This window comes from Pseudarthrobacter adonitolis (genome assembly GCF_055412845.1).
This window is the reverse complement of sequence record NZ_JBVAYW010000005.1, coordinates 1-111439: the sequence shown is the minus strand read 5'-3', so window position 1 is coordinate 111439 and position 111439 is coordinate 1. Positions and strand designations below refer to the sequence as shown.

Here is a 111439-nt window from a genome sequence, read left to right as displayed (position 1 = left end):
GGAGACAACCATTACAGAAGCACCTGTCCAGGACGAGATCTACTACGGCGGCCAGGCGTCCGTAGAACCGCGCACCCATGCGGAGGTGACATCTCCGGCCGCTGAGGCGCGCCTCAAGCACCGGCCGGACGTCGTCCGGCACAAGGGCAGGTACGCCCTGATCAACCACAACCGGACGCCGTACCAGGCGATGGTTGAGGACCTGTTGTTCCTGCGCAATGTGCTTGCGGATGCCGGGCTGGACTACCTGTTGGTCCGGGGTAACAACGACCGTCCGGTCATCGCCCTGGACTGGAAAGACCGCAAGAAGCTGCGGGCGGCCCTGGTGGAGGCCTGCCGCAACGAGCCCGTCTACTCCATGACTGTGGACGCGAAAAAGAAGTCCTCCGTGCTGGTGGCCGACGGGGATCTCTCCCCCAACCGTCAGGCCCGCATCTTCCGTCTCTACCGTCCGCGGGTTGAGCCCGACGGCGGTTTCGAGTTCGGTTCCTCCGCTGGCGTCCAGATTGAGCTCTGGAGCTTTGAGGGCGATCAGCTGATCCTCCCGATCGAAAACTCCCTGACCCGGCGCACCATGCAATCCCAGGACGCTGTCCGCGGGACGGTTGAACGGTACGGTCACACCTGGCCCACCATCGAGAACATGTTCGCCGATCATGCCAGCGACATCAGCTTCGACATCGATCTGGTCTTCTCATGGGTGGACGGCAGCTCGCCCGATTACATCGCGGCCCGCCGTGCCCAGCAGAAGGGTGTGGTTCTCGGGGAAGGCGACGACAGCGAAGCCCGCTTCCGGCAGATCAACGAACTCAAATACGCCCTGCGCTCGGTATACATGTTTGCGCCCTGGATCCGCCGTATCTTTATCGCCACGGACTCCCCCGCCCCGGAGTGGCTCGCCGAGCACCCGTCGGTGACCATTGTCCGCAGCGAGGAATTTTTCGCCGATCCCACAGTGCTGCCCACGCACAACTCGCAGGCAGTGGAATGCCAGCTCCACAACATCGAGGGCCTATCAGAGCACTTCCTTTACTCGAATGACGATATGTTCTTCGGCCGTCCAGTGGGCCCGGACATGTTCTTCACGCCGGGTGGCGTCACGAAGTTCATCGAGGCCGAGACCCGGATCGGGCTGGGCGATAACGATGCCGAGCGCAGTGGCTTCGAGAACGCCGCGCGCGTAAACCGCAAGCTGCTCTGGAACCGCTTCGGGCGGATCACCACGCGGCACCTAGAGCACACCGCCGCCCCGCTGCGGCGCAGCGTTGTGGCCAGGATGGAGCGTGAGTTCCCGGAAGAGTTCCAGAAGACGGCGGGCAGCAGGTTCCGCGCCGCTGACAACATCTCGGTCACCAATTCCTTCTACCACTACTACGCGCTGCTCACAGGCCGTGCGGTCACCCAGACCGCGGCCAAGGTGCGTTACGTGGACACCACCGCCCGCGCCGGGCTGAACTACCTGCCCAAGCTGCTGGCCAAGCGGAACATGGACTTCTTCTGCCTCAACGACGGCAGCTTCCCCGAAGTCCCCGCGGAAGAGCGCGCCGAGATCGTGACCGACTTCCTGGAGAAGTACTACCCCATCAAGGCTCCCTGGGAGCTCTGACGTTGGTGTACTGACGTTGGTCGCGCGGACGGTGGGACTCAGGCCCGCCGGGCTATGCATGGCTAGATAGCGTGGTGGGGAAGGGCTACCTTCCTGACGCCTCCTGTTTTCGCGTGGTCAGGGATGCTGACGCCCGCGGCGGCCAGTCGCTCGGCAGTCATTTCCGAGGTGACATGCTCGCCTACTGTGGCCGCGCTGCCCAGCGGAACCACGGAATGCACAATGGTGTGCTCGTAGACGTGCACCAGGTTAAAAGCCTGCCCGCCGTCCCGGCCGCGGGTACCGCCGACGGCGACGTTGAGATCCTGGGTGTAGCACGTTGCCGAGGCGACGGAGACAGGAATCCCCGCAAAGGTGGCGGTGGTCGAGTAGTGCAGATGCCCGGCAAGAATGGTCCGGACGTCGGAGTTGCGGACCACAGAGGCCAGGCTTGCCTGATCCCGCAGTTCCACGAGCACGGCAAGGTCCAGGACCGACGGGACCGGCGGATGGTGGAGCGCCAGGATGGTGCCGTCGGGGGCCGGGGTATCCAGCTGGCGGGTGAGCCACCCCAGCTGTGACGGGCTTAGCTCGCCGTGGTGGTAGCCCGGGACCGAGGTGTCCATGGTGATGATGCGCAGGCCATTGATGAAGTAGCTTCGGTCCACCGGCGCATCGCTCGCCGGCTCGTCCAGCAGCCCGGTCCGGAAGTTGGCCCGGTTGTCGTGGTTGCCCATGGCCCAGATGACTTGGGCGCCCATGTCTTTGCAGGCGGGATCAACGATTGCCCGGAGCTTTGCGTAAGCTTCAGGGTCGCCCCGGTCGGCGAGGTCGCCCGTGAAGATCACGGCCTCGGGCCGGGCACCGGAGGCCCTGACCTCTTCGAAAAGCTGTATGAGCTTTGCTTCGCTGTCAACTGCGCCGTGAAGGGGATCCGGACCTCCCAACAGGTGGGGGTCGCTCAGGTGGAGAAGGAAGTGGCGTGGCCGGGGGTGTTCGGCCTCGATGTGCTTCATTGCTGCCTCTGTGGTTGGTGGGAAACGGCGTTTCCCTTCTACCCTTCAGTAACTATTATCCAATCAGACAATTGGCAAACTGTGGGTGAATCGCTGTGGCCAAGTTGGAAAAAACTGAGAATTACGCTCCGGAAACTTCCGTGATCGCCGCCGGTCTGTCAAATTCGGCCAGTGCCATTTCTATGGCATCGATAACTTCGGCGGAGTCCGGTTCGACGGTGGGCGCGAAGCGTGCCACCACTTCGCCCTTGCGGTTGACCAGGAACTTCTCAAAGTTCCATTTCACCAATCCGGGCAGCACACTGGTCTTGAACCTGGTCAGCTCGGCATAGAGCGGATGCTGGTCCTTGCCACGCACATTGGCCTTGGCCGTCAGTGGGAAAGTGACACCGAAATTCCGCTCGCAGAACTCGGCGATCTCGCTGTCGTTGCCCGGCTCCTGGCCGGCGAATTGGTTGCACGGGACTCCGAGTACGTCGAAGCCGCGGTCCCGGAACTTCTCGTAGAGCGTCTCGAGGCCCGCGTACTGAGGAGTGAACCCGCACTTTGACGCCACGTTCACCACCATCACCACGTTGCCCTTGAACCGGCCGAAATCGGTTTCGGTGCCGTCGTTGAGGGTGAGGGGAATGGTGTACAGGTCTGTCACAGCGCCGTCCTAGAAAGGTTGGTCATGCAGGTGATTCGTTGCCAACCATCAAGAGTACGGGTACAGTCTGGGAGTTTCCCGTCAGGGTCCCGCCGTCTCGGACCCGGTTGCGGTGTCACTAGGCGGGGCCGTGGTTGTGGCTGTAGCTGTGGCCGTAGCTGTAGGCGAGGGCGACTCTGTTTCCGCTGAGGACTTGGTACTCGTTGTGGCGGGTGGCTCCACCGCTGGCGCCGGGGTCGGCGTGGTGCGCGAGGTAGGCCTGAACGGCCACGTCCTTGAGACAGTGGGCGTCGGAGACGGAGACGCGCTCGTCGTCGGCGCAGGGGAGGTGCCCGTGGGTGTGGGTGACGTCGTCGTCGGCGTGTCGCTTGAGGTGCCCGTCGGGGAAGGTGACGCCGTCGAAGTGGCTGTTTCCGTCGCAGTTTCGGTCGCTGTCTCCGTCGCGCTGGGGTCGGGCGATGCGGATTCCGGCGAGGTAGCGTCCGACGACGGCTCCCCCGTGGGCGCCTCGTCCTGCGGTTCTGTCGCGGGCAGCGTTCTGTCCACAAAGGGCGCTTCGGACAGTTCCTCTTCGCCGCCCAGGACGGTGTGGCTGTTGTCCTCCGCGACGGGAATGGCCCAGCGTTGCGGGCCGGCGTCATCCGCGGGCTTGGCGTCATAGCGGACCATGACTATGTCGTCGAGCTCGTCCAACTGACGAATACGGAGGAGTGTCCAGCTCAGCGGGCTGGTGTGCTTGCCGTTGAGGATGGTTTCGAAATGCAGATGGCAGCCCGTGGACCATCCCGTAGTGCCAACCCGGGCAATGACCTGGCCCACCTGCACGGAATCCCCCGTCCGGACCGCGACAGCCTCCAGGTGGTTGTACGTGGTGATCAGCCCGTTGCCGTGGTCTATTTCCACACGGTTTCCGCCGCCCCAGGGGTGCCAGCCGGCGGCCCGGACCACGCCGGCGTCGGCCGAATAGACCCTGGTGCCGCAGCCTGCAGCGAAGTCCTGGCCCAGGTGGAAGTCGCCGCCCGTACCGGTGATCGGGCTGACCCGGTACCCGAAAGGAGAGCTTGAGGTGAGGTGTTCAAGTGGACCCATGAGCGACCCCTGCGGCGGGCGGGTGAGCCCGGCAGCGGCCACATTGAGCGGAGCGCTCCCACCCTTGGCGATCGTCCTGACCAGGGTGCGGTTAAACGGAACCAAGGCCCGGCTGTCCGTCAGGAAAGCACCCAGCACAGGCCAGCCAACCTGTCCGGCACCGACCAGCGACGATGCCGGGCCTGGTTCAACGGGTGCCTTTCCAGGGAATCCGACGGCGAAGAGTGACGCGGCAACAACGGCACTGGCGGCGAGTACGCGCACAGCTATGGTGGAGGCGCCCGCAGGCTCGTTATCGCGGCCGGATCCCCAATGATTGCCCACTCACTACTCCCGGGTTGGCCCGCCAGACCCCGGATCCAGACGGACTTACCATCTCATGGGACCACAAAGGCCCGGGCCTGTGAACCCCCGCGCCCGTCCGCTGCGGACATTATGTGGATCCGCTGTCAGAAACACGCCCGCCGGACTCTGGGCGAGAATAGTGACATGCGAAATTTCCTCAGGGAATGGCGGGGCGAAATCAAACGGGTTTTCACCGGCAGCACTGACGGACCGCCCGATTGGGTTCCGCGACTGGCCGAAGGGGACGACGCCGGCTATCACCTGCCGGGCTCGGCCGTCTGGGCGGTGCACGGCTCCATGGCCACCATTGTGGCCGGGATCCGCGCGCTCCTGATGCAGGCCTTGCATCCGGGAGCGCTGGCGGGAATCCACGAGCACTCGGACTTCCGGGCAGATCCGCTCGGCCGGCTGGCCCGGACCATCCGCTGGATTTTCACCGTCACTTATGGCCCACAGGCCGCCGCCGACGAGGCTTCCGCCAGGGTCCGTCGCCTGCACGAGCCCGTTCAGGGGAGCTACGGTGACGGGCACGGCGGCGAGCGGAGCTACTCGGCCAATGATCCGGAACTCGCCCGCTGGGTCCACATCGCGTTCGTGGACGCCTTCCTCTCGGCCCACAAAATCTGGGGTGCCGGGATCCCTGGCGGCCCGGACGCCTATGTCCGCGAGTGGGCCCAGGCCGGACGCCTGATGGGCGTAGAGGATCCGCCCCTGAGCGAGGCCGAAATGCGGGCGCAACTGGACCGCTGGTATATCAACGGCGAGCTGGTGGCGGACAGCAGGGTTGCCGAGACCGTCGAGTTCATCCGAAACCCGCCACTGCACCCGCTACTGCGCCCCGGCTACAGGATCATCTTCGCCGGCGCTGTCTACAGCCTGGAACCGAAGTACCGCCGGATGCTGGGGCTCCAGGGCCCCCGGCTGGGGCCGTTCCCGCTCCCCGTGAGGCTTGCAACGAAGGTGACTCTCGGCGTCGTACATCTTGCCCTTGGACGCGGGCCTGGACCAAGCGAGCAGGCGGCCAGGGAGCGCCTCCGCCGCCTCGGCTACGCGGGCAGCCAACCTGGGCACGTGGGCTCCAGCCACGGGATAAGGTCCGGCTGGAGGAAAGCAAGAACCCGGCCCTGACGAGGTCAGAACCGGGTTCTTGGCTGGCGGAGAATGGGGGATTTGAACCCCCGAGGGCGTTAACCCAACACGCGTTCCAGGCGTGCGCCATAGGCCGCTAGGCGAATTCTCCAGCTGCTTTCGAATCAAAAGCAGGTATTAGACTACCTGAACTTTCCGGCATCGCCCAATTGGCCCGGCGGACTATTACCGTGCCCTGGCAACCCGGACTGCACCTGGCCCCCGTTAACGTCAAAATGGACGCCCCCAATGCGCCCATTCCTCCGATGCACCGTTGAGCTGCCGGGTCCGGCCTCCAGCCAGGCCCCGCAGCTCACAACCTTGAGATTGCCCCAATCGGTGTACATATCCATGATCGGCCCTACCCGCCGGATAAGCAATGAAAATTGCTGCCGATAATCCTGCTTCTTGGCAGGATGAGGCCATGACACAGCTGCACGCCCTGGTGGTTTACGTTCCGGACACCCACACGGAGGCGCTGCTCGCGGCAATCGGCGACGCCGGCGCGGGCAGGATCGGGAACTATTCGCACTGCACCTTCACCTCCCCCGGCACCGGGCGCTTCACTCCGTCATCTGGTGCCGAGCCGTTCATCGGGGCGGTGGGTGCGGGCGAGCGCGTGCCGGAAACTCGGGTGGAATGCGTTGTGGAGGAAGAGATGCTCGACGCCGTCGTGCTGGCCCTGCGCGCGGCGCACCCTTACCAGGAGCCCGCCTTCATGACCTGGCCGGTGGACGGCTGGCGACGGTAGCTGGCGTCCGGGCCCTTGCACCGGCTTTCGCGGCCCTGGCCCGCTTGAGCGGTGTGGGCCCGCCCCGCTCAAGCGGGTCCGGGCAGCTTCATCAAGAGATTCCGGGCCGCAGTAGGCCGCTGCCCGGGTCGTCCAGACCTTCATGAATCTTCGGGTAAACTTGTCTGCGGCCCCTCATGTGGCGTCATCCTGTTGAACTCCCCCAGGACCGGAAGGTAGCAAGGGTAAACGGGCTCTGGCGGGTGCATGGGGGGTCTTTACTATTCCCCCACAGGGCGGCAGACTGTCAGCCCGGATTGGTAGGGTTTTCTCGTGACTGTTACTACCACCGCCCTTTACCGCAGATACCGCCCGGACTCTTTCGCTGACGTTATCGGGCAGGAACACGTCACGGAGCCGCTGATGACGGCACTGCGGAAAAACCGCGTCAATCACGCGTACCTCTTCTCCGGCCCACGCGGCTGCGGAAAGACCACCTCCGCCCGCATCCTGGCCCGCTGCCTCAACTGCGCCCAAGGCCCTACGGATACTCCCTGCGGTACGTGCCCCAGCTGCATTGAACTGGCACGCGGCGGCTCAGGCTCCCTGGACGTCATCGAGATCGACGCCGCCAGCCATGGTGGCGTGGACGACGCCCGCGACCTCCGCGAGCGCGCAACGTACGCCCCCGTTCGTGACCGCTACAAGATCTTCATCATCGATGAGGCTCATATGGTCACCTCGGCCGGGTTCAACGCCCTGCTGAAAATCGTTGAAGAGCCGCCGGAGCACATCAAATTCATCTTCGCCACCACGGAGCCGGACAAGGTCATCGGTACCATCCGCTCCCGCACGCACCACTACCCTTTCCGGCTTGTCCCACCGGAGCCGCTGATGGCGTACCTGGAGCTGCTCTGTAACCAGGAAAACGTTCCCGTGGCACCGGGCGTTCTGTCCCTGGTGGTCCGGGCCGGCGGCGGCTCTGTCCGCGATTCCCTGTCCGTGTTGGACCAGCTGATGGCCGGTGCCGGACCCAACGGCCTTGACTACGAACTGGCCGTCGCCCTCCTCGGCTACACCCACGCTTCGCTGCTCGATGATGTGGTGGAAGCGGTGGCCGCCTCAGATGCCGCCACTGTTTTCAAGGCTGTGGACCGCGTGGTGCAGACCGGCCACGATCCCCGCCGCTTCGTTGAGGACCTGCTGGAACGCTTCCGCGACCTCATCATCGTCCAGGCTATGCCGGAAAGCGCCCAGGTCATCCTCCGCGGCATGCCTGCGGACCAGATCGCCCGGCTCCAGAACCAGGCGCACAACCTCGGGGCTTCCGAACTCTCGCGCGCCGCTGATGTCACCAACACGGCGCTGACCGAGATGACCGGCGCCACTTCTCCCCGCTTGCACCTCGAGCTTCTCTGCGCCCGCATCCTGCTCCCCAGTTCGGAGCAGACAGAACGCGGCATCGCTGCCCGGATCGACCGCGTGGAGCGGCGCCTGAATTACGCCGGGAACGACGTCGGTGCTCCCGCTCCGGCGGGCGCTGCAGAAGTTGCTGCGGCGCCGGTTGCTGCGCAGCAGCCTTCAACGCCAGCCGCAGCCGGTCCCGAGTCGGCCCGGCCGCAGGCCGCCGGTGCCGAAGATGCCAGGCCGTCGCTGACGCCGCCCAGGGTCAGCACCAACGACTGGCCGGTTGACGAGTCCACAGGCCGGCGGCCCGCATCAACGCCACAGGCAACCGGTCAGCCCACCCGGGAGACCGGGCCGGACTCCGCCCGCGCAGTTCCCCCGGCCACCCCGCCGGCAAGCCCAGACGCTGTCACGGCTCCTGCCACCGCTGCGCCTGCCCCGGCTGCACCCGCTTCGGCTGGCTATGCTCCTGCCACTCCCGTGCCGACCGGAGCCATAGGAAGTGGCGCAGCAAGCACAGGTGCGGCAGGCACAGGCGACGTCGAAGTCCTGCGCCGTGCTTGGCCAGAAGTTCTGCAGACGCTCTCCAAGATCAAGCGCAGCACGTGGGCGCTGGTCGAGCCGAACGCCCAGGTAGGTGCCTTTGACGGCCAGGTCCTGACTCTGTCGTTCAGCACCACCGGGTTGGCTGGCGCCTTCGGCCGGGCTGACCACTCTGAGAACCTGCGGCAGGCGATCCACAAAACGGTGGGCATCGACTGCCAGATCACCGCAGTCGCCGGTGGGGCCAACAGTGCAGCGAGCGCTGAGCCAAACCCAAAAGCACCCGCTAGCCCGGAAGCTCCGGCCAGTTCAGCCGATCTCGCGTGGGGCCTGGCCCCTGCCGGCGCCGTTTCCGCTCCTGTCGTCCATGCCACCGCGCCCGCACCTTCGCCTGCCCCCTCCCCCGCGACGCGTGCTCCTGAACCGGCCGCGCCTCCTGCCACTGCTGCACCTTCTGCAGGCGCAGCAGCTCCTGCAGATACTGTCCAGCACACCGGCGCCGTCAGCGCACCGGCAGCCACTGAGTCCGTCCCGGTACCAGCCGCGCAGGGTCAGCCGGGACGAGCTGAGCCGGATCCCACTGCCGGTTCGTACGCCTATTCCGGTGACGACTGGGGTCCTCCGCGCGACGAAGATGCTCCGCCGCTGGACGAGGAACCCCCCATGGACTGGGATCCTTCGGCTGCGCCACGACTGTCGCCTTCACAGCCTGAGCCTTCAGCGGCCGCACCCGCCAAGCGGCCCGCTCGAAGTGCTCCAAAGGCTGCAGCTGCAAAAACCTCCCCAGCGGCCAAGTCCTCTGCCGCCGCATCGTCCGCTGCTCCGTCACAGCGCGATACGGCACTAGATCCGTGGGGGCGGGCCGTCGAGCAGGCCCCGGGCGTATGGGTCGTTGGCACAGAGCCCAATGTTGGCAAAAGCCTGAACACGTCCGTCCCCGATGAAGTCGCGAGCACCGCTCCCGCGCCCAGCTACGAGCCCGCCACTGCCCAGGTCCCTCAGACGTCACCTGTCGCTAGCCAGTCCGATGCCGACGCCAGCTGGGGCTTGCCGCGCGTGGCTGCCGCCGCAACCTCCGACGTCGCCGCACAACAACCAGCCGCACAACAAAGCCCCGCACCAGAAACCGCGGCTCCCCACAGCGCGGCGCCAACGGGCCAAGCCCCGGCGGCTCCGGCAGTCCCGGCGGGGGACCCAGTTGTTCCCGAACCGGCTGAAGTCCGCGAGTACGCCATGGCATCGACGGCTCCGGCTGCCGCACCCCTGCAGCCGGCACCAGCAACCTCCGAGTCCACTGCTGCCGCCCGGCAGAGTCTTTACCAGCGCCTGTCCAACAGCCCCGAGGCCGAAGCCGGGCGTGCCAAGGCTCCGGCCAGGGCTGCCGCCGCCACCTATGTCCAGGACATTCCGAGCGCGGACGATGAAACCATCGAGGAATCCGGCGTCTTTGGACGCGCCGCCGTCGAGCGTATTCTGGGCGGAAAGCTGATCGAGGAGCGATCCCCGGACGGAAGCCCCATCGTTTCGGGGTTCTAGGCACCTGCAGCACGTGCTCCCGCAACACCAATCACCATCCAAGCCAAACCAAAAGAGGAAAACGTGTACGAAGGTGCAGTCCAGGAGCTGATTGACGAGCTCGGACGGCTTCCCGGTGTCGGTCCGAAATCCGCCCAGCGGCTTGCCTTCCACATCCTCGAAGCGGACCCCCAAGACATGAAGCGACTCGTGGAAGCCATCACCATGGTGAAGGAACGCGTGAAGTTCTGCACGGTGTGCGGCAACGTCACCGAGCAGGAATTGTGCAACATCTGCCGCGATCCCCGGCGGGACCCGTCAGTCATTTGTGTGGTGGAGGAGTCCAAGGACGTCCTCGCCGTTGAGCGCACCCGGTCCTTCCGCGGCCGCTACCACGTGCTGGGCGGAGCCATCAACCCCATTGCCGGCGTAGGGCCCGAGCAACTGCGGATCCGGGAACTCCTGACACGGCTGAACGACGGCGCCATCCAGGAAGTCATCATCGCCACCGACCCCAACCTCGAAGGCGAAGCAACGGCCACGTACCTGGCCAGGATGCTGAAGACAATCGGCATCGTGGTGACCAGACTGGCCTCCGGCCTGCCCGTGGGCGGCGATCTTGAGTACGCCGACGAGGTCACGCTCGGCCGTGCTTTCGAAGGCCGCCGCAACGCCCTGACCTGATCTTAAAGGCGGGGCTAAGCGAAAGGCGCCCCGACCTGGCCTTGCTTGGGTTCACTCGGCAGGGCTGAGCCGTCGTCGGGCAGCCCGGTGGCCGCCAGCCAGTAGAATGCCTGCAACCCCGGACTGCGTGACAACGCCAATCAGTGCCAGTGGCATCTCAGCGCCCGTCTTTTCCAGTTCCTGCCCCTCTACGCAAGGAACCTGCGTGCCTTCCGCTGCGTTCTGCAGCTCTCCGGAGAGCCAATCCAAGGCGTTCTCCTTGGGACCGGCCTCACCGGCAATCAGCGCCAAGATGACCATCGGGTTGCTCGTCGCCATCCAGAAGATCCGCTCGGTGTGGTAAACCTCGGCGATTCCACGGAACTCCGGCGAACACCGATAGGAGATAACCCTGCCCAACTCGTCCCGTTGAATGTTGATGGCCACGAAGACCGGCTCATCCGCCCTCACGCTGGGCAGCAGCACTATCACCGCCACGACGTTTCCGACCAGAAGCAAAGCTGCGATGCCCCAGGCCAGAACCCTACCTCGGCGACCTTCGAACCACCGCGCAGCACCCGCACCAATGCCGCCAAAAACCATGACTTCAAGGATCATCAGGACAAAGGACACCCCGGCAACTGCTGGCGAGGACTCAGACCAGAACGCGAGAAGCAGCAGGAAAACGACAGACACGCTGGCGAAGATCAATCCTTTGGCACTGCAGCGCGCCCAGTCCAGCAGCGGGCCGTCCACACCGGCTTCGGCGGGTTCCGACCCAGCGCCGCGCCGCACGTCCCCCCATCGGACGGCGAGCACACAGCTCACCAGCACCAGCATTGCGGCCGTGAGCATGTACACCCAAGCGTGGGATTCCGGCGGCAGGTCACCGCCCGTGATCAGGGCGATCACCAACAGCGTGCCGGAGCCCCAGCAGGTACCGAGAATGGCGGCGCTCTCCCACCAGAAGCGGCCAGAGCGGACAGTCAGAAACGCTGTTGCCAACGCACTACGGGCGAGCATCCGAACCTGGCCGCCCGGGGAAGAGGTGTCCACGGAGTCGTTGTCATCGTCGTGCTGGATTTTTCCGGCGCCAATGGGTTCGTACAGAGGTTCGTCGGCAGCCGGATATTTCTCGTCAGCCACGGTCCTCATCCGCCACGTTCTTATCAGGCACGTGCCGCCTCCATCCCTATGGACAGGCCCAGCCCCGACAGTCGCCGGCCGTTTCGGCCGGCTATCCAATCGTGATCCGCCGAAGCGGGCCTGTCCAGTGCACGTGCAGTGCAGTGCCCCGGCCGTCAGGGCGAGGACTGTCCCGTGGAGGAACGCCGGCTTTAGGCGATGCGGGTTCCGCGCGCCAGCCTGTGCGCCGGGGTGCGCAGCGAGCGCCAGCCCAACCACATCAGCAGCCCGGCAAGCAGCAGCTGCAGGCCAAGCCCCAGCGGCCACAACGGAGTGGACTGCGCCAGGTAGCGGGGCTTGGCCTCGCCGTTGGCGCAGGGGTACGTCCCCTCCGGACCGGCCATGGCATAGCGTGCACCCTGGCTGATGGATTCGATGGCCCCCACCGGTGATGACATTCCGAAGCCATTGTTGACGCGGACCGTGTAAGGGATAGCATCGGCCACCACCACGTAGGGGTTCATGGCCAGCATCCACGCCACCCTTTCGGTGCGAACGGCCGGCTGGGCGCGCAGCGGTCCGGAGCAGGTGTACTCCGGTTCCTGCGGCACCGTTTCGTCGGGTACGGGCCGCAGCGGTTCGTAGTTGCGGTACTGCGCCTGGTTGGCCATGATAGTGCCCTGCGCGAGCCCGGTGCCCAGGCCGAAGGCAATCAGGGAACCGAAAACCAGCCCGGCCACAGCAAGGTACGTGACCACAATCGAGAACAGCGGGCGCCCCGCCAGCGCGGAAATTCCGACGCCGATGGCACACACCACGCCGACTTCAACCGCCAGCATGAGCAGGGCCACGAGGACATGGCCGGGCGTCATGCCGCCGAGGGCGACTCCGATGACCAGGAACGGCGTGCTGGCAACCAGGAATGCCAAGGCGGCGGCCCACGCGGCGAAAAACTTGCCACACAGGATCTGGCCCGGCCGCAGCAGGGTCACCTGAAGGATGGCCAGGGTGCCACCGGCGCGGTCGCCGTTGACGGCATTGGCAGACAACGCGGGCGCCACCAGCAACGCGAAGAGGAGGACAAAGGCCAGGACCACTTCGAAGATCATGGACCCCGGTCCCGTGTCGGCCGGCAAAAAGTTGGAATAGGCGCGCTGGGCTTCGCGCTGGGCATTCCAGCTGGCCCACGTCAACCAGGTCACCAGACCCGTCAGGATGAACCAGATCGCCAGCATGATGTACCAGCCGCGGGACCGGAGCCGCTGTTTGAGTTCCAGGACCACCACATCCCGGATACCGGCAAGGTAGCCGGCACCAAAGCCGGAGGCCGGCGGGCGCTGGGTTGTATCTGTCAGCTGGCTCATCGCCGCTCCCCCTCAAGGTTCATATAAGTCTCTTCCAGCGCACCCGAGGCGGGGGCGAAGGAGCTGATCCCGACGCTGGCCAGCACCAGGTCGCGCAGGAGGCGGGCGGCGTCGTCGTCGTTCAGCAACACCAGGCTGACGGCCGGCCGGCGGCCGTCCTCAACCCGGAACGCCAGACCCAGTTCCGTGAGTTTGGCGGCGAGCGCGGCACCGTCCGTTGCCGAGATTGCGTAGCGCCTGCCGGAGGCGGCAGCCTCATCCGTGGTCTGGTGCCGGACCGTCTTCCCGCGGTTGACGAACACCGCAGCGTCGGCAATTTCGTCCAGCTCGCTGAGCACGTGGGAGGAGACCACAATGGACTTCCCCTCCGCCGCAAGCTGCCGCAGCATCACGCGCAGCTCCACCCGCGATCCCGGGTCCAGGCCCGACGCCGGCTCATCGAGCAACAGCACGGACGGATCATGGATCAGGGCTCGGGCCAAGCTGAGGCGCTGCTGCTGCCCCCGGGACAGGACACGGGCCGGCTGGTCCGCCAGGTCGCTCAGGCGGACCCGGTCCAGCATCTCGGTAACGCGCTGCGGGATGCCGGCCTTGGGCAGCTGGTAGAAACGGGCTATCTGGGTGAGAATCTCACGGGCAGTCAGGGACTCCCACACGCCTAGGGTGTCCGGCATCCAGCCGATTCTCCTGCGCACCTCCGCACGGTGGTGCTGCGGATCCAGCCCCTCCACTGTGACAGTGCCGGAATCCGGCGCCAACAGCGAAGCCAGCATGAGTAACAGCGTTGTTTTACCGGCCCCGTTGGGGCCGATCAGGGCGGTGACTTTTCCCGCCGGAGCATGGAAATCCATGTGCTCGACGGCGTGCACCTGCCCGAAGCTGCGGCTCACCGCGGTGGCGCTGATGCCGTCATGGCGAGGGCTTTCCGACTGGGCGGGCATACCTATTTTGTCCCAATTTTCTGTCATTCTTCGAGCACCTGTCCCCCAAGCCGTTGCATGCATACTGACTATATGAGCCTACGCCTGCACCCACATGCGAAGTATCCGCCGGAAGGCTGAGATTTGGACACAATTCCACGCCAAGCCGCAGCGGCGATAAACTGGGCTGACACGTCACGCCGTCCAGCCGCAAGGCCGTGCCTGACCTCCAGAACTCCGATTGATCCAGTGAAGGTACGCGCATGAGTACGCCCACTTCCGAAGTGCACACAGCAACGCAGCCACAGGAGCTGCCCGAAGGCACTGCCGTGACCAAACAGCTGATCGTGCAGAAGTTCGGCGGCTCCTCCGTGTCGGATGCCGAGGGCGTCAAGCGCGTCGCCAAGCGCGTGGTCGACGCGCAGCTCGCCGGCAACGAAGTGGTGGTGGTCGTCTCGGCCATGGGCGACACTACCGACGAACTGCTGGACCTCGCCGCCCAGGTGACCGATTCCGCCCCTGCCCGCGAGATGGACATGCTCCTCTCCGCCGGTGAGCGCATCTCCATGGCCCTGCTGGCCATGGCCATCAACAAGTTCGGCGCCTCAGCGCAGTCCTTCACCGGGTCCCAGGCCGGCATGATCACCGACGGCATCCACGGCAAGGCGCGCATTATCGACGTCGATCCGCACCGCATCCGGACGGCCCTGGACAAGGGCCACATCGCGATCGTGGCCGGCTTCCAGGGGATGAGCCGCAGCACCAACGAGATCACCACTCTGGGCCGCGGCGGCTCCGACACCACCGCCGTCGCCCTGGCCGCGGCACTTGACGCCGACGTGTGCGAGATCTACACAGACGTTGACGGCATCTACACCGCAGACCCCCGAGTGGTGCCGTCCGCCCACAAAATCGACACCATCTCCAGTGAGGAAATGCTGGAACTCGCGGCGTCCGGCGCAAAGATCCTGCACCTGCGCTGCGTTGAATACGCGCGCCGGTTCGGCGTGCCGTTGCATGTCCGGTCCTCATTCAGCCAGAACGAAGGCACCTGGGTCATCCCCAGCGCCGAAGACAAGATCACCACTCAAGAGGGAGTTGCCTTGGAGCAGCCAATCATCTCCGGCGTTGCACACGACCGTTCCGAAGCCAAGGTCACTGTAGTGGGTGTACCGGACATCCCCGGCAAGGCGGCGGCGATCTTCCAGGTCATTGCCGACGCCCACTCGAACATCGACATGATCGTCCAGAACGTTTCCACGCACGGCACGGGCCGGACGGACATTTCCTTCACGCTCCCCATCGTCGAAGGCGCGGAGGCGCTGGCAGCGCTCAAGGCCGCGCAGCCGGACATCGGCTTCGAGAACATCGAATACAACGAACAGATCGGCAAACTGTCCCTGATCGGGGCCGGCATGAGGTCACACCCGGGCGTCTCCGCGACGTTCTTCAAGGCCCTGTCCGACGCCGGGATCAACATCAACATGATCTCCACCTCGGAAATCCGGATCTCCGTGGTGACACACGCCGATCTCCTCGATGACGCCGTCCGTGCAATCCACAAGGCCTTCGACCTGGATAGCGAGGACGAGGCAACCGTCTACGGCGGCACCGGGCGCTAGCCCTTAGCCTGCTGCACCATCAAACGGGTGTTCTGGAGGCCGGTTCTGCCGGCCACCAGAACATTTTTTCTTTTGGGGGTAAGCATGCAATTCAGCCCTGTTTGTCCAACTCTTCGCGGCGCACGGCGTAGTGATGACCTTCGGAATCGGTTTCCACTGCGAAGTGGGAAAGGTCCTCATCAGAGGCCTGCTCGAACTGATCATGCTTGTGGACCACGGGCGAATCGGCGTCCAGACGCGTTGCCGGCCCGAAGACAAAACGGAGCCTGCCAGTCGCGTGCATAAAACCGGTGAGCGCATGTCCCATTATTTCCACCCCCTTCCCGCATTGCGGGCGAAAAAGCCGCTGCCTCCTTTTGGAGTCAGTGCCCTTATTTTACGCCCGAAGCCACAAAAAGGGCCTGGTGAGGTTCGGCCTGAGGGGAGGCCGGGAGAGGCTCAGCGGAGGGACTGGTCGCCGGGGTTCCTGGGCACAACATAGGTGCTCCCGTCCGGGCGGGTAACCGTCTCCCATTGCTGGGTTTCCCGCTCGCTCTGAGCCAGGAGCGCCCGGTTCTCTTCGGTCATGTCATGCACGAGGGAACTGCGGTTGGCCGGACCGAAGATTGCCCGGAGCTTGCCGGTTGCCCGCATGAACCGCTGGGATGCGTTGCCATTGTCGGCTGACTTGCCTTTGCCCATGAAAGCGACCCCTTCGATAGAACCAATTACTCGCTCCAATGTACGCTAATAATTAGTGCACTAACTTTTGGAGGAATGTGATGACGGTACGGGCCGGCGCTGCGCGGCAGCAGGACGATGACCTCCTCTTGGAGCAACAGCTCTGTTTTGCCCTCACCGTGGCATCCAGAAGCGTAGTGGGCGCCTACAAGCCCGTCCTCGAAAAGCTCGGACTCACCCACCCGCAATATCTCGTGATGCTGTGCCTCTGGGAATCAGCACCCCGCACCCTGCGCAACATCAGTGAAGCCCTGGCGCAGGCCCCAGCCACTATCTCACCGCTACTTCGGCGGCTGGAGGAGGCAGGCTTTGTCACCCGCCACCGGGTGGACGGAAACGAACGCAGCCTTGCCGTGGGCCTGACCCCCGCCGGTGCAGCGCTGCGTCAGCAGGCCATCGCCGTCCCGGGCACCATGATGGAACGCCTGGGGCTGACCCGCCAGCAGGTGGGCGAGCTACACAAATCCATGATGGGGCTCATCGCCGCCACCGCCGGAAACATCGGCAACCCGTCGGTGACTAAACCCGCCAAGGCGTAAAATGGCAGCAACCTAGGAGGGTCCATGCGTTTGCGAACAGTACGGCCATTGCTGACGGTCCTCGCCATTGCCGGGCTCGCCGCGTGCACGGGCACGGGCACGCCTGACGGGACCGGGACTTCATCCGCCAACCCCACAGCCAGCTCCTCCGCCAGGCAAGGCACCTCCGACTCCCCGCCTCCGGACACCGAGACCACCGTCCCTGCCCCGTCCCCTTCCGCACCCCCAGCCCCGCCGGCCGGCCCTGGCGCCGGCAACGCCGAACTTGCCATCATGGTCAGGCCCTCTTCCACCGAAACCGCGGTTAACTACACGCTGGTCTGCCGCGACGGCCTCCCCACGGCTGAGAGCAAGCACCCCAAACCGGAGGCTGCGTGCGCGGCCCTCAAGAACAACGCTGCCCTCCTCAGCCCGGCTCCCAAGAGCAAAGACGTGGCCTGCACCCAACAATACGGCGGCCCGCAGACCGCCACGGTCACCGGGATTGTGGACAATACTCCCGTGGATGCCGCGTTCGCGCGGACCGACGGCTGCGAAATCGGTGCCTGGAACGCAGCCCAGGACGTCCTGGGTGGCAGCGGTGGCGCAGCTTAGCCTGCTGACGGCCGATGCCTGGCGTGCCAGCGAAGAAGCGCACGCCCAACGCGTCAGCCGTTACTCTGATCCCTACCTTGCCCGCCGCTCGGCAGGTAGGAAGCACCCTGTGGAGGACTTTCTTTTCACCTACTACACCCAGAAGCCTGGCCAGCTGCTGCGCTGGCACCCAGGAGCCGGCGTCGTACTGACCGGTGAAGCGGCGTCCGCCCGCATGGGCTGGAAGCACTACAAAACGCTCGACGACGGCGAGCTCGCCTCCCTGGCGCTGCCGCCAGGATGCACCGCAATGACTTTTGACCGCGCCCGGTTCCTGGCCGATCGGCGCGAGGCTGTGGGCTTCGCCGACATCATTCTCCGCGGCACCGCTGCCCGGCCCGCGCAGTTCGGCTGCTTCGGGCTGCACGAATGGGCCATGGTCTACCGCCAGGACAAATTCGACCTGCGCCATGAATACCTGCAGCTGAGGCTGGGGTCTGCCGGCACGGACAAAGTGGTGGAAGATAACCGGATCCGGTGCTCACACTTTGATGCCTTCCGCTTCTACACTCCCGACGCAATTGCGCTGAACGAATTGGCGCCCAGCCGCGAAAACCAGCGGCACATGGAACAGCCGGGCTGCCTGCACGCCAACATGGACCTCTACAAGTGGGCGTACAAACTGCTGCCCGCGCTTCCCAGCGAACTGGTCATGGATTGCTTCGAACTGTCCTGGCGGATCCGGACCATGGACATGCAGGCCTCCCCCTACGACCTCGCGGAGTGGGGTTACCCGCCCATTCGGATCGAAACCACTGATGGCAAAGCGGCCTACGTTGAGCATCAGCGGGCCTTCGCGGCCGAGGCTGCCGCGCTCCGGGCGCGCCTGGCGCAGGCCTTGGCGCCGCTGCTACCTGCGGGGACGGCATGAAGGATCTGGAGCTGACCATCAAAGTCACGGAAGACCCCGACGCCCCCGAGTACGAACTCCGGCTGATAGTCCGCGATGGCCGCCCCGCTGACGGTTGCACATTGCCTGATCCCGCAGCAGCGTTGTCAGCACTGGAACAATTCGGCGAGGACATCTTCTTTCCCAAACCGGGCCCCCCGAAACTCTGCACGCAGCAATACGGCGGGCCGCAGGTGGCCGTCGTGACAGGCTCCATCAACGGCCGTCCCGTCAGTGTGATTTTCCGGCGAACTGATGGCTGTGAAATCTCCCGCTGGCGCGCCATGGCTCCCCTGCTCGGCGGGACAACGGGCTCTCTCGGCGAAACCTGATTCTCGGCAGCCCTCCGCAATCGACAGGAACGCCGCCGGAACCAAGCGGTCCGGCGGCGTTCCCGTTGTTTCTGAAGAACTAGAGATCCATGTTGCGGTTTCCGGAGAACTCCGGGACCTCCTGCTTCTTCTTTTCCTTTTTGACCTTGTCCTTCTTGTCTTTCTTGTCCTTGGCAGGGTCATCGGCCGTTTCATCATCAGGGACCACCACAGCACTGCTTGGTGTGACAACCACGGAGACGAAGGTGGGCACGCTCGAACCGGCGAAAGTCACCCGGCCGATATAGGAGCCCTCAGCGAGATCCTTCCACTGGAGCTTCAGAATCCCCGACTGGCCGTTCCCGAGCCGCAGCGGATTGGGGGTCACCGTTGCATTTCCCACGTTGGCTCCCAGCACCGCGGCGTCCACAGAGGCCTTGGCGGGTTGCCCACTCGGGCTTGCGTAGAGGTTCACAAAAATCGTGTACACGCCCGGCGCCGGGTTCGGAACCGAAATCGATTCACTGGCAGAGGCCGTCTGGGCCAGCAGCGCCTTTCCCGCCGGATTGAAGACCACCATGTCGAAGTCGGCGGTCTCGTCCGATGAATAGACGGAGAACTTTGCCAACGGCGATCCTGCCGGAACGGTGACCTCCTTGGCGAAGTTGGACGGGTCCGTTTCCAGGGCCAGCGGTCCGGGAACCAGCTCGATGGCCGAGGAGTCAGCCTTGGACAGGCCGTCCAATGTGATGTTCACGGGCGCATTCGTGCCGGAAACCACCGGAATGTCGCCCTGCCCCTGGCCTCCTTCCGAAGTGAAGGCCAGGTTCGTCGGCGCCACCACCGACTGCGGGCGGACGGCCACCGGCGATGCCACGTTCTTGCCGGCACCCTGCCAGACGAGGTTGCCCATGGCAAACTGCCCCAGGGTAGCGCCGGTGTTCTCGAACTTGACCTTGAAAGTGCGCTTCTCGCCGGCAGCCTTGAAATTAAGGATCGACGGCGTAACAGTCACCTTGATGCCAGGAACGCTGGCCTTGGCCCGGTAAATGCCCGGGGTCAGCGCGGTGACAGTCCGGGTGACCTCTGTCTTCCCGGTGAGCGCCCCCAGCGCGAACGAGGCAACATTCATATCCCGCGGCGCAGTTGTTCCGAGATCCGGGATGCCCAGGTCCAGGCCCGTTCCCTGAATGAACTTCAGGTAGTCGTCCTCTGAATTGTCGTAGACCAGGCCGGGATCGAGGACCCGTGCAACGTCCACCTGGCCCGCGCCAGTGGCGAACACGTCACCGTTCCGGGTGCCGTCTTCGTTCTTGATATCGGCTGCCGTGGTCATCATCGCTGACTTGATCGTGGCCGGAGACCACGTGGGGTTCTTGGCCAGAATCAAGGCACCGAATCCGGCCACGTGCGGCGCAGCCATCGACGTCCCGGACATCATGCCGAACTGGTCGCCGCCGGAACCGATGGGCGATACGCCTGCCAGCACCGCAACGCCCGTCGCCGCCACGTCAGGCTTGAGCAGGTCTGAGCCTGTGGCAAGCAGAGGGCCCCGGGAGGAGAAGCCGGCGATCTGCGGCTGCGGCGCGGCCGGAAGACCGGTGGTGTCCGCATTCACCAGGGAGACCTTGATGCCGGGGTTGGCGATGATCTTGTCCTTGATCTGCTGAGTGGCCGGCGGGTTCACGTGCACCGTGGGGACTGCGTGGCGGTCAAGGTCCTCGGAGGAGGTGGCCAGGTTGACCAGGATCATGCCGATGCCGCCGGCGCGCTGGACCTCGGTGCTCTTGGCTACGCGGTCCACCACTCCGCGGTCGCAGACAACAATCTTCCCTGCCACTTTCGCGGGATCCAGCGCATTGGGGGCGCACAGTTCCGGGTTTGCTGCGCCGGTAGCAGCGGCGCTTCCCGCCAGCACAACGTTGCTCGCAGGAACGGGAGCGGCCATGAGACTGGCGCCGCGGTACTTGCTGCCGTCCTCAAATTCGACAGTCCCCTGCAATTCCGTGGAGAAAGAGCTCGCTGCAACTGTGGTCAGCCACGGCGCGCCGTGGTTCACGGTGCTTGCCGTAGGCCCCGAGTTTCCGGCGGACGCGGCAACAAAGATTCCGGCCGAGGCCGCGGAGAGGAAGGCCAGGGAAACCGGGTCCGTGGTGGTTGAGGTGCTGCCGGAGATGGAGTAGTTCAGCACATCCACACCGTCCAGGATTGCTTGATTGATCGCGGCTACGGAGGCGGAGCTGTAGCACCCGCCCGTGGCCGGGTTGTCGTCCTCCCAGCAGACCTTGTAGACGGAGATCTTTGCCGCCGGCGCCACGCCGCTGGTGATGCCCATATCGGTTGCACCAAGGTTGGCCCGGACGTTCGCGTTGCCCGCGGCTGTGCTGGCAGTGTGCGTCCCGTGGCTTCCCACATCCACAGGCGAAATCTGTTCTTCGGGCGCCCGGTTCTCCGGCGCCACGTACGTCATGAAGTCGTCAGCGAAGTAGCGGGCACTCAGTACTTTGGCGTTGCAGGCGCTGCCGTCAAACGCGGCCCCGGTTCCCTGGCCCTTCTGACACTCACCGACGAAGGTGTCGCCGTCGGACTTGAGCATGGCGATGTTGCCGTCCGCGGCGCGGTAAGGGGCGCCCACCTGGGCCTGGCCGCTGAGGGGTTGCACGTCTTCCCCGGCGAAGAACGGGTTGGAGGGCGTGTAGCCGGAGTCGATAACACCCACTACAACGCCTTTGCCGGCATTCTCCTGCCCGCCGAAGGCAGTCTTCCAGAGGCCGTTTTCACCGCTGAGCCCGAGGAAGTCAGTGCTGGAGTAATCCGGCGCGTTTTCCGTGTCCGGTGCCACCATCAGGACGGCCGGGTCCTTGGCGAGCTTTACGGCCTGGTCGGCAGTCAGATCGGCCGAGAACCCGTTGATGGCAGCCGTGTACTGGCGCTTGATCTGGACGCTTTCGGACCCGGCCACAGCGTTCTGCCTGCCCTCAAGGTGGGCCTGGTACTGCTGGACTTCGGGCCGGTCGGCGTCAAGCTTGCGGCCGTTCTGGGGCTTCGTCGCCGCGAGTCCGGGAGACCCGCCGTCGTAGGTGGCCGCAGGCTTCTCGGCAAGGACCACAATGTAACGGCCAGCGGGATAGTCGCCGGGGTTGATCTTCTTAAATGCCACTGCCGTGTTTGCTTCAGCGGGCGCCGCGGTAGCGGGGCTCATCGCTATCGAAGAAAGGAGCAGCGGCAAGCCCACGGCCAATGCCGTCGCCTTCCGGAGACCCCCGCCCCGAATGGGGCTCTTTCCAGTTGATTTCACGAGCGACTACACCTTTCACGAGGAACGGCCGGCCACGTTGCCGGTCTGGAGCAGCTGGGAACGGCACACGACATTACAGATTTTGTAATGCTGTGACCAGCCGTTACAAACAGTACAGACTGAGAGCCGAATATGACATAAGCCACACTAGGCATCTACGTCAGTCGTGCTGCTACAAGGCGGGGCGGGAAGACAGAGCGGGACCGAGCGTAGGGAAGTCCACCGTGGTCAGCGCAGGTCCCACGCTGCCTCACGCAGTCCGCCGTGAGTTTGGGTGAACAAAAGAAGACCCCCACGTGGACCGGATTTTGGGTGAGTCCAGCTCCACTCGGAGGTCTTCTTCAGCGTTGGGAAACCACCACGGCTCAGCCCCTGGGCGTCACCTGCAGGCGGTCGAAGGAGACCTGCCTGCCATCCTTGTCCAGCACCACCACGTCGTCGCGGCCGTTCTGTACGCCGGAGGGCAGGATGAACTCAACCGTGTTGTCGGTGGTGGGGAAAATCCAGCCGATCCGGTAGCTCTTCTTGTTCAGGTACCCGTAGTACCACTGGCCGTAGTCGAGACCCTTCAGGGTCACCTTCTGGCCGTTGCGGTACTTGTCCTGCGTGCCGAGATCGAAGGGAGCCGCCTGCCCCTCGAGGTTCCGGACGGCTGCCGCGATGTCCACTGCGGTCAGGACCCGATCCTGCGTCGCCGTGACGGTGCCGCCCACGGCCACGGCGTCCGCGCTGATGGAAGCGTCCGGGGCCCTGAGCCCGGTCAGAGCGACATTGCCGGCGTTGCCTACGGTGTAGGTGTACGAGACGGTATCGCCTTCGCTGGCGTAACGCTCGCCGTCGGCGTCGGTCCACTCAGCGGAAACGGTGCCTTCCAGCTTGGCGTCGCGGACCTTTAGGTCCACTGCGCCGCCGTCGATCGCGTAGACCTTGCTGCTCTAGCCTGCGGAACTGACTTCCCGGGTGATCTTCGGAACGAAGTAGCCCTGCTCCGCCTCGGCAGCGGTCACGGTGTGGCGCGGCGTGAAAAACGGGCGCCCCCAGTTCAGGGACGCCCGTTTGAGGCTTCGGTAAAGACTTGAGGCTTGGGTAAGGCGTGGGCGTCTACTGCCTGGGCGTCCGGACCACGTCGCTGATCCACTGGCGGGTCTTTTCGTCCATGGGGCCGGTTACGTGCGTTTGCCGGGCAACCCGGTCCGCCTTGATCTTCTGCACCACCATCCGGCCCAACCCGGCAAAAACGGCCACGGCCATCATCGGCAACAGCACGGATTTCGATTTTTCAGCCATGTCGCAATCCTAGTGACGCTGGCTCCGCGAGGCCATAGCAGCCGTCGTTCTTCACCTCCCGAAAGCCGGCCCCGCCGCGATGACTGTGGCCGATCCCACCGAATACAGGGTGCGGCGCTCCGCCCGGTAGAATGGGCTAGCAAGCTCGCGGAGCGCCCGTCCACAATGTTCGAAAAAGAATGTCCCCAACATCCCGGAACGGCGTAAGACGGCGTGACTCCGCTGCGCCCTTACCCAATGCTCACGCACAGGAGTTGCCGGATGCCCCGGATCGTTGTTGACGTCATGCCCAAGCCCGAGATTCTGGACCCGCAGGGGAAGGCCATCGTGGGTGCACTCCCCCGTCTGGGCTTCACCAGCTTTAGCTCTGTCCGCCAGGGCAAGCGCTTTGAACTCACGGTTGACGGCGAGGTGACCGACGCAATCCTGGCCCAGGCCCGCGAAGCCGCCGAGACCCTGCTGTCCAACCCCGTAATCGAAGACGTCGTCAACGTCGAGGTCGTCGAGGCCTGAGATGACTGAACTTCCCTTGATCGGCGAGGCAATCGCCGTCGCCGCCGAGCCGCGCCTTGCCGGCGCGAAAATCGGCGTCGTTACTTTCCCAGGCACCCTTGACGACCGCGACGCCGCCCGTGCAGTCCGGCTCGCCGGCGGCACCGCAGTGCCGCTCTGGCACGCGGACACCACCTTGGGTGACGTGGACGCCGTCGTGATTCCCGGCGGTTTCTCCTACGGCGACTACCTCCGTGCCGGCGCCATTGCCCGTTTCGCCCCGTTGATGTCCAAAATCATCGACGCCGCGAACTCCGACGCCAAGCTGCCGGTGCTGGGCATCTGCAACGGCTTCCAGATCCTGACCGAGTCGCACCTGCTGCCGGGCTCCATGATCAAGAACGACCACCTGAAGTTCATGTGCCGCGACCAGGTCCTGCGTGTGGAAAACAGCAACACCGCCTGGACCCTGGACTACGAGGCCGGCCAGGAAATCACCGTTCCGCTGAAGAACCAGGACGGCCAGTACATCGCCGACGAGAAGGTCCTGGACGCCCTCGAGGCTGAAGGCCGCGTGGTGTTCCGCTACGTGGGCTTCAACCCGAACGGCTCGCGCCGCGATATCGCCGGCATCTCCAACGCCGCCGGCAACGTGGTGGGCCTTATGCCGCACCCCGAGCACGCGGTGGAAGTTGGCTTCGGCCCCGAATCCCTGGACGGGATCGGCGGGTCCGACACCGACGGCCTGGGTTTCTTCACCTCCGTACTGAACAAGATTGTGGGAGGCAACAAATGACCGAGATCAATTCGGTGGTCGAGCCTGTCGAGACCTCATCCAAGAAATTTAACATCGACACCGTCGAGAACGCTGCCAAGACGCCGGACACCGAACTGCCGTGGGCTGAGCTTGGCCTGAAGCAGAACGAGTTCGATGAGGTAGTGAAGGTCCTGGGCCGCCGCCCCACCGGCGCCGAGCTGGCCATGTATTCCGTCATGTGGAGCGAGCACTGCTCCTACAAGTCCTCGAAGAACCACCTGCGCCAGTTCGGCGACAAGGTGACCGACGAGATGAAGAAGGACATGCTGGTGGGCATCGGCGAAAACGCCGGCGTCACCAACCTGGGCGATGGCTGGGCCGTGACGTTCAAGATCGAGTCCCACAACTCGCCGTCGTTCGTGGAGCCCTACCAGGGTGCCGCCACCGGCATCGGCGGCATTGTCCGCGACATCATCTCCATGGGCGCCCGCCCGGTGGCCGTGATGGATCCGCTGCGCTTCGGCGCTATCGACCACCCGGACACTGCCCGCGTTATGCACGGTGCCGTTGCCGGCATCGGCGGCTATGGCAACTCGCTGGGCCTGCCGAACATCGGCGGCGAAATGGTGTTCGACGCCGTTTACCAGGGCAACCCGCTGGTTAACGCGCTGGCTGTTGGCGTTATGCGCCACGAGGACATCCGGCTCGCCAACGCGTCCGGCAAGGGCAACAAGGTGGTCCTGTTCGGTGCCCGCACCGGCGGCGACGGCATTGGCGGCGCCTCGGTGCTGGCCTCGGAGTCCTTCGACGACACCAAGCCGTCCAAACGCCCCGCCGTCCAGGTGGGCGACCCCTTCGCTGAGAAGGTCCTGATCGAGTGCTGCCTGGAGCTCTTCAAGGGCTCGCTCGTTGAGGGTATCCAGGACCTCGGCGCCGCTGGCATCTCCTGTGCCACCTCCGAGCTCGCCTCCAACGGCGACGGCGGCATGGAAGTTGAACTGACCTCCGTCCTGCTGCGCGACCCGACGCTGACCCCGGGCGAGATCCTGATGTCCGAGTCGCAGGAACGCATGATGGCCGTGGTCACCCCGGAGAACATCGCCGCCTTCGAAGCAGTGATGGACAAGTGGGCTGTGGAGTACTCCTGGCTCGGCGAGGTCACCGACACCGGCCGCCTGATCATCACCTGGGACGGCGTAGTCATCGTGGACGTCGACCCTCGCACCGTGGCCCACGACGGCCCGGTTTACGACCGTCCGTACGCCCGCCCCTCATGGCAGGATTCCGTGCAGGCCGATTCCTTCACCGGCTCCGTGCAGGACGCCGGCCGTCCCTCCGCCCCCGCGGAACTGGCTGCCGCCGTCACCGAGCTCGTGGCCTCGCCGAACATGTGCAGCAAGGCCTGGATCACCAACCAGTACGACCGGTACGTGGGCGGCAACACCGCCCTGGCGTTCCCGGACGACGCCGGCGTGGTCCGCGTGGACGAGGAAACCGGCTTGGGCGTTGCCCTGGCCACCGACGCCAACGGCCGCTACACCTACCTTGACCCGTACCACGGCGCACAGCTGGCGCTGGCCGAGGCCTACCGCAACGTGGCCACCTCCGGCGCCGTTCCGATGGCCGTCAGCGACTGCCTGAACTTCGGTTCCCCCGAGGACCCGGACGTGATGTGGCAGCTCGCGGAGGCCATCCGCGGCCTGTCCGACGCCTGCATGGTGCTGGGCATCCCGGTCACCGGCGGCAACGTCTCGCTGTACAACCAGACCGGCACCACGCCCATCCACCCCTCCCCCGTGGTGGCAGTGCTGGGCAAGCTCGACGACGTCGCCCGCCGCACGCCGTCGGGCTGGCGCGAGGACGGCCAGGCCATCTACCTGCTGGGTACGACGGCGGCTGAACTGGACGGTTCCGAGTGGGCCAACATGCGCGGCCACCTTGGCGGACTGCCGCCGAAGGTTGACCTCGCCGCCGAGCGCGAGCTGGGTGAAATCCTGATCAACGCGTCCCGCGACGGCATGGTGGACTCCGCGCACGACCTCTCCGAAGGCGGCCTCGCGGCAGCCCTGGTGGAGTCCGCACTGCGCTACGGCGTTGGTGCCCGGATCGCCCTGCAGGACGTTCTGGACCGCGACGGCGTGGATCTGTTCACGGCGCTGTTCTCCGAATCCCAGGGCCGCGCAATTGTCGGCGTGCCCCGCTCGGAAGAAGTCCGGTTCAAGGACATGTGCACGGCCCGCGGCTTTGCCCACACCCGCATCGGCGTGGTGGACGCAGCCAGCAACCAGCTGGAGATCAACGGCGTGGACACCATGTCGCTGGACGCCCTCCGCGAAGCCCACGAGGCGACCCTGCCGAAGTACTTCGGCTGATCCCCCCATCGATTGCTCCGTAACCGCCCTTTTGAACCTTCAGAAGGGCGGTTACGGAACAATCGTTGCTTAATCACCCTTGCGCCACCCCGCCTGGACCAGAGCCGAGCGAACCTTGGCGACAGCCGGCTTGGCTTCGTTCAGCATGTGCCGCTTGGAAATCCTGACTTCGGTCCAGGCCAGCGCCTCGTAGTTCTCAGAACGCGTGATGTCCCGGACGATCTGCCCTTCGTCGCCGTGCTGTTCACCTTCGTACTCGATCCCGATCCGGTACTTGCGGTAGGACAGGTCCGGCTCGTGATGGCGGAGACCGTCGTCGCCGATGATCGGCACGTTCAACTCCGGTTCCGGCAGCCCCGCCCTGACCATCGCCAGCCTCAACAGTGTCTCCTGCGGCGAGTCAGATCCCACCCGGATGAGTTTGATGGCTTCCTTGGCCCTGCGTAGCCCGCGCTTTCCCTTGTGCCGGTCGATCATTCGCTGCAGATCGGCCAAACTGCAGAGCGGCATGTCCCTGTCCGCAAAGGCCGCCCTCGGCACGCGCGCACAGCTGTCGCCCATGGCCACAAGCTCGTCCACCGTGAGCATTTCCGCCATGTCCAGCCAGGTTCGCTCCGGAGTGGTCACGGAAATTCCGTCAACTGTGGTGACCTCGTCGCTGTAAAGCTTCATGCGGTGCACAATGACATGCGGCCGGCCCAGGTGTGCCGAGCCCTCAGGCCTGATGACATGAAACATATCCGGAGTCCCCTTCTGCTGACGCCGCGGAAGCACAAGCATCTCCGCCGCAGTGAGGTGCGACGCGGCGCATCGCTCATTGACCTCGATGAAGGGCCGCACCCTGTCACTCAAGGGGAGCTCCGCCGTCGGGCTTTCCGACCGGATCCCCTTGCCGAGGCGATGCAGTGCCTTGTGTCGCAGCCGCTTGCGCGACACCCCGGCGCGCGCCGCTTCGACAACTGTGAACGGACGGTCCCGTAGTTCCTCGGGCAGCGGGCGCGGGGTCTTCATGGATTCATCAGACCAGAATGTGGCGTGCGCTGCAGAAGTTATCCACAACCTTCATCGATTGCTCCGTAGGCGCCGTTTTGGGCACGCAAAAGGGCGCCTACGGAGCAATCGATGGGTCAGTCCTCGCTGTGGAGCTCCCGCTGCCTTGAGCTGAGCAGCTCAAACTCGGGCCGGGCGGCCACAAAGCGTTCGACGGCGGTGAGTACCTCCACGAGGTGCGCCCGGTCTGCTGCCACCAGGCCTGCCCCCAACTGCGAGCGCCGATGCTGTTCGTGGTCCCCCACCTCCGCCACGGAAACATCGAAGCGGCGCTTGAGCTCGGCCAGCAGCGGCCTGATGACGGAGCGTTTCTCCTTCAAGCTCTGGACGTCACCGAGGAGGATGTCGAATTCAATCCAGCCGATCCACATGCACTAATCGTATCGATTGCTCCGTAAGGGCCGTTTTGAGGGGTCAAAAGGGCCGCTACGGAGCAATCGATGGGGTTCAGATGGTGTTGGGCCTCCACGCTGCGGGACCAGTCAAACTACAGGTTGCCGGGCTCCTCACGTGTGGCCGGGGACCACGACGTCGGACTCGGCCCGGACGCGCAGCCCGGACCGCCGCTGCAGTTCCCAGGCGAGGATTCCGTGCGCCACCCGGCGGTAGACCGCCGGTCCATCGCCAAGGTACTCCCGCGATACGAAGCAGGGGTAGCCTTCCGGCGGCAGGCCGTGTTCGGTGGAGCCGATGCCCTGGTAGTTGAGGTCACCGGCGGCCAGGCGCTTCCCCGTCAACGGGACTCGCCCGACGAAGCGGACAGCCGCGCCCATCCCAGCTGCTCCTGTTGCTTGCGGCTCAGGGAGGCCACCACCAGGTCGTAGGAGTCCTCCACCATGTCCCGGACCATGGCATCGGGCAGGTCCCCGTCCAGCCGCACGCCGTTCCAGTGGGTCTTGTTCATGTGCCACGCCCCCGTAATTTCCGGATGGGCGGCACGCAGCTGCTCAGCCAGGGCGGGCTCACACTTCAGGCTCACGGACCAGTCGTCGGGGTTCATGGCGGACGCCGCAAACATCTTGGCTTCATGCCTTGCGCCACCCGCCACGGCAGCCCTGACCTTGAAAACGGAGGTCTCGGGACCGAAGGGAAAATCCTCGAAGGAACCGGGAAATGACAGGCATATCGCCTTGAGTTGCGCTGCGTCCATGGACCGAGCCTACAAAGCCCTTCCCGGCGGTGCTAGTCTGCGAAGATGTCACCCGATCAGGCCACCATCCCCGTTCTGGACATGAGCGCCGCACGCCAGCCGTACGGCTCCTTCAGCCCGGAATTCATTGATCAGCTGCGGGACGCCGCCCACAACGTGGGCTTCTTCCAAATCACTGGTTACGGCGCCGCCCCCGGCCAGGCCGAGGAGCTGCTGGACCTCATCAAACGCTTCTTCGATCTGCCCCTCGAGGAACGGATGAAGCTGGACAACAGGATTTCACCGCATTTCCGCGGCTACACCCGGATGGGCACCGAAATCACGCAGGGACGGGCCGACGCCCGCGAGCAGATCGACTACTCCCCGGAACGCGAACCAGTTCACAACTACCCGGTCGACCAGCCGTTCTGGCTCCTCCAGGGGCACAACATGTGGCCCGATGAGGCATTACCGGAGCTCAAGCCGGCGGCCATGGCCTGGGCCGACCTGATGTCCAGTGTGGGCATGGAGTTGCTGCGTGGCATCTCCGTTTCTCTGGGGCTGCCCGAGGACCACTTCGACGAGCCCTTCGGCAACGAACCGGCCTGGATGGGCAAGCTGGTGCATTACGTCGGCGGCGTGGTGGAGGCGGCCGGCGACCAGGGCGTGGGCTCCCACGCAGACTACGGTTTTGTCACCCTGCTCCTCCAGGACGAGGTGGGCGGACTCGAAGTCCTGCCGCCTGGGACGAGTGAATGGGCGCCGGTTGAGCCTGTTCCCGGGGCACTCGTGGTGAATTTGGGCGAAATGCTGGAGGTGGCCACGGAAGGTTTCCTTGCCGCCACGATCCACCGGGTTCAGGCGCCGCCACCCGGCGTGGACCGCTACTCAGTTCCGTTCTTCTGGTCGCCGCGGTTGGATGCCGTCATCGATCCGGTGCCCCTGCCTCCCGAGCTCAAAGCCCAGGCGCGTGGCATCTCCGATGATCCGTCCAACCCGATGCTCGCGTCCTTTGGCCTGAATATGCTCAAGGGCCGCATGCGCGCCCATCCCGATGTGACCGAACGCCACTACCCGGAGCTGATGCAGCGCTGAGCCTGCGGGCACCTGCGCGTGCGGGAATCTGCGTCCAGGGAACCAGTCAGAGGTTGTACTTCCACGCCTTCTGCGCGGGGCAAACGTTCATCACCACGTCCAGGCCAGCGGCCTTGGCACGGTCCACTGCCGCTTCGTCGATAACACCCAGCTGCAACCACACGGCCTTGGCGCCCACCGCAATTGCCTGGTCCACCACCGCCCCAACCTTCTGCGAATTCACAAAGCAGTCGACGACGTCGAGGGGTTGCTTGTCAGGGGGAATTTCACCCAGGGTGCGGTACCCGGTTTCGCCGTGGACAGGGTCGCCGGGAAGGTTGACGGGGATGATCTCCATCCCGAGCCGGTCGCGGATAAACAGCGAGGTGTCGTAGGCCGCGCGCCACTCATTGGTGGTCAGGCCCACGATGGCCCACCGCCCTTTGTTTTGCATCAGGCGCTCAATAACGGCTGGATCGTTGACGTGGCCCATGATGCAAGCGTACATCGCCCCCGGAGCGGCCCCTCGTCGAATATTTGACTGACTGGCGGGCATCAATACCGGTGTGAACGAATATTACGTTCCAGAGACCCTATTTGGCGCAGGGCCTGCGGTTCAGCTGTAGTGGCAGCGACCATCCCGAGCGCCGAGAGACCTGGATCGATGAAGCCGCAGCATCCCTGACCAACGCTGTACCCGTTGAAGCGACCATCCTCGGCACACAGCGAAGGGTGCTACCGCCAGGATCGATGGAACACATCTATGACATCAGAAGTATCTTCTGCCACGCCTTTGCCCAAGCTGAGTCCCCCCAGTAAACCCTGTGTAAATTCCCAGGTGGCTCGCAGTTAACGTCGCGAAAATCGCTTCTGAGGACGTTAACTGCCAGTCACTTTGGTCAGCGGACCACAATGGCGGGCCACCCTTTCAGGTGACCCGCCGTCGTCGCACTTTACAGGCTGTTAGTCGTTGATCAGATCGTGGACCACGATTGTCTGGTCCCGGTCCGGGCCGACGCCGATCGCGGAGAAACGCGTGCCGGAGAGCTTTTCGAGGGCCAGCACGTAGTTGCGGGCGTTCTCGGGGAGATCCTCCAGCGTGCGGGCACCGGTGATGTCCTCGGTCCAGCCTTCGAAGTACTCAAAGATGGGCACTGCGTGGTGGAACTCGGTCTGCGTCATGGGCATTTCGTCGTGCCGCACACCGTCAACGTCGTAGGCAACGCAGACCGGGATCTGCTCGATGCCGGTGAGAACATCCAGCTTGGTGACGAAGTAGTCAGTGAAACCGTTCACGCGGGAAGCGTGGCGGGCCAGGACGGCGTCGTACCAGCCGCAGCGGCGCGGACGGCCGGTGTTTACGCCGAACTCGCCACCGGTCTTCTGCAGGTACATTCCCATCTCGTCGAACAGTTCGGTGGGGAACGGTCCGGCGCCAACACGGGTGGTGTAGGCCTTGATGATGCCGATGGAGCGGGAGATCCGGGTGGGGCCGATGCCCGAGCCAACGGACGCGCCGCCGGCCGTGGGGTTGGAGGAGGTCACGAACGGGTAGGTGCCGTGATCCACGTCCAGGAACGTGGCCTGGCCGCCTTCCATAAGCACAACCTTGCCCTCGTCCAGGGCGTTGTTGAGGACCAGCGTGCTGTCGATGACCAACGGGCGCAGGCGCTCGGCAAAGGCCAGGAAGTAGTCCACGATCTCGTCTACCACGATGTCGCGGCGGTTGTAGACCTTGACCAGGAGTTCGTTCTTCTGGCGGAGGGATCCTTCCACCTTCTGGCGGAGGATGGACTCGTCAAAGACGTCCTGGACGCGGATGCCGAGGCGGGCCACCTTGTCCATGTAGGCCGGGCCGATGCCGCGTCCGGTGGTGCCGATGGCGCGGCTGCCGAGGAAGCGCTCAGTGACCTTGTCCAGGACCTGGTGGTAGGGCGCCACGAGGTGCGCGTTGGCGGAGATGCGCAGCTTGGACGTGTCCGCGCCACGGGCTTGCAGGCCTTCGATCTCCTGGAACAGGGCCTCAAGGTTCACCACACAGCCGTTGCCGATGATCGGAATCGCGTTGGGGCTCAAAATGCCGGCCGGAAGGAGCTTAAGCTCATACTTCTCACCGCCTACGACGACGGTGTGCCCGGCATTGTTGCCGCCGTTGGGCTTTACGACGTAGTCAACGCGGCCGCCCAGAAGATCGGTGGCCTTGCCTTTTCCTTCGTCGCCCCACTGGGCTCCTACGATCACGATTGCTGGCATGGGATCCTCCCCCATTCGTTCGGGCCGAACAGGTCAGTCCACCGAGATGGCAGGCCTGCGTAGCGCCGTTCATGAGAATGCCCCGAAGGCCATAGCCTAGCGGGCCGCTACGGCGGCCAACCACGCAAGAGTCCGGGGCTCTTACCACCCAAGTTTAGCCGATCACGGACTTTGTCCACTCAATAGGGCGCCCGTGGCCCTTCGCGCGCAGCGAAGGACCACGGGCAGACTTCCCGCGAAGTACTACTCGTCGTCAGCTTCCTCGCCCGGACGGGACGCCTGGGTGTCCAGGCTGTCCCAGAAGGAGGTGTCGGCGTCGGCAAGTGAACCGTCAGCGATGGCCGCCGCAGTGGCCGTCAGCGTTGTCACCGTCTGCTGGATCAGGTAACCGTTGCTGCGGAGCCCGAGGGCGTAGCCGTCCAGATAGTGGTCAGACATGCCACGCATTTCGAAGAGCAGGGTAGCGATCCCGTACTCCACTGCGATGCCGTTGCGGCTGATGGTCTCGGCGCTGCCGCCCACATACTTGCCCAAGTGGCCCCAGCCGGTGGAGTCAACGTTATTGAAGACCACGGCGCCCAACTGCTTGGACTTTTCCACAACAGCCGGATCGGCGTTGGGCGTAGTGGGGTAGAGGATGGACCCGGAGACCAGTTTTCCGTCGCGTTCACTCCGGGTGCCCTGGTGGTGCAGGTCGATCATGTAGTCGATTTTGTACTTGCGCATGACGTTGTTGTGGAGCCCCCGGGTTTCGGGCTGGATCTTGGCCACATGGTCGCGGTTCAGGTCCACTTCTTCGGCGTTGTACCGCGTCATGTGGCGGTCGCCCTTGGCCAGGTAGTCATCCAGCGGGAAGTTCACATCTCCCATCGCGCCGTCGGCGTTGAGCATGGGAACGATGAGGATGTTCACTCCGTCCAGGATGTCCCCCGACTTCCCGGTCCCCAGGTGTTTCATGAATGCCATGGCACCCTCGGTGGTCAGCTGCTCATTGCCGTGCTGCTGGGTCAGGTACAGGATGGTGGGCTTGGCCGGGTCCGAAATGTACTTCACCAGGTGGATATCGCGGCCCTTGACAGTCTGGCCGATAACCTCCAAATCCATGGCTGGCTGGCGGGCGTCCTGATCCTTCAGGAAGGAGACCAACTCATCATAGGTTGCCAGTTTGGAGGTGGTGACCTGGCCGTTGCCGTCATAGTTGGGGCCTTCGCCGACGGCATTGGCCAACGGTGCCGGCGCGGCGATTGCCGCAAGAACCAGGGCTCCGGACACGGCCACGGTCCTAAAGGTTGCCAGGGTTTTGTTCACGGTACGTTACCTCTTTCGGGTGCATGTAGGGTGCGGCCAGCCGCAACGTCCTTGACTGCTGGCTGTCACAGAAGCCAACCAAGCTAAACGAAAGCTGTCAATCCACTTGACTAGGGTTGCCGTCCTATGCCTTTCATCACGCAATGCCTCCAGACGGGGTCCGCATTTCGCGGGGCTTGCTAAACTGATAGAGATCGACCAGGAATCGGTCCACACCACATTTCAAACCACGCCGGACCGGCGCGCCCATCACGCGCCCATTTTCCGGATTGGCAGCATCGCCGAGCCCCGCAGGAGACATTGCACTATATGACAGCCCTGGCCCCCGAATCCCTCCGTGAACAGCTCCTGAGCCGCCGCTACGAGCCCAACGTTGCCGCCGTCAACGAGCTGTGCGATTCCCTGCAGAGCGTCAAGCCCCACACCGAAGTCCCCTATGTCGACCCCATGCACGACGTGGACGAGTGCCGCATCATCAGCCTCTACTCCAACATCGGCGAAGCTGACCCGTCCGGCTTCATCACCGCCGGCGACGAAGACGCCGCCACCCGCATGCTCGGCATCCAGTGGAAACTGGGCCTGCGCCCCGAGTTCGTGATGCCCTGGAACGTACACCCGTGGCACACCCCCGGCGAGGTCAACGGCAAGTTCACGCCGGACCAGATTTCCGCCGGCCTCAAGCCGCTGCTGAAGTTCCTCGCCGCGGTTCCCCGCGCCTCGGTGATCGTGGCCCACGGCACCGAAGCCAACCGCCTGGCCAACCTGCTGCTGAAGACCGAAGTTCCGCTGCTCTGGCGCCGCGGGCTGAAGACCTACAAGGTCCGCTCCCTCAGCGGCCGCGCCTTCGCCGGGACTCCAGCGCGGCAGGAACAGTACCTCGAGGAGATGCGCGTCGTCTACACNGCACTGGGCTCACGAAGGCCTAACGAACAGAGCATCTCTCAATAGGCTCCACCACCGTAACGACGGCGGGCGGTCACCTTTCTTCTGAAGGGTGACCGCCCGCCGTCGTCAAGGGGGCCTCAGCCGCCGAGGATTCCCTTGCTGAGCGGAGCGAAGCGAGGGAGGCGAGGGAGGCGGTGGGGATCTACTTGCCCTCGATGGCTGCCTTGGCTGCCGGGTCTGAGTCGTTGAGGAACTTCTCGATGCGTTCCGGTTCCTCGGCTTCGCCGATGGCCGCGGACGCGCGGCCCAGCGAGTAGAGCGCACGCAGGAAGCCGCGGTTGGGTTCGTGCTCCCACGGGATGGGACCCACACCACGCCAGCCGTTGCGGCGCAGCGAGTCAAGCCCGCGATGGTAGCCCACGCGCGAGTAGGCGTAGGAATCGATGGTGCGGCCCTCGGACCACGCCTCCTCCGCCAGGACAGCCCACAACAGCGACGAGGTTGGGTGCTTTTCCACCAGGTCCAGGGCTTCGGCGCCGGCCTCGAGCTGCTGGTAGACGTCGGTCTCGGCAGGCAGGAGCGTCGGCTCCGGACCCATCAGGTTCTTGCGGAACTCGTCCGACATGGCTAGAACGTCTTGCCTAGGGAGCCGAGCTGGCGGGCGGCCTCGACGATGCGGGCAGCCATGCCGGCCTCGGCGGAAGCGCCCCAGACGCGGGGATCGTAGGTCTTCTTGTTGCCCATTTCGCCGTCGATCTTCAGGACGCCGTCGTAGTTGGCGAGCATGTGCCCGGCCACCGGACGGGTGAAGGCGTACTGCGTGTCGGTGTCGACGTTCATCTTGATCACGCCGTAGGAGACGGCGTCAGCGATTTCCTGGTCGCTGGAGCCCGAACCGCCGTGGAACACGAGGTCGAACGGGTTCTCCTTGCCGATCTTGGCGCCCACCTCGGCCTGGATCTGCTTGAGCAGCTCCGGGCGCAGCTTCACGCCGCCGGGCTTGTACACGCCGTGGACGTTGCCGAAGGTCAGTGCCGTCATGTAGCGGCCGTTTTCGCCGGTGCCGAGGGCCTCGATGGTGGCCAGGGCGTCTTCGGTGGTGGTGTAAAGCTTCTCGTTGATTTCGTTCTCAACGCCGTCTTCTTCGCCCCCGACGGTGCCGATTTCAACTTCGAGGATCATCTTGGCCGCGGCGGAACGCTCCAGCAGCTCGCGGGCGATGCGTAGGTTGTCTTCGAGGGTCTCGTGCGAGCCGTCCCACATGTGGGAGTTGAAGATCGGGTTCCGACCCGCCTTGACCTCGCCCTCGGAAGCGGCCAGCAGCGGCAGGACGAAGCCATCCAGCTTGTCCTTGGGGCAGTGGTCGGTGTGGAGCGCGATGTTGACGTTATAGTTCTTGGCCACTTCGCGGGCAAAGGCGGCGAAGCCGAGCGAACCGGCAACCATGTCCTTGACGGATGCGCCGGACCAGTATGCCGCGCCACCGGTGGAAACCTGGATGATGCCATCGGACTCAGCCTCGGCGAAACCGCGGATGGCTGCGTTCAGAGTCTGTGACGACGTCACGTTGACCGCCGGGAATGCAAAGCCTCCGGCCTTAGCGCGGTCGATCATCTCGGAGTAGATCTCTGGGGTTGCAATGGGCATGGTGACTCCTATGCTGAGTTTTCGTCTGTGGGTTGTGACCCTGGAGAGTAGACCTCTTACGGCTAGCCACCATCCTAGCCATTTCTGTGCAGGGGCAGTGTTTCGGGTCACGCGGGCCGGTAACACTTACGCTCAACGCCGCACCGAGATGGCACTTCGCGGCAGTGCCGGAGCCCGGGACTGCCGCGAAATGCCATCCCGTGCAGGGAGCTTAGCCGTAGAGCCAGCAGTTGCTCACGGCGGGCCGCTCCGAGAAGCGGCCCTCCAGGAAGATGAACGCCTGCGGGGTGGCGGCGGCATAGCCGCCCACGTGGGTTGCCCCGGCTGTGACATCGAAATAGACAGAGGATCCGGCGGCGCACCAGCGCTTGGCCAGTTGCCTGCCCTGGTCAAAGGGAATCACGTCGTCGAGCATGCTGTGCGAGAGCAGCACGGGGACCCGCGGAGCCCGGCCGTTGCCAATCTTCTGTTCAGCAATGACAGTTTTGAGCTCAGGGAGGTCCAGCAAGGAACTCAGCTTTTGCCCGGATATTGTGAGCCTCGAGGTGTCAAGGAAGCCGCTGGAGGCGATCGACTGCAACGTGCATTCGTTGTCTGTCGCCGCCAGCTTCGCCCGCCCGGTAGGGCTGAGGTAGGGGCTCAGGTCCAGTCCGCCGGCGGCGCTCATGCCTGTCACCGCGTAGAGCAGGAACCCGGTATACAGGCCGCCGTCCAGGTTTCGTCCGACGGCAGGAAGGTCGGCCGGAACCGCCCCCGCGTACGCGCCCTTGAGGTTCAGCTCCGGAGCGTATCGGGGTGCAAGCTCGACGGCGGCTGCCGAGGCGCCGCCGCCCTGCGAGTAGCCGGCCAGCGCCACCGGGCCGCCGGGGACGATCTGCGGGTTACCCAACCGCTGGGCCGCACGGGCGGCGTCGAGGACGGCGTGCGCCTGCGATTCGCGCGCCATGTAGGTGTGGCTGCCGGCCGTTCCGAGGCCCTCATAGTCCGTCACCGCCACCGAGTAGCCCCGCGCCAGCAGCCCGGCGATGAAGATTCCTTCGTATTCCTCGCCGGTGGCCATGGCCCGGGACGGCGCACACTGGTCCCCTTGCCCCTGGGTTCCGGCGGCGTAGCTGACCAGCGGACGCGGGCCGGAGCCGGTCCAGCCGACCGACGGGACGAGGACGGTGCCCGTCACGGCGATAGGCACCCCGGAACTGTTCACCGAGCGGTACATGATGCGCTGCACCGAAGCCTGGGCACGGAGGGTCTTGAGCGGATCGACGTAGAAGGCAGACGGCTCCGTCCGGACGAGGTCGCCGTTGTTGGCCGGAAGTGAGGCAGGGGTGGTGTAGAAGTCGAGCGGGTTGGCCGTCGTCGCCGGCGTTGTGGCAGGTGCCGGAGCGGCGTAGGCCACCGCGCCACTACCGAATGTGAGAACCGCAGCCAGGGCAACGGCCGAACAGACGCGTACAGAAGGATGCTTCATCGAACCTCCAGTCAGTGCCACACTCGACAGTGAGTGTGATCCATGCCACATGTTACTGGCGGGTAACTTTTAGACCTAGGGATTCGCGAAGTTTTAGGATAGTTTCGTCTCGGATTCAGGGCGCCACGCGCCCACGGCGTCGAAATGGCATTTCACGGCAATGTTGTTCGCGAACACTGCCGTGAAATGCCATCTCGGCCGGGGTTCAGAAGTGGCGGGGTTGAAGTGGCAGGGGTCAGACGGGCTGGCTAAAAACGTGCCGGCGGATCCAGGCGTGCATGGCGATCGCGGCGGCGGAAGCGGCGTTGATGGAGCGAGTTGAGCCGAACTGCTCGATGGACAGGGTGGCCAGGGCCGCCTCGTGGACCTCCGGCGTCAGCCCGGGCCCTTCCTGGCCGAACACCAGGACACAATCGCGCGGCAGCTCATACGTCTCCAGGGGCACGGAGTCCGGGAAGATGTCGATCCCGATGATCGCGAGCCCCTCCCCCTGCGCCCAGGCCACAAAGTCCTCCACGGTGGGGTGGTGGCGGACGTGCTGGTAGCGGTCGGTGACCATGGCCCCGCGCCTGTTCCACCGGCGTCGTCCGATGATGTGGACTTCCTTGGCAAGGAACGCGTTGGCGGTGCGCACCACGGTGCCGATGTTGAGGTCGTGCTGCCAGTTTTCGATGGCGATGTGGAAGTTGTGCCGCTTGGAATCGAGGTCCGCCACGATCGCGTCATGCTTCCAGTAGCGATATTGGTCCACCACGTTGCGCCGGTCGCCGTCGGCGAGCAATTCCGGATCCCAGTGGTCACCCTCGGGCCGCTCGCCGTCCCAGGGCCCGACGCCGACTTCCGCCTTGGGCTCCTGCGCCTCCTCCGGCAGTGGAACGGGCAGCGGCGGGGTTTCGGGAAGGTCAGTCACGCTTCAACTCTAGCCCGCGTCAGCCTTCGAGCTTCCAGCGGTTGGCGCGGTACGAGTTGGCAATCTGCTCCAGCAGCTCCGGGTGTTCGTTCCAGTACGTCGAGTGGCCGCTGACGACCCCACCATCTGCGGAGTGCCCCATGGGGTAACGCTGAAAAGGTTCACGGCCTGGATGGTCTCGCCGCGGGCGTTGCGGCACGTAAAGCCGATCACAACGGCCGCCGTCCGGCGGAACTCGCGGATTTCGGGTGTCGTTGTTTCGAAATTGCTGGTGCATTAGCGGCCCACGAGGTGCTGCGGCAGTTCGGTCGCGGGCATAGCGGTGAGCTTTGCCTCTATCTCCTTGATGGCGGCCTGTACCTTCGCGGGTTCCTTACCGTATTTGCCCTCTTCCGACTCGGCGAAGAAGGCGTAGGCCAGGGCGCTGCCGTCCCCGGCCCGCTCCTCGGCGCCCTGCGCTTTTTGCTGCATGGTGCACCGGTGGTCGGGTCGGTGGTGATCCCGAAAGTGTCATCGCCGGTCCAGGATGCGAGGTACTGGAAGGACGACTCCCCCGTGACAAACCGGCTGAAGAGCGGGTCGCCCTCGGCCGGAATACTCGCCGGCCCCTGCAGATCGGCCCAGCCCGGCGGCAGCGGGAAGGCTCCGGCCGGCACATCGTCCGCGGCGGCACCGTCCGATGGCGCCGCGGATTCTTCCGGTGCGGCGCTTTCCTCGGCCGCCCCGGACGTTGCCACGGGAGCTGGGGCGTCTTCGGCCTGCGGTTTGGCGAAGGTGGGGATCACCCAGGCGAACACTGCCACGAGAGCGATTATCACAACGGCGGTAATGATGCCGAGAACGATGAAAAGGTTCTTGTTGCCGTGCGGGGGCTGCGGCGCTGGCGCGCTGTAATTGTTGCTCATGGCGGTCCCTTTCAGGTGCTGGCAGGCATCCTGCGGTTCGCGCTCGGTGCCCGGTGATTTCCGACGTCGGGGACCAGCCGGCGCATGCCGACATCAACAACCACCGCGGATATCCCCCGAGAAGCGCGTGTTGTGGGCAAGAAGAGTGAAAGACTGGACCAGGAATAGGCACATCTCGCGGAGGTTAACGTGGCAGAAGCAGACCAGGTACAGGGTTCACCGGCGGTTTACCGCAGCGGCCAGGAGATCGAATGCTGGCTGACAGACATGGACGGCGTACTCGTCCACGAAAACCATGCCGTCCCAGGGGCCGCCGAACTGATCCAGCGCTGGGTGGACACCTCAAAGCGGTTCCTGGTGCTGACGAACAACTCCATCTTCACGCCCCGCGACCTGGCCGCCCGGCTGCGTGCCTCCGGACTTGAGATCCCCGAGGAGAACATCTGGACCTCGGCGCTGGCCACCGCGCAGTTCCTCAAGGACCAGGTGCGGGGTTCCGGTTCCGGAAACCGCGCCTACACCATCGGCGAAGCCGGACTGACGACGGCACTGCACGAGGCGGGCTTTATCCTCACCGACCAGGACCCGGATTTTGTGGTTCTCGGCGAAACCAGGACGTACTCGTTCGAGGCCATCACCATGGCCATCCGGCTGATCCTGGCCGGAGCCCGCTTCATTGCCACCAACCCTGACGCCACCGGCCCGTCCAAGGATGGCCCCATGCCCGCCACCGGGGCTATCGCGGCCCTGATCACGAAGGCCACCGGCCGCGAGCCCTACATCGTGGGCAAGCCAAATCCCATGATGTTCCGGTCGGCCATGAACCAGATCGACGCACATTCAGAGACCACTGCCATGATCGGCGACCGGATGGACACGGACATCGTCGCGGGCATGGAAGCCGGACTGCATACGGTCCTGGTTCTGACCGGCATCACCCAGCGTGAAGACATCGCGTCCTACCCGTTCCGGCCGAACCAGGTCCTGAACTCCGTGGCAGACCTGAAAAGCCAGATTTAAAAGACCGTCACCTTCGAGCCGCCGCGGGGCAGCGGGAAAAAGTCGTCCATCAGCCGCTCCACGATGGGCCGGTAGATGAGCGGATTCCAGCCCGGGCTCGCGTGCACCGGCAGGGCCCCGTCCGTTTGCAGGTCCATGGAGACCATGTGGGGGTTGAACGCTGCCGACCACGCGTCCTTGGCCGTCTGGTACCGGACCGTGCGGTCTTTCGGGTTGCCGATGTACGCCATCCGTGTGCCGCCGAGCTTGTCCACAAACCGGTTTCCGTCGAAGTGGTAGATGTATGCCGACTCGGACTGGATGAGCACACTGGACGGGGCGATCGGGGACAGCTGCTCCATGGTCTGGTCCAGGATCTGCCGCCAGGTCCGCTCGTCCTTGTGGATGACGCGTTCCCCCAGTTCGTAGCTACCGCGGACCACGGACGGGACCCGGAAGCCGCTCTCGTACAGGAAGACGACGCCGTCGAACCAGCTCTCGTCCAGCACGTCGCTCCGGCTATAGGGGCTGGAGTCCAGCAGGATGAAATCCACCTCCACACCGTGGAATTCCCTTAGCCGCGCGGCCACCTGGGTGGCCACCATGCCGCCGAAGCTGTGGCCGTAGAAGAAGAGCTTGGTGAGCTTTTTCGCTCGGACGTGTTCGATGACGGCGATCACCAGCTCGTCGATGTCCAGTCCCTGGTTGGAATATCCGACGGCGGCGAGTTGGCCGCGCTTGTTCAGCGCACCACGCATGGCGTTCAGGATCCAGAGCGCCTCTTCCCAGCTGGTCTTGTAGCCGGGGAAGAGGAACCAGCTGGCGTTCGGGTAGTAGGCGTCGGCGAAGTCGTCCGCGACCTGCAGGATCCTGTTGACCCGCCGCTCCGCCTGGACGCGGCGGGTAACCAGCATGTCTGCTGCCAGCAGGGCCGAGGCTCCCGTGCCGGCCAGGAACCCGCGGCGCGAAAACCGCTTGAGTGCGGCGGCATCGGCCAGCAGCCGGGCTTGATGAGCTCCAGGCTGTTCAGGCTGTTCCTGTGGATCTACTTCCTCCCTGTACGGCACACCTCTACCGTAGCCACAGGAGAAGCCACTCCCGCAACCGGACTGCCCGCATCCCGCCCACTCGCCGGACGCGGACGCGTCTGCTAATCGAGTCCCAGCTCGTCCTTGCCGAAGGCGAACAGGTACGGGACGCCGGTCTCGGCTTCGATCTTTTCCTTGGCGCCGGTGTCCCGGTCCACAATAACGGCCACGGCCACGACGTTGCCGCCGGCCTTCCGGACACCCTCAACAGCGGTGAGGGCGGAGCCGCCGGTGGTGGATGTATCTTCCAACACCAGGACCTTCCGGCCCTCAACCGACGGACCTTCAACCTGGCGGCCCATGCCGTAAGACTTCTGCGCCTTGCGGACCACAAAAGCGTCCACGGTGCGGCCGGCGTCGACTGCAGCGTGCATCACAGCGGTGCCCACGGGGTCAGCACCCATGGTCAGGCCACCGGCGCACTCAAAGTCGATCCCGGCGTCGTCCGTCAGTGCCAGCATGACCTGGCCCACCAGCTTGGAGGCCTCATGGTGCAGCGTGATGCGGCGCAGGTCAATGTAGTAGTCGGCCTCGGCCCCGCTGGACAGGATCACCTTTCCGCGGACCACGGCAAGTTCCTTGATCAGTTCCAGCAGGCGGGCACGTGCGGCTGTGTTGGAAGCGGCATCAGGGGTGGCAGTCATGGTCTCCAGTTTACTGGCTCCTTCGCTGCGGAAATGGCCCCGTGACGCAGAAATGGACTGGCGCTACGCGTATCCGCGTAGCGCCAGTCCATGTGCGAGTCGTCAGTCTAAATCCGCAGCGATAACCCTAGAGCCGGGTGTCGAAGGAATCGCAGAAGACATTCTCGTTGAACGTCCCCTGAAACTCAGACTTGCCCATGATCTTCGCGATGGTGGCCCGGATGGCCTCCACCGACCCCGCGTGGGCGTGGATGGCGGTCTTGACCATCGGCACGTCGATGGGGTGGTTGGGCTGGTTCAGCGACACAAACACCGTGGGAACCTCGGTGACGTACCACGGGATCTCCGCAGCCATCGGGGTGGACCACTTGATCCGGATGGCCGCTTCCTGGGCGAAGCCCTTGACGTTGGCGAAAACAAACGCCGCGTCATACTTGTCCGCGTAGTCGCCGGTGGCTTCCTCGGAGATGACGGACATGAAGTTAATGCCCGTCTCGCCCGCGGCTTCGCGCTGGTCGGCAGTCTTGAACAGGTACACCTCGAAGCCGGCTATTTCCAGCTCGCCCTTGACCGTGTCCAGGTACGCCAGCGGGTCCGCCCGGGTGAAGTCAAGCCGCCGGAAATCCCGTACAGGCGGATCCGCCTGTGCGTCTGCGGCCGGATGGGCAGGTTGTTCGCGGTGTCCTTGACCAGGGTGACGGTCTTGTCGGCGATCTCCGCGGCGACGGCGCGGTGCTCCGCGCTGCCGATCTTCGCCAGGGCTTCCACCGGAGGAACCAGTTCGTTGCGTGCCTTGAAGTGCAGCCCCAACGAGGCCTTGAGGGCCAGGATGCGGCGCAGGGCGTCATGCAGGCGCTGCTCGGTAATGACGCCGGACTTGTAGCCATCCAGCATGTACTGGAAGTCTTCGTCGGCGTTGCGGAAGAACAGGAACATGTCGCAACCGGCGGCAATGGTCGCAGGAACCAGGTCCTTGCGCTTCATGGCCTGGGTGAGCCCGATCATCTGCGAGGCGTCCGTGAGGATCAGCCCGTTGAAGCCGAGTTCGCCACGCAGCAGGTCCTGGAGCAGTTCCGGGGCCAAAGTGGCTGGCCGGATCTCCTTGTCCGCCAGGCCCGGGCGGAAGTGCCGGGAAAGCTCCGGCGCACCGATGTGCCCGATCATGATCGACTGCACGCCGTGCCCGATCATTTCGCGGTACACGTGGCCGTACGTCTTGTTCCACTCGTCGTAGCCAAGAGTGTTGTAGGACGTGACCACGTGCTGGTCCCGCTCGTCCATGCCGTCGCCCGGGAAGTGCTTCATGGCGCAGGCAGTGGGTGATTCACTGATCCCGTCGAAGTATTCCTTGGCCCGCTCCACCACGATCTCCGGCGTGTTGCCGAAGGCCCGGGTGGAGATAACCGTGTTCCGCCAGTTGTAGTGGATGTCCACGATCGGGGCGAAGGCCCAGTTGCAGCCCAAGGCTGCGGTCTCAACGCCGGCAACCTGCCCCATCCGGCGTGCGATGGACTTGTCCGGGTGCGAACTCACTCAGGAGGTTACGCGCTGCGGGAACTTGCCCTCTTCGGAGATGCGCTTGTTGAGCTCCGCGAGGACTCGTTCTCGTCGTAGTCCAGTCCAACTTCCTTGCCGGTCCAGGCGGAGAGATGGATGGCGTTGGCATGGCGGACTCCGTTGATGCCGTCCGAGCCCGGAGCCAGCAGCGGCGTGCCGTCAAGGATGTTGGCGGCGAAGTTCTCCAGGACACCGGCGTGCTGCGCACCCCAGACGGACTCGAATTCGATGACCTGCGTGGTGTAGTACTCCTCCGGATTCAGCTCGCCCATAAAGAGCTTGCGGACATCGTCCATGCCCATACCGCGCTCAACCCGCTGGCGGGCGGTGGCAGCCGCAGCCGCTCTCTGATGCCTACGCATCTCACAGTGCCCGGTTCAACTGGAGCGGCACCGAGAATGCTGTAGCTCCTGGGCCCCAAGTGTCAGTTCGCGCTGGGGTGCCCAAGTGTCCGTTCGCGCTGAGCCGTGCGTCGATCGTGGACACAATTGAGCGTTGTTGACAGCGCTGACTAGGCTGGATCACATGCGCGAACTCCAGGCCACCATCATCGAAGAAATGGGCGTGCAGCCCCGGATCGACCCCGTCGGGGAGGTGCGCAAGCGGGTGGATTTCCTCAAGGAATACCTCCGGGCTACCCACACGAAAGGCTTTGTCTTGGGCATCTCGGGCGGGCTGGATTCCTCCCTCGCCGGCAGGCTGGCCCAGCTGGCCGTGGACGAGCTTGAGGCCGAAGGTGTGGAGGCCAACTTCGTCGCGGTCCGCCTGCCGTACGGCGTCCAGCACGACGAAGACGACGCCCAGGCCGCTCTGGACTTCATCCAGGCCAAGACGGAATGGATCTTCAACATCTCCGCCGCCGTGGATGGCTTCGAGGACGAATTCGAGAAGACGGTGGGCTCGGAGATCTCCGATTTCCACAAGGGAAACACCAAGGCCCGCACGCGGATGATCGCCCAATACGCGCTGGCCGGGGAACACAACTACCTGGTGATCGGCACCGACCACGGCGCAGAGTCCGTCACGGGGTTCTTCACAAAATTCGGCGACGGCGGCGCGGACATCCTGCCGCTGTTCGGCCTCAACAAGCGCCAGAACCGCGAACTGCTGGCCGAACTGGGCGCCCCTGCCCGGGTCTGGGAAAAAGTACCCACCGCCGACCTCCTGGACGGCAAGCCGGGCCGCACGGACGAGGACGAACTGGGCCTCAGCTACGACCAGATCGACGACTACCTCGAGGGCCGCGAAATTCCTGAAGCGGCCGCTGAGCTGATCGAACAGAAGTACCTCCGCACACGTCACAAGCGCACCGTGCCGGTCACCATCTTCGATACGTGGTGGAAATAGGCCGAGCCGAGGGACGCCGGGTCGGGCTGTCAGCCGAACCGGGGCGCTTCGAACCCCGCCTGGACCGATCCCGCCCGAAATACCGGCGTGTCCGTGTCAAAGTGCCCCACAACGGGGTCAGCCAGACGCCGCCGAGCAGCTCAGGCGGCGCCCGGCGAACGGGTCAGCAGCGTGGTGATCCGGTGGGCTTCCTCCATCAGCAGCTTGCCGAGGAACTCCTGCCGTTCCGGCCGGAACCGGGGTTCGATGCCGGTGAGTGAAAGCGCGCCGACCGGCCTGCCCAGCTGGTCGAACACGGCCGCTCCCATTCCCCAGCTACCCTCAAGCACCAGGCCGGGATTCACTGCGAATCCATGCAGCCGGGTCCTTTCCAGGTTCCCGCGGACCACGTCCACGCCGTGGCCTGTTGCAAAGCCGCTGGCGTGCTGGTCCCAGCCGGACAGGATAGTGTCCTGTTCCTCGTCCGGGAGGAACGCCATGATGGCGGTCCCGGCCGAGGCCACACCCAGCGGAAAGCGGACTCCCTCATGCAGCACGAAGGAGCGTACCGGAAAGCTGCCCTCTTCCCGCAGCACGCAGACCGTCTCCTGGCCCCTGCGTATAGAGTAGAAGGCGCTCTCGCCGGTCTCCTCCGCCAGCCGGCGAAGGCTTGGCCGCGCCAGGTCCTCGAACGGGAAGCGGGCCGCCGCCACTGATCCCAGCAGGAAAATCTCCGGACCCAGTATCCAGTTTCCGCTGCGGGCATCGTGGTCCAAGAGGCCCTCCGCGGCAAGGGCGGCCAGGAGCCGGTGGACAGTGGGACGCGTCAGCCCGGACTCCCGGACCAGGCCGGAAATCGAGCTGCCCTCCGGCTTCCGGCCGACAAGCCGGAGCAGTGACGCCACGCGGCCCACCACCTGCGCCCCTTGGACTGGATTTGTCATTCAGCTCACCCACTCTCAAGTATCCTCCACAATGTGGACATCTTAAAGCCTAGCGTCCACGCTGTGAAATATGTGCCTTGCTGGGTGGATTGCGCCGTTGACCAGCTTTCGCGAGCGCCCTAGGCTCCTTCTTCAGGCCCAATGTCCACAAAGTGGATAACCCGAATGGCTCTGCACGCTCGATGACGAGGAGACGGAATGTCCAAACTGAAATCCAACGCCGCCGCTACCCTGGCGGAAGTGCTCCGCGATGGCATGACGCTCGCCGTCGGCGGATTTGGCCTGAGCGGCATCCCGGCTGACCTCATCGAGGCAGTGCGTGATTCCGGTGTGCGCGACCTGACAGTGGTGTCCAACAATATGGGCGTGGACGGCAAGGGCCTGGGCGTGCTGATCGAAGCCGGCCAGGTCCGCAAGGTCATCGCCTCCTATGTCGGCGAGAACAAACTCTTCGCCGAGCAGTACCTCGCGGGCCTGCTCGAGGTTGAGTTCACCCCGCAGGGCACCCTGGCCGAGCGCCTCCGCGCCGGTGGCGCCGGTATCCCCGCCTTCTATACCAAGACCGGCGTGGGAACACTGGTCGCGCAAGGCAAGCCGCTGGCAGAGTTCGACGGCGGAACGTACGTCCAGGAGCGCGCCATCCGCGCCGACGTCGCACTGGTCCACGCGCATACCGCGGACACGGACGGGAACCTGATCTACCGCTACACGGCCCGGAACTTCAACCCCGTGGTGGCCACCGCCGGCCTGGTGACCATCGCCGAAGCCGAAGTCATCGTGGAGCGGGGCGCACTGGATCCGAACCACATCGTCACCCCGGGCGTGTACGTCCAGCACCTGGTCAAGGCGAGCGGTCGGGTCAAGGACATCGAACAGCGCACCGTCCGCCCGCGCGCCGCGGTAACAGCCCCCGCCTGAACGCCTACCCGGCCTGCCGCCACCCCCCAGCGCGAACGAACGAACACTTAAGCCCCACAAACTTTGAACCCGAAGGAGAACCCCATGGCCTGGACCAGGGATGAAATGGCTGCCATCGCGGCCGAGGAACTGAACGACGGCGACTACGTGAACCTGGGCATCGGCATCCCCACGCTGGTGGCCAACAACCTGCCCGACGGCGTCCGCGTGGTCTTGCAGAGCGAAAATGGCCTCCTCGGCATGGGCCCGTTCCCGTATGAGGGCGACGAGGACGCGGACCTCATCAACGCCGGCAAGCAGACCGTAACGGTCCTGGACGGCGGCAGCATCTTCGACTCGGCCACATCCTTCGGCATGATCCGAGGCGGCCACGTGAAGGTCGCCATCCTGGGAGCCATGCAGGTCTCCGGCAACGGGGACCTCGCCAACTGGACCATCCCGGGCAAAATGGTCAAGGGTATGGGCGGCGCTATGGACCTCGTCGCTGGCACGCCGCGCGTGGTGGTCCTGACCGAGCACAACGCCAAGGACGGCACGGCGAAGATCGTCAGCGAATGCACCTTGCCGCTTACCGGCCTGCGCTGCGTGGACCGGATCATCAGCGACCTCGCGGTCTTCGACCTTCTAAAGCCAAATGCGGAGAAGAACGACGACGGCGGGCGGCAGCTCACGCTGACCCGCCTTGCGCCGGGGGTCACCGTGGACGAAATCCGCGAGAAGACCGATGCAGCGTTCACAGTATCCCTCGACTCTGACCTGGAAGGAGCCACAGCATGAGCCTCAAGGAACAGTTCGGCAAGGATGTCCTGCTCACCGGCTGGGGCCACAGCCGGTTCGGCAAACTGACGGACGAGACCCTCGAGTCCCTGATCGTCCAGGTGGCCAGGGAGGCCATCAGCAACGCCGGAATCGAGCCCGGCCAGATCGACGAGATCTACCTGGGCCAGTTCAACTCCGGCATGATGCCGCTGGCGTTCCCCTCCTCGCTGGCGCTGCAGGTCTCGGACCAGCTGGCCAACGTCGCTGCCACGCGCGTGGAGAACGCCTGCGCCTCCGGGTCGGCCGCGTTCCAGCAAGGCACCAAGTCCCTGCTGGCCGGCACGGCGAAGACCGTGCTGGTGATCGGCGCCGAGAAAATGACGCACGCCGGCGCCGACGTTGTGGGGGCTGCGCTGCTGGGCGCTGACTACGACATGGCCGGCCAGACATCCACCACTGGCTTTACGGGCCTGTTCGCGGACGTCGCCAAGCACTACGACAAGCGCTACGGGCGCGGTGACGGAAAGCTGGGCGACGTGCTGGGCTCCATCGCGGCGAAGAACCACCGCAACGGTGTGGACAACCCTTACGCCCAGCTCCGCAAGGACCTCGGCGAGGAGTTCTGCCGCGCCGTTTCGGACAAGAACCCCATGGTCGCCGATCCGCTGCGCCGCACCGACTGCTCCCCCGTGTCCGACGGCGCCGCCGCCGTTGTGCTCAGCACCTCGCCAACCGGCGCGGCCGCTGCGCCGGTAAGGCTCGCCGGTTTTGGCCACGCGAACGACTTCTTTCCGGCCAAAAGGCGGGACCCCACCGCCTTCGCCGCCACCCGGGTGTCGTGGGAGCGCGCGCTGGGGATGGCCGGCGTCGGGCTTGAAGACCTGGACTTTGCTGAGGTCCACGACTGCTTCACCATCGCCGAACTTCTGATGTACGAGGCCATGGGACTGACCGAACCGGGCCAGGGCGCCCGCGCTGTGCAGGAAGGCTGGGTATTCAAGGACGGGAAGCTCCCCATCAACGTCTCCGGCGGACTCAAGGCCAAGGGCCACCCCGTCGGCGCCACCGGCGTATCCCAGCACGTCATCGCCGCCATGCAGCTCACCGGGACCGCCGGCGACATGCAGCTCGCCAACCCGCGCCGTGCCGCCGTGCAGAACATGGGCGGCGTAGGCATCGCCAACTACGTCAGCGTCCTCGAAGCCGTGTAACCGGGATTTCCGCAGCTAGCCTCGCTGCGTCTCCCCACCTTTGACGCCCGACGGCGGCGCGTCGCACCAAAAGTGCGGCGCGCCGTCGTACTTTCGTGGCAAAGGTGGGGAGTATCTGCGGGGCACCGGGTTACTAACTGTGGCCACGAATCAGGTTGGCGATCTCCACAAAGCCCAGCCGTTCGGCGTTCTCCAGTGCGGTCCGCCCCTCGGGGTCCCGGAGGTTCGGGTCTCCACCAGCATCCAGGAGCTGGCGCACCACATCCTGCTGCCTGGGCCCGCCGTCGTTTAGCAGGACAGCCTCCTGCATGGCGGTCCAGCCCAGGTTGTTCACATGGTTCACGGGCACCCCGGCGGCCAGGAGGATGCGGACCGTCTCCACATGGCCGTGCTCGCTGGCGGGAATCAGTGCCGTCCCGCCGTAACGGTTCGTGCTGGCAATGTCCGCGCCGGCCGCCAGCGTCAGCTGGAGAACCTCGTTAAACCCCTCGGCCCCGGCATAGAGGAATGCGGAATCCTGGATGGCGTCCTTGGCGTTCACGTTGCCGCCGCGGCCGATGAGTTCGCCGACCAGTGCCACGTTGTTGGCCTTCGCGGCGGCGATCAGTTCCTGGTCCAGCCGGGCCTGGGCTTCGGCCGACAGCGCCGGAGACTTGGGGGCTGCCGGTGCACTGGTGACCGGGGCAACAGTAACCGGTGCGTTGGTAGTGGGCGGTGCGGCTTCGGACGACGGCGGCGACTCCAGCCGCTGCGGCTCTCCCGGGCTCGCCTGGCAGGCTGCCAGGAAACCTGCCACTGCAACCGCCACGGTGAGAATCGCCGCTGCCCGGCGTGCCCGACGCCAGGTCCTAAACCGCCTCATGGAGCCGAGCCTACTTGCCTGAGCCGGCAGCCGCAGCGGCAATGGCCTCGGCGCCCGCGGTGGCGCAGGCTTCGTCCAGGTTGCCGTCGGGGGCGCCGCCCACGCCGATGCCTGCCACGGAGACACCGTTGACCTTGAGCGGGACGCCGCCGGGCAGGAACAGGGTGCCGGGGAGGTCCGCGATGCTGGGCCCGTTGCCGTTGATGCGCTTGGCCAGCTCACTGGTCGGCGCACCGAAGGCGGCCGCAGTGTAGGCCTTCTGCTTGGCCGCCTCGATGGTGTGCTCGGCGGCGTTGTCCCCGCGCAGGAGCGCCTGGACGGTGCCGAACCTGTCCACCAGGGCCACCGTGACGAACGGCAGCTTGTCCGCCTGGCATTTGGCGAGGGCTGCGCTGACGGCGTCGGAAGAGGCGCCCGCGGTGATGCGGTTCTGCGCCACGACCGTTTCCGGCGCCTGCGGGATATCGACGGCGGGTACCGCGGCAGGAGCGGCTGCCTGGCTGGTCCCGGCATTGGCTGCAGCGGTCAGCCCTCCCGTCAGCAGCAAAGCTCCGGCGGCAGCAGCGGCGGCAATCTTGTTGGACTTCTTCACGGTGTTCTCCTTGGTTGATGGACTCGCGTTGGCGGAATGCCTTGACGGCATCGGCTCCATCCATCCTGTCCAGCCCCGCCGGAACAAGCATCGGGCCTTTGGCTGTGCCCCGCTCCCCCGGAAGGCCAGCAGCATCAGCCAAAAGGCTGAGAGACCAGCAACGGCGCGGGCAATAGCATGGGATAGGAACGCCCTCTGACCTGAACCGGACCACATGACCTCCCCAGCCACTCCCCGTGAAACCCTGTTTACCGGCCCCGGCCTGCCTGCCGGGCCGGCCGCCCCTGGCCGGCTCGGCCGGATCGACACCGCCGTCCACCTAGGCTTCGCGGTCCTGCTCGTCGCTTCGGCCGTCCGCTATGCCATGCGGCACAGCCTTCAGGACAACCTCTTGGTCCTCGGCCTGGCCGGAACGGTGTGCGCGCTCTACGCGGTGATCGCCGTACTGGCCCGTCAGATACGCCCGTGGGCAGTCTGGATGCTCGTGTTTGTGGCCGTCTGGGCTGTGCTGGTCATTGCCGCACCCAGCTTTGCCTGGTGTTCCTTTGCGATCTTGTTCCTGTGCCGGACGGCCTTTACGGGCGGAGTGGGTTACGTGGCGGCGGGCGCGACGGCGGCCGCTACCGCCGTCGGGCTGTTCCGGCTCAGCGACGGGACGGACCTCGCGATGCTGCTGGGGCCGCTCGCCGTCAGCGTGATGCTGACGCTGATCTATGACCGGATCGAGCACGACGCAGCGGAGCAGCGCCGTCTCCATGCCGAGGTATCGCTGGCACACGGGGAGCTGGCGGCCAGCGAGCGCCGGGCCGGCACCATCGCCGAACGCGAGCGCGTATCGCGGGAGATCCACGACACCGTGACGCAGGGCCTGGCCAGCAGCCTGCTGCTCCTGGAGGCCGCTGACCGTTCGTGGCCAGGCCAGGCATCGCGCCAGGATCTCAACCAAGCAACGGAACTGCTGCGCCGGAATCTCTCCGAGACGCGCAGTCTGGTCCACGAGCTCGCCTCCCCGGGCCTCGACGCGTCGCCGCTTCCCGAGGCCCTGCACCAGGCAGCCACCCAGTACGTCCCGCACGCCCGACTCCTGGTCACAGGCGAACCGAGGGACGTCCCTGCGGAAGTCCGGCACACCCTGCTGCGGGTGGTGCAGAGTGCGTCCGCGAACATCCAGCAGCATGCAAACGCCGGCACCACAACCCTGACGCTGGGGTTCCTTCCTGGCTCGGTCACCCTTGACATCTACGACGACGGGGCGGGCTTTGATCCGTCCGCGGCAGCACCGCCGTCGGACGCCGGAGGATACGGGCTGCGGGCCATGCGGCAGCGCGTGGAGCAACTGGGCGGGGTATTCTCGGTGGAAAGCACCCCCGGCGAAGGGACCATAGTGGCCGCGCAAGTGCCGGCTCGGGTGCAGTCAGCGCCACCTGTGCAGCAGACGACCCGGGACGAGGCATGAACGGCATCACCGTCCTCCTGGTGGACGACCATCTGGTGGTTCGGAGCGGACTCAAGGCACTGCTGGGCACGCAGCCTGACTTTGACGTGGTGGCCGAGGCCGCCTCCGGCGAGGAAGCCCTGAAGCTAGTGGAACAGCACTCCCCTGCGGTGGTGGTGATGGACCTGGCCATGGGCGCCGGAATGGACGGAATCGAGGCCATCAGGCAGCTGAGGCAGCGCAACAACCGGCAGGCCATCCTGGTGTTCACCACGTACGATTCGGATGCAGACATTGTCCGGGCGGTGGACGCCGGCGCCATGGGCTATCTCCTCAAGGACGCCGCCCCGGACGAAATCTTCGCCGCCATCCGCGGTGCCGTTCAAGGGAAAAGCGTCATGAGCGCCCCCGTGGCCTCCCGGCTCTTCCAGCAGCTGCGCAATCCCGACGAGATCCTGACACCCCGCGAGGCCGAACTGCTGAGCCTCCTGACCGAGGGGCTCAGCAACCGGCAGTTGGGGCAGCGGCTCTTCATCTCCGAGGCCACGGTCAAGACCCATCTGGCGCATATCTACGCCAAGCTCGGTGTGGAGACCCGCGCCGCGGCCATCGCCACGGCCATCCGCCGGGAGGGTATGCGCTAGCCCGGAGCAGTTACGGCAAACACAGCCACGGAGCTGGCGGCAGCCGACTTCGGCGGTCCGGCCGCGCCCGATTCCAGGGCACCAGTTCTGTAACAGGAGTGACACTTGATGACTGCAGCTATTGCACGCCCACGGCGGAGCCCCTAGGTTTGAGACAGCGGACTACAGACTCCGCGTCTGCCTGCCGTCCGAGCAGGACCAGAAAAGGGTTACAAAGGAAGTTAGCAATGGCAACAGGCACAGTTAAATGGTTCAACGCTGAAAAGGGCTTTGGCTTCATCGCTCCGGACGACGGATCCGCCGATGTTTTCGCGCACTACTCCGCAATCACCAGCAGCGGCTACCGCTCACTGGATGAGAACCAGAAAGTCGAATTCGATGTGACCCAAGGCCCCAAGGGCCCGCAGGCAGAGAACATTCGCCCGCTCTAAGGTTCTGATCAACTGCCCTGGCCGTGCTGCAAAGCATGGCCAGGGCAGTTTTTTGTTAAGTTTTTGCTAAGCGTGCATTTCTAGACGAAGGCCGATTTACCGGTGACGGCCCGGCCCACAATCAGCGAATTGATTTCGTAGCTGCCCTCATAGGTATAGAGGATTTCGGCATCACCAAACAGCTTGCCCATTTCGTAGTCCGAGCTGATGCCGTTGCCGCCCAGCAGCGACCGTCCCATTGCCACCGACGCGCGGGCCAGCCGGGTGCACGTGGACTTTGCCATGGCCGCCTGGGCCATCTCCAGCTTGCCGTCGGTCTGGATCCGGGCGAGCTGGGCCATGAGCGCCAGTGACGCGGAGGCGTTGCCCAGTATTTCCGCCAGTTGCTGCTGGACTAACTGGAAGCAGGCCAGTTCCTTGCCGAATTGCCTGCGTTCCAGTGAGTAGGAACGGGCGACGTCGAACGCGGCCAGCTGGATCCCGGCACCTTGCCAGCCAACCCAGGCGCGCGAATCCCGCAGGAGGTCGTTGGCTTTCGAGAAGTCCGTGGCGCCCGGCAGCATGTTGGACGCCGGAATCCTGACGTTGTCCAGCACGATGTCCGCGTTCTGCATGATCCGCAAACCGATCTTGTTGGCAATCTTGGTGGCCCGGTAGCCTGCGCGGTCCGTCTCCACAATGAAGCCCTTGATGTGCCCGTCCGCTGCGTCACGCGCCCACACCAGGGCAAAGTCGGCGATAGTCCCGGAGCCGATCCAGCGTTTGGCGCCGTTGATCACCCACTCGCCGTCCTCCAGCCGCGCGGATGTTTCCAGCCCGCCGGCGATGTCCGAGCCGTGCTCCGGCTCAGTAAGGGCGAAAGCGCCCAACTGGGTAAAGGTTGTCAGGCCAGGCAGCCACCGCAGCTTCTGTTCCTCGGAACCGAGGGCGTCAATCATCCCCACGATCAGTTCGTTGTGGATCCCCACTAGGGCCGACAGCGAAACGTCCGCCCGGGCCACTTCGACGTACATCAGGCCCTTGAAGAGCTTGGACGTGCCGTCCGTCTGCAAGGTGCCCAGCCCGTGCTTGCCCATTTCCGCAAGCAGCCCGAACGGGAATTCCTCGCGGTTCCAGTAGTCAATGGATGCCTGCCGCACCGTGGACTGCAGGAACGCCCGGATCTCCAGGTAGCGCGCGCGCTCCGCTGCGGGCAGGAGGTCCACGATGTGCATCAGATCCGCCTCGGGAAAAGGCGGGGCTTCGGTCACAACACGCTCACGTCCTTGTGGCTGCACGCTTCATATCCCTTCGGTCTTCCAAACCCTTGGATGTCCTAGTATATTGCACAGGGATGGATCTTTAGTGATGCGCATCACTGGACGAAAGGTGTCCCCTTGTCAGTCACCGATGACTTCCGCGCGGCACGCGACCGCCTGCTGACCCTCCGTTCCGATTACCACCAGGCCCGGCGCGAGTTTGTGTGGCCCCAGTTTACGGAATTCAACTTTGCCCTCGACTGGTTCGATCAGATCGCCGCAGATCCTGAGAAGGCCAACAATCCGGCCCTGGTCATCGTGGAGCAGGACGGCTCGGCCACCCGCCGGAGCTTCGCGGATCTGGCCGCCCGTTCCAACCAGGTGGCCAACTGGCTGAGAAGCCAGGGCATGCGCCGCGGGGACCGCATGATCATCATGCTGGGCAACCAGGTGGAGCTCTGGGAGCTGATGCTGGCCGGCATCAAGCTGGGCATTGTCCTGATCCCCACCACCACCCTGATGGGTCCGGCGGACCTGGCCGAACGCGTGGAGCGTGGCGAGGCGGGCTGGGCCGCCGTCGGCCATTCCAACATCGGTAAGTTTGCCGGCGTCCCCGGCGACTACCGCCTGATCGAAATCGGCGGGATCGGCGCAGCCACAAAAACAGCCGCAACAACAGCGGCCAACCCCGAGGCCCTCCAGTACATGGATTCGACGACGGCGGCAGTCACCTTCACCGCCGACGCCCCCACTCAGGCGGACGAGACGCTGCTGCTGTATTTCACCTCCGGAACTACGTCGAAGGCCAAGCTGGTGGAGCACACCCACACGTCGTACCCGGTGGGGCACCTCTCCACGATGTACTGGATTGGCCTGGAACCTGGTGATGTCCACCTGAATGTGGCCTCGCCGGGTTGGGGCAAACACGCGTGGTCCAATTTCTTCGCCCCGTGGATCGCGGAGGCCTGCGTTTTTGTCTACAACTATGACCGGTTCGACGCCCGCGCCCTGATGGAGCAGATGGACCGCGAGCACGTCACCAGCTTCTGCGCCCCGCCCACCGTCTGGCGGATGCTGATCCAGGCGGACCTGAAAGTGCTGAAGACCCCGCCCACCAAGGTGGTCTCCGCGGGCGAACCGCTGAACGCCGAAGTGATCGAACAGGTCCAGCGCGCCTGGGGCCAGACCATCAGGGACGGCTTCGGCCAGACCGAAACCACCGTCCAGGTGGCCAACACGCCCAGCCAGCCGGTCACCATCGGCGCCATGGGGCGGCCGCTTCCCGGCTACGACGTGGTGCTGGTGGACCCGAACACCGGGGAAGAAGCCGACGACGGCGAGCTCTGCCTCCGTCTGGACCCCTGGCCGGTTGGGCTCATGAAGGGCTACTACGGGGACGCGGAACGGACCGCCGAGGCGTTCCGTGGCGGCTATTACCACACGGGCGACATGGCCAGCCGGGATATACACGGCGTCATCACCTACGTGGGCCGCGACGACGACGTCTTCAAATCCTCCGACTACCGGCTCTCGCCGTTCGAACTGGAGAGCGTGCTGCTCGAACACCCGGCAGTGGCCGAAGCGGCTGTGGTTCCGTCGCCGGATGCGCTCAAGCTCTCCGTCCCCAAGGCCTATGTTGTCCTGGTGTTCGGGCTGGAGCCGGGGCCGGAGCTGGCGGAGGACATCCTGCGGTACTGCCGCGAGCACCTGGCGCCGTTCAAGCGGATCCGGCGGCTGGAATTCGCGGCACTGCCCAAGACCATCTCGGGCAAAATCCGCCGTGTGGAGCTGCGGCACGAAGAGGAGCTCCGGCATGGCGGGGGCACCCATCCCGACGGCTTCGGAGTGGAGTACTCCGAGGCGGATTTCCCGGGGCTGAAGGGCTGAGGGATGGCCGCGCCACTGCCCCGGGACCCCATCGCCGACGCCCAACGGAACTGGGAGGAGCACGGCTGGGCCGATGTCGCCGCCCCCATGGCTGCGATCACCGCGATCATGCGTACCCAGCAGATCCTGCTGGCCCGGATCGAGGGCGCCCTGAAGCCGTTCGGGCTGACCTTCGCCCGCTACGAACTGCTCGCGCTCCTCAGCTTCGCCCGCAGCGGCGCGCTGCCCATGAACAAGGCCAGCGCCCTGCTCCAGGTCCATCCCACCTCGGTGACCAACGCCGTCGACCGTTTGGAAGTCTCGGGACTGGTAGCCCGTTCGCCGCATCCTACGGACGGCCGCACCACCCTGATCGAGCTCACCGCGGAGGGGCGGATTGTTGCCAAACGCGCGACGGCGGTGCTCAACACAGAGGTCTTTGGCCAGTCAGGTTTCGCCGCGGCCGACGTGGACCAGCTGATCCGCGTCCTTGGCACCTTCCGCCGGAATGCCGGGGACTTCACGGACTAAGGGCGTCCCTTAGCGTTTGGCGGCCCTGCTGCGCCGGACACTCCTGACTACGAGCCACACCACGGTCAGCACCAGCGTGGCGTACACGGCGTAATTTAGGAAGCGTGAATACTGTTCGATCACCTGGTACTGCGAGCCCAGGGCGTAGCCCAGGCCAATGAGGGCACCGTTCCACAGCCCGCTCCCCGCGAGCGTGTAGAGGCTGAAGGTGGCCAGGTGCATGTTGGACGCACCGGCGGGCAGTGAGATGAGGCTCCGCACACCAGGGAGCAGCCGGCCAAAGAAGATCGATGACCGGCCGTGGCGGCGGAACCAGTCCGCGGCATTGTCAAAATCCTCCCGGTCCACCAGCGGAAGCTTAGACAGGCCCGGATGGAACGTTCGAGCCCCAGCTTGGCTCCGAGCCAATACAGCAGGAGGGCACCGAGGTAAGCGCCCAGCGTGCTCGTGACGAAAACGAGGACCAGGTTCAAGGATCCCTGCTTGGCCAGGTAACCGGCCAGCGGGAGGATCACTTCGCTGGGAATGGGCGGAAGGACGGTCTCGGCGAGGGTGAACAGCCCCACGCCCCATTCGCCGAGATGTTCGATCCCACGCGCGGCGACGCCCACCAGGCCGCCCAGGTTGTCCGTCGAGCCTGCTGCCGCCACGGCTGTTCCCCACATCTGCCTGTCCCCGTTCCACTACGTGTCCATGTCCATGCCGATTTCCGTGCTGCCGTCATACGAGTCTAGGAGGAGGTGGACTTGGCCCTCACGTGCATGCGTTCGCCTTGGGTTCCAAAAAGGCTGAGGAACTCCACCGCTTCGGTGTCCGCACGGCCGAACCAGTGGGGTACCCGGGTATCAAATTCGGCTGCTTCGCCGGGGCCCATCACCAGGTCCTGGCCGCCCAGGACCATCCTGAGCTGGCCGTTGAGCACATACAGCCATTCGTACCCCTCATGGACCTGGGGGTCCGGCTGGTCAGGCTTGCCGGCCGGCAGGATGTGCTTGTAGGCCTGGATTCCGCCGGGCCGCCTCGTCAACGGAATGATGGTCATGCCGTGGCGGACCATCGGGCGCAGGTGCAGGCGAGGATCGCCCGTGGCGGGAGCCCCAACGAGTTCGTCCAGCGGGACCCGGTGCGCGTTGGCCAGCGGCAGCAGCAGCTCCAGGTTGGGGCGGCGCTGACCGGATTCCAGCCGTGAAAGTGTACTGACCGAAATCCCGGTGGCCTCGGCGAGTGCCGCCAGTGTGGTGTTGCTGTTGCGGCGCAGGGCCCTGAGCCGCGGTCCCACCGCGGCAAGAACGTCGTCGAACTGGTCATCCATGCGACTAGTTTGCCATTCCAGCAACTTTCCTTGCCACTCTGAGAGGGGGCCGCGGACCATGGAGTCATGACAACAGACAATGACAACACCCACGACGTCCTGATCATCGGTGGAGGTGCCGCCGGCCTGAGCGCAGCGCAAATGCTGGGCCGGTCGCGCCGCTCCGTTGTGGTGGTGGATGGCGGCGAACCCCGCAACGCCCCCGCCCAGGGGGTCCACGGATTCCTATCCCGCGATGGCGTCAGCCCTGCCGAGCTCCTGAGGATCGGACGTGCCGAAGCCGAGCACTACGGCGCACGGATAGTGGAGGGCGAGGCCGTTGGCGCCGCGGGCAATGCGGCCGACGGTTTTTCCGTGACCCTGGCGGACGGCAGCGTGATCCGCGGGCGCCGCCTCCTGATCGCCACCGGGCTGGTGGACGAACTGCCGGAGATTGCCGGGCTCCGCGAGCGCTGGGGCAGGGATGCGCTGCACTGCCCGTTCTGCCACGGCTGGGAAGTGCAGGACCAGGCCATCGGCATCCTGGGAAAGGGCCCGTGGTCCGTGCACCAGGCCCTGCTCTTCCGGCAGTGGAGCGGCAACATCACCCTGTTCCTGAACGACCTGACCCTGCCCACCGACGACGAACTGGAGCAGCTGGCCGCCCGGGGCATCCGAGTGGTGGCAGGCGCCGTTGAATCACTGCGGGTGGAGCAGGACGTCCTGCGCGGCGTCGCTTTGGCCGGCGGGCCCGAGATCGCCGTGGACGCGGTAGTGGTGGGACCCCAGGTGCGCGCACGGCTGGACGCCTTTGCCGGACTTGGCCTCACACCGGCACCGCATCCGATGGGGGTCGGGGACTTCCTGGAGACGGATGCCGACGGCGCCACCGCTGTCGCGGGCGTGTGGGCTGCTGGCAACGTGACGGACATGCGCGCGCAGGTCCTGGCCTCCGCGGCGGCAGGCGCGTGGACCGCCGTCGTGATCAACAACCATCTGATGGCCGAGGAACTGGCCGCAGACATTGCGACCCACCGGGAATCTCTATCGGTTGCTCCGTAAGGGCCCTTTTGGGCGCTGAAAACGGCCGCTGGGCCCACGCCGGGCAGGGTTCCCTGGCCGAACTTGTGAGGCGAGGGAGCCGGTGGGGAGCAACGGATGGGTCAGGTGGGTAATCGATGGAGTCAGCGGTGGCTGAACTCTGGCTGGCGTTTCTCCGTAAAGGCGGCCATGCCTTCCTTCTGGTCCTCGCTGGCGAAGAGCGAGTGGAAGATCCTGCGTTCGAATAGGACACCCTGGGCGAGTCCCGTTTCAAAGGCTGCGTTGACGGCTTCCTTCGCGAGCATGGCCACGGGCTTGGACTTGGACGCGATGACCTCCGCGGCCTTCAGCGCCTCCTCCACCACATCCGAGGCGGGCACCACTCGGGAGACGAGGCCCGAGCGTTCAGCCTCCTCGGCGCCGACGAACCGCCCGGTGAGGATCATGTCCATGGCCTTGGCCTTGCCCACGGCGCGGGTCAGCCGCTGCGAACCGCCCATGCCCGGCAGCACGCCAAGGTTGATCTCCGGCTGGCCAAACTTGGCGTTGTCCCCGGCGATGATGAAATCGCACATCATGGCCAGCTCGCAGCCGCCGCCCAGCGCGAAGCCGGACACCGCCGCGATGACAGGGATGCGCAGCCGCGTGAAGTCCTCCCAGCCCCGGAACCAGTCTGCGGCATACATGTCCATGTAGCCCTGCGAGGCCATTTCCTTGATGTCGGCACCCGCGGCGAATGCCTTGCTCGAGCCGGTGACCACCACCGCACCCACGCCAGGGTCTGCGTCCATGGCGGTGACGGCTGCCACGAGCTGGTCCATGGTGGCCTTGTCCAGGGCGTTGAGCGCCTCCGGCCGGTTGAGCGTGACCAACCCTACCCGGTCGCGCTGTTCCACCAGGATGTTCGTGTACTCCGTCATGCCTGACCTTTCAGCTGTTTCGAGTGTTGCTAGTGCTGCAGATGTTGCTAGTGCTGCGACTTGTCGCGGATATCATTGATAATTCCGGAGAAGTCCTGGCCGGCTCCGCCTTCAGCGGCAAACGTATCGTAGATTTCCGAGGCGAGCGGTCCGAGCCGGGCCGCCACCCCCGTACTTTCCAGCGCATTCAGCGCGAGCCGCAGGTCCTTGGCCATCAGTGCCCCAGCGAAGCCGGGCTGGTAGTCGCGGTTGGCGGGGCTGGTGGGGACCGGCCCCGGAACAGGGCAGTTGGTGGTCAAGGCCCAGCATTGCCCGGAGGCGTTGGAGGCAACGTCGAAGAGCGCCTGGTGCGTCAGACCCAGCTTCTCGCCCAGCACAAAGGCTTCGCTGACCGCGATCATGGAGACCCCCAGGATGAGGTTGTTGCAGATCTTCGCGGCCTGGCCGCCGCCGTGCCCGCCGCAGTGGACCACCCGTTTTCCCATCACCTCGAGCAACGGCCTGACGGCCTCGAAGTCCGCCGCCTCGCCGCCCACCATAAAGGTCAGCGTGCCGGCTTCCGCACCCACAACGCCGCCGGAGACCGGGGCGTCCACAGCCCTGTGGCCGGCCGCAATGGCGAGCGTGGAGGCTTCCCGTGCCTCGTCAACGTTGATGGTGGAGCAGTCCAGGAACATGGTGCCCGGCTTGGCCTCGGCCAGCAGGCCCGGCTGTCCCTCCGAACCGCGGTAGGCCTCCAGCACGTGCTGTCCGCTGGGGAACATGGTCAGCACAACGTCGGCACCGGCGATGGCGTCCAGCGGACTGGCAGCCGTGGAGACACCGTGTGTTTGGGCGGCGTCCAGAGCGGCGGGGACCACGTCGAAGCCCGCCACGGTGTAGCCGGCACGGACCAGGTTCACTGCCATCGGCCCGCCCATGTGGCCCAGGCCCAGGAAAGCGACGGTGATTTGTTCAGGCATTGTCCGGCTCCTTTGTGTGCAGGTTGAGCTCCCGATCCCCCAGCGGCGCGAAGAACCGTTCCACGTCCGCCGCGTGCACCTCGTGCAGCGTGGCTGGCTTCCATTGCGGCGTACGGTCCTTGTCCACCACTTGCGCGCGGATCCCTTCGCGGAAGTCCGGCGCGGCCAGGAACCGATGCCCTACCCGGTATTCCTGCGCCAGTGCTTCGTCCAGCGTCAGTCCCTTGGCCCGGCGGAGGGACGCCAGGGCCACCTTCACGGCGGTAGGCGACTTCGCTTCGATGGTGGTGGCCGTCTCGGCGCCAGGCTCCCCGCCCGGCGCACCGTCCATGGTCCGCAGCCGCCGGACAATGTCCTCCACGTCATCGCTGGCATAGGCGGCATCGATCCAGTCGCGCTGCGCCTCCAGCCCGGAGAGCGGCGGATTCTGGGCAAAGCGCACGACGGCGGCTTCCGCACTTTCGTGTTCGAGCGCCGCCGCCAGCTCCGGCAGGTTCCCCGACGGGACAAAGTGGTCCGCGAGGCCTAGGAACAGCGCATCCGCCCCGGTCAGGTGGGCACCTGTCAGCGCCGCATGGGTGCCGGTCTCGCCAGGTGACCTCGCCAGCAGCCAGGTCCCGCCGACGTCGGGCACAAACCCGATGGTGGTCTCCGGCATTCCCGTCCGGGTGCGTTCGGTGACTACCCGCACCGAGCCGTGCGCGGAGATTCCCACGCCGCCGCCCAGCACCAGGCCCTCCATAAAGGCCACATACGGCTTGGGGTACCCGGCAATCAGGGAGTTCAGCCGGTATTCGGCCTGCCAGAAGTCAGCCGTCTCCGTCCCGCCGCCAAGGATGTCCCGGTAGATCGCCACAATGTCGCCACCGGCGCAGAGGCCACGCTCGCCGGCGCCGTGCACCAGGACGGTGGCCACGCCGTCGTCCTCCGCCCACGCGGTGAGCTGCTCCAGAATGGCGCCCACCATGGGGGCGTTCAGGGCGTTGACGGCTTTGGGCCGGTTTAGCGTGATGATGCCGAGGTGGCCGCGGCATTCGAAGAGTACCTCGGCGGTGCCGGCTTCCGGGTCGCCTGATTCCCCGGCGCCTGCTTCCGCGCTGCCTGCTTCCGGCGGGAGACCGGTCATCAGCTGCCTTCCGGCATGATGAAGCTGGCGCCCTGGCGGATCCCGGACGGCCAGCGTGTGGTGACCGTTTTGGTCTTGGTGTAGAAACGGAACGCATCAGCGCCGTGCTGGTTCAGGTCGCCGAAACCGGACGCTTTCCAGCCGCCAAACGTGTAATAGGCGATGGGCACCGGAATGGGCACGTTGATGCCCACCATGCCCACCTCCACCCGGTTGGCGAAGTCCCGGGCGGTGTCGCCGTCGCGGGTGAAGATGGCCACGCCGTTGCCGAACTCGTGCTCGGAGCACAGCCGGAGGGCTTCGTCGTAATCGGCGGCGCGGAGCACGCTGAGGACGGGTCCGAAGATTTCCTCCTGGTAGATCTTCATGTCCTTGGTGACGTGGTCGAAGAGTGTGGGTCCCACCCAGAAGCCGTCGTCGTAGCCATTCACAGTGAGGCCGCGACCATCGGCCAGCAGGGTGGCACCCTCGTCCACACCGGACTGGATGTAGCCCTCGATCCGTTCCTTGGCACTCGCCGCCACCACGGGCCCGAAGTCCGAGGCCTTGTCCAGGCTGTGGCCCACCCTGAGGTGCTTGACGCGCTCGGCCAGCTTGGATACCAGCGCGTCCGCGGTCTTCTCCCCCACCGGGACGGCCACGGAAATGGCCATGCAGCGCTCGCCGGCGGAGCCGAAGCCGGCGCCGATCAGGGCGTCGGCGGCCATGTCCAGGTCCGCGTCCGGCATGATCACCATGTGGTTCTTGGCCCCACCGAAGCATTGGGCGCGCTTCCCGTGGGCGGCCGCGGTGGCGTAGATGTACTGGGCGATGGGCGTTGAACCCACAAAGCCGATGGCCTTCACGCGGGGGTCCTCCAGCAGCGCGTCAACGGCTTCCTTGTCCCCGTTGACCACGTTAAACACCCCGTCCGGCAGCCCGGCCTCGGTGAACAGTTCGGCCAGGCGCAGGGGAACAGAGGGGTCACGTTCGGAGGGCTTGAGGATGAAGGCGTTGCCGGCGGCGAGGGCCGGGCCCGACTTCCACAGGGGGATCATAGCCGGGAAGTTGAACGGGGTGATGCCCGCGACCACCCCAAGTGGCTGGCGAAGCGAGTGGACGTCGATGCCTGCACCGGCGTCGTCGGAGAACTCGCCTTTGAGCAGGTGCGGGGCGCCCGCCGCGAACTCCACCACTTCAATGCCGCGCTGGATATCGCCCTTGGAATCGGCGAACGTCTTCCCGTGTTCGGAGGACAGCAGCGTGGCGAGCTCATCCATATTCTCGTTGACGAGGTCAACGAATTTCAGCAGGATCCGGCCGCGGCGCTGCGGGTTCATGGCGCCCCACTGGACCTGCGCCTTCTCCGCGGCGGCCACCACGTTCCGGACCTCCTCCCCGCTGGCCAGGGGCAGGCGCGCCTGGACTTGGCCCGTGCAGGGGTCAAAAACGTCACTGAAGCGGCCGGAGGTCCCCGTCACCCGTTGGCCGTCCACGTAATGGGATAGTTCGCGCACCATGATGCAATGCTCCTTCGCATGTGATCCAGGTCATCTCTGCAAGCGAATATACTCGGACTTCCTACTAAATTCCAGACTGCCCCGGCAGCGGTGGACAACGGCCTGCGCGGACTGTCGCACCGCGGCAACGCCTCCGGGCAACAAGTTCGGTAAGTTAGGGACTGTGAAGATTGCTACCTGGAATGTGAACTCCCTCCGTGCCCGCGCCGACCGCGTGGAGGCCTGGCTGCAGCGCAGCGACTGCGACGTCCTGGCCATTCAGGAGACCAAATGCAAGGACGAAAACTTCCCGTGGGAGCTGTTCGAACGCATGGGCTACGAGGTGGCCCACTTCGGCGTGAGCCAGTGGAACGGGGTGGCCATCGCGTCCCGGGTGGGGCTGGAAGACGTGGAGCGCACATTCCTGGACCAGCCTCCATTCGGCAAGGCCGGCAAGGACGCTGTCCAGGAGGCCCGCGCCATGGCTGCCACGTGCGGCGGCGTCCGGGTCTGGAGCCTCTACGTGCCCAACGGCCGCTCCCTGGACGACGAACACATGCCCTACAAGCTCAAATGGCTCGAATCCCTCAAGGACCACGCCCAGGGCCTGGTCGCCGCGAACCCTGACGCCCAGGTTGCCCTGATGGGCGACTGGAACATCGCGCCCCTGGATGAAGACGTCTGGGACATCGACCTCTTCCTGTCCCAGGGCTACACCCACGTCAGCCCGCCGGAGCGCGCAGCCTTCCATGCTTTCGCAGAAGCCGGCTTCACCGACTTGGCCCGCCAGTACACGCCCGGTCCCGGCGTCTACACGTACTGGGATTACACCCAGCTGCGCTTCCCCAAGAAGGAGGGGATGCGCATTGACTTTGTCCTTGGCTCCCCCGCGTTGGCGGCCCGCGTCAGCGGCGCATCGATCGACCGCGAGGAACGCAAGGGCAAGGGCGCCTCGGACCACGCCCCCGTTCTGGTGGACCTGGCCGACTGATGGCTGCAGCCGGGGCCCAGGAAGGGAGACTGTCATGACGGGAAACCTCTACCGAGGCCAGGCCGGCCTGCCATTCTCCTCTACCCTGCGCGTCTACGAACCGCTGGACGCCTTCCCGGAAGGACAGCGGGACGCCATCCGGACCGCCGGCGCCCGCACGGCCTCCCGGGCCGCCGTCGAAAACGCCGAACTCCTGGCCTCCCTAGGCAGGATCACACGCTCCGGCGGTGACCCGTTCCCCACCGGGCGGACGGACCTGGTCCGGGTCACCAGCGTTCCCGGCGTACCCCCCGGGCGGACCCCGCAGGCAGGAACGTCCGACGCCGGTGCTGCCGCCGGGCCGGGTGGCGAGGCTGGCTTGAGTGCAGGGACGGGCTCCAGTTCCGGCCTTGGGCCTGACACTGGGGGCACTGAGCCTGACACTGGAACCGGGCGCGTCCTGCTGTACTGCCCCAGCCAGCTGGTCCTGCGCGCCGGCCTCGCTGCCAATGCCCTCATGGAGGGCATCCACGGCCCGCTGGCCGAGATGCTGATTCCGGAAGAGCAGCGGGACAAGCACCAGGAACGCATTGACCAGGTCAAGGCACGTGACGGCGCCATCCGCGTGCATACCCGCGCCTCCACCTGGGGCATCCCCTTCAGCTGGTTCTCGCTGTTTATGGAAAGCGACCATAAGGACGTGGTGGAATCGGGCGGGCGCATCCTCACCGTCAGGGTGTGGGCTCCCATCACCGAAGCCATGGAGCGGGCACGGTACGCCGTGGCACACCTGGCGCTGGCCGCCCCGGACCTGGACATGCTGGACGACCTCGCCCAGCTGACCGAATGGCTGGAGCTGTTCCACGTCAATTCCATGGTGGAACTCGACTACGGCGCCGTGGCGGACAAGGTGTACCCGGACGAGTCGCCCATGGACATTCGGCTGGGCATCGAATGCCTGGCAGAGGGCGATATGACGGGCGCCGCGGCGGCCTACCGCCGGCTGGCTTCCCGCTGGATTCCCATCCGGCAGCTCGCCCGCGCGTCCTGAGCACTGCTTCCTGACCACGGCTTCCTGGCTGGGATGCCCCGCCGTGCCTCCTCAGGAAGGAGGCGGCGCCGTCGTACCCCTGATGATGAGCTGGTGGGGCGCGACGGCGGATCGGACCGCCCCGACCGTGCCGTCCAGTTCGTCGAGGAGCATCTTGGTAGCCAGCTCGGCCTGCTCGTCGGGCCGCTGTCCCACCGTGGTCAGGCCCACCGCGTCAGCGAAATCGTGGTCATCGATCCCCACCACCGAGAGGTCCTCAGGCACCCGCACGCCTACGCGTGTGGCTTCGAAGATGACGCCCATGGCCATTTCGTCGGAGGCGCAAAAGATGGCGGTTGGCTTAGGGCCGACTGCGGCCCAGAGGCGCCGGAACGCTTCCTGACCGCTGCGGACCGTGAAATCGCCCCATTCGTCCCACTCGGGGCGGGTGGGCAGCCCCGCTCCTGCCATAACGTCCTTGAAAGCCAGGATCCGCACGCGGGGAACGTCGAAGTTAAGGTCCGTTTCGTCGTCGCCGTGCAGGAGGGCAATGTCCCGGTGGCCGAGGTCGATCAGGTGCCGTACGGCGGTGGACGCTGCGGCGTAGTCGTCGATGCCGATGTACGCGCACTCCTCCACATGGCCGCCCACCACGATCAGCGGGATATCAATCTTTTGGAGATGGTCCAGTTCCTCGTGGCTGAGCGCCATACACAGGACAAGCAGGGCGTCAATCTGCTTATAAACCATGGTCTTGCTGAACAGGCGTTCGCGGTTGCTGCCGTGACCGCCCAGGTTGAAGAGCGAAAGGTTGTAGTGGCGGGCGTGAAGTTCGCGGTCCGCGCCCTCAATGGCCTTGGAGAAGAACCAGCGGCTCACGAACGGTGCCAGGACGCCAATGGTCTTGGTGCGGCCGGTGGCCAGTCCTGACGCCGACGACGACGCCACATAACCCAAAGCACCCGCCACCTCGAGGATCTTCTCCCGGGTGGCGGGCGAAACCCTGGGAAGCCCGCGCACGGCCCGGGAAACGGTGGCAGTGGATACGCCTGCGGCCGCTGCCACGTCCTCAATGCTGACGCCGCTATGGCCACCCCGTTGAGACCTTTCAGCCATGCGTGCCACCGTTTCCCCTCATGGGCTCAACCCTAATATCCGCTATGCATTTGCCCCCAAGCCTTGCTGGGTTGCGGGCCGCCCGACGTCACAGCTTTACCTGCCTGCCCGCCCCCTGCGTCCGGCCGGCCCCTCATGCTGGTCAGTCTGGGGCCGGTCAGCCCTTGAGGCCGCCAGCCAGGAGACCCCGGACAAAGTAGCGCTGCAGGCCGAAGAACACAGCAAGCGGCACAATGATCGACACGAACGCAGCCGCAGGGTTCAGGTAGTCCCTGTTTCCACGGGTCCCTGAGATCTCAGCGAGCCGTTGGGTGATGGGCGCTACGTCTGCTGTTCCACCGGAGAACACCAATGCCACGAGCAGGTCATTCCAGACCCACAGGAACTGGAAGATGGCCAACGACGCCAAGGCCGGCACGGACAACGGCAGGATGATCCGCCAGAAAATGGTGGTGTGGCCCGCCCCATCCACCTTCGCGGCCTCGATAACTTCGCCCGGGATCTCCGAGATGAAGTTATGCAGGAGGAAGATGCCCAACGGGAGCCCGAACATTGTGTGGGCGATCCAGAGCTGGGTATAGGACCCGGGCGGAATCTGAAGCACTTGGGTGAACAGCGTTAGCAGCGGAATGAGGGCCATCTGCAGCGGGATGATCTGCAACGCGAAAACGATAATGAACGCCCATTCGCGGCCTTTGAAGTTGCCCCATGCGAACATGTAGGCCGCCATGGAAGCGAGCACCAGGACAAAGACGGTTACCGGGATGACAATCGCCAAGGAGTTGACGAAGTACTGCGAAAGGTTTGCCGACTGCGATCCTGCCGCTGCCGTGACATCGACGTAATTCTTGAAAGTGAAATCCCAGTCCGCAAAAAAGTTCCACCAGCCGTCCGAACGCGGGCCCACCTGTTTGGCCGCCGGACGAATGGAGGACACCAGAAGACCGAACGTGGGCACTGTCCAGATCGTCGCAATGATCACGGCGGCGGCGGTGGCCCACCGTGAGGTCAGCTTGGTCTTGACCCGCCGCATGATCGGAGCGGAATCCTCGGGCGAAGCGGGACGGCTTTTGTCCTTGCGTGTCTGGGTCCGGGAAGTGTTGGCCGCCTCATCCGGCGCTGGCATGACGGTCATCGGATTTCCCTTTGCTGACGGAGTACGCGGGCGTTGTAGACCACGATTGGCAGGACGAGCAGGAACAGGATGAGGGCAAGCGCTGCGCCCCTGCCCGGTTCGCCGGCACGGAAGGCCTGCGTGTACATCTCGTTGGCGACCACAGAGGTGTCGTAGTTGCCCGCCGTCATGGTGCGGACAATGTCGAAGACCTTCAGCGTGGCTATGGTGATGGTTGTCAGCACTACAACCAAAGCGCCCCGAATGCCGGGAATGGTCACATTGCGGAACTGCTCCCAGGCATTGGCACCGTCGAGCCGCGCTGCCTCAACCAGTTCCATCGGAACGCCTTTGATGGCAGCAGAGAGGATCACCATGGCAAAGCCTGTTTGGATCCAAACCATCACGATGATGAGGAAGATGGTGTTTTCCGGGGCATCAAGGAGGAACTGCTTGGGATCCATTCCCAGAATGACCCGCAGAGCGTTAATGACGCCGGTCTGTTCGATGCCGGGGCCGCGGTAGTCGTAGACGAGCTTCCAGATAATGCCGGCGCCAACGAATGAGATGGCCATCGGCATAAAGACCAGGGCTTTGAGGACCTTTTCGCCGCGGGCTTTGTCGATGAACACCGCGTAAGCGAGGCCGAAACCAGTGGAGAGGAACGGCACCAGCACCGTCCAAATGACGGTGTTTCGCAGCGTAACCAGCGCCTCAGGCTGCGTAAACATCCAGACGAAGTTATCGACTCCGTTTGGCTGTCCGGAGGCATTCGTGAATGCCAGAAACGACGTCTGCACGGCGGGATAGACCAAGCCCACCAGCATCAGGATTGCCGCTGGTGCCAAAAAGCCAACGATCGTCAGTTTGTCTTTGACTGATTTGGGAGCCCTGTCCACAATCAGCATGATCAGCCCAATTAGCGCGGCAAAAACCGCTAAGGCGATAAAAACTTGAAGAAACTTTCCTCCAAGAAACTCCATTGCCCAACCTCCGTGGTGTGCGTGGATCAAATTCGTTCGGGATCAACATCGCGCCCTTGGGACTTGTTGTCCCAAGGGCGCGATGTGAGGAGGTTAGCTCTTAGGCCAGCTGCCTTCGATGCTGTCGGCAACCTGCTGGGCGGGAGTGCCGTTGATCCATGCAACGATGCCCTTCCAGAAGGAGTTGGAACCTACGGCGCCGGGCATCAGGTCAGAGCCGTCAAAGCGGAAGACGGTGTCCGGATCCTGGAGCAGGGCGATCGACTGCTTGTCGAGTTCCGTCTGGGCGTTTGCCGGGTCCAGTCCCTTGTTGGCACTGATCACGCCACCGAGCTTGACGCGGTTGTTGGCGAACTCGGCGCTGGCCAGGTAGGCCTGGAATGCCTGGACCTCGGGGGTGTCCTTGTAAGCGCCCACCATCTCGCCACCGCCGGTGATTGCCTGACCCTTGCTGGCGTCAATGGGAGGTGTCATGAAGGCCCAGACGTCGCCCTCGGGAGCCACAACGGTCCCTTCCGGCCAGTTGGCAGCCTGGAAGTTGGCCTGGTGGTGCATGGCGCACTGGCCGTCGAGGACGGGCTGTCCTGCCTGCGCGAAGCCGGTTGTCAGGATGGAGCGCACATCGCCGAAGCCGCCGTTGACGTACTTGGAGTCAAGGAGGATCTCGCCGGTCTTGTTCAAGGCAGCCACGATCTTGGGATCGTTGAAGGGGATCTCATGGCTCACCCACTGGTCATAGACTTCGGGGCCCTCGGCGCGAAGGACAACGTCCTCAACCCAGTCGGTGCCCGGCCAGCCGGTCGCTTCGCCGGATTCGAAGCCTGCACACCACGGCTTCATGGCGCCGTCATCAGCGATCTTCGACGACAGTGTCATCATTTCGTCCCAGGTCTTGGGAACTTCCCAGCCCTTGTCCTTGAAGGTCTTCGGGGCGTACCAGACGTAGCCCTTGACGTTCGCCAGCATCGGGGCGGTGTAGAAGACCCCATCCACCGTGCCGTACTTCTTCCAGTCGGCGGACCAGTTCTTGTCCACCAAATCAGAGACTGCCTTCGGCGCCGGCTTCAGATTGCCCGCCTTGGCCTGATCGGCCATCAGCCCCGGCTGCGGGAAGATGGCGATGTCCGGGGCGTTTCCTGCCTTCGCCCGAACACCGATCTGGGTCTCGAATTCCTTGCTGCCCTCGTACTTGATGGTCGCTCCGGTGCATTCCTCAAACGTTCCGAATGCGGTTTCCAGGTTCGTTGCCTCGATGTCCACGATGGTGGAGTAGACGGAGACTGTCTTGCCGTCGTGCTTGCCGTAGCTCTCGTAGGCAGAGCAGTCGCTTCCGGTGGTGCCGCCACCTCCGCCGCCGGGGCTACATGCAGTCAGGGACAGCGCCAGAATTCCGGTGGCAGCAACCGGAAGCAGGTATTTGCGGTTTTTCATGCTGAGGACTCCTCGGTGAGTTTACAGAACTTCAACAGGTGCGACTGAGGCAACGGACATCATTGCGTGATATGAATCACACACTAATCAGGCTCCGACCATGAATGCAAGCGTTTACACCCGGTTGTGACCGAAAGGATACCAAGGCCCCAACCCACCCGGGCGGAGCGTCGCAGCGGTGCCCCACGAGGCCGAAAGCCGCCCTCCACGCACGTTTTCCTGCCTGCAGGCTGCACAAAAGAAGGCGCCGCGCTCCCGGGGAGCGCGGCGCCCAATTAGGCTCCTTGGGGCGTGAGCCCCCGGCTTAGGCTACTTGCCCTTGAACAGCCCGGCGATCCTGGCGCCAAAGCCCTTCACGTTCTCAGTCACGCTGCCAGCCAGTTCCTTGGCGTTTTCAGCCACGTCACCGGCGAGTTCCTTGGCGTTCTCAGCCACATCGCCGTCGAAGAACTCCTTGACGTTTTCTGCAGCTTCGCCGGCGAAGTCCTTCACGTTTTCTGCAGCTTCGCCAGCGAACTCCTTGGCCTTTTCTGCCGCGCCTTCGACCCCTTCGTTTGCTGCTCCGCTGTCAGTTACTTGCTCGCTCATGGTGTTCTCCTTGATGGCCCGGTTATTACATCCGGACAGTGGTGGTGGCCGGGCGATGTCCGCCGGCATCGGCAAGATCAGATGTCCCCCGCATCACACTAACGGACGCGTTCGGCCCGGCTGAACCGCGTCCTGGCCCCGGCGCCGATGTGGATCAGGACCGGCGTCCGCTTTCCCACCACCTGGTCCAGGGCGTCCACCAGGGCAGAGACCTCGGCCGCCAGGAGGTGCGGCGCCACGCCCTGGCGCGGCTGGAGCCGGATTTTCAAAGCCGGGCTGCCTTGGACATCGTAGGTTGCCACCGTGGCACCCGCCAGATCGGGCCGTTCAGCCAAGGTGTGCTTCAACGCCTGCTCGGCTACTCCCCCGCTGATCCGCACGTCTCCGGCCACTGTCCCGGGATCGTACTCGGCGACCAGGAAGTTGCTCCGGCCTTTGCCCTGCTGCGCGATCCAGGCAACCATCAGCCCGATCAGAACCACCAGGGCAAGCGCCATCACAATCCAGAGCCAGCTTTCTGGACGTCCCGGAAAGCGGGTGTTGTCGAAGGACTGGTTGACGCTGCGCCAGACCGATCCGGACCAGGCATGCCACCAGGTCACCACAGGCGGAACCGTGGCCAGCAGGACGAGCAGGATGCCCACGGCGAGCAGCTTGAGTCCGAGGATGCCCAGCAGGATCCTGTTGAGGAGCGAGGGGGTGGCCGTCATGCTCCAATCACTCCTACGGTGGAAATGTTCACGCGGACGTCAGGCAACGGGACCAGTGACATCCCGCTGAGCTCGTCCTGGACCGCGGCCAGCACCGCCGCTTCGGCCACTGGAACCCCTGAGGTGGGGCGCACATTCACGATGACCTGCCGCCGGGACACCACCACCATGACCTGTTCCGGGGTGACATTGGCGGCGAGCCGGGCGCTACGCGCCAGGGCGGAGGCGATGACCTCGTCATCGACCACCACGGCGGACGAACTTCCGGTGCCGTTCAGCGCGTGCCGGGCGCGTCTTCCCGGCAGGATGGCGTTGAGCAGGAAAAACAGTCCCACCATGGCTACCACGGCGCCGCTGGCACCGAGCAGCAGCGGCGGGATACCCGCCGGCAATGCAACGATGCGCTCCGCCGCCAGCTGCGGTTCGATCAGCCAAGCCGGCTGTCCGATGGCGTGCACGGCCGATTCGAGAAGACCGTAGCCGGCCAGCCCCATCACCAGGACGGCTGCCACCGTTGCCACTGTTGCCCGCGAGGAATGGGTTTCCCGGTAGACGACCTTGCGCATGTCAGGTTGCGGCTGGGCGCGGGCTCGGCTTGTTGGCCTCGAATCCGCCAGGTCCCCGTCCACTGATCCGCCGCTCACTGGACCCTGCCTCCCTCGATCGGTTTAACGCCGCTGATGCGGATATCCACCCTGCTCAGAGTGGCGCCGCTGAGGGCCGTGACAGTTGAAAGGATCCTGGTTTTGGCATCGACCGTCCGGTCCCAAATGGATCCACCGAATGCGGCGACCCGGCCTGGGTCCCTGAGCACGGTGGTTAGCGGCGGAATCCTGATAGGTGACACCAACGACAGAGCCAGCAGGCCGTCGTCGTCCGTCCAGTACGCCCTGACATCCTGGGGCTCCACACCGAGGGCTTCCGCGGCGGCTGTCCTGGCAAGGCTGGTCAGGGCCTGCGTGCTGATGCGGTTGTGTCCGCTCAGGACCCGCCCCTGGATGGATGGTTCGGCTGACGTCATGACGAGGAGCGCCGGCCGGTGATGGCATCCAGGACGCCGCGCAGGTCCAGTTTCCCTTCCGCAGCGCGGCCCAGGAGGGCGCCAATGGCCATAAAGAGGAGCGAGACCAGGAAGCCCCACAGCCCGAACTGGAAGGACATAAACGCCACGAAGGCGCCCATGGCGATCCCCACAACGGTCAGATTCACAGCAGTGCCTCCCTCTCGGCGACGGCAGGGGCTCCGACCTTCGCCGGCAGCGCCACGTAGACATCGGTTATTTCGACATTCACTTCAATGACCTGAAGGCCGACGAGTTCCTCGACCGCGCGGTAAACAGCTGACCTGACCTGATCGGCCAGGGAATGCAGGGGCGTGCCGTAGGAGGCCACCAGGCTGATGTCCACTGCCACCTGCGTCTCGCCGACCTCGGCGCGGACACCGGCAGCATGGTCCGAACTGCCGACGGCGTCCCGGATTGCTCCGAGCGCACGGGACGGAGCCGAGCCCAAAGAATAGACGCCGGGCACGGCACGGGCGGCAATGCCGGCAACTTTGGCCACGGCGGTCTCAGCGATCACGGTGCGTCCATGCCCGGGCACGGACGCCTGGTTGGCGGCATGGTGGCTGGTAGCAAGCTGGCGCTCGACGCCCGCATCGGGTTGTGGGTTCTGGTATTCCATCAGACACTCCCCCTTCTGTTGTTCCCAACCCTATCTCTAACGTGTCTTCCGGCGTCGGAATCTGCGGGAGAGTCAGCATCCTTGCATAAGAGCCTGCCCCGCCCCGTCCCGAGTTTTTGTCCACCTATTGCCCTGAAAAGCGTCAAGATCGGTGATTACCTGGACAAAAAATTCGAGGTGGGTGGGTGAGGGTGGGGAGTGCGGGGTTGCCCAGGTGGCTGCCGGGTTAAAGAAGAAAAGCACCAGTTCCGAAGAACTGATGCTTCCCAGTGGTGGCTCCGACCGGCGTCGATCCGGTGACCTTTCGATTTTCAGTCGAACGCTCTACCAACTGAGCTACAGAGCCTAGGTGACATGTCACCTTGACCGCCGGAATTTCTTCTGGCAATCAGAGCGACCCTGACGGGACTTGAACCCGCGACCTCCGCCGTGACAGGGCGGCGCGCTAACCAACTGCGCTACAGGGCCTTGATTTTCTTGCTTCGCGGCATCGCTACCGCTTTTTTCAAGGCTTCCAGCTTACCAGACGTTTTCAGCCTGCCAGACCAGTTCCTTGCGTACCCCCAACGGGATTCGAACCCGTGCCGCCGCCGTGAAAGGGCGGTGTCCTAGGCCGCTAGACGATGGGGGCCAGAACCCGTTCGGCACAAAATAAAAGGCTTCGAGCCGAGGCCCTCAGTCTTTTCGTTTGCAGTTGCTCCGAACTGGACTCTAAAACTATAGGGCCTCGGCGGGAATATCTCAAAATCGGCCCAGAGCCACCTGACCCAAGCGGCCGGAACAGGCGAAGATGGACAGATGGATGCCGTCGCCGCGCTCAATGAAATTGCTTTCTGGTTGGAACGGGAACGCGCTGCCACCTTCAAGGTCCAGGCCTTCCGGAAGGCGGCCGGGATCATCGCCGGGCTTGACCCTGCCGAGGCGGCCGCCCGGGCCCGGGACGGCAGGCTCAAGAGCATGAAGGGCATCGGCGACAGGACATACCAGGTGGTCCGGCAGGCCGTGGACGGCGAAGTGCCCGAGTACCTTAAGGACCTCCGCCAGCGCAGCGCGGAGCCTCTGGCGGACGGCGGGGCCGAGCTCAACGCGGCACTCCGCGGCGACCTGCACAGCCACAGCGACTGGTCCGACGGCGGCTCCCCCATCCAGCTCATGGCAGACGCCGCCCGCCTGCTGGGCCGCGAGTACCTGGCGCTGACAGACCACTCCCCCAACCTGACCATCGCCAACGGGCTCAGCGTGGAGCGCCTGACCGAACAGCTCGACGTTGTGGCCGCCGTCAACGCTGCCTCCGCAGTTGACGGCAAAGAGGACGGATTCCGGCTCCTGACCGGCATCGAGGTGGACATCCTGGAATCCGGCGAACTGGACCAGTCGCCGGACATGCTGGAACGGCTGGACATCGTGGTGGCCAGCGTTCATTCCAAGCTTCGGGCGGACCGCGACACCATGACCCAGCGGATGCTCAAGGGCATCCAGAACCCCCAGAGCAATGTGCTCGGCCACTGCACCGGACGCCTGGTGGAGGGCTCCCGTGGCACGCGGCCGCAATCGGACTTCGACGCCCGGGAGGTATTCGCGGCGTGCGCGGAATACAACGTGGCGGTAGAGATCAACTCCCGCCCCGAGCGGCAGGACCCACCGGACAACCTGATCCAGCTGGCCCTCGACGCCGGCTGCCTGTTCTCGATCGACAGCGACGCCCACGCTCCGGGCCAGCTCGACTTCCTCCAGTACGGGGCGGCCCGCGCCGCGCACAACAACGTTCCCGCGGAGCGCATCGTTACCACCTGGCCTCTGGAGCGCCTGTTGGAGTGGTCAGCCGGGCATTGGCAGAAACTCGACTAGACGTGACCGATTCCCGCCGGCTGCCGGCGTTGCCGCCGGGATAGATTGGCAGCATGCCTTCAAGCACCCCTCCCAGCGCAGCAACATCAACGGCGCTTCGCCCACCACCTGGCCGTTCTAACGCGCTCGGCGTCGCTGCCGTGGCGGTCACCGTGGTGCTCTGGGCCTCGGCATTCGTGGGGATCCGGGCCATCGGCCCCACCTTCTCCCCCGGATCCCTGACCCTGGGCAGGCTGGCGGTTGCCGCCGTCGTGCTCGGCGCACTGGTCCTGCCGCAACTGGCCAAAAGCAAGCTGCTGCCGCGAGGCAGCGAATGGTGGCCCATCCTGGGGTACGGCGTGATGTGGTTCGGCGGCTACAACGTGGCCCTGAACGCCGCGGAGCACCTGCTGGACGCCGGGACCGCCGCCTTGCTGATCAACGTCAACCCCATCCTGGTTGCCATCATGGCCGGATTCTTCCTAAAGGAGGGCTTCCCGCGCTGGTTGATTATCGGGAGCCTGGTGGCGTTCGGCGGGGTTGCGCTGATCGCGCTCGGCTCCGGCTCAGGTTCCGGGGAACGTTCGACGGCGGATGTGGCAGGCGTGCTGCTCTGCCTCCTTGCCGCCGTGCTCGCCGCCGTCAGCGTCATCATCCAGAAGCCGGTGTTGCGGAAGTTCCCGCCAGGCCAGGCCACCTGGTTCGGCATCATGGTGGGGGCCGTCTGCTGCCTGCCGTTCAGCGGCCAGCTGGTGTCCGAACTGCAGTCCGCCCCGCTGCCGGCAACACTGGGCCTGGTGTATCTGGGCATCTTCCCCACCGCCGTCGCCTTCACCACCTGGGCCTACGCACTGTCCCTGATTGACGCCGGAAAACTGGCGGCCACCACATACCTGGTGCCAGGCACCACCATCCTGATCTCCTGGCTGCTCCTCAGCGAAGTCCCCGCAGTGCTGGGCCTCGTGGGCGGGGTGGTCTGCCTGGTGGGCGTGGGCCTGACGCGCCGCAGGTCCCGGTAGGGGCTCCGTTCAGTGTCAGGAGGGCTTCACTGCCGTACCCGCGATGATCGGCGTGGCCAGGGCAACCGCCGGGGCCTCCAACCTGCTGACTTCCGCGAATTCGAACCCGGCTTCGCCGATGGATGCCACCGTGTTCCGGTTGAGGTGGCACCCGGGCGCCACGCAACGGCCCCAAAGACCGTCCAGCCTGTCCTGCCAGCGGCCCGCACGGCCCTGTCCGCGGACATGTTCCAGCACCGCGAGGGTCCCGCCGGGTTTGAGCACCCTGCGGGCCTCCAGCAGGGCAAGCCGCTGATCCGGCACCGAGCACAGAACCAGGGTGAACACGACGGCGTCCGCTGCGCCGTCCGGCAGCGGCAGGTGCTCCGCATCGGCGTCGGAAACTTCCACCGGAACCGATGACTCCCCGAGTCGGGAGCTCAATCTTGCCCGCATGTACCGGTCCGGCTCTACGAGGATTACCCGCTCAGCCCGGCGGAAGTGCCGCAGGTTGGCCCCGGTGCCTGCGCCGACGTCCACCACGGTTCCCGTCAGCCTGGAGAGCAGCCGCGCCCGGCGAGGAGCCAGCTCCCGGCGCTCCAGAGGGGCCGACAGCCTGTCGTAGGTGGCGGCAAAAAGGCGATGGCGGACGGACATCCGGCTCCTCACTGGGCAGTCAAGGACGGGTTTCAGTATGCGCGCCAATCCGGCTGCGGACTAGAGTCTGCTTATGCCCGCCAACCTGCCGCCCGGACTGCCCATCATCCCGGACGGCCCGCAAGAGCCGAGTCCGTTTGAGATGTCCGCTGACGATTTCGAAGCCGCTGTGACGGATGCCCTGGGACTGATCCCCGCCAAACTGGCGGCGGCCATGGACAACGTGGCGGTGTTTGTCGAGGACGACTACGTGCCCGGCCCGGGCGAGGACCCGGACACCGTTCTGCTGGGCCTCTATGAGGGTGTTCCCTTGACGGAGCGGGACTCATGGTGGGATGCCGGTTCGCTGCCGGACCGGATCACCATCTTCCGCCAGCCCATCCTGGACATCTGCGGGTCGCGCGACGAGGTGATCCAGGAAGTGGCTGTGACGGTGGTACACGAGATAGCCCACCACTTCGGCATCGACGACCGGCGCCTGCACGAGCTCGGCTGGGACTAGCCTTGTAGGCATGGGACACGACCACAGCCACACACACGGGATCACGGCGACAGGCCGCCACCGCAAACGGCTCATCGCCGTCCTGGCCATCACCCTGGCGGTAGTGGTGGTCCAGGTGGTGGGCGCGGCACTGTCCGGATCATTGGCCCTGCTGGCGGACGCCGGCCACATGCTGTCTGATGCGGCAGGCGTTACCATCGCACTCCTGGCCGCCTGGATCGCGGGACGCCCGGCGAGTGATCAGCGGACCTACGGCTACCAGCGTGCTGAGGTCCTGGCCGCCCTGGCCAACGCGCTGATCCTGATTGTCATCTCGGTGGTCATCTTCACCGAGGCCATCCGCAGGATCGGCTCCGCGCCCGAGGTCCACACCGACATCATGCTCTTCGCCGCCATCTTGGGCGCGGTGGCCAACCTGGTCTCGCTGCTGATCCTGCGAGGCGCACACCAGGACAGCCTGAATGTCCGGGGCGCCTACCTTGAGGTGCTGGGCGACCTGTTGGGCTCAGTCGCCGTCATCATTGCTGCCCTGGTCATCATGTTCACCGGCTACCAGGCGGCCGACACCATCGCCTCCGTGCTCATTGCCCTGATGATCCTGCCGCGGGCTTGGAGCCTGCTGCGCGATGTGGTGGACGTCCTGCTGGAGGCGACCCCCAAGGGCGTGGAAGTGCAGATGATCCGCGAGCACATCCTCAGCGTTGACGGAGTGGTTGACGTCCATGACATCCACATTTGGACGATCACGTCCGGTGTGCCGGTGTTTTCGGCCCACGTGGTGGTGGAGGACGGCGTCCTTAATGCCCGCGGCGCCGACCAGCTCCTGGACAGGCTCACCACCTGCCTGGGGTCCCACTTTGACACCGAGCACTGCACTTTCCAGCTGGAACCCGCCAGCCACTCGGAGCACGAATCGCGTCAGCACGCCTGACGCACGCAGCAGGGCGGCGCGGATTCGGCCAACACGCCGGACCAGATGTGCCGGAATTACACTCTTGTTGTTTATGTTATTGATGTGACCAGTGTTGCCAAAGTGCAAACGCTCACGTAGCCTCGGACTGCTGGGTGATCAGCAGAGGGGCTCCTTGTGCCGCCACCAGACCTCACTCCCCTGGCCTTAACTACGTGCGAGGTTCTGCGAATGGGTTTGACCGGATCCGGCCTGAAGGCCGCCGTGCTGTGCACCGCCGTCGTACTTTTCGGCACCATGACCCTCCCCGCCCAAGCAGCCCCGCTGCCGCAGGCTCCGACCGTCCAGCGCCCGGCGTCGCCGGAGCTTCCCACCCCGGAGGACATCGCCACAGCTAAGGCGAGTGAACGCGCGACGGCGGATCAGGTCGCCATCATCGAACGCCTCCTCGCAGACGCCACCAGCGCCCAGCAAGCCACGTTTGCCTTGTCGCTGCAGGCCAACAACGCCTACGGCGAAGCCCTGGTGGGACTGCAAGACCGCAGGATGGCGGCGGAAGTGGCCACGGCCAAGGCCACCGCTGCGACGCACGAGCAGGACAGGACCCGGAAGCAGGTAGGCCAGCTCGCCGGTGACCTCTACCGCAACGGCGGGCTGAACCCTACGCTGGGCACGTTCGTCAGCGGCAACGCCGAAGCCTTGCATCAGGCCGCGACGCTGGAAGCCATTTCGGCCAGCCGGAGCCGCGCCTTCGAAGCGGCCGCATCCGCAGCGTCCGCGGCGCAGTCCCTGACGGCCGCCGCCGACGACGCCAACCGGGCCGCTGACGACGCCGCCCGGAAGGCCGAAGCCCGCAAAGAAGAGGCTGAACAAGCCAACGCCACCCAGACCAAGGCCGTAGCCGAAGCCGCGGCGCAGCGGACAATCCTCGTGGATCAACTCGCCCAGCTGCGGAACACCACGGTGGCCATCGAATCGGCACGCATTGGCGCTTTGGACCGGCAGCGCGAGGAGGCCAGGCTCGCCGAATTAACTGCGGCTGCTGATCGGGCTGCGGCGGCGCAAGCAGCAGACCGGCCTGCCGCTGGACCGGCCGCCGGCGGGGACCTGCCGGCCGCACCGGCTCCAGCGCCTGTTCCAGCACCAGCCCCAGCGCCCGCGCCTGTTCCAGCACCAGCCCCAGCGCCCGCGCCTGTTCCCGCACCAGCCCCAGCGCCCGCGCCTGTTCCAGCACCAGCCCCAACGCCCGCGCCAACACCGGCCCCATCGCCGGGCGGTTCCAACGAGACTGCCATCTCCGTGGCGATGTCCAAGGTGGGGTCGCCGTACTTCTACCAATACGGCGGCACCGGCCCCAACGGTTTTGACTGCTCCGGCCTCGTGCAAACGGCCTTCGCCGCCGCGGGCAAGTACCTGCCGCGCACCGCTGCGCAGCAGTACGCGGCAGCTCCCGTTCATGTGCCGATCTCCCAGGCACTGCGCGGCGACCTGCTGGTCTGGGGCTCAGCACCGGGCTTCTATCACGTGGCCATCTACTTGGGGAACGGCCAGGTAGTGCAGGCGCTGAACCCGGATGAGGGCATCGGCGTGACCCAGTTGAACTGGATGGCCGGGATGCAGCTCCACCCTTACGCAGCCCGCTACTGACCCGGCCAGGGCTCCTGTCCGGGACTTCAGCCTCAGGGCTCTAGTCTCCAGGAAGCAAACTCAGTGCATCCAGCCTCAGGACAGAACGTCCTTGGTGACGAACCGGCCATATGCGAGCGCCCCGAACACGGCGACGTAGCCCGCCTGCAGCACCGCGTTGCTGGCAAAAGAGTCCCACAGCACCGGTTGGCGAAGGACGTCCGCGAAGCCGAACCAGTAATGCGTAAACAGCCAAGGATGCAGCCATTCCAACTGCGGCAACTGGTCCAGCACCTGCGAGACCACTGACAGCACCACCGTGGCGGCCATGGCGCCGACGGGTACCACTGTCAGGGTGGACAGGAACAGGCCGATCGCCGAAAGTCCGGCCAGGGACACCGCAAGATACGCAGCAATCAGGGCCAGCCGCAGCGCGGCCTCAGGCGGCTGGACGACATCGCCGGACAGGAGCGTTACCGGCCCAACGGGGAACAGCGACATTCCGATCGCTGCCCCGGCAAGGGCCACCGCGACGGGCGCGGCCAGGCAGAACGCCAGCGCTCCGGCGTACTTCACCAGCAGCAGGCGCACGCGCCCGGCGGGCGCCACCAGCAGGTACCGCAGCGTGCCCAGGCTCGCCTCGCCGGCGATGGTATCGCCCGCCACCACCCCAATGGTCAAGGGGAGGAACAGCGGCACCGAGACCAGCATTGCCGTGACCGCCACAAAGAGCCCGTTCTGGCTGATCCGGTCCAGGAAGGCCGGTCCCCTCCCCGGAGGAACGGATGACGAGAGCCGGACGGCGACGGCGATCAGCACCGGAATCGCGGCAAGAGCCAGCAGCATGGCCGCGGTCCGGCGGCGCCGGAAAAGCGTCTTCAGCTCAGACGCCAGCAGGGACAGGCTCGACGGCGCACCCGAAGCACTGCTGGCGTCAGAACCACTGCTGGCCTCGGGAACGGCTGCCGGAACACTACCGGCCTCAGAAGCACTATTGGGCAATGTCGAACCCCTCCCCCGTCAGCGCAACAAAGCGCTCCTCCAGGCTCTCCCGCTCAACGGAAAATCCACGGACCCGCACCCCGGCCGCCACGAGCTCCGCCACAATGTCCTCCGGAGCCTCAAGCCGGGACGCAACCGCGACGGCGGTCAGCATGTCCCCGTCCGGTTCAGGCGTTCCCCTTCCCGGGGACATGCCCAACCGCAGCAGGACCTCACTGGCCGTCCCGGCGTCGGGCGTTAACAGGCGGATCCGCGACTCGCCGGTCTGGCGGAGCTCCGCCAGCGGCCCCTGGGCCACCAGCCGTCCGGCGCTCATGATGGCCGCGTACGTACAGATCTGTTCCACCTCCGCCAAAAGGTGGCTGGAGACGAAGACGGTGGCACCGTCGGCGGCCAGCGACCGGACCAGGCTCCGCACTTCCCGCGTTCCCTGCGGGTCCAATCCGTTGGTGGGCTCATCGAGCACCAGCAGTTCCCGCGGCGACAGCAGCGCGTTGGCGATCCCCAGCCGCTGCTTCATACCCAAGGAGTAGGCATGTACCCGCTTGCCGGCGGCGTGTGAGAGACCCACCCGCTCAAGCGCGGCAGCAACGCGGGCGGTCCGGGTAGCTGGCGCCGCATGCCGGCCGGCGGCGTCCAGGCGATGCAGGTTGGCGGTGCCGGAAAGGAAAGGATAAAACGCCGGCCCCTCCACCAGGGCACCGACGCGCGGCAGGACCTCGTGCAGGCGCTGCGGCATCGGTAGGCCCAGGACGCTGACGGTTCCGGCCGACGCCGCGGCAAGGCCCAGCAGCATCCGGATGGTGGTGGTTTTGCCGGAACCGTTGGGGCCCAGGAACCCGAACACGGCACCTTGCGGCACAGCGAGGTCCACGTTGTCGACCGCCAGCTGGTGGCCGAAACGCTTGGTCAGGCCTTGGGTCTCGATTGTCAGCCCGGCCGTCCCGCTCCCTGCAGAGGTGGTCCGGGCGGCGGCTATCCCGGCAGCCGCCCCCCCGGCCGCGGTCACGCTGCGCCGGCGGCGGCCTGGAGCCGCTCCGCCGGGACCATCCCCACAAAGATCCTGCCGTCGTCGGTCAGTAGGACGTTGACCAGTGCCGTGGACAGGAGCCGTCCGCCGGGCACGACGACGGCGGCCTGGGACAGGATCGGATCCTTCAGCAAGGATTCAGTCCAGGCAGCCCCTTGCCCGTTGGGTGCCGCGGGGAACCCGATCACCGTTTCCCAGCCCTTGCCGGTCACCGTTGGCCGGGGTGCGTCGCGGTGCCGCAGACGAGCGTCGCTGCCGGGAATCTTGTCCGGGGCGGGAAGCTGTTCCGGCGGGGGAACCTGGTCCGGCGCGGGAACCTGATCCGGCGCGGTGGGCTGGTCCGGGCCCCCGTCGGGGACTACTCCGGGCGTAATCCCTCCGAAACTGGGCGGGAGGGCCGGCATGCCGGGCTGGGGCGGGAGCGGTGGTACCTGCAGCTCCTTGACCGTGGCGCCTGGCGGGGCAACGAACGTAAACACCGAGTCGTCCGGGGCCGCCAGGGACAGGCTGGTGAAGCCAGCCTCGAAACCTGGTTCTGCCTGGCCGCGTGCCATCACCGATACCCGCAGCGGCATTCCTGTCTCGCCGTCGACGGCGATGGCAACTTTCTCAACCAGCGTCCCCTGCGTCCTCGGCGCCAGTACCAGGCTGTAGGCGGACCGGCCGGCGACTTCGGCGTCCGGGCCCACCGTCACCTCGGTGGAACTGTCCACGACGGCGAGGAACTTCCGGGCCAAGTCGTCGGGCGTCGGCAATACAGGTGGGACCGGCAGGTCCTTGCCGGGCAGGATGGGCATGGGCAGAACGGGCGACGGCAGGTCCGGGCTCGGCAAATCGCCGGGCAGTGCGGGAGCTTCAGGGACCTGCAGCGGCAGGTCGCTGGCGAACGCCGGCAAGGCCAGGTGGGCGGCGCTATTGTCCTTGGAGTTGTAGAACCACACGTCGCTGTCGCGGCGGATGACGTCCCGTTCAGCCAGCCGGTCCATCACTTGGACCCGCACCTTTGTTGGCCCATCCATAAAGATCCGGGCAGTGTGCTCACCGGTCAGGAACTCCAGGATCGAAGCGGCCCCGCCGGCCGACACCGGTCCGGAACTGGGACCTGCGGCCGGCAGTTCGGGCAGGCCGAGCTTGGCGGATTGCTCGACTGTTCCGGAGAATGACCGGGTGCTGTGCTGGCCCAAGAGGGTCAGGACCTCAGCCGGAGACTTTTGTGGCAATGGATCGCCGGCCCGCGCCGGAATGGATCCCACCAGCACACCGGCGGCGATCACTGCAGGTACAGCTGCGGCCGGCACCCAGCGCAGCCATGCGCGGTTCATGCCAGCCCCGCTTCATCCTTGGAGCTCATACTTCAGGTTACGCCTGGGGACCGCCGCGCACACGTCTCTTCTGGAAGTCATGCCGAGGGCTCTCCGGCTACGAAGGCACCACGGTACCGGCGCCGCCGTCGACCGTTATTTCCTGCCCGGTGGAAAGCCGAAGCGTGGCGTCCGGGACGCCCACCACCGCCGGGATGCCGTACTCCCGGGCCACGACGGCCCCGTGGGAATTGGGCCCTCCCATCTCCATCACCAGTCCGCCCGCGGTGAGGAACAACGGCGTCCAGCCGGGGTCCGCGGACGGCGCCACCAGGATTTCTCCCGGTTCCAGGTGCGCACCCACCGGGTCGAGGATCACGCGGGCAGTCGCCGTGACAACACCGGCCGACGCCGGACTCCCGGTCAGTGCCCCCGGCACCGTGGATGCCGCCACAGCGTCGCCGGATGGTATGGCTTCCGGTTCCGTGCCGTCCGAAAGCAATACCCGGGGTACGTGGCGCCGTTCGAGTTCCACGGCGTAGTCCGCGCGCCGCTGCGCCACCAGGTCGCGGAGGTCAGCTGTTCCGGAATTTAGGCCGGCCCTGGCTTCGTCCAGATCCAGGAAAAAGATGTCATCCGCCTCGGCTAGCGCCCTGGGCCAAGGGTGCAGGCTGGCCAGGTAACCGGAGTTCAGCGTCATGGAACCGTCCTCGTTCGTGCGGATATCGGAGTGCTGATGGCTGCCGCCGGTGTGGGCGATCGCAACCAGACACAGACCCAGCAGAATCACAAGGCCTGAGGCGGCTACCGCGACGGGCCCAAAGAACGGTCCCCGCAACTGCCCGAACAACGTCATCCCGATGATGGCGCCAAAAAGCAGAAGCCCAGGAGATAACTAATCCTGAAGACAGGTGAGACTCGTCTTGCGCTGGACGCGCCCATTACTATTTGTCTTACCCCATCAGGCCCCCTTTGGAGAAGGTGCACAGTGCTCCCGCCAGAACAACCCTTGAGAACCATCGAGCAAATCCAGAACCTTATTCTGGAAAGCGCCGATTTCGAGCACTTCCTCAATGAACTGGCCAGGTTCTCGGCCCACCAGATGGCGGGTGACGGCGACGACGCGCTATGCGGCATTACACTGCTCCGGGACCGCAAGGCCGCCACCATCGGCTGGAGCAGCGACTCCGCCCGCGAAGTGGATCAAATCCAATACTCGCTTTCCCACGGCCCGTGCCTCACGGCAGCAGAAGAACAGCGGGAAGTCCATGTCCCCGACCTGTTCGAGGAAGACCGATGGGGCCAGGACTACGCCAACGCCGTGGCTTCCCACGGGCTGCGGTCCGTACTTTCGCTGCCCTTCAATCTGCAAGGGGACGCCAAGGCGGCCCTGAATCTCTATTCAGAGGCGCCGAACAAGTTCGATGAACGCGCGTCCGCCCAGGCAAGGGGCTACACCCGGGAAATCTCCCAGGCACTCCGGCTGGCCGTCCGGATCTCGCTCCACACGGACGCCGCGGCTCACCTGCGTGCCACGCTGGAGTCCCGGACCATGATCGACATATCCGTGGGGATTGTCATGGCACAGAACCGCTGCAGCCAGAACGCTGCGGTCAGGATCCTCACCGATGCATCCAGCCACCGCAACACCAAGCTTCGCGATATTGCCAAATCGCTGGTGGAGTCAGTGGGCGGGCCGGGCACCCACACCCATTACCAGGAGCCGGACCAAGTGCAGGCCGGCTAGGCCGTCCTGCTTTCACGGCCGTAACGACTCACGTCAAGGTGCCCGCAAAAGTGTTGTGCTGGCCTCAGCTATTTAAGCTCGCTTGGATGATGTTTAAATCCGAGGCTTTGGCTGCGGCGGTGATCAGCTGGTCTGGGTAGTGGGGAGGCCGGCCGGGCGGGTGATCGCCATGAGTGCAGCGAGTCCGACGGCTCGGCTTCCGTGAGGGTCCCTGAATCGATGACGCGTCGGCATGGGGGCCGCGGCTTGTCCTAGAACCGGGTCTTCTCCCGTGTTTGTTCGAACTGCGGCTGATTGCTTTGGTGGTGGCGGTGAAAAGGTCCAGCCGCACCCTGACAAAAGCGCAAAGGGCGTTGAAGAGCTCTAGCATCGACGGCCGTGTCGTAGCGGTAATGGCAAGCGTGCCCACGGACGGCGTCACCGTTCTTCTGTCGGACCTGCCCGCCAGGACAAACGCCCCTGATACCAGGCGTATCCCCAACCATTGTCGGGCTCAGCCAGGTGGGGCTCTGAACAGGGCGAGAGCTAGCCGGATTCCGACAGCTCATTCCGGTTCACCTTCCTGGCTGAGAAAAACCCCTGCCGTTGTGCAACCCGAGGACCAGAGGGTAATCTTCTTGAGGGTTGAGCCATCGGCCATAGACACGCCTTTTTTTGGAGTACCTATGGACCGCAAGTTGCATGCCCTCGTCAAATTCGATGTCTCAATGGATGCCGTCGAAATCGACGTGCGGGGGAGCCTGACCCACGATTCCCGCACCGCCCTCACATACATTGTTCGCCGTATCCGGCGAATGGGCATCACATCCCACATCCGGGTGAACTTGTCCCAAGCAGCCCTTGTGGAATCTCAAGCCTTGGAGGGGCTCCGCAGCGAACTCAACGCGTTCGCGGGCGGGCCCACGAAAGTGGGCCTCGCCATCGGATCCGGAGTTTCACTGGAATTCATGGAGCGGCCATCCGTCCTCTCCAAAGAAGCCGTAGCAGGGTCTAAATCCATGGAGATCGCCAGCCAATTCACCGTCCCGAGTGATTCAGACGGATTCGGGCCGCTGGACACGTACTCCGACGGCGAACTCTTCGCCGCCAGCGACTTCGCCTTTGGCCTCCTGGACCAGCCCACTACGTTTGCCGGCCCGGAAATACTGGCGCAATACAGCATCATTGGCATGGAAATCTCCCGGCGGGAAATGCAAGGTGCCACGGCGGACCCCGTTGAGAGGGCACTCATGGAAAACACGCCTGTCATCCCCGCCGACTAGTCGAACCCGCCGCTGGCGCCGCCGTGACTATGGCAGCTTTGTTCGTACCCACCAGGGCAATCTAAGCGGGACCCACTTCAGCCATTTCGGGGTGTCACGGGCAATCTAAACGGGACCCACCCTCACTGTTGTGACAACGCTTTTTTGGTTGCTCAAGGTGGAGGTTCGAATGGAGTCTCGGGTGGAAGTTTTTGCGCGGATCCGGCGTGATGCGCGTGTGGAGGCCTCTCGATCAGGGAACTCGCCCGACGTCATGGTGTCGGCCGGCCAACTGTCCGGCAGGCCCTGGGGCAGGCGGAACCACCAGGCCGAAAGCCCCGGGTGCGGACAGCGCCCCGGTTGGGAGATGTTCAAGGCCATGATCGACGCTATGCTCCGGCAGGACCTCGAGGGTCCCCGCAAGCAGCGTCATACCGCACGACGTGTCTTCGCTCGCCTCGTTGATGAGCACGGGGCAAGGGAGCTGTCCTATTCGACGGTCCGTGACTACGTTCGCAAACGCCGTCCAGAGATCGATGCGGAAGCTGGCCGCCTGCCGGAGGTGGTCGTCCCTCAGGAACATGCACCAGGGGCGGAGGCGGAAGTCGACTTCGGGGAGGTCTGGGTGGTGTTGGCTGGGGTGAAGACCAAGTGCCATATGTTCACCTTCCGCCTGTCCAGCTCCGGCAAAGCGATCCACCGGGTCTATTCGACCAGGCGCAGGAAGCGTTCCTCGAAGGCCACATCGATGCATTCGAGGACATTGGTGGTATCCCGACCCGACACATCCGGTACGACAACCTCACCGACGCGGTCGTGAAAGTCATCTATGGCACCGGCAGGCAGCGGACCGAGAACCAGCGGTGCTCTTGTTCCGGTCGCACTACGGGTTTGACGCTTTCTACTGCCATCCCGGCATCGAGGGCGCTCATGAGAAAGGCGGCGTCGAGGGGGAAGTCGGCCGGTTCCGCCGCACCCACCTGTCCCCGATGCCCGTTGTTGATTCCCTTGCCGAGCTCAATAACCAAGTCAGGCAGTGGGATATCGATGACGAGGACCGCCGTATCGATAACCGTCTTCATTCTGTCGCCCAGGACTTCGCCCTCGAGCGGCCGCTACTCGCGCCGATCACCGCGGAACGGTTCGAACCGGGCCTGACACTGACACCACGGGTGAACCGGTCAAGCCTTATCCGGGTACGGATGGCGTCTTACTCCGTTCCGGCCCGGGTCATCGGACGCCCGGTACGGGTTTTCCTTCGCGCGTCCGAGGTAGTCATCTTCGACGGCCGTACCGAAATCGCCAGGCATTCCCGGGTCGTTACGCAGCACGGGCAGAGCGTGAACCTTGACCATTACCTCGAGGTCCTCCACCACAAGCCCGGCGCCCTGCCAGGCTCGACCGCTCTGGCCCACGCACGAGCATCCGGGGCCTTCACCTCCGCCCATGAAGCGTTCTGGGCCGCGGCCCGCCGGCATGAAGCCTTGGGTGGGTCCGGTTGGACCGTCATCGTGGTGAACAAGCTCGTGGCCCCGAGCGACGGGTTGTCAGTCTTACTCAACGCCGTCTCGCGGATCCGGCCGCGGTCATCGCCGGTCTCCCAGCCGATAAAAGGCCATTGCCGTCAGTTGCCGTTTACGACCAGCTGCTGCGCCTGCCCGAACGAACAGAACCCGTAACCAATGACGCAGCCCAGAAGGGAACAGCATCATGACCACCACGACCAGCATCACCACGACCCTCCGACGAAGGCGAGGCCTCACTGAAGAGGCAGCCAACGCAGCGATCGACCAAGCCTGCCGCAGGCTCCGCCTTCCAACAATCCGCGCTGTCGTCGATGAAGCCACCACAGCAGCACAGAAGGAACAGCTGAGCTATCAAGGGTTCCTCGCAGAACTGCTGCTGGCCGAGTGCGACGACCGCGATCGCCGCTCATCGGTTCGACGAGTCAAAGCCGTAGGATTCCCGAGAGACAAATGGCTCGGAGATTTCGACTTCGACGCCAACCCGAACATCAATTCCGCCACCATCAACACGTTAGCCACCGGGGACTGGGTCCGCCGCGGGCAACCGCTCTGCCTCATCGGTGACTCAGGCACCGGCAAAAGCCACCTCCTCATCGGCCTCGGCACCGCCGCTGCCGAGAAGGCTTCAGGGTCAAATACACGCTCGCCACACGCCTCGTAAACGAACTCGTCGAAGCCGCCGACGAGAAGAATCTCGCCAGGACCATCGCCCGCTACGGCCGCGTGGAACTGCTGATGATCGATGAACTTGGTTACATGGAACTCGACCGGCGCGGCGCCGAACTCCTCTTCCAAGTCCTCACCGAGCGAGAAGAAAACAACTCGATCGCGATCGCGTCCAACGAGTCTTTCTCAGGCTGGACAAAGACCTTCACCGACCCCAGGCTCTGCGCCGCGATCGTTGACCGGCTGACCTTCAACGGCACCATCATTGAAACCGGCACCGACTCCTACCGACTCGCCCACACCCGCGCCCAACACATCACCTGATCAGCCGAGGTGGAAGCTACTTCACCTCTTCGAAGTGCTCGACAGCGGGGAACGGGTCGTAGAAACGGTGTAGTAGCTCTTTCCAGGTCTTGTACTCCTCTGACGTTCGGAACCCGGACGTATGAGCTTCCAGAGAGTCCCACTCCACGAGGAGCAAGTAGAGGTTGGGCGATTCCATCGATCGGGATAAGGAAAGGGACCGAAACCCGGGTTGCCTGCTGATGAGGGGACGCGCTAGCGCGAACGCCACCTCGAATTCCGATTCGTAACCCGAACGAACAGGAAGAATCGCGTGCTCAAGAATCATGCACCCAGCCTTTCACACCCTCCTGAGCCGACCCGGGACGCAGCACCCCCCCCCAACTGATCCACATCGATGGGTACCGCTTAGATCGCCCTCATGGGTCCCGCTTGTGGTGACATAGCCACCATTATGCACATCCAGACCAGCGCGGTATGAAGCCTCTCAAATCCGCTGAGGTTCCATGGCCATCCGAACACCCACCATGTTGATGGCAGTAAAGCACGAAGATGAAAATGAGCCCGATCAGGATGGGAAAAGTGATTGAGATCGGGCCCAGGTTCACAATCCACTCCTGCTGGGGAAACCACTGCGCCTGCACTAAGGCGCCGGTTTCCGCGCCAGGTATGTGCCGGCCTTAGAGGTTGGTTGCTGTGAGTGCTTGGTCGAAGATTGCCAGCGCCTGGACTACTTCGTCGGGGGTGACGACGGCGGGTGGGACGACGTGGATGCGATTGTCAGCGAGGAAAGGCAGCAGCCCGCGGCTCAGGAGTTCGGCTTTGAGCCGGCCCATGTACTCGGGGGTGACGGGCGTGCGGGCTGTGCGGTCTTGGACGAGTTCGAGCGCCCAGAAGACACCGCGGCCGCGGACTTCACCGATGATGTCGTGCTTTTCGGCCAGGGCGTTTAGGCCTGGTTCGAGATGGTCGCGGCCGATCCGGGCTGCGTTGCCGATGATGCCTTCTTCTTCAAAGGCTTCGATGGAGGCGACGATAGATGCTGCGGCGATTGGGTGGCCTGAGTAGGTCAGCCCGCCGGGGAAGACGCGTTCGTCGAAGGTGGCTGCGATCTCGCGGGAAATGATGACGCCACCGACGGGGACGTAGCCGGAGTTCACGCCCTTGGCGAAGGTGATGAGGTCCGGGGTGACGTTGAAGGCATCGAATGCGAACCAGTCGCCGGTGCGGCCAAAGCCGGCCATGACTTCATCGAGGATCATGACGATGCCGTACTCGTCGCAAAGTGCCCGGACGCCTTGGAGGTAGCCGGGCGTGGGGACGAGGATGCCGGCCGTGCCGGGGACGGTTTCGAGCAAGATCGCTGCGATCGACTGGGGGCCTTCGGCCTGGATGACGCGGCGCAGGTGGTGCAGGGCGCGCTCGGTTTCCTGTTCAGGGGTTTCAGACCAGAACTCGGAGCGGTACAGGTAGGGGCCGAAGACATGGACGTGGCCGCGGGAGTATTCGTTGGGGATGCGGCGCCAGTCACCGGTGGCAGCGATGGCTGCCCCGGTGTTGCCGTGGTACGAGCGGTAGCGGGAGATGACCTTTTCACGTCCGGTGTGCAGGCGGGCCATGCGGATGGCGTTTTCATTGGCGTCAGCGCCGCCGTTGGTGAAGAACACTTTCTCCATGTTGGCCGGGGCGTGGGACACGATCTTGGCTGCTGCTTTGGCGCGGACGTGGTTGGCTGCGCCGGGTGCGACAGTTGCCAGACTCGTTGCCTGCTGGGCGATGGCCGCGATGACCTTAGGGTGCTGGTGACCGATGTTGGTGTTGACCAGCTGACTGGAGAAATCCAGATAAGCATTACCCTCGTGATCCCATACCGTGCTGCCGGACCCGCCAGCGATTGCCAGCGGGTTCAGTGTCTTCTGGGCGGACCAGGAATGGAAGACGTTGGCTTTGTCCTGGGCGACGACTTCGGCGTTGCTGATGGGTGAGTTGGTGACTGAAGCGTCCAGGGTTGCCGGGCTGACGGTCATGACCGGTCCTCTCACTAGATGGGTGGGCTCTTGATCCATCATCCGGTTTTGTCCGCAGGCACCACCGTATACGTTTGTACAATCAGTTCAAGTGATTTCGACGTTTGAACATTAGAAGGGGCTGCTGCCGTGCCGCCAAGCTTGAATGTCCTTCTCCGTAGCCGCGCGCTGAAGCTTCGGCTGGTTGTCCCTCATTTGGGTGCGCCCCGACTTGAGGAGCCCATCAGTTGGGTTCACAGCTCTGACCTGGAAGACCCCACGCCGTTCCTGGATGCAGGCCAGTTGCTGCTGACCGACGGTACCCAGTTCCAAGTGGGCAGCGAAGCTGGATCGGCTGAGGGGCACCCGTCTCCGCCGGTTGCGCCCAACAGCTGTGGCTATGAGGAGTATGTGCGGCGGTTGGTAGATCACGGTATCGCTGGGCTTGGTTTTGCTACGCAGGTCATCCACGGAGTGCTTCCGAAAGGGCTGAAGGAAGCGTGCCGGGACCAGGGACTGCCCCTGGTGGAGGTGCCCGACAGGACTCCGTTTATCGCAATTATCCGCATGGTGGCGGATTACCTGGCCAGGGAGGAGCATGCCCGGGCCGAGTGGTCGCTGCAGGCGCAGCGGGCTATTTCCCGTGCAGCTCTTCGGCCCGATGGTCTGACCTCGATTTTGGGCGAGCTTGAGCGGCAGCTGCACAGCTGGGTGGCGCTCTATGACGCCGCCGGGAACTACGTTCGCATGCCTCGTAACCGTCCGCTCCCTTCGGATCTTGCTGTCGAGGTAACCCAAAGGGTGCGGAGCGCCTTGGATTTGGGGGCTCGTTCTGCCTCGCACTTGGAGGTTGCAGGTCAGTCAGTGACGCTGCAGACTCTTGGCCGTAAAGGCAGTCTTCGCGGTGCTCTGGTCCTTGGTGCTATCGAACCCTTGGATCCAGCCAGAGCGGACATTGTTAACAGTGTGATTGGGTTGGCAAGCCTTGCATTGGAGCAGGCCCGAACCCTTGATACCGCCCGCCGGCATCTTCGCGCCGGTGTCTTCGAGCAACTGCTGGCGGGCAGTACCGACGTCGCTGTACGCACTGCCGGGCAGGTTTGGGGACAACTCCCCCGCGAACCGCTGCTGGTGACGGTCTCACGGCAGGATAATCCTGCACCAAACTTGCTCGAAGCGCTGGAGCTCCTCGCAGACGACTACCGCGGAGCGGTGTTCTATGCCGTACGCAGCGAACAGTTGATAGTCCTGGCAGGGAAGGTCCACCAGGACAGGGTCCTGGAACTGCTCCTGCGCCATGGCGCCATGTCGGGTGTGTCATCGCCTACGGCGATGAGTGCGTTGCCCAACGCCCTGGAAGAGGCCACCCGGGCCCTTCATCGTGCAGTCGAACTCGATAAGGATGTCGTGGCGTTTTCCGAGCTGTCGGAGGGTGGGATGCTGGGCCTGCTCCGGGAAGAAAAGGCAGGGCCGGTAGCCCGTGGACTCCTGCAGCCGCTGATGGATTACGACGCTGCGGAGAACACAGAGCTACTAGACACCGTCCGGGAGTGGCTTGCCAACAACTGCGTCTGGGACAAGACCGCGCGTCGCATGGGCGTGCACCGGCACACGCTCCGCAACAGGATCGACGCCGCCGGGCGGATCCTCGGGCTAAACCTGGACGGCATGCGCGACCGCCTGGAGTTGTACGCAGCGGTTCAATTCCTGGAAAAGCCCTAAAACGACATGAGGACCTCCGACCGGTGTGCCGGAGGTCCTCATTATCATGGGACCAGTGCAGGTCCCCTGACATGTTTGTGGTGCTAACCGCTAGTTCTGGGGGAAACCCAGGTTGATGCCGCCGTGGCTGGGGTCGAGCCAGCGGGAGGTGATGGCTTTTTCTCGGGTGAAGAACTGGAAGCCCTGGAGTCCGTAAGCCTTGGAGCTGCCGAAAATGGAGTCCTTGAACCCGCCGAAGGAGTAGTAGGCGACCGGGACGGGGATGGGCACGTTGATGCCCACCATGCCCACTTCGACTTCGTTCTGGAAGCGCCGGGCAGCGCCGCCGTCGTTGGTAAAGATGGCCGCGCCGTTGCCGTACGCGCTGGAGCTGATCAGGTCCAGGCCTTCTTCGTAGCTGCGGACGCGGACCACAGCCAGGACCGGACCGAAAATCTCGTCGGTGTAGGCGCGCGAGCTGACGGGCACCTCATCGATCAGAGTCGGGCCGAGCCAGAAGCCGTTCTCGTCACCGTCGACGTTGATGCCGCGGCCGTCCACCACCACTTTGGCGCCGTCCGCGGCAGCGACATCGATGTAGGAAGCGACCTTGTCGCGGTGCTGCCGGGTGACCAGCGGACCCATGTCACAGTTGCGGCGGCCGTCACCGATCTTCAACGTGGCCATGCGGGAGGTGATCTTTCCGATGAGCTCGTCAGCGACGGGTTCGACAGCGACGATGACACTGATGGCCATGCAGCGTTCGCCGGCGGATCCGAAGCCGGCGTTGATGGCAGCGTCCGCGGTCAGGTCGAGGTCGGCGTCGGGCAAGACCAGCATGTGGTTCTTGGCGCCACCCAAGGCCTGGACGCGCTTGCCGTTCCGCGCGGCGGTCTCGTAGATGTACTGCGCGATCGGCGTTGAGCCAACAAAAGAGATTGCCTTGACATCCGGGTGCTCCAGGAGCCCATCGACAGCTTCTTTGTCACCGTGGAGAACATTGAAGACGCCGTCGGGCAGGCCTGCCTCGGTGAACAGTTCCGCGAGCCAGTTCGCGGCGGTCGGGTCCTTCTCGCTGGGCTTGAGCACAACGGTGTTGCCCGCGGCGATGGCGACCGGGAGGAACCACAGCGGCACCATCGCCGGGAAATTGAACGGACTGATGATCCCCACGACGCCGAGCGGGGACTTGGTCGAGTAGACGTCCACACCGCTGGAGACGTTCTCGGAGTGCTCACCCTTGATCAAGTGCGGGAAGCCGGTGGCGAGTTCAACGACTTCCTGGCCGCGGCTGATTTCACCCAGCGCGTCAGAAACCACCTTGCCGTGCTCGGCGGTAATGATCTGGGCGAGTTCGCCCTTGCGCTCGTTCAGCAGCTCACGGAAGCGGAAAATGATCTGTTGACGCTTGGTGATGGAGAGATCACGCCAAGCCGGAAAGGCCTTCTGTGCCGAGGAGATCGCGGTTTCGATGTCCGCTGCGTTCGCCAGCACCACACGCTTGGTCTCAATACCCCGGGCCGGATCGAAAACCGGGGCGGTACGGTCACCGGAGAAGAGTGCTTCGGCTCCGCCGATCCAGTGGGACAGCACGGGAAGAGCTTGATTCACTGACACGATATTCTCTCGCTTTCAGAGGTGACGGGTGTGGGTGCCGGAAGCGGCTTATCAATAACGGTAATAGGCGAGCCCTCTACGGAGACCAGTACATTCGGCCGCCTAAGCGCTGATAAATCGACAAATGTATAAGCTCGAAAGGTGACGGGCGCACATTTCGGCGGCCAGCCAATGCTTCAAGAGCATGGAGAGTAAGCGTCTTACCCGCCAGTCTGTACCAATGCACAGCTCGGTGGTCTTTTGCAGTAGGTTCATCCATTGAGCGGACCATCAATGTTCCGATTAGATCAAGGCAGCGCTTCCGATTAAGTCGATGCAGCGCATCATTCCTAAATCAAAAACAGCAGGAGAATTGTGCCTTCAAAGACGGGTCTCATAAAAGGCTCCGCTTGGGACGATGTCCAAGTCGGAGACATTAGTGCAGCTAATCGACAATGGACGTACAGAGTACGTCGGCGAAGTGGACGCGCGTACACCGGATGGCGACGTCATTTGGGTTCATGATCCAGTTGGGGGTCGCCGTCTTTTTCACATCCACGACGGTTACGCCCTGCGGCTGGCCCCGTCCTAACCCTCCCGCTTCCAGAGACCTACGTAGCTAATGACTTCTCCAATATTCCACGACCCACTGCAAGGATTCCCTTCGCGCGTCGATAAGCCGCAGCAAGAACCTCAATCCCACCAAGGTTTGACGACTAAAAGACAAGCGAGATCCAGCGACCCCGGAGTGAAGAAAGCGCAGAGCCAGAGGCAACGAGCCGTGGCTCGGGTTGTCGTGGACATTCAGGCCTTGAGCGCGGCCCGCTCGACCCGGACTTAAGTTCCCTCTAAACAAGGCTTTGGGGCGGCTTCCTCAAGTCTCGGCCACCCGGCTTCTTGCGTAACCAGACTCAACAGGTCCGGCGTACCCGGGCTTATGGTCGGGTAATCGTCCGTTTAGAAAACCCATCCTGACAAAGGGAACCGCATGCCTTGGCCTTTCTTCTGGGACGGGCCAGAACTTAGCCCCAAGGCCGGAGGCTACAGTGGCCGGACAGCGGATCGGGTACGTTCGCGTGAGCACGCTGAACCAGAACCAGAAACGCCAGCTCGAGGGCCATGTTCTGGAAACGGGTCTTCACGGACAAAGCCTCAGGCAGGGGCACTACCAGGCAGAGCTCACGGAAATGCAGCGGTTCGGCATCCCCCTGGGTGATTTCGATGTCAGGGGCCAGAATTGCGCTGCACCTTGCCCTCGAAGTTCAACATCGCTGTCATTGCCGGCGACGGGGTTTTCGATCTCGCGGCCAAGGCCTTCCTCAGGCATGTTCAGCTGGTATCACCGCCCCGTGACGGACATCATCCGGCGGGGTGCTTCGCGGCCCGGCGACGCGACCATCCTCACCGAAGACCTACACTCTTGGGATGAGCAGGAAGACCGCCACCATAAAGAAATTGTTGAATGCATTCGAGGACCTCCTCGTAGAAGAAGGGGAACGGAGCGCGACCCTGGACAACATTGCAGAGCGCGCGGGCGTCTCCAAGGGCGGCCTCACCCACCACTTCGCTTCGAAGGATGATCTTGTGGCGGCCCTGTTCGACCGTCTATGGGCTCTGGTAGAAGAAGACACCGATGTCATGCGCGCCGACCCATCGAATGCGGCGATATTCTACATCAAGAGCTCTGCGCATGTCGACAGCCCTCTCGAGCGCTGCCACATGGCTGTTTCGCGATTGGCCCAAGGCTCCCATCCGGAGGCTAACCAAGTTCTTATGAACTGCCGTGTGCGCTGGTTCGAGGTGCTCAACGAGTTCATCGGCAACGAAGATATGGTGCGCCTGGTCATGCTAGTCGGTGACGGCGTCTATTACAACGCCGCCTTGGCGGGAGGCGGCGAACTGCCCACTGACCTCGGCCCGAATAGCATCGACCGCGTCATCAGACTTATGCAAACAGTGAAGTACTGAAGCCACCCGTCCGGTAAAAAATATACTCATCCTTGAAAAAAACCGACTGGTCGGTATAGTGGTTCGAATCACATACCGGTTAGGTCGTTGATCCCAGCGACCCGCCACGTCCAGGAGGCGAAATGGTCGACGCAGTACCCCCGAATTCCACGCGAACCGATACGAAAACCGCGGCTGCGAGGGCGCAGGACAAAGGCTTGAAAAAGGGAGTAGTGGGATTTTGGGAGGGCCTGGCCATCGGGTTGGACTCCACGGCGCCGGCTTACTCCCTGGCAGCAGCTCTCGGCACGATGGTGCTCCTCGCTGGAGTCAAGGCGCCGGCGGTGCTGTGGGTCTCGTTCATCCCCATGTTTCTCATTGCAGGGGCCTTCTATTACATGAATCGGGCGGACCAGGACTGCGGAACTACCTTTTCCTGGGTCACTCGAACCATGGGTCCGTGGGTTGGGTGGATGGGCGGGTGGGCGGTGTTCACTACCGGATTGGTGGTGATCGGCGCTCAAGCCGACGTCGCCGCCTACTACCTTTACGACATCCTAGGCCTGGGGACCCTACGCGATAACAGGACGGCGGTGGTGGCCCTGACCGTCGTCGTCATCGTGGTCATGACGTGGCTATGTGTGCTGGGGACCCGGCTCTCCGCGCGGCTTCAGCTCGTCCTGGTTTTCTTCCAGATTGGCGCCCTGCTGCTCTTCGCCGGGGCCACGATCACCGCCATGCTGAGCGGCAACGCGGCTGCGGACGCTCCGGCGTTTTCGTGGGATTGGTTCAGCCCCGTGGGCCTCACAGGGCCGGCCCTCATTGCCGGGATGCTGCTGGGCGTGTTCCTCTACTGGGGCTGGGAATCAGCCGTCAACCTCAACGAGGAGTCCGAAAACTCTGAGACTGCTCCGGGCCGGGCCGGTGTAATTTCCACGATCCTGCTTGTTCTGACCTACCTCACCGTCGCCGTAGGCGTGATCGGTACGACCGGGATGAGCACATTTGAGGAGTACGACGACGACGCGGGGCTTTTCGGAGCCGTTGCGGAGCAGTACATGGGACCTTTCGCGTTCCTGGCCGTGATCTCGATCATCACTTCCGGGCTTGCTTCCACCCAGACGACGATCCTGCCCGCGTCCCGGGCCTCGCTTTCCATGGCGATGGCCGGGGCGTTCCCACGGGTCTTCGGGCGTGTGGACGCCAACCGGGGTACTCCCGCCGCCGGCACGTGGATCATCGGTTTCGCGGCGGTCGCCTGGTACGTCGGCGCCAGCATTGTCTCTGAGAACTTCCTCTTCGACTCCCTGTCCGCACTGTCCATCATCGTGGCGTTCTACTACGCTCTGACCGGCTTGGCATGCGCAGTCTATTGGCGGAAGGAACTGCGCCGTTCGGTGAAGGCCTTCTTGCTCGTTGGCGTCGGCCCGGTCGTGGGTGCGGCCGTGCTGCTCTTCCTGCTTTATCAAGCTGTCGTGGACATGGCGGATCCGGCTGCCTCCTACACCGGCACCGAGGTGTTCGGACTCGGGGTGCCGCTGGTCATCGCTATCGGTCTATTCGTACTGGGGCTCGTACTGATGGTCGCTTTCTGGGCCATCCAGAGGCCTTCCTACTTCACCCGCCGGGGTGGTGAGAAAGTCTCGGACGAGGTAGCCCTAGCAGCACTAGGGCCAGTGGCTCCCAGTATTGACGAAAACCGAAAGTAGGCACCATCTGCCGGTGCCGGCCACAGAAAAGAACCAAAGGGAACACAATGACTGACACAATCAGCCGCCTCGGCGGCATCGCGGATCCCCACCCCGGGACGTCGTACGACCGGGCTGAATCCGAAATTCCGACAACCCTCATAGCCGCAGCCTTGGCCGACGCCCGTCCGGAAGCCTTCTGGCTGGATGATCCGGCGCGCCCGGATGCGCTGCCATCCCTGGCCACCGATATAGCGACTGACCTTGCCGTGGTTGGTGGCGGCTACACCGGACTCTGGACCGCCTTGATGGCCAAGGAACGAGATCCCGGCCGCAGGGTCGTGCTGCTCGAGGGCCAGCGGATCGGCTGGGCGGCCTCCGGAAGAAACGGCGGCTTCTGCGAAGCCAGCCTCACCCACGGAGCGGCCAATGGGCTCAAGCACCTGCCAGCAGAGGCAGCGCGGCTTCAAGAACTGGGTCTTCAAAACCTGCAGGAGATCATCAAAACCGTGGAACGGTACGGCATCGACTGCAGCCTTGAACAAACCGGAACTCTCTCCCTTGCCACTGAGGAACATCAGGTCGAGTGGTTGCAGGAGGAAGCACGGGAGGACCCGCAGACGATCTTCTTCGACGAGGCGGCAGTCCGCGAGGAAGTTCATTCCCCGCTCTACCGCGCCGGGCTCTGGGAGGCCAAGGGCACCGTCATGATCAATCCGGCCCGCCTCGCATGGGGATTGCTGCAAGCCTGTCTGGACGCGGGCGTTGAGGTCTACGAACATACACCCGTCCGCCAGATGGCCTCGGACGCCGACGGAGTGCGGCTCCTAACGGACGCAGGTTCGGTCAAGGCTGCCAACGTCGCCCTGGCAACGAATGTGTTTCCGTCGCTACTCAAGCGCACCCGCCTGCGTACCGTGCCAGTCTACGACTACACCCTCATGACCGAACCCCTGACAGCGCAACAGCTGGACGCCATCGGCTGGTCCAACCGGCAGGGACTGACTGATCTGAGTAACCGATTCCACTACTACCGGCTTGCCTCAGATTCGCACGGCCGGACCAGAATTCTCTTCGGCGGCTACGACGCGGTGTACCACTTCGGAGGACGGATACGGCCCGAGTACGAACAACGCTCCGAGACATTCGAGAAACTCGCCGCCCACTTCTTCGCCACCTTCCCGCAACTGGACGATGTGAAGTTCACCCACCAGTGGGGCGGTGCAATCGATACCTGCAGCCGTTTCTTCTCGTTCTTCACCACGGCTCGCAACGGGCGCGTTGCTTACTCGGCCGGCTATACGGGCTTGGGTGTCGGCGCCAGCCGCTTCGGCGCAAACGTGATGCTCGACCTGCTTTCCGGTCTTTCCACCGAACGCACGAGCCTGCAGATAGTTCGCAAGAAGCCGTTGCCCTTCCCGCCGGAGCCCGTGGCCTGGCTCGGCGTTAAGCTGACCACCGCTGCTATGATCCGGGCAGACCGCAATAAGGGCCGCCGTGGGATGTGGCTGAAGTTCACGGATGCCATCGGCATGGGGTTCGATTCGTGATGGACAGTCCACTGATCGCTGGTCAGCCGGTGGAGGTCAATCAGCTGGCATTGACGTGCGTCCCCGTAGCGATCAAGCAGGTGGCAGACGGTGCACCGAGCACCGGCCTTCTTGAACTCGGAAGCTTCTGCGGCCTTGAAACAGGAATCTGGGAAATGTCCGAGGGCAGCATGCACGACGTCGAGAATGACGAGATATTCCTCGTGACCGCCGGACGAGCCACGATACTCATCCACGGCAGTAACTCCGCCTCACCCAGCACCATCGAACTCAGCCCAGGTTCGCTCATGCGGTTTGCTGCCGGGATGCGCACCACCTGGACTGTCCATGAGATCTTGCGCAAGGTCTATCTAAGCGCTCCGCGCAGCACACAACCTGATCCGAGCCAGACGGGTACTGCCCCAAACCAAGGACTACCATGAGCGAAGGCACCACCATCACCGGCACCCTCTTGGGCGCGGCGACCTCCGCAACGTCGGTCACGGCTGGGCCCTACATTGATGGGCGGATGCGTACCAGCACAGGGGGCGGGATCACAGAGATCATAGACCCCTCCAGCGGCACGCTCGTGGCAACAGTAGCCATCGCTAACGAGGTCGACGTGAACGGGGCAGTCAAGGCCCACCTTCTCCGGCCAACTTCTCTGGTCTGGCTTCCAGGAACACAATCTGCCGCTCAGGGCATCTATTTGCGAGCACAGCAGCGCCAAAGCAATACACACATGTAACAAACAAAGGAAAGATATGTCACGATACCGGATTCAAAATCCCGCGACAGGTGAGGTCATCGAGACCTTTGAAGCTGCAACGGACAAGCATATTGAGCAGGTGCTGGGCAACGCCGACTCCGCCCATCACAAGTGGCGCGAACAGAGCATCCAGGACCGCGCGGCCATAGTTCGCCGTGTTGCGGCGCTGTTCGAAGAGCGCAAGGAAGAGCTTGCGAGAATTATCGCTCAGGAGATGGGTAAGACCCTTGCCGAGGGCATCGATGAGGTTGAATTCGCCGCTTCCATCATCGACTATTACGGCGTGCACGGCCCCACCCTTGTGGTTGACCAGGAAATTCCCAGCACGATTCCGGGAAAGGCGATCATCGAGAACTGCCCCGTCGGTGTACTGCTAGGGGTCATGCCGTGGAACTTCCCGTATTACCAGGTGGCCCGCTTTGCCGCACCGAACCTGGTTCTCGGGAACACTATTGTGCTCAAACATGCGGATATCTGCCCCCGTTCGGCGATGGCGATCCAGCAGATCATGGAAGAAGCGGGTGTACCGGTCGGTGGCTACACCAACGTCTTCGCCACCCACGACCAAATCGCTGCGATGATCGCTGATCGGCGTGTGCAGGGCGTATCCCTCACCGGCTCCGAGCGCGCTGGCTCCATCATCGGAGAACAGGCCGGCCGGCACCTGAAGAAGGCTGTACTCGAACTCGGCGGAACCGACGCGATGATAGTGCTCGACTCCGAGGACGTGGCATCCGTCGCTGCAGACGGCTGGAATTTCCGCGTCTACAACGGCGGCCAGGTGTGCAACGCCAACAAGCGGATGATCGTCATGGACGATATCTATGATGAGTTCGTGGCCCAGCTCAAGAAGCTCGCTGACGGCCTCGTACCCGGTGATCCATTGAACATGCCGGAGCATGGCTATGGCCCGCTCTCAAGCAGGGCGGCTGCGGAGCAGGTCAACGCCCAGGTGCAGCGTGCCGTCGCCGAAGGCGCCACTCTAGAGGTCGGCGGGGTGCTTTCCGAGGGGGAAAGCGCCTACTTCTCGCCCGCAGTCCTCACAGGCATTGACCGCGGGTCGGCTTCCTTCCGTGAAGAGATCTTTGGCCCCGTCGCCATCGTGTACAAGGTATCCAGCGACGAAGAGGCGCTCGAATTCGCGAATGATTCCGACTTCGGTCTCGGCGGTTCAGTCTTCTCGACCGATAAGGCGCGTGCGGCGAAGATCGCCTCGCGCCTCAACGTAGGGATGACGCACGTCAACATCATCGCGGCCGAGGCCGCAGAACTGCCCTTCGGCGGCGTGAAACTTTCAGGCTTCGGCCGTGAGATGGGTCCGCTGGGCATAGGCGAATTCGTCAACAAGCGCCTGAACTTCGTGGCAGAGTAATTGTTTTCTCAAGGAACTGAAGGTTTATCGCTGATGGCGGGCTGCAGCAGGTGGCGGTAATGCAGTGCTTCCAACCGTAGAACGAATCATCAACGTCGCGGCCGTACAGGTTGGCCGACCAGAAGTCGTCGCCGGAAAAGCCTATCTACAGAACCTTGTGCGGTGGGTCCACATCAGCGAGTTACCGGATGTGGCAGATTTTCTCCAAGGGGAGAGCTCATCCTTTCGACCGGGGTTTCGTTCCCGAGCACTGATGAGGACATGGTCGAATATGCAGCTTCCCTTGGCCGCGCTGGGGCAAGCGGCGCAGCCGGAAGTACTCCTCACGCCTGGCACGGCTCAGTCGCTTGCCGGCGATGCCTGCCTTGGACATGGGGCTTGAGGACCAATGCTCGGGAAAGTCACGCTAAGCCGATCTCCAGTGGTAACGATGGTTGCCTCGGTTGGTTGAGCCTGTACTTCTAGACACAAGTATTTGACTGCGGCCGAGGAGGCCTCGTACGGGAGATTCGAGGCGCAGGCGCCGGAACTGGCGGTGTTTGGGACTGCCCCGGATTTCGTTGACTCTCGGGGTTTAGTGTTGCTAGGCGGCTTTGAGGCCGCTATTGATTGTCTCAAATTCGATCGGCGTTAGCCGTCCGAGGCGCCGTTGGCGGCGTTTCCGATGGTAAGTTTTCTCGATCAAAGTCACGATGGAGATTCCCACAGGTTAATCCAAATAAAGGATTAACCTGTGGGAAGAGCGTTGTTACTGCAGCACATCAGCATGACTGCAGCAGTATTCACTTTCGGTCCGCGCCAGCTTCTGACCTTGGTAAACGCCAGATTCGCCATGGAACGGGAGTTCTTACAGCTACTTCTACTCCCGTGCTTTAATCGCCGACAATGGAGATTACGTAAAGATGCGGCCAGGAGGGGTGCTCCGATCGGAGCACCTTGAACCAAGAAAGGCTCCTAGTGGGTGGTTCCGTGATGTCAGGATGACGAAGGGTTAGGTGCAACCGATGGCAAGCTCCCGCATATTGACCAGGTGGGTTCCATTGTGCTCCCGGACCCTGAGTGGGTTTCGCGTTAGCGCGGCGAGGCTGCTAAGTGCCGCGGAGCGGTCTTGAAGGTCAACAAGGCGGATCTGCTGTGGACCGTCGAACCCGGGGGGCCACGTTGTGACTGTTGGCATTCCATCCACGTCTTCGATGCGGAGCCGGTTAAGTTCGGTGAATAGTCCTTGTCCGGTGGCCTTAAGTACCGCTTCCTTGCGCGTCCAGGTACGCGTGAAGGTGCGGGAGCGGTCGGAAGCGTCGGAGTCTCGCAGTTTTCGCTCCTCTTCCGGGGTTAGCACTAGTTGTGAAATTGATTTTGGTTCCCAATCGCCGGCAATGACTTCCACGTCGAGTCCCACCTGAATGGTGTCGGTGATGGCAAGCCCGACCCAAGGACCTGAGTAGGACAGCGAGATCTGCCATCGCGTTCCGGGTAAATGTGGCTTGTTCCAGGCCGCTGGATCAATGCTTACTTGCACCTTTGCGGGGTGGCAATCTTCGCGTTGTCCGACCGTACGGCGCAGCATGGAACGTCCTAATAGGAAGCTTTCGGCTCTTGTGCGGCACCTCATGGTTCCTAGCCGGCGGCGTTCGTCACAGCTAAGAATGTCCTGACGCGCAAGGTCGACGCTTTCTCGTCGCGCCCAGTACACGTCGACGTCTTGGACTGTGTCCTCCGACGGGGGAACGGGGGCTTCCCACGTCATGCTGGTTGTTCTTGCCCCGTCCGTATGTGACTGGCTGTGATGTCGACGGCCGGTTCGCGGAGTATTTGGTAGTGATTGCAGTCCAGTTCAACTACTGATCCGTAGGATTCGAGACGAGTTGCGTAGGGGGCCAGAAAGGAGCTGCCGTCGCCGGCGGCGATCAACACTTGGGTCCGTTCCAGCATCGGTTCCAGATTGCTCAGAGGCATGGACCGGAAGCCGTAGGTTGCAATCACGATTTCGATGATCTTTTCTGACAACGAGAGATCAAAAGCCGGGATGCGGGTGTTCAACAGGTTCAGAAAGTCCCGCCGGTCGCGGACTGTGGCCAAAAGTGGATCATCAGTAGCTCCATCGAGGGTTCCGGTGAAGACGGACATGAGGATCGCGCGGAAATATGGATCAGCAAAAGTAGCTGATGCCGTGTCTGGCATGTCTGTGATTATTGGGGAACCGGGTGCGATCAGTGTCAGCCGGTCAACAAGTACTCCTCGCTCGTCGAGCCAGGCAGCGACCTCTGCAGCCATTCGGGCGCCGAAGGAGTACCCCATGAGGGTGACACTCTCACCGTTGATTGCAGCAAGGATCGCCTCGCCATCTTTCGAAACCATGTCACGGAGGTTTTCGTAAGGGTGTTCATCGTGGTTGAGTCCGAAGGCTTGAATCCCATGGACTGGGCGGCCGTGTGAGATGTTGACGGCCAACGGGCGCAGACTCATCGGGTATCCGCCCAAGCCGGGCCAAAGGAAAATGGGGGATCCTTCTCCTGCCGCGAGCGGAACCAACCGCGAGGTCGATTCGGGAACGAGGCAACGTATTCGTTGGGCGATGTCGCGGGCCGTTGGAGCCTCGAAGATTGATTGGACTGGAAGCCGGGATTTGAAGCGTTCGTTTATCGCGCCAATGAGCTTAACGGCGGTGAGCGAGTTGCCGCCGATATCGAAGAAGTCGTCGGAGACCGAGGGCACTGAGCGGCCGAGTACTTTTGCCCAGACTGCCAGGACGTCGGCCTCCAGTGTGGTGGCAGGAGGGACAACGTCACCTCGGTGCCCGTGGTCCTGTTCAAGGTGTTTGATGAGGGCTACTCGATCGGCTTTGCCGCTGCTTGACTTCGGCAACTCGTCCACCACCTCCACTCGTGAAGGCAGCATGTAGTACGGGAGGAACCGGCGCAGGTCGTCCTTGATGATTTCTTCAGGGCCCCGCACGTGAACTGAGTCCTCTTTCATGCCAGTGGCCAGGATCTGTTGCTCGGAGATGGGCCCGCCGACTGCGAAGTAGGACAGCACGCTTCCTGTTTCACTCCATGTCTGGGCGATCTCGTCATAACGGACTGCCGCTGGCAGATCCCGTCCTGTAAGCGATGAATAGCCGGAAGACATCAGACCGATGCTTTGCTGGTTCATCTGCAGCTGCTGCATGGCGCGCCCGAGCTCACGGAAACCGATCCACCCTTCATCCCTGTGGCAGGAGAGGATCACTCCGAATGATGAGCGTGCGTACGTTTCTTGGTTGATGGCGATGACGTTGCGGCGTTCGATCAGTTCATCGCTGAGTTTGTGCAGGGCGGCATCCCGGACTTGGTATGTGCCTTGGCGTATTCCGGTGATTTTTCCGTGCACTTGTATTGAAAGCTCCGCTGAGAGGGCTTGTGCCCCAGCGGAGGGGCCTTCAATGAGGTCGAAGGATGCTGTGTGCTCCCAAGTGTCGCTGAGACCCAGATCGGGGCGGCCGATTTGATCCAGGGCGTTCAGGTGTAGACCCTTCTCAGCAGCAGCACGGTCCAGCACCGCGGCGATGTGGCCAGCCTCCATATAGAGAACTTCGAGCACATTTGTTGAGTACACGGATTCGATGACTTGAGGGAGTCCAGCGAAGTGGAGCCTGAGGCCGGCTTGTGGTGGACTGTCGCTTGTTCCGTGGATGCTGACCAGTTCATGCTCAAGAGGATTGTAGTAGTAGAGACCGGAGGCCAGCCCAGGAATTCCAGCGGTTTCAAGGTAGACCTGTGTAGCGTTGAGCGCTCCGGGCGATGCGTATGCATATTTGGGCAGGAGGCGCTGGTCACTGTGGAATGGTCCCAACCATCTCAGGATTGACGCTATCTCGCTTATCGTGATGTGCCCGTGATGGGGCTGGACCGGCCATGGTGTCCGGAGCCAATCAGCAAGTGCGGTCAGGTCTTCGGCGCTGAGTGGATATCCTTCGTAAAAGCGGTAGGTTTTGCGAGCGTAGGCGGCCGTGAATTGTTCGGAGGTGCCTTCTTTTAGTGGGAGGCTGACGCGGGATCCGATGTTGTCTTTAAAGGTGCGCACACCGAGGGTTGCAAGTTGGGCCTTGACCTGAACGTGGCTTGATTTGGAGCGGTGGTGGTCGCCGGCTGCCCCTTGATCCATAAGTGCAGCTTCTGCGGGGTCCAGCTCGACGAACGCGCCCAGCCGGATAGTAGTGTCGCCGGGGCTACGCCATGGCACGACGGCGGCCTGACGGACCCAGTGGTGGGCCTCAATGGCCAGGCGAACCTCGTCCGTTTCCACGCGATGCCCGTTGACTTTCACTTGGTCATCAAGACGACCGCAGAATTCGATTGAGCCGGACGGGTTTATCTTCGCAGAGTCCCCGCTCCGGTAAACGCGAACAAGTTGGCCCTCGATGTGGGCTTCTACGAAGCGCTGGGCTGTGAGATCAGGTCGGTGCAGGTACCCCGCAGCAAGCTGTGAACCGGCAATGCAGAGTTCGCCGGCATGTCCCTTGGGGACGGGGTTGAGGTGCTCGTCCAGAATATGTACTTGGCATCCAGGTACTGGTGAGCCGATGCTCACTGCGGGGGAGTCAGGTATCGCCGCGCTTTCGATTTGGAACCAGGTCGCGTTAATTGTCGTTTCAGTTGGGCCATAAAAATTGACCAGTTGTGCTTGGGGGAGGGCCTGAAGAAGATCCCTCGCCAGATGGGTAGCAAGAACTTCGCCGCCGCTGAAGATTCTCGTCAATGTCCGGCACTGGCGGAATTCTCGGGACTCCAACAACGCGGTCCAGAGAGTCGGGACGGCCTGCAGCAGATTCACTTCGTGTTTGAGAATAAGGTCGCAGATGGCCTCAGGATCCCGGTGTATGCCGTCCTGGCCGACAACAACTGTGGCGCCCGTAGCGTTGGCGAGCAGCTCCCATTGGGCTGCATCGAAGCTGACCGGGGTTTTCAGCAAAATTCTCTGACCAGGACCGAGCCCTGCGTTCCGGGCGAGAAAGCACATCTGGTTGACGATGGCACGGTGTTGGATAACAACGCCTTTTGGACGGCCGGTGCTGCCCGAGGTGTAAATGATGTAGGCGGGAAGTTCGTCATGAACGGTGTCTCTATGTGGTTCGAACTCGCCGGTGACGAGTTCTTCGAGCTGAAGTACCTGAACGCTGCCAGGTACTAGATGCTCTACCGCGTCGTGGCTGTCAGCGTCGACGATGACGTGCTGGATCCTCGAGTCGGTCATCATGTAGGAAACTCGCTCTGCCGGATAATCCACGGCTAGCGGCAGGTAGGAAGCGTTTGCCCTCAGGATTGCCCAGACTGCTATGAGCAGTCGGTTTGACGGTGCCAGGAACAGACCCACGCTGTCGCCTGGTTTTACGCCGGCAGAAGCGAGGGCGTTTGCAGCGCGCTGAGCGGATTCCCACAGTTCTTCGAAGGACAGTGCGCCGTCCCCGTCGATGGCCGCCGGCGCATCTGGGTAGGTCAAGGCGTGGTTGTGGAGCATCTCGGTGAGCGTTTTGGGTGCGATATCAGAGGACATGTGTTCTCCAGAGAAGTTGGGGTGCAAGCAAACTGACGAGGAGTCGGGCTTCACCCGAGATTTGGCTGCACCGGGGTTTTCTTGAGCTGCACCGGGGTTTTCTTGACCTGTCCGAGCAGAGATCCAGCGAGGGCCAGAGCGAACCCGATGAATTGAAGAAGTGAAAGTGATTGATGCAGCAACGCCCAGCCCAAAACGGCGGCAGTCAAAGGGCTGAGGATGCCGAGCAAAGCCATGTTTGCCGGGGGGAGGGCCCGGGCGCCTCGAAACCACAGTGCGTAGGCAAGCGCACCGCCGATGATCGACAGCCAGGCGTAGCCCAGGACGGCCGACAGGTCCAAGTCCCAGGTTCCGTGATCGACCAGCGGGATGAGTGGAATGATCAGTGTTCCTCCGACGACCAACTGCCACGCGGTGGAAGTCAGCGGGTGCATTCCCGGGGCGAGACCCCAGCGTCTTGTGAGAAGCAAACCCAGCGCCATGCTGAACGCGCCGGCTGCGGCTGCTGCTACGCCGAGGAGGTCTGCTGTGATCTCACCGCTCAGGGTCACGAGAGCGACCCCGGCCAAGGCAACGAACGACCAGAGGACCTGTGATGCTTTGGGCCGGCCCCACCCTAGGACAAAACCCATCCCAAGGATGATCAGGGGCTGGATGGAACCGATTACCGCAGCTAACCCTCCAGGGAGCCTGTAGGCGGCCACGAACAATAGGGGAAAGAACGCGCCGATATTCAGAACCCCGAGTATCGCCGTTTTCCACCGCCACCCAACTGGGGGGAGCCCGGGAGAGAGCAGTAACAACAACAGTCCTGCAGGCAGGGCGCGCAGGACGCTGGCGGTCATTGGGCGATCCGGAGGAAGGAATTCCGTCGTCACAAGGTAGGTTGAGCCCCAGACGATGGGAGCGAATGCAGCCGTCATGGTCAGTGAAAGAGCGGTCGATACTTTTGCACTTGGCTGTGACGGGCTGATGGTCAGTTCTTTCAAGATTTCGTCCCGTAATATCGGTCGCCGAAGTCCCCAATAACGGGCCGCATAAAGGCTTGTTCGGTGAGCGATTCGTCGATAAAGCTGGTGACCCCCTGAACCCGAGGGCGCCGGCTCGGGTAGACAAGTACCGCGCCGAGCAACTCCTCCAGGGCCTCTTCGAGCGTCCCATGAAGCTTTGTTTTCGCGGACTCATGTCCGTTCGATTTGATCCACAGGTCCGCCGCTGCCTCACAGTTGGGTCCCCCGGGACCCAGGGCGTGGACGACGCGCACAGATGGTAGATCACTACTGATATTTGACACAGGCAAGATCCTTATCGATGTGGTGATTTTGGAAACCGATCGAGAAGGGGCCAAACAATTTTGAATATTCACGTGCGCACGCAATTTCATCCCCCAAAACAACGTAGGGCAGAGGTGCGACACATTATGAATTATTAACAAAAATGACTTTAGTTGTTCGGGGAGGAGCGGGCAGAAATCCTCCGGGCGGGTGGCTCAGCCGCAGCGAGGGCCTGCCGGACCGTGCTGCGCGAGACACGGTGCACTTTGGCAAGCGACCGGATCGAGGAACCCCTGACGCGTGCGTCCCGACGGATCCGTGCAAATAACTCCACCCTCAACCCCATCACTGCCTTCCATCGTCGGAAAAACAATCTTGATGAAATCAACGGTGGGGTGGGCTCAGCTAAAACTGCGATTCATCTCCCGGCGAGCCGTCAGGTGGGTCCCAAACAGACTGCGAAAGCGGTACCAACTCAAACTGCCACAATCACCCGAGTCACTTCGAAAAACGGCACGATACAAAGAGACATCGGGTCTCGAACAACGTTTTACTGCCTGTCAGGACAAGGGTGGATTTCGCCTCTGAACGGTCACATCAGACCTTGGACCGGGAGTAGTTTTCATCGCACAGATACAAGAAAGATTCCTCATAGAGGCGAGGGCCGAACTTGTCCTCCTCTCCGTCGAACCACGGTAACGGGATCTGTCAAGAATGAGGCGAGTGGGCGTTTGCCGGCGTATTGGGGCTGGAACTGCCGGTATTGAGTTCGATGACAACATAAGGGGATTATTTGATGTGGAAGAAGATCAGGTCCACGTAGAAGGCGTCCCCCACGCCTCCCTCTGTCCGGTCCCTCAGCTTAGCGGCTGGGGCCCCTCTTGGATCGTTCTGCACCCGCGGCTGCCCCCGTGCGGGTCTTTTTTGCTTTGGCTGCTGTCTTGCCCATGGTGACGGCTGCGCTGGGGTGTGTGGCCTCACTGCGTTCCGCAGCGGCGCGCCCTCGGACTTGGGTTTCGTTGGCTCCGGTAGCTGCCAGGGATGCGGCGAAAGCTTGCTGGCGTTCCGCTGAGCCGTAGTCGGTGGCCGACGTGCTTTCGGCTTTGAGGCCCCGGTCTTTGAGCCGGCTGCTGTCGTTGCCGGTGACGCGGTTTTCGATCTCTCGGCCGACGCTTTCCATGCGTGCAAAGAGTTCCTTTTCGGCTCGTTCGTACCGCTGCTCCACGGGCGTCCGCTCCGTGCCTTTGAAGCCGCCCTCGGCCAGGAGTTTGGCCTCGTGCATGTCCTTGGCTGCTTTCACAAACTCGGGATCCTTGAAGTGGGAGTCGCCGGCCCCGTTGACGTTCGCTGTGGTTTCCTCCCGCAGCTGATCAATGTCGGGTCCGTTGATGCCGTCCTTGCCAATCAGGAACATACGTTCCTGCACGGTGACGTCCGCTGCCGCCACTGCTGCAGGGGTTTTGGCGCTGTGGGCGGTCTGCAATGCCTGGGCCAGCTCGGGGTTGGCCAGGTACTCTGCGGGCACCTGGTGGCGTTCCATTTCCGGGGCCAGTTTCGCGGCATGTGCGCGGAGTTCTTCGGCGCGGGCCGCTGCAAGCAGCTGCATGGCCTTCTCGTGCTCAACGGCCGCCTTGCGGGTCTCTTCCTGGCTGCGCGCCAGTTCGTCCTTCCGGGCCTTCTCGGTGGTGATGGCCTGGATACCTGACTCAAGGTATGCGGCGTCTGTGCCGACGTCGTGGGTGTCGATGCCGTAGCGGGTGAGAACTTCCTGACGGATCTTCTCCGAGGCTGCCAGGGCGGCCGGGTCGTGGTCCTTCCAGCCCTCAGCGACGGCGTGTGCCGTGGCAATGTCATGGGGCTGGGCTTTGTCCCACCACTGGTCCTTCTCCACGGGTGCCAGGGCCGCGTGCGCCGCGCTGCGATCAGCAGTGAGGCGTGCCTGCGCTTCGTGCGCTGCCTGGCAAGCCCAGGTTCAGGATCTCTTGAACCTGCTCGAGGGACAGCATCCTGGGGAACGACACCGGCGCCGGGACCTGTACCTGATTTACTTCTTCGGTCCGTTTTCCCATGGTTACGCGTCCTCGCTTCGGTGCAGCATTTCGTCCCTTGTTCGTTGTCCGCGTCGCAGCCCCCCGGCCATCACAGGGGGCCACGCTTTTCCGCCACTGTGTTTGCGCTGCAGGCGCTTCACTTCACGCATCGTGGCCCGGACAATGAAGTCTGACACGCTCGCGTCGCCTTCCGCCTGCCCGGCCGCGAGGAAAGCGGCCCGCACCTGCCCCGCCTCGTCCTCGGTGTAGTACGGCGTAAACGCCGCAATCCTTCGTGGCTTAACCATCAAGAGCGCCCGCTCCTACTTGACAGCACGCAGCGCCCTGGGCCAAGGGTGCAGGCTGGCCAGGTAACCGGGGTTCAGCGTCATGGACCCGTCCTCGTTCGTGCGGATATCGGAGTGCTGATGGCTGCCGCCGGTGTGGGCGATGGCCGCCAGCACCAAGTCCAGGTTCGCCCTGTCCAGCCCCGGTATGACGTCGCCCAGGACGACCGGTACATCCTCGGCCAGCGATGCGGCCAGGAACAGGAACCGTCGTTCGCCGCCAGAGAAGGCTCCGCTGTCGGCGTGCTCGGCGAGAGCCGCGAAATCAATCCAAGCGCCCTGGATGTAACCCTCAGGTGTGGGGGTACTCGCGTGGATCCACGGATTGCCAACGGCCGCGTAACGGCCGCCGAAAGCCTGCAGCAGCAGCTCCGTCCCCACCTCGGTCGTGTAGGAACCTTTCGCCCAGGCGCGGAGGTCATCTGCATGCGTCATGATCGTTTCCTTTGTCGATGGTGCATGATCCCGTCAGGGCCAGCGTATCTGCCGGCCCGACAGGAAAAGCCGGCGGTTTTAGAAAGGAGGTTCGGCGTCCGGTCCGTTGCCCCAGCCACCGCCGGTGCTGGCTGTCTGCGGGGTGGCCCACGGATCCTCCTGCGGGACTGACTGCCCTGCAGGGTTGCTGTTGCCCTGGTAGCCGTTGCCGCCGGCGCTTTGTCCGCCCTGGTTGCTGCGCTGGGTCCGGGTGACCTTGGCGTTCGCGTACCGGAGGGAGGGGCCGATCTCGTCGACTTCAAGTTCGATCACGGTCCGCTTTTCGCCTTCCTTGGTCTCGTAGGAGCGGGACTTTAGCCGGCCGGAAACGATGACGCGCATGCCCTTGGTCAGGGACTCGGCCACGTTCTCGGCTGCTCCACGCCATACCGCTGCGCGGAGGAAGAGCGTCTCACCGTCCTTCCACTCACTGGAGGCCCGGTCGAAGGTCCGGGGCGTCGAGGCGATCGTGAGGTTCGCTACCGCGGATCCCGACGGGGTGAACCGCAGCTCGGGGTCGTTGGTGAGGTTGCCGATAACGGTGATGGTGGTTTCTCCGGCCATGATGGTGGCGGCCTTCCGTGAGGTGTCGTGGTGGTTGTCGTGCTCTAGGGCGTGTCTCCCAATTGGTTCGTGACGGCTTTGGCAGGCTGGAACTATGTCGCGCACTGCAGTCCTGACCGATGCCCAATGGGAGCGAATTGAATCGTTGATGCCCAGTTC

The 111439-nt window shown here is 64.2% G+C and carries 104 protein-coding genes, 4 tRNA genes, 1 other RNA gene and 7 pseudogenes; 47 read left to right on the top strand and 69 right to left on the bottom strand.

What is annotated here, in order from left to right:
* Window positions 1–190: 190 nt before the first annotated feature.
* Window positions 191–1606 (top strand): stealth family protein, encoded by a 1416-nt coding sequence (locus ACZYZ4_RS07830; RefSeq protein ID WP_463859869.1) that lies wholly within the window; start codon window positions 191–193, stop codon window positions 1604–1606.
* Between the two features lie 62 nt (window positions 1607–1668).
* Here ACZYZ4_RS07830 and ACZYZ4_RS07825 read toward each other — a convergent pair whose 3' ends face one another.
* From ACZYZ4_RS07825 to ACZYZ4_RS07815, 3 genes are all read right to left on the bottom strand, one after another.
* Window positions 1669–2601: a phosphodiesterase gene (locus ACZYZ4_RS07825; RefSeq protein ID WP_463859670.1), complete on the bottom strand. Its 933-nt coding sequence runs from the start codon at window positions 2599–2601 to the stop codon at window positions 1669–1671.
* 121 nt (window positions 2602–2722) lie between these two features.
* Entirely contained in the window at window positions 2723–3250 is a 528-nt protein-coding gene (locus ACZYZ4_RS07820; protein ID WP_463859668.1) for a glutathione peroxidase, read from the bottom strand.
* 81 nt (window positions 3251–3331) lie between these two features.
* A complete protein-coding gene (locus ACZYZ4_RS07815; RefSeq protein ID WP_463859666.1) occupies window positions 3332–4663 on the bottom strand; it encodes a M23 family metallopeptidase in 1332 nt (443 codons plus the stop codon).
* Between the two features lie 165 nt (window positions 4664–4828).
* Here ACZYZ4_RS07815 and ACZYZ4_RS07810 point away from each other — a divergent pair, with 165 nt between their 5' ends.
* Entirely contained in the window at window positions 4829–5812 is a 984-nt protein-coding gene (locus ACZYZ4_RS07810) for an oxygenase MpaB family protein (RefSeq protein WP_463859664.1), read from the top strand.
* A 24-nt stretch (window positions 5813–5836) separates the two neighbouring features.
* Here ACZYZ4_RS07810 and ACZYZ4_RS07805 read toward each other — a convergent pair.
* Window positions 5837–5924, bottom strand: a tRNA-Ser gene (locus ACZYZ4_RS07805).
* Window positions 5925–6236: 312 nt separating this feature from the next.
* On the opposite strand from ACZYZ4_RS07805, the gene ACZYZ4_RS07800 reads away from it, so the two are divergent.
* The 4 genes from ACZYZ4_RS07800 (at window position 6237) to recR (ending at window position 10691) form a co-directional block, all read left to right on the top strand.
* Entirely contained in the window at window positions 6237–6563 is a 327-nt protein-coding gene (locus ACZYZ4_RS07800) for a YqfO family protein (RefSeq protein ID WP_463859662.1), read from the top strand.
* A gap of 165 nt (window positions 6564–6728) precedes the next feature.
* Window positions 6729–6825: signal recognition particle sRNA small type (ffs, locus tag ACZYZ4_RS07795), an RNA gene on the top strand.
* 110 nt (window positions 6826–6935) lie between these two features.
* Window positions 6936–10028, top strand: a complete 3093-nt coding sequence (locus ACZYZ4_RS07790; protein WP_463859867.1) for a DNA polymerase III subunit gamma and tau — start codon at window positions 6936–6938, stop codon at window positions 10026–10028.
* Between the two features lie 63 nt (window positions 10029–10091).
* On the top strand, window positions 10092–10691 hold the full coding sequence (recR, locus tag ACZYZ4_RS07785) for a recombination mediator RecR (protein ID WP_056348564.1): 600 nt from the start codon (window positions 10092–10094) through the stop codon (window positions 10689–10691).
* 51 nt (window positions 10692–10742) lie between these two features.
* Here the strand turns inward: recR and ACZYZ4_RS07780 are convergent, their stop codons facing one another.
* From ACZYZ4_RS07780 to ACZYZ4_RS07770, 3 genes are all read right to left on the bottom strand, one after another.
* Window positions 10743–11816 carry a hypothetical protein gene (locus ACZYZ4_RS07780; RefSeq protein ID WP_463859660.1) on the bottom strand — a complete coding sequence of 358 codons (1074 nt, stop codon included), beginning with the start codon at window positions 11814–11816 and terminating at the stop codon, window positions 10743–10745.
* Window positions 11817–12007: 191 nt separating this feature from the next.
* Window positions 12008–13159 (bottom strand): ABC transporter permease, encoded by a 1152-nt coding sequence (locus tag ACZYZ4_RS07775; protein ID WP_463859658.1) that lies wholly within the window; start codon window positions 13157–13159, stop codon window positions 12008–12010.
* Entirely contained in the window at window positions 13156–14127 is a 972-nt protein-coding gene (locus ACZYZ4_RS07770; protein ID WP_463859656.1) for an ABC transporter ATP-binding protein, read from the bottom strand. Before ACZYZ4_RS07770 ends, ACZYZ4_RS07775 begins: the two co-directional genes overlap by 4 nt.
* Window positions 14128–14342: 215 nt before the next feature.
* On the opposite strand from ACZYZ4_RS07770, the gene ACZYZ4_RS07765 reads away from it, so the two are divergent.
* Window positions 14343–15701 carry an aspartate kinase gene (locus tag ACZYZ4_RS07765; protein WP_463859654.1) on the top strand — a complete coding sequence of 453 codons (1359 nt, stop codon included), beginning with the start codon at window positions 14343–14345 and terminating at the stop codon, window positions 15699–15701.
* A gap of 91 nt (window positions 15702–15792) precedes the next feature.
* Here ACZYZ4_RS07765 and ACZYZ4_RS07760 read toward each other — a convergent pair whose 3' ends face one another.
* Together ACZYZ4_RS07760 and ACZYZ4_RS07755 are read right to left on the bottom strand one after the other, a co-directional pair.
* On the bottom strand, window positions 15793–16008 hold the full coding sequence (locus ACZYZ4_RS07760) for a hypothetical protein (protein ID WP_463859652.1): 216 nt from the start codon (window positions 16006–16008) through the stop codon (window positions 15793–15795).
* 131 nt (window positions 16009–16139) lie between these two features.
* A complete protein-coding gene (locus ACZYZ4_RS07755) occupies window positions 16140–16382 on the bottom strand; it encodes a hypothetical protein (RefSeq protein WP_463859651.1) in 243 nt (80 codons plus the stop codon).
* A gap of 80 nt (window positions 16383–16462) precedes the next feature.
* Between ACZYZ4_RS07755 and ACZYZ4_RS07750 the strand changes: the two genes are divergently transcribed.
* The 4 genes from ACZYZ4_RS07750 to ACZYZ4_RS07735 are packed head-to-tail and all read left to right on the top strand — an operon-like array spanning window position 16463 to window position 18814.
* Window positions 16463–16960 (top strand): MarR family winged helix-turn-helix transcriptional regulator, encoded by a 498-nt coding sequence (locus ACZYZ4_RS07750; protein WP_463859649.1) that lies wholly within the window; start codon window positions 16463–16465, stop codon window positions 16958–16960.
* 24 nt (window positions 16961–16984) lie between these two features.
* The gene (locus ACZYZ4_RS07745; protein ID WP_463859647.1) at window positions 16985–17554 is read left to right on the top strand and encodes an SSI family serine proteinase inhibitor; all 570 of its coding nucleotides are present in this window, start codon (window positions 16985–16987) and stop codon (window positions 17552–17554) included.
* Window positions 17466–18464 (top strand): 3-methyladenine DNA glycosylase, encoded by a 999-nt coding sequence (locus tag ACZYZ4_RS07740; protein ID WP_463859645.1) that lies wholly within the window; start codon window positions 17466–17468, stop codon window positions 18462–18464. The genes ACZYZ4_RS07745 and ACZYZ4_RS07740 overlap by 89 nt, the downstream gene beginning before the upstream one ends.
* Window positions 18461–18814 carry a serine protease inhibitor gene (locus tag ACZYZ4_RS07735; RefSeq protein WP_463859643.1) on the top strand — a complete coding sequence of 118 codons (354 nt, stop codon included), beginning with the start codon at window positions 18461–18463 and terminating at the stop codon, window positions 18812–18814. Before ACZYZ4_RS07740 ends, ACZYZ4_RS07735 begins: the two co-directional genes overlap by 4 nt.
* A 79-nt stretch (window positions 18815–18893) precedes the next feature.
* On the opposite strand, the gene ACZYZ4_RS07730 is transcribed toward ACZYZ4_RS07735, so the two are convergent.
* From ACZYZ4_RS07730 to ACZYZ4_RS07720, 3 genes are all read right to left on the bottom strand, one after another.
* Window positions 18894–22067 carry a S8 family serine peptidase gene (locus ACZYZ4_RS07730; protein WP_463859866.1) on the bottom strand — a complete coding sequence of 1058 codons (3174 nt, stop codon included), beginning with the start codon at window positions 22065–22067 and terminating at the stop codon, window positions 18894–18896.
* Window positions 22068–22456: 389 nt separating this feature from the next.
* Window positions 22457–22993 (bottom strand): CLIPPER-2 domain-containing protein, encoded by a 537-nt coding sequence (locus tag ACZYZ4_RS07725; protein WP_463859641.1) that lies wholly within the window; start codon window positions 22991–22993, stop codon window positions 22457–22459.
* Between the two features lie 199 nt (window positions 22994–23192).
* A complete protein-coding gene (locus ACZYZ4_RS07720; RefSeq protein ID WP_463859639.1) occupies window positions 23193–23378 on the bottom strand; it encodes a hypothetical protein in 186 nt (61 codons plus the stop codon).
* A 261-nt stretch (window positions 23379–23639) separates the two neighbouring features.
* Between ACZYZ4_RS07720 and purS the strand changes: the two genes are divergently transcribed.
* The 3 genes from purS to purL are packed head-to-tail and all read left to right on the top strand — an operon-like array spanning window position 23640 to window position 26999.
* Window positions 23640–23891: a phosphoribosylformylglycinamidine synthase subunit PurS gene (gene purS, locus ACZYZ4_RS07715; RefSeq protein ID WP_056631212.1), complete on the top strand. Its 252-nt coding sequence runs from the start codon at window positions 23640–23642 to the stop codon at window positions 23889–23891.
* A gap of 1 nt (window position 23892) precedes the next feature.
* Window positions 23893–24666 carry a phosphoribosylformylglycinamidine synthase subunit PurQ gene (purQ, locus tag ACZYZ4_RS07710; RefSeq protein ID WP_354252503.1) on the top strand — a complete coding sequence of 258 codons (774 nt, stop codon included), beginning with the start codon at window positions 23893–23895 and terminating at the stop codon, window positions 24664–24666.
* Window positions 24663–26999 carry a phosphoribosylformylglycinamidine synthase subunit PurL gene (gene purL / locus ACZYZ4_RS07705; RefSeq protein ID WP_463859636.1) on the top strand — a complete coding sequence of 779 codons (2337 nt, stop codon included), beginning with the start codon at window positions 24663–24665 and terminating at the stop codon, window positions 26997–26999. The genes purQ and purL overlap by 4 nt, the downstream gene beginning before the upstream one ends.
* A 69-nt stretch (window positions 27000–27068) precedes the next feature.
* Here purL and ACZYZ4_RS07700 read toward each other — a convergent pair whose 3' ends face one another.
* The 4 genes from ACZYZ4_RS07700 to ACZYZ4_RS07685 all read right to left on the bottom strand — a co-directional run bounded on the left by ACZYZ4_RS07700 (window position 27069) and on the right by ACZYZ4_RS07685 (window position 29199).
* Entirely contained in the window at window positions 27069–28010 is a 942-nt protein-coding gene (locus ACZYZ4_RS07700) for a type IV toxin-antitoxin system AbiEi family antitoxin (protein WP_463859634.1), read from the bottom strand.
* Window positions 28011–28126: 116 nt separating this feature from the next.
* Complete coding sequence (locus ACZYZ4_RS07695) at window positions 28127–28420, bottom strand: DUF503 domain-containing protein (protein ID WP_463859632.1); 294 nt, start codon at window positions 28418–28420, stop codon at window positions 28127–28129.
* Window positions 28421–28555: 135 nt separating this feature from the next.
* Window positions 28556–28786, bottom strand: coding sequence for a DUF1990 family protein (locus tag ACZYZ4_RS07690; protein ID WP_463859630.1), 231 nt, complete (start codon window positions 28784–28786; stop codon window positions 28556–28558).
* Window positions 28783–29199, bottom strand: coding sequence for an MmcQ/YjbR family DNA-binding protein (locus ACZYZ4_RS07685; RefSeq protein ID WP_463859628.1), 417 nt, complete (start codon window positions 29197–29199; stop codon window positions 28783–28785). Before ACZYZ4_RS07685 ends, ACZYZ4_RS07690 begins: the two co-directional genes overlap by 4 nt.
* A 45-nt stretch (window positions 29200–29244) precedes the next feature.
* Between ACZYZ4_RS07685 and ACZYZ4_RS07680 the strand changes: the two genes are divergently transcribed.
* On the top strand, window positions 29245–30273 hold the full coding sequence (locus tag ACZYZ4_RS07680; RefSeq protein WP_463859626.1) for an isopenicillin N synthase family dioxygenase: 1029 nt from the start codon (window positions 29245–29247) through the stop codon (window positions 30271–30273).
* Between the two features lie 46 nt (window positions 30274–30319).
* On the opposite strand, the gene ACZYZ4_RS07675 is transcribed toward ACZYZ4_RS07680, so the two are convergent.
* The 3 genes from ACZYZ4_RS07675 to ACZYZ4_RS07665 form a co-directional block, all read right to left on the bottom strand.
* Window positions 30320–30745: a CoA-binding protein gene (locus tag ACZYZ4_RS07675; RefSeq protein WP_463859624.1), complete on the bottom strand. Its 426-nt coding sequence runs from the start codon at window positions 30743–30745 to the stop codon at window positions 30320–30322.
* A 470-nt stretch (window positions 30746–31215) separates the two neighbouring features.
* Window positions 31216–32505, bottom strand: coding sequence for an adenylosuccinate synthase (locus ACZYZ4_RS07670; protein ID WP_058932815.1), 1290 nt, complete (start codon window positions 32503–32505; stop codon window positions 31216–31218).
* 243 nt (window positions 32506–32748) lie between these two features.
* Window positions 32749–33813: a M14 family zinc carboxypeptidase gene (locus ACZYZ4_RS07665; RefSeq protein WP_463859622.1), complete on the bottom strand. Its 1065-nt coding sequence runs from the start codon at window positions 33811–33813 to the stop codon at window positions 32749–32751.
* 309 nt (window positions 33814–34122) lie between these two features.
* Here ACZYZ4_RS07665 and ACZYZ4_RS07660 point away from each other — a divergent pair, with 309 nt between their 5' ends.
* Window positions 34123–34761 carry a uracil-DNA glycosylase family protein gene (locus ACZYZ4_RS07660; RefSeq protein WP_463859620.1) on the top strand — a complete coding sequence of 213 codons (639 nt, stop codon included), beginning with the start codon at window positions 34123–34125 and terminating at the stop codon, window positions 34759–34761.
* Window positions 34762–34900: 139 nt separating this feature from the next.
* Here ACZYZ4_RS07660 and ACZYZ4_RS07655 read toward each other — a convergent pair whose 3' ends face one another.
* From ACZYZ4_RS07655 to ACZYZ4_RS07630, 6 genes are all read right to left on the bottom strand, one after another.
* Window positions 34901–35323, bottom strand: a complete 423-nt coding sequence (locus tag ACZYZ4_RS07655; RefSeq protein WP_463859618.1) for a DUF3151 domain-containing protein — start codon at window positions 35321–35323, stop codon at window positions 34901–34903.
* A 2-nt stretch (window positions 35324–35325) separates the two neighbouring features.
* Complete coding sequence (gene fbaA, locus ACZYZ4_RS07650) at window positions 35326–36345, bottom strand: class II fructose-bisphosphate aldolase (RefSeq protein WP_463859616.1); 1020 nt, start codon at window positions 36343–36345, stop codon at window positions 35326–35328.
* A gap of 211 nt (window positions 36346–36556) precedes the next feature.
* Window positions 36557–37813 (bottom strand): lipase family protein, encoded by a 1257-nt coding sequence (locus ACZYZ4_RS07645; protein WP_463859614.1) that lies wholly within the window; start codon window positions 37811–37813, stop codon window positions 36557–36559.
* A 235-nt stretch (window positions 37814–38048) separates the two neighbouring features.
* Window positions 38049–38723 carry a TrmH family RNA methyltransferase gene (locus ACZYZ4_RS07640; protein WP_463859612.1) on the bottom strand — a complete coding sequence of 225 codons (675 nt, stop codon included), beginning with the start codon at window positions 38721–38723 and terminating at the stop codon, window positions 38049–38051.
* A 19-nt stretch (window positions 38724–38742) separates the two neighbouring features.
* Entirely contained in the window at window positions 38743–38865 is a 123-nt protein-coding gene (locus ACZYZ4_RS07635; RefSeq protein ID WP_463859610.1) for a hypothetical protein, read from the bottom strand.
* Window positions 38866–38999: 134 nt separating this feature from the next.
* On the bottom strand, window positions 39000–39194 hold the full coding sequence (locus ACZYZ4_RS07630) for a hypothetical protein (protein WP_463859608.1): 195 nt from the start codon (window positions 39192–39194) through the stop codon (window positions 39000–39002).
* 623 nt (window positions 39195–39817) lie between these two features.
* Here ACZYZ4_RS07630 and ACZYZ4_RS07625 point away from each other — a divergent pair.
* On the top strand, window positions 39818–40648 hold the full coding sequence (locus ACZYZ4_RS07625) for an HAD-IIA family hydrolase (RefSeq protein WP_463859606.1): 831 nt from the start codon (window positions 39818–39820) through the stop codon (window positions 40646–40648).
* Here the strand turns inward: ACZYZ4_RS07625 and ACZYZ4_RS07620 are convergent.
* From ACZYZ4_RS07620 to ACZYZ4_RS07600, 5 genes are all read right to left on the bottom strand, one after another.
* Window positions 40645–41694: an alpha/beta fold hydrolase gene (locus ACZYZ4_RS07620; RefSeq protein ID WP_463859604.1), complete on the bottom strand. Its 1050-nt coding sequence runs from the start codon at window positions 41692–41694 to the stop codon at window positions 40645–40647. The genes ACZYZ4_RS07625 and ACZYZ4_RS07620 overlap by 4 nt on opposite strands.
* An 83-nt stretch (window positions 41695–41777) precedes the next feature.
* Window positions 41778–42359, bottom strand: coding sequence for an orotate phosphoribosyltransferase (gene pyrE / locus ACZYZ4_RS07615; RefSeq protein WP_463859602.1), 582 nt, complete (start codon window positions 42357–42359; stop codon window positions 41778–41780).
* 127 nt (window positions 42360–42486) lie between these two features.
* Entirely contained in the window at window positions 42487–42897 is a 411-nt protein-coding gene (locus ACZYZ4_RS07610) for a hypothetical protein (RefSeq protein ID WP_463859600.1), read from the bottom strand.
* 11 nt (window positions 42898–42908) lie between these two features.
* Entirely contained in the window at window positions 42909–43892 is a 984-nt protein-coding gene (locus ACZYZ4_RS07605; RefSeq protein WP_463859598.1) for a glycoside hydrolase family 3 protein, read from the bottom strand.
* An 8-nt stretch (window positions 43893–43900) separates the two neighbouring features.
* Complete coding sequence (locus tag ACZYZ4_RS07600) at window positions 43901–44278, bottom strand: Gfo/Idh/MocA family oxidoreductase (protein WP_463859597.1); 378 nt, start codon at window positions 44276–44278, stop codon at window positions 43901–43903.
* A 163-nt stretch (window positions 44279–44441) separates the two neighbouring features.
* On the opposite strand from ACZYZ4_RS07600, the gene nadE reads away from it, so the two are divergent.
* Window positions 44442–45263 carry an NAD(+) synthase gene (gene nadE / locus ACZYZ4_RS07595; RefSeq protein WP_463859595.1) on the top strand — a complete coding sequence of 274 codons (822 nt, stop codon included), beginning with the start codon at window positions 44442–44444 and terminating at the stop codon, window positions 45261–45263.
* A 140-nt stretch (window positions 45264–45403) separates the two neighbouring features.
* Here nadE and ACZYZ4_RS07590 read toward each other — a convergent pair whose 3' ends face one another.
* Complete coding sequence (locus ACZYZ4_RS07590; RefSeq protein WP_463859594.1) at window positions 45404–46186, bottom strand: IclR family transcriptional regulator; 783 nt, start codon at window positions 46184–46186, stop codon at window positions 45404–45406.
* A gap of 198 nt (window positions 46187–46384) precedes the next feature.
* Here ACZYZ4_RS07590 and ACZYZ4_RS07585 point away from each other — a divergent pair, with 198 nt between their 5' ends.
* The 3 genes from ACZYZ4_RS07585 to ACZYZ4_RS07575 all read left to right on the top strand — a co-directional run bounded on the left by ACZYZ4_RS07585 (window position 46385) and on the right by ACZYZ4_RS07575 (window position 49074).
* Entirely contained in the window at window positions 46385–47104 is a 720-nt protein-coding gene (locus ACZYZ4_RS07585) for a CoA transferase subunit A (protein ID WP_463859592.1), read from the top strand.
* A gap of 84 nt (window positions 47105–47188) precedes the next feature.
* Window positions 47189–47881 carry a CoA transferase subunit B gene (locus tag ACZYZ4_RS07580; protein WP_463859590.1) on the top strand — a complete coding sequence of 231 codons (693 nt, stop codon included), beginning with the start codon at window positions 47189–47191 and terminating at the stop codon, window positions 47879–47881.
* The gene (locus ACZYZ4_RS07575; RefSeq protein WP_463859588.1) at window positions 47878–49074 is read left to right on the top strand and encodes an acetyl-CoA acetyltransferase; all 1197 of its coding nucleotides are present in this window, start codon (window positions 47878–47880) and stop codon (window positions 49072–49074) included. The genes ACZYZ4_RS07580 and ACZYZ4_RS07575 overlap by 4 nt, the downstream gene beginning before the upstream one ends.
* Before the next feature lie 133 nt (window positions 49075–49207).
* Here the strand turns inward: ACZYZ4_RS07575 and ACZYZ4_RS07570 are convergent, their stop codons facing one another.
* Window positions 49208–49936: an ankyrin repeat domain-containing protein gene (locus ACZYZ4_RS07570; protein WP_463859586.1), complete on the bottom strand. Its 729-nt coding sequence runs from the start codon at window positions 49934–49936 to the stop codon at window positions 49208–49210.
* Between the two features lie 10 nt (window positions 49937–49946).
* Window positions 49947–50528, bottom strand: a complete 582-nt coding sequence (locus ACZYZ4_RS07565; protein WP_463859584.1) for a GlcG/HbpS family heme-binding protein — start codon at window positions 50526–50528, stop codon at window positions 49947–49949.
* A 214-nt stretch (window positions 50529–50742) separates the two neighbouring features.
* On the opposite strand from ACZYZ4_RS07565, the gene ACZYZ4_RS07560 reads away from it, so the two are divergent.
* From ACZYZ4_RS07560 to ACZYZ4_RS07550, 3 genes are all read left to right on the top strand, one after another.
* Window positions 50743–51984 carry a sensor histidine kinase gene (locus tag ACZYZ4_RS07560; RefSeq protein WP_463859582.1) on the top strand — a complete coding sequence of 414 codons (1242 nt, stop codon included), beginning with the start codon at window positions 50743–50745 and terminating at the stop codon, window positions 51982–51984.
* Window positions 51981–52607, top strand: coding sequence for a response regulator (locus ACZYZ4_RS07555; protein WP_463859580.1), 627 nt, complete (start codon window positions 51981–51983; stop codon window positions 52605–52607). The genes ACZYZ4_RS07560 and ACZYZ4_RS07555 overlap by 4 nt, the downstream gene beginning before the upstream one ends.
* 227 nt (window positions 52608–52834) lie before the next feature.
* Window positions 52835–53038 carry a cold-shock protein gene (locus ACZYZ4_RS07550; protein ID WP_463859578.1) on the top strand — a complete coding sequence of 68 codons (204 nt, stop codon included), beginning with the start codon at window positions 52835–52837 and terminating at the stop codon, window positions 53036–53038.
* 80 nt (window positions 53039–53118) lie between these two features.
* On the opposite strand, the gene ACZYZ4_RS07545 is transcribed toward ACZYZ4_RS07550, so the two are convergent.
* Window positions 53119–54252 carry an acyl-CoA dehydrogenase family protein gene (locus tag ACZYZ4_RS07545; protein WP_463859864.1) on the bottom strand — a complete coding sequence of 378 codons (1134 nt, stop codon included), beginning with the start codon at window positions 54250–54252 and terminating at the stop codon, window positions 53119–53121.
* A 162-nt stretch (window positions 54253–54414) separates the two neighbouring features.
* Here ACZYZ4_RS07545 and ACZYZ4_RS07540 point away from each other — a divergent pair, with 162 nt between their 5' ends.
* Window positions 54415–56163, top strand: coding sequence for an AMP-binding protein (locus tag ACZYZ4_RS07540; RefSeq protein WP_463859576.1), 1749 nt, complete (start codon window positions 54415–54417; stop codon window positions 56161–56163).
* Window positions 56164–56166: 3 nt separating this feature from the next.
* On the top strand, window positions 56167–56673 hold the full coding sequence (locus tag ACZYZ4_RS07535) for a MarR family winged helix-turn-helix transcriptional regulator (protein WP_463859574.1): 507 nt from the start codon (window positions 56167–56169) through the stop codon (window positions 56671–56673).
* A gap of 9 nt (window positions 56674–56682) precedes the next feature.
* Here the strand turns inward: ACZYZ4_RS07535 and ACZYZ4_RS07530 are convergent.
* Together ACZYZ4_RS07530 and ACZYZ4_RS07525 are read right to left on the bottom strand one after the other, a co-directional pair.
* Window positions 56683–57338: pseudogene (locus tag ACZYZ4_RS07530) on the bottom strand (DedA family protein).
* Between the two features lie 65 nt (window positions 57339–57403).
* On the bottom strand, window positions 57404–57985 hold the full coding sequence (locus tag ACZYZ4_RS07525) for a helix-turn-helix domain-containing protein (RefSeq protein ID WP_463859573.1): 582 nt from the start codon (window positions 57983–57985) through the stop codon (window positions 57404–57406).
* Window positions 57986–58051: 66 nt separating this feature from the next.
* Between ACZYZ4_RS07525 and ACZYZ4_RS07520 the strand changes: the two genes are divergently transcribed.
* Window positions 58052–59026, top strand: a complete 975-nt coding sequence (locus tag ACZYZ4_RS07520) for an NAD(P)/FAD-dependent oxidoreductase (protein ID WP_463859571.1) — start codon at window positions 58052–58054, stop codon at window positions 59024–59026.
* A 122-nt stretch (window positions 59027–59148) separates the two neighbouring features.
* On the opposite strand, the gene ACZYZ4_RS07515 is transcribed toward ACZYZ4_RS07520, so the two are convergent.
* From ACZYZ4_RS07515 to ACZYZ4_RS07500, 4 genes are read right to left on the bottom strand one after another with little or no spacing between them, the layout of a single operon-like run.
* Complete coding sequence (locus tag ACZYZ4_RS07515; protein WP_463859569.1) at window positions 59149–59925, bottom strand: enoyl-CoA hydratase; 777 nt, start codon at window positions 59923–59925, stop codon at window positions 59149–59151.
* A 47-nt stretch (window positions 59926–59972) separates the two neighbouring features.
* Window positions 59973–60887 (bottom strand): 3-hydroxyisobutyrate dehydrogenase, encoded by a 915-nt coding sequence (gene mmsB, locus ACZYZ4_RS07510; protein WP_463859567.1) that lies wholly within the window; start codon window positions 60885–60887, stop codon window positions 59973–59975.
* Entirely contained in the window at window positions 60880–62013 is a 1134-nt protein-coding gene (locus ACZYZ4_RS07505) for an enoyl-CoA hydratase/isomerase family protein (protein ID WP_463859565.1), read from the bottom strand. The genes mmsB and ACZYZ4_RS07505 overlap by 8 nt, the downstream gene beginning before the upstream one ends.
* Complete coding sequence (locus ACZYZ4_RS07500; protein WP_463859564.1) at window positions 62013–63512, bottom strand: CoA-acylating methylmalonate-semialdehyde dehydrogenase; 1500 nt, start codon at window positions 63510–63512, stop codon at window positions 62013–62015. The genes ACZYZ4_RS07505 and ACZYZ4_RS07500 overlap by 1 nt, the downstream gene beginning before the upstream one ends.
* Window positions 63513–63675: 163 nt before the next feature.
* On the opposite strand from ACZYZ4_RS07500, the gene ACZYZ4_RS07495 reads away from it, so the two are divergent.
* Together ACZYZ4_RS07495 and ACZYZ4_RS07490 are read left to right on the top strand one after the other, a co-directional pair.
* Window positions 63676–64482 (top strand): exodeoxyribonuclease III, encoded by an 807-nt coding sequence (locus ACZYZ4_RS07495; RefSeq protein WP_463859562.1) that lies wholly within the window; start codon window positions 63676–63678, stop codon window positions 64480–64482.
* A 34-nt stretch (window positions 64483–64516) separates the two neighbouring features.
* Entirely contained in the window at window positions 64517–65512 is a 996-nt protein-coding gene (locus ACZYZ4_RS07490; protein WP_463859560.1) for a DUF8083 family protein, read from the top strand.
* A 51-nt stretch (window positions 65513–65563) separates the two neighbouring features.
* Here ACZYZ4_RS07490 and ACZYZ4_RS07485 read toward each other — a convergent pair whose 3' ends face one another.
* The 13 genes from ACZYZ4_RS07485 to ACZYZ4_RS07425 all read right to left on the bottom strand — a co-directional run bounded on the left by ACZYZ4_RS07485 (window position 65564) and on the right by ACZYZ4_RS07425 (window position 73746).
* Complete coding sequence (locus ACZYZ4_RS07485; RefSeq protein WP_463859558.1) at window positions 65564–66616, bottom strand: LacI family DNA-binding transcriptional regulator; 1053 nt, start codon at window positions 66614–66616, stop codon at window positions 65564–65566.
* A gap of 148 nt (window positions 66617–66764) precedes the next feature.
* Window positions 66765–67742, bottom strand: a complete 978-nt coding sequence (locus ACZYZ4_RS07480) for a carbohydrate ABC transporter permease (RefSeq protein WP_463859556.1) — start codon at window positions 67740–67742, stop codon at window positions 66765–66767.
* Window positions 67739–68704: a carbohydrate ABC transporter permease gene (locus ACZYZ4_RS07475; RefSeq protein ID WP_463859863.1), complete on the bottom strand. Its 966-nt coding sequence runs from the start codon at window positions 68702–68704 to the stop codon at window positions 67739–67741. Before ACZYZ4_RS07475 ends, ACZYZ4_RS07480 begins: the two co-directional genes overlap by 4 nt.
* Before the next feature lie 93 nt (window positions 68705–68797).
* Complete coding sequence (locus ACZYZ4_RS07470; RefSeq protein ID WP_463859554.1) at window positions 68798–70135, bottom strand: ABC transporter substrate-binding protein; 1338 nt, start codon at window positions 70133–70135, stop codon at window positions 68798–68800.
* 309 nt (window positions 70136–70444) lie between these two features.
* The gene (locus ACZYZ4_RS07465) at window positions 70445–70723 is read right to left on the bottom strand and encodes a hypothetical protein (RefSeq protein WP_463859552.1); all 279 of its coding nucleotides are present in this window, start codon (window positions 70721–70723) and stop codon (window positions 70445–70447) included.
* 98 nt (window positions 70724–70821) lie between these two features.
* Window positions 70822–71433: a hypothetical protein gene (locus ACZYZ4_RS07460; RefSeq protein ID WP_463859550.1), complete on the bottom strand. Its 612-nt coding sequence runs from the start codon at window positions 71431–71433 to the stop codon at window positions 70822–70824.
* Entirely contained in the window at window positions 71430–71999 is a 570-nt protein-coding gene (locus tag ACZYZ4_RS07455) for a hypothetical protein (RefSeq protein WP_463859861.1), read from the bottom strand. Before ACZYZ4_RS07455 ends, ACZYZ4_RS07460 begins: the two co-directional genes overlap by 4 nt.
* 74 nt (window positions 72000–72073) lie before the next feature.
* Entirely contained in the window at window positions 72074–72454 is a 381-nt protein-coding gene (locus tag ACZYZ4_RS07450) for a hypothetical protein (protein WP_463859548.1), read from the bottom strand.
* On the bottom strand, window positions 72451–72642 hold the full coding sequence (locus tag ACZYZ4_RS07445) for a hypothetical protein (RefSeq protein WP_463859546.1): 192 nt from the start codon (window positions 72640–72642) through the stop codon (window positions 72451–72453). Before ACZYZ4_RS07445 ends, ACZYZ4_RS07450 begins: the two co-directional genes overlap by 4 nt.
* Complete coding sequence (locus ACZYZ4_RS07440; RefSeq protein ID WP_463859544.1) at window positions 72639–73115, bottom strand: Asp23/Gls24 family envelope stress response protein; 477 nt, start codon at window positions 73113–73115, stop codon at window positions 72639–72641. Before ACZYZ4_RS07440 ends, ACZYZ4_RS07445 begins: the two co-directional genes overlap by 4 nt.
* Before the next feature lie 270 nt (window positions 73116–73385).
* Window positions 73386–73461, bottom strand: a tRNA-Phe gene (locus ACZYZ4_RS07435).
* 48 nt (window positions 73462–73509) lie between these two features.
* A tRNA-Asp gene (locus tag ACZYZ4_RS07430) sits at window positions 73510–73583 on the bottom strand.
* Between the two features lie 90 nt (window positions 73584–73673).
* A tRNA-Glu gene (locus ACZYZ4_RS07425) sits at window positions 73674–73746 on the bottom strand.
* A 167-nt stretch (window positions 73747–73913) separates the two neighbouring features.
* On the opposite strand from ACZYZ4_RS07425, the gene ACZYZ4_RS07420 reads away from it, so the two are divergent.
* Both ACZYZ4_RS07420 and ACZYZ4_RS07415 read left to right on the top strand, forming a co-directional pair.
* Window positions 73914–74963 (top strand): PHP domain-containing protein, encoded by a 1050-nt coding sequence (locus tag ACZYZ4_RS07420; protein ID WP_463859542.1) that lies wholly within the window; start codon window positions 73914–73916, stop codon window positions 74961–74963.
* Between the two features lie 53 nt (window positions 74964–75016).
* Entirely contained in the window at window positions 75017–75961 is a 945-nt protein-coding gene (locus tag ACZYZ4_RS07415; RefSeq protein ID WP_463859540.1) for a DMT family transporter, read from the top strand.
* Window positions 75962–75976: 15 nt separating this feature from the next.
* Here the strand turns inward: ACZYZ4_RS07415 and ACZYZ4_RS07410 are convergent, their stop codons facing one another.
* Entirely contained in the window at window positions 75977–76597 is a 621-nt protein-coding gene (locus tag ACZYZ4_RS07410; RefSeq protein WP_463859538.1) for a class I SAM-dependent methyltransferase, read from the bottom strand.
* Window positions 76598–76670: 73 nt separating this feature from the next.
* On the opposite strand from ACZYZ4_RS07410, the gene ACZYZ4_RS07405 reads away from it, so the two are divergent.
* The 3 genes from ACZYZ4_RS07405 (at window position 76671) to ACZYZ4_RS07395 (ending at window position 79656) form a co-directional block, all read left to right on the top strand.
* Window positions 76671–77099 carry a metallopeptidase family protein gene (locus ACZYZ4_RS07405; RefSeq protein ID WP_463859536.1) on the top strand — a complete coding sequence of 143 codons (429 nt, stop codon included), beginning with the start codon at window positions 76671–76673 and terminating at the stop codon, window positions 77097–77099.
* A 10-nt stretch (window positions 77100–77109) separates the two neighbouring features.
* Entirely contained in the window at window positions 77110–78030 is a 921-nt protein-coding gene (locus tag ACZYZ4_RS07400) for a cation diffusion facilitator family transporter (RefSeq protein ID WP_463859535.1), read from the top strand.
* 210 nt (window positions 78031–78240) lie between these two features.
* A complete protein-coding gene (locus tag ACZYZ4_RS07395) occupies window positions 78241–79656 on the top strand; it encodes a C40 family peptidase (RefSeq protein ID WP_463859533.1) in 1416 nt (471 codons plus the stop codon).
* Between the two features lie 75 nt (window positions 79657–79731).
* Here ACZYZ4_RS07395 and ACZYZ4_RS07390 read toward each other — a convergent pair whose 3' ends face one another.
* From ACZYZ4_RS07390 to ACZYZ4_RS07375, 4 genes and pseudogenes are all read right to left on the bottom strand, one after another.
* Window positions 79732–80637, bottom strand: coding sequence for an ABC transporter permease (locus tag ACZYZ4_RS07390; protein ID WP_463859531.1), 906 nt, complete (start codon window positions 80635–80637; stop codon window positions 79732–79734).
* Entirely contained in the window at window positions 80627–81646 is a 1020-nt protein-coding gene (locus ACZYZ4_RS07385) for an ABC transporter ATP-binding protein (protein WP_463859529.1), read from the bottom strand. The genes ACZYZ4_RS07390 and ACZYZ4_RS07385 overlap by 11 nt, the downstream gene beginning before the upstream one ends.
* The gene (locus tag ACZYZ4_RS07380; RefSeq protein WP_463859527.1) at window positions 81643–82989 is read right to left on the bottom strand and encodes a LolA family protein; all 1347 of its coding nucleotides are present in this window, start codon (window positions 82987–82989) and stop codon (window positions 81643–81645) included. The genes ACZYZ4_RS07385 and ACZYZ4_RS07380 overlap by 4 nt, the downstream gene beginning before the upstream one ends.
* Before the next feature lie 97 nt (window positions 82990–83086).
* A pseudogene (locus ACZYZ4_RS07375) lies at window positions 83087–83620 on the bottom strand (PEP-utilizing enzyme); the annotation flags it as partial.
* 357 nt (window positions 83621–83977) lie between these two features.
* Between ACZYZ4_RS07375 and ACZYZ4_RS07370 the strand changes: the two are divergent.
* The 4 genes and pseudogenes from ACZYZ4_RS07370 (at window position 83978) to istB (ending at window position 88472) form a co-directional block, all read left to right on the top strand.
* Window positions 83978–84715 (top strand): GAF and ANTAR domain-containing protein, encoded by a 738-nt coding sequence (locus ACZYZ4_RS07370; RefSeq protein WP_463859526.1) that lies wholly within the window; start codon window positions 83978–83980, stop codon window positions 84713–84715.
* Window positions 84716–85380: 665 nt separating this feature from the next.
* A complete protein-coding gene (locus ACZYZ4_RS07365; protein WP_463859524.1) occupies window positions 85381–85977 on the top strand; it encodes a hypothetical protein in 597 nt (198 codons plus the stop codon).
* Between the two features lie 169 nt (window positions 85978–86146).
* A pseudogene (istA, locus tag ACZYZ4_RS07360) lies at window positions 86147–87670 on the top strand (IS21 family transposase).
* A pseudogene (gene istB / locus ACZYZ4_RS07355) lies at window positions 87667–88472 on the top strand (IS21-like element helper ATPase IstB). Before istA ends, istB begins: the two co-directional pseudogenes overlap by 4 nt.
* A 16-nt stretch (window positions 88473–88488) precedes the next feature.
* On the opposite strand, the gene ACZYZ4_RS07350 reads toward istB, so the two are convergent.
* Together ACZYZ4_RS07350 and ACZYZ4_RS07345 are read right to left on the bottom strand one after the other, a co-directional pair.
* A complete protein-coding gene (locus ACZYZ4_RS07350; RefSeq protein WP_463859522.1) occupies window positions 88489–88779 on the bottom strand; it encodes an antibiotic biosynthesis monooxygenase family protein in 291 nt (96 codons plus the stop codon).
* Between the two features lie 352 nt (window positions 88780–89131).
* Window positions 89132–90478 carry an aspartate aminotransferase family protein gene (locus ACZYZ4_RS07345; protein WP_463859520.1) on the bottom strand — a complete coding sequence of 449 codons (1347 nt, stop codon included), beginning with the start codon at window positions 90476–90478 and terminating at the stop codon, window positions 89132–89134.
* Window positions 90479–90607: 129 nt separating this feature from the next.
* Between ACZYZ4_RS07345 and ACZYZ4_RS07340 the strand changes: the two are divergent.
* Both ACZYZ4_RS07340 and ACZYZ4_RS07335 read left to right on the top strand, forming a co-directional pair.
* Window positions 90608–91027 (top strand): annotated as a pseudogene (locus ACZYZ4_RS07340) (PucR family transcriptional regulator ligand-binding domain-containing protein); the annotation flags it as partial.
* Between the two features lie 405 nt (window positions 91028–91432).
* Window positions 91433–92179, top strand: coding sequence for a PucR family transcriptional regulator (locus tag ACZYZ4_RS07335; RefSeq protein ID WP_463859859.1), 747 nt, complete (start codon window positions 91433–91435; stop codon window positions 92177–92179).
* 90 nt (window positions 92180–92269) lie between these two features.
* On the opposite strand, the gene ACZYZ4_RS07330 is transcribed toward ACZYZ4_RS07335, so the two are convergent.
* A complete protein-coding gene (locus tag ACZYZ4_RS07330) occupies window positions 92270–93751 on the bottom strand; it encodes a CoA-acylating methylmalonate-semialdehyde dehydrogenase (protein WP_463859518.1) in 1482 nt (493 codons plus the stop codon).
* A 1049-nt stretch (window positions 93752–94800) separates the two neighbouring features.
* Between ACZYZ4_RS07330 and ACZYZ4_RS07325 the strand changes: the two are divergent.
* From ACZYZ4_RS07325 to ACZYZ4_RS07295, 7 genes and pseudogenes are all read left to right on the top strand, one after another.
* Window positions 94801–94953: pseudogene (locus ACZYZ4_RS07325) on the top strand (recombinase family protein); the annotation flags it as partial.
* A 226-nt stretch (window positions 94954–95179) separates the two neighbouring features.
* Window positions 95180–95722, top strand: coding sequence for a TetR/AcrR family transcriptional regulator (locus tag ACZYZ4_RS07320; RefSeq protein ID WP_463859516.1), 543 nt, complete (start codon window positions 95180–95182; stop codon window positions 95720–95722).
* A gap of 197 nt (window positions 95723–95919) precedes the next feature.
* Window positions 95920–97410 (top strand): APC family permease, encoded by a 1491-nt coding sequence (locus tag ACZYZ4_RS07315; protein ID WP_463859514.1) that lies wholly within the window; start codon window positions 95920–95922, stop codon window positions 97408–97410.
* 47 nt (window positions 97411–97457) lie between these two features.
* Entirely contained in the window at window positions 97458–98939 is a 1482-nt protein-coding gene (locus tag ACZYZ4_RS07310; RefSeq protein WP_463859512.1) for an NAD(P)/FAD-dependent oxidoreductase, read from the top strand.
* Window positions 98939–99361, top strand: coding sequence for a cupin domain-containing protein (locus ACZYZ4_RS07305; protein WP_463859510.1), 423 nt, complete (start codon window positions 98939–98941; stop codon window positions 99359–99361). Before ACZYZ4_RS07310 ends, ACZYZ4_RS07305 begins: the two co-directional genes overlap by 1 nt.
* Window positions 99358–99666, top strand: coding sequence for a hypothetical protein (locus tag ACZYZ4_RS07300; RefSeq protein WP_463859508.1), 309 nt, complete (start codon window positions 99358–99360; stop codon window positions 99664–99666). Before ACZYZ4_RS07305 ends, ACZYZ4_RS07300 begins: the two co-directional genes overlap by 4 nt.
* Window positions 99667–99682: 16 nt before the next feature.
* The gene (locus ACZYZ4_RS07295; RefSeq protein ID WP_463859506.1) at window positions 99683–101059 is read left to right on the top strand and encodes an NAD-dependent succinate-semialdehyde dehydrogenase; all 1377 of its coding nucleotides are present in this window, start codon (window positions 99683–99685) and stop codon (window positions 101057–101059) included.
* A gap of 991 nt (window positions 101060–102050) precedes the next feature.
* Here the strand turns inward: ACZYZ4_RS07295 and ACZYZ4_RS07290 are convergent.
* From ACZYZ4_RS07290 to ACZYZ4_RS07255, 8 genes and pseudogenes are all read right to left on the bottom strand, one after another.
* Window positions 102051–102626, bottom strand: coding sequence for a 4'-phosphopantetheinyl transferase family protein (locus ACZYZ4_RS07290; protein WP_463859504.1), 576 nt, complete (start codon window positions 102624–102626; stop codon window positions 102051–102053).
* A gap of 176 nt (window positions 102627–102802) precedes the next feature.
* Window positions 102803–106591 carry an amino acid adenylation domain-containing protein gene (locus ACZYZ4_RS07285; protein WP_463859502.1) on the bottom strand — a complete coding sequence of 1263 codons (3789 nt, stop codon included), beginning with the start codon at window positions 106589–106591 and terminating at the stop codon, window positions 102803–102805.
* A gap of 50 nt (window positions 106592–106641) precedes the next feature.
* Window positions 106642–107580, bottom strand: coding sequence for an EamA family transporter (locus ACZYZ4_RS07280; protein ID WP_463859500.1), 939 nt, complete (start codon window positions 107578–107580; stop codon window positions 106642–106644).
* Window positions 107577–107885 (bottom strand): uracil phosphoribosyltransferase, encoded by a 309-nt coding sequence (locus tag ACZYZ4_RS07275; protein ID WP_463859498.1) that lies wholly within the window; start codon window positions 107883–107885, stop codon window positions 107577–107579. Before ACZYZ4_RS07275 ends, ACZYZ4_RS07280 begins: the two co-directional genes overlap by 4 nt.
* Window positions 107886–108727: 842 nt before the next feature.
* Window positions 108728–109825, bottom strand: a pseudogene (locus ACZYZ4_RS07270) (hypothetical protein); the annotation flags it as partial.
* A gap of 111 nt (window positions 109826–109936) precedes the next feature.
* Window positions 109937–110203 (bottom strand): ParB family protein, encoded by a 267-nt coding sequence (locus ACZYZ4_RS07265; protein ID WP_463859496.1) that lies wholly within the window; start codon window positions 110201–110203, stop codon window positions 109937–109939.
* Window positions 110204–110218: 15 nt separating this feature from the next.
* Window positions 110219–110677 carry a hypothetical protein gene (locus ACZYZ4_RS07260; RefSeq protein ID WP_463859494.1) on the bottom strand — a complete coding sequence of 153 codons (459 nt, stop codon included), beginning with the start codon at window positions 110675–110677 and terminating at the stop codon, window positions 110219–110221.
* Between the two features lie 78 nt (window positions 110678–110755).
* On the bottom strand, window positions 110756–111439 hold a 684-nt coding region (locus tag ACZYZ4_RS07255; protein ID WP_463859492.1), incomplete at its 5' end, for a single-stranded DNA-binding protein.

Excerpts from the sequence above, each read along its gene's own strand:
- ACZYZ4_RS07405 (WP_463859536.1), top strand. The coding sequence starts at position 76,671 with ATGCCCGCCAACCTGCCGCCCGGACTGCCCATCATCCCGGACGGCCCG.
- ACZYZ4_RS07420 (WP_463859542.1), top strand. The coding sequence starts at position 73,914 with ATGGATGCCGTCGCCGCGCTCAATGAAATTGCTTTCTGGTTGGAACGG.
- ACZYZ4_RS07560 (WP_463859582.1), top strand. The coding sequence starts at position 50,743 with ATGACCTCCCCAGCCACTCCCCGTGAAACCCTGTTTACCGGCCCCGGC.
- ACZYZ4_RS07585 (WP_463859592.1), top strand. The coding sequence starts at position 46,385 with ATGTCCAAACTGAAATCCAACGCCGCCGCTACCCTGGCGGAAGTGCTC.
- ACZYZ4_RS07380 (WP_463859527.1), bottom strand. The coding sequence starts at position 82,989 with ATGAACCGCGCATGGCTGCGCTGGGTGCCGGCCGCAGCTGTACCTGCA.
- ACZYZ4_RS07740 (WP_463859645.1), top strand. The coding sequence starts at position 17,466 with ATGCCGCGTTCGCGCGGACCGACGGCTGCGAAATCGGTGCCTGGAACG.
- ACZYZ4_RS07500 (WP_463859564.1), bottom strand. The coding sequence starts at position 63,512 with ATGGTGCGCGAACTATCCCATTACGTGGACGGCCAACGGGTGACGGGG.
- ACZYZ4_RS07350 (WP_463859522.1), bottom strand. The coding sequence starts at position 88,779 with ATGATTCTTGAGCACGCGATTCTTCCTGTTCGTTCGGGTTACGAATCG.
- ACZYZ4_RS07460 (WP_463859550.1), bottom strand. The coding sequence starts at position 71,433 with ATGACGGCCACCCCCTCGCTCCTCAACAGGATCCTGCTGGGCATCCTC.
- ACZYZ4_RS07550 (WP_463859578.1), top strand. The coding sequence starts at position 52,835 with ATGGCAACAGGCACAGTTAAATGGTTCAACGCTGAAAAGGGCTTTGGC.
- ACZYZ4_RS07695 (WP_463859632.1), bottom strand. The coding sequence starts at position 28,420 with ATGTGGATCGGCTGGATTGAATTCGACATCCTCCTCGGTGACGTCCAG.
- ACZYZ4_RS07450 (WP_463859548.1), bottom strand. The coding sequence starts at position 72,454 with ATGACGTCAGCCGAACCATCCATCCAGGGGCGGGTCCTGAGCGGACAC.
- pyrE (WP_463859602.1), bottom strand. The coding sequence starts at position 42,359 with ATGACTGCCACCCCTGATGCCGCTTCCAACACAGCCGCACGTGCCCGC.
- ACZYZ4_RS07305 (WP_463859510.1), top strand. The coding sequence starts at position 98,939 with ATGGACAGTCCACTGATCGCTGGTCAGCCGGTGGAGGTCAATCAGCTG.
- ACZYZ4_RS07400 (WP_463859535.1), top strand. The coding sequence starts at position 77,110 with ATGGGACACGACCACAGCCACACACACGGGATCACGGCGACAGGCCGC.
- ACZYZ4_RS07440 (WP_463859544.1), bottom strand. The coding sequence starts at position 73,115 with ATGGAATACCAGAACCCACAACCCGATGCGGGCGTCGAGCGCCAGCTT.
- ACZYZ4_RS07535 (WP_463859574.1), top strand. The coding sequence starts at position 56,167 with ATGGCCGCGCCACTGCCCCGGGACCCCATCGCCGACGCCCAACGGAAC.
- ACZYZ4_RS07455 (WP_463859861.1), bottom strand. The coding sequence starts at position 71,999 with ATGCGCAAGGTCGTCTACCGGGAAACCCATTCCTCGCGGGCAACAGTG.
- ACZYZ4_RS07490 (WP_463859560.1), top strand. The coding sequence starts at position 64,517 with ATGACGGGAAACCTCTACCGAGGCCAGGCCGGCCTGCCATTCTCCTCT.
- ACZYZ4_RS07475 (WP_463859863.1), bottom strand. The coding sequence starts at position 68,704 with ATGGAGTTTCTTGGAGGAAAGTTTCTTCAAGTTTTTATCGCCTTAGCG.
- ACZYZ4_RS07365 (WP_463859524.1), top strand. The coding sequence starts at position 85,381 with ATGGACCGCAAGTTGCATGCCCTCGTCAAATTCGATGTCTCAATGGAT.
- purL (WP_463859636.1), top strand. The coding sequence starts at position 24,663 with ATGACCGAGATCAATTCGGTGGTCGAGCCTGTCGAGACCTCATCCAAG.
- ACZYZ4_RS07265 (WP_463859496.1), bottom strand. The coding sequence starts at position 110,203 with ATGGTTAAGCCACGAAGGATTGCGGCGTTTACGCCGTACTACACCGAG.
- ACZYZ4_RS07675 (WP_463859624.1), bottom strand. The coding sequence starts at position 30,745 with ATGGGCCACGTCAACGATCCAGCCGTTATTGAGCGCCTGATGCAAAAC.
- ACZYZ4_RS07310 (WP_463859512.1), top strand. The coding sequence starts at position 97,458 with ATGACTGACACAATCAGCCGCCTCGGCGGCATCGCGGATCCCCACCCC.
- ACZYZ4_RS07720 (WP_463859639.1), bottom strand. The coding sequence starts at position 23,378 with ATGGCTGAAAAATCGAAATCCGTGCTGTTGCCGATGATGGCCGTGGCC.
- ACZYZ4_RS07555 (WP_463859580.1), top strand. The coding sequence starts at position 51,981 with ATGAACGGCATCACCGTCCTCCTGGTGGACGACCATCTGGTGGTTCGG.
- purQ (WP_354252503.1), top strand. The coding sequence starts at position 23,893 with ATGACTGAACTTCCCTTGATCGGCGAGGCAATCGCCGTCGCCGCCGAG.
- ACZYZ4_RS07630 (WP_463859608.1), bottom strand. The coding sequence starts at position 39,194 with ATGCAGCAAAAAGCGCAGGGCGCCGAGGAGCGGGCCGGGGACGGCAGC.
- ACZYZ4_RS07470 (WP_463859554.1), bottom strand. The coding sequence starts at position 70,135 with ATGAAAAACCGCAAATACCTGCTTCCGGTTGCTGCCACCGGAATTCTG.
- ACZYZ4_RS07655 (WP_463859618.1), bottom strand. The coding sequence starts at position 35,323 with ATGTCGGACGAGTTCCGCAAGAACCTGATGGGTCCGGAGCCGACGCTC.
- ACZYZ4_RS07300 (WP_463859508.1), top strand. The coding sequence starts at position 99,358 with ATGAGCGAAGGCACCACCATCACCGGCACCCTCTTGGGCGCGGCGACC.
- ACZYZ4_RS07735 (WP_463859643.1), top strand. The coding sequence starts at position 18,461 with ATGAAGGATCTGGAGCTGACCATCAAAGTCACGGAAGACCCCGACGCC.
- ACZYZ4_RS07700 (WP_463859634.1), bottom strand. The coding sequence starts at position 28,010 with ATGAAGACCCCGCGCCCGCTGCCCGAGGAACTACGGGACCGTCCGTTC.
- ACZYZ4_RS07825 (WP_463859670.1), bottom strand. The coding sequence starts at position 2,601 with ATGAAGCACATCGAGGCCGAACACCCCCGGCCACGCCACTTCCTTCTC.
- ACZYZ4_RS07800 (WP_463859662.1), top strand. The coding sequence starts at position 6,237 with ATGACACAGCTGCACGCCCTGGTGGTTTACGTTCCGGACACCCACACG.
- ACZYZ4_RS07635 (WP_463859610.1), bottom strand. The coding sequence starts at position 38,865 with ATGGGGCACTCCGCAGATGGTGGGGTCGTCAGCGGCCACTCGACGTAC.
- ACZYZ4_RS07525 (WP_463859573.1), bottom strand. The coding sequence starts at position 57,985 with ATGGATGACCAGTTCGACGACGTTCTTGCCGCGGTGGGACCGCGGCTC.
- ACZYZ4_RS07545 (WP_463859864.1), bottom strand. The coding sequence starts at position 54,252 with ATGCACATCGTGGACCTCCTGCCCGCAGCGGAGCGCGCGCGCTACCTG.
- ACZYZ4_RS07765 (WP_463859654.1), top strand. The coding sequence starts at position 14,343 with ATGAGTACGCCCACTTCCGAAGTGCACACAGCAACGCAGCCACAGGAG.
- ACZYZ4_RS07345 (WP_463859520.1), bottom strand. The coding sequence starts at position 90,478 with ATGACCGTCAGCCCGGCAACCCTGGACGCTTCAGTCACCAACTCACCC.
- ACZYZ4_RS07410 (WP_463859538.1), bottom strand. The coding sequence starts at position 76,597 with ATGTCCGTCCGCCATCGCCTTTTTGCCGCCACCTACGACAGGCTGTCG.
- ACZYZ4_RS07395 (WP_463859533.1), top strand. The coding sequence starts at position 78,241 with ATGGGTTTGACCGGATCCGGCCTGAAGGCCGCCGTGCTGTGCACCGCC.
- ACZYZ4_RS07830 (WP_463859869.1), top strand. The coding sequence starts at position 191 with ATGGTTGAGGACCTGTTGTTCCTGCGCAATGTGCTTGCGGATGCCGGG.
- nadE (WP_463859595.1), top strand. The coding sequence starts at position 44,442 with ATGCGCGAACTCCAGGCCACCATCATCGAAGAAATGGGCGTGCAGCCC.
- ACZYZ4_RS07645 (WP_463859614.1), bottom strand. The coding sequence starts at position 37,813 with ATGAAGCATCCTTCTGTACGCGTCTGTTCGGCCGTTGCCCTGGCTGCG.
- ACZYZ4_RS07770 (WP_463859656.1), bottom strand. The coding sequence starts at position 14,127 with ATGACAGAAAATTGGGACAAAATAGGTATGCCCGCCCAGTCGGAAAGC.
- ACZYZ4_RS07810 (WP_463859664.1), top strand. The coding sequence starts at position 4,829 with ATGCGAAATTTCCTCAGGGAATGGCGGGGCGAAATCAAACGGGTTTTC.
- ACZYZ4_RS07590 (WP_463859594.1), bottom strand. The coding sequence starts at position 46,186 with ATGACAAATCCAGTCCAAGGGGCGCAGGTGGTGGGCCGCGTGGCGTCA.
- ACZYZ4_RS07755 (WP_463859651.1), bottom strand. The coding sequence starts at position 16,382 with ATGGGCAAAGGCAAGTCAGCCGACAATGGCAACGCATCCCAGCGGTTC.
- ACZYZ4_RS07760 (WP_463859652.1), bottom strand. The coding sequence starts at position 16,008 with ATGGGACATGCGCTCACCGGTTTTATGCACGCGACTGGCAGGCTCCGT.
- purS (WP_056631212.1), top strand. The coding sequence starts at position 23,640 with ATGCCCCGGATCGTTGTTGACGTCATGCCCAAGCCCGAGATTCTGGAC.
- ACZYZ4_RS07600 (WP_463859597.1), bottom strand. The coding sequence starts at position 44,278 with ATGCGTAGGCATCAGAGAGCGGCTGCGGCTGCCACCGCCCGCCAGCGG.
- ACZYZ4_RS07680 (WP_463859626.1), top strand. The coding sequence starts at position 29,245 with ATGTCACCCGATCAGGCCACCATCCCCGTTCTGGACATGAGCGCCGCA.
- ACZYZ4_RS07750 (WP_463859649.1), top strand. The coding sequence starts at position 16,463 with ATGACGGTACGGGCCGGCGCTGCGCGGCAGCAGGACGATGACCTCCTC.
- ACZYZ4_RS07515 (WP_463859569.1), bottom strand. The coding sequence starts at position 59,925 with ATGACGGAGTACACGAACATCCTGGTGGAACAGCGCGACCGGGTAGGG.
- fbaA (WP_463859616.1), bottom strand. The coding sequence starts at position 36,345 with ATGCCCATTGCAACCCCAGAGATCTACTCCGAGATGATCGACCGCGCT.
- mmsB (WP_463859567.1), bottom strand. The coding sequence starts at position 60,887 with ATGCCTGAACAAATCACCGTCGCTTTCCTGGGCCTGGGCCACATGGGC.
- ACZYZ4_RS07465 (WP_463859552.1), bottom strand. The coding sequence starts at position 70,723 with ATGAGCGAGCAAGTAACTGACAGCGGAGCAGCAAACGAAGGGGTCGAA.
- ACZYZ4_RS07415 (WP_463859540.1), top strand. The coding sequence starts at position 75,017 with ATGCCTTCAAGCACCCCTCCCAGCGCAGCAACATCAACGGCGCTTCGC.
- ACZYZ4_RS07775 (WP_463859658.1), bottom strand. The coding sequence starts at position 13,159 with ATGAGCCAGCTGACAGATACAACCCAGCGCCCGCCGGCCTCCGGCTTT.
- ACZYZ4_RS07670 (WP_058932815.1), bottom strand. The coding sequence starts at position 32,505 with ATGCCAGCAATCGTGATCGTAGGAGCCCAGTGGGGCGACGAAGGAAAA.
- ACZYZ4_RS07285 (WP_463859502.1), bottom strand. The coding sequence starts at position 106,591 with ATGTCCTCTGATATCGCACCCAAAACGCTCACCGAGATGCTCCACAAC.
- ACZYZ4_RS07580 (WP_463859590.1), top strand. The coding sequence starts at position 47,189 with ATGGCCTGGACCAGGGATGAAATGGCTGCCATCGCGGCCGAGGAACTG.
- ACZYZ4_RS07520 (WP_463859571.1), top strand. The coding sequence starts at position 58,052 with ATGACAACAGACAATGACAACACCCACGACGTCCTGATCATCGGTGGA.
- ACZYZ4_RS07480 (WP_463859556.1), bottom strand. The coding sequence starts at position 67,742 with ATGACCGTCATGCCAGCGCCGGATGAGGCGGCCAACACTTCCCGGACC.
- ACZYZ4_RS07290 (WP_463859504.1), bottom strand. The coding sequence starts at position 102,626 with ATGCTGCGCCGTACGGTCGGACAACGCGAAGATTGCCACCCCGCAAAG.
- ACZYZ4_RS07575 (WP_463859588.1), top strand. The coding sequence starts at position 47,878 with ATGAGCCTCAAGGAACAGTTCGGCAAGGATGTCCTGCTCACCGGCTGG.
- ACZYZ4_RS07745 (WP_463859647.1), top strand. The coding sequence starts at position 16,985 with ATGCGTTTGCGAACAGTACGGCCATTGCTGACGGTCCTCGCCATTGCC.
- ACZYZ4_RS07570 (WP_463859586.1), bottom strand. The coding sequence starts at position 49,936 with ATGAGGCGGTTTAGGACCTGGCGTCGGGCACGCCGGGCAGCGGCGATT.
- ACZYZ4_RS07505 (WP_463859565.1), bottom strand. The coding sequence starts at position 62,013 with ATGACCGGTCTCCCGCCGGAAGCAGGCAGCGCGGAAGCAGGCGCCGGG.
- ACZYZ4_RS07260 (WP_463859494.1), bottom strand. The coding sequence starts at position 110,677 with ATGACGCATGCAGATGACCTCCGCGCCTGGGCGAAAGGTTCCTACACG.
- ACZYZ4_RS07685 (WP_463859628.1), bottom strand. The coding sequence starts at position 29,199 with ATGGACGCAGCGCAACTCAAGGCGATATGCCTGTCATTTCCCGGTTCC.
- ACZYZ4_RS07320 (WP_463859516.1), top strand. The coding sequence starts at position 95,180 with ATGAGCAGGAAGACCGCCACCATAAAGAAATTGTTGAATGCATTCGAG.
- ACZYZ4_RS07295 (WP_463859506.1), top strand. The coding sequence starts at position 99,683 with ATGTCACGATACCGGATTCAAAATCCCGCGACAGGTGAGGTCATCGAG.